The organism is Allostigmatella hybrida, from assembly GCF_020103775.1.
GTDB lineage: Bacteria > Myxococcota > Myxococcia > Myxococcales > Myxococcaceae > Hyalangium > Hyalangium aurantiaca.
This window is the reverse complement of record NZ_JAHXBH010000002.1, coordinates 286,810-402,152: the sequence shown is the minus strand read 5'-3', so window position 1 is coordinate 402,152 and position 115,343 is coordinate 286,810. Positions and strand designations below refer to the sequence as shown.

At 68.2% G+C, this 115,343-nt stretch carries 69 protein-coding genes and 2 tRNA genes (2 of these 71 only partly in view); 41 read left to right on the top strand and 30 right to left on the bottom strand.

Annotated elements, in window-relative coordinates:
* Positions 1-1,268: the 5' portion of a cytochrome P450 gene (locus KY661_RS06810; protein ID WP_225409426.1), read on the bottom strand. 538 nt of this gene lie to the left of the window's left edge; the window shows 1,268 of its 1,806 coding nt (coding positions 1-1,268); it begins with the start codon at positions 1,266-1,268; its stop codon lies beyond the left edge, outside the window.
* A gap of 63 nt (positions 1,269-1,331) precedes the next feature.
* Here KY661_RS06810 and KY661_RS06805 point away from each other — a divergent pair, with 63 nt between their 5' ends.
* Together KY661_RS06805 and uvrA are read left to right on the top strand one after the other, a co-directional pair.
* The gene (locus KY661_RS06805) at positions 1,332-1,751 is read left to right on the top strand and encodes an ester cyclase (RefSeq protein ID WP_225409494.1); all 420 of its coding nucleotides are present in this window, start codon (positions 1,332-1,334) and stop codon (positions 1,749-1,751) included.
* Positions 1,752-1,755: 4 nt separating this feature from the next.
* Complete coding sequence (gene uvrA / locus KY661_RS06800) at positions 1,756-4,326, top strand: excinuclease ABC subunit UvrA (protein WP_225409425.1); 2,571 nt, start codon at positions 1,756-1,758, stop codon at positions 4,324-4,326.
* Between the two features lie 20 nt (positions 4,327-4,346).
* Here the strand turns inward: uvrA and sitI6 are convergent, their stop codons facing one another.
* From sitI6 to KY661_RS06785, 3 genes are read right to left on the bottom strand one after another with little or no spacing between them, the layout of a single operon-like run.
* Positions 4,347-5,069 (bottom strand): SitI6 family double-CXXCG motif immunity protein, encoded by a 723-nt coding sequence (gene sitI6 / locus KY661_RS06795; RefSeq protein WP_225409424.1) that lies wholly within the window; start codon positions 5,067-5,069, stop codon positions 4,347-4,349.
* 24 nt (positions 5,070-5,093) lie between these two features.
* Entirely contained in the window at positions 5,094-5,816 is a 723-nt protein-coding gene (gene sitA6 / locus KY661_RS06790) for a SitA6 family polymorphic toxin lipoprotein (RefSeq protein ID WP_225409423.1), read from the bottom strand.
* A 53-nt stretch (positions 5,817-5,869) separates the two neighbouring features.
* The gene (locus tag KY661_RS06785; protein WP_225409422.1) at positions 5,870-7,504 is read right to left on the bottom strand and encodes a DUF4041 domain-containing protein; all 1,635 of its coding nucleotides are present in this window, start codon (positions 7,502-7,504) and stop codon (positions 5,870-5,872) included.
* 399 nt (positions 7,505-7,903) lie between these two features.
* Here KY661_RS06785 and KY661_RS06780 point away from each other — a divergent pair, with 399 nt between their 5' ends.
* On the top strand, positions 7,904-8,668 hold the full coding sequence (locus KY661_RS06780; protein ID WP_225409421.1) for an esterase family protein: 765 nt from the start codon (positions 7,904-7,906) through the stop codon (positions 8,666-8,668).
* A gap of 21 nt (positions 8,669-8,689) precedes the next feature.
* Here KY661_RS06780 and KY661_RS06775 read toward each other — a convergent pair whose 3' ends face one another.
* Both KY661_RS06775 and KY661_RS06770 read right to left on the bottom strand, forming a co-directional pair.
* Positions 8,690-10,633, bottom strand: a complete 1,944-nt coding sequence (locus KY661_RS06775; protein ID WP_225409420.1) for a primary-amine oxidase — start codon at positions 10,631-10,633, stop codon at positions 8,690-8,692.
* A gap of 179 nt (positions 10,634-10,812) precedes the next feature.
* Complete coding sequence (locus KY661_RS06770; RefSeq protein WP_225409419.1) at positions 10,813-11,727, bottom strand: LysR substrate-binding domain-containing protein; 915 nt, start codon at positions 11,725-11,727, stop codon at positions 10,813-10,815.
* 128 nt (positions 11,728-11,855) lie between these two features.
* Between KY661_RS06770 and KY661_RS06765 the strand changes: the two genes are divergently transcribed.
* The 3 genes from KY661_RS06765 to tal all read left to right on the top strand — a co-directional run bounded on the left by KY661_RS06765 (position 11,856) and on the right by tal (position 15,177).
* Positions 11,856-13,328 carry a catalase gene (locus tag KY661_RS06765; RefSeq protein WP_225409418.1) on the top strand — a complete coding sequence of 491 codons (1,473 nt, stop codon included), beginning with the start codon at positions 11,856-11,858 and terminating at the stop codon, positions 13,326-13,328.
* 15 nt (positions 13,329-13,343) lie between these two features.
* A complete protein-coding gene (locus KY661_RS06760) occupies positions 13,344-13,901 on the top strand; it encodes an ankyrin repeat domain-containing protein (RefSeq protein WP_225409417.1) in 558 nt (185 codons plus the stop codon).
* Positions 13,902-14,055: 154 nt separating this feature from the next.
* Positions 14,056-15,177, top strand: a complete 1,122-nt coding sequence (gene tal / locus KY661_RS06755; RefSeq protein ID WP_225409416.1) for a transaldolase — start codon at positions 14,056-14,058, stop codon at positions 15,175-15,177.
* 32 nt (positions 15,178-15,209) lie between these two features.
* Here tal and KY661_RS06750 read toward each other — a convergent pair whose 3' ends face one another.
* Both KY661_RS06750 and KY661_RS06745 read right to left on the bottom strand, forming a co-directional pair.
* On the bottom strand, positions 15,210-16,988 hold the full coding sequence (locus KY661_RS06750) for an ABC transporter ATP-binding protein (RefSeq protein ID WP_225409415.1): 1,779 nt from the start codon (positions 16,986-16,988) through the stop codon (positions 15,210-15,212).
* A 23-nt stretch (positions 16,989-17,011) separates the two neighbouring features.
* A complete protein-coding gene (locus KY661_RS06745; protein WP_225409414.1) occupies positions 17,012-20,425 on the bottom strand; it encodes a hypothetical protein in 3,414 nt (1,137 codons plus the stop codon).
* 92 nt (positions 20,426-20,517) lie between these two features.
* Here KY661_RS06745 and KY661_RS06740 point away from each other — a divergent pair, with 92 nt between their 5' ends.
* The gene (locus KY661_RS06740) at positions 20,518-21,261 is read left to right on the top strand and encodes a dienelactone hydrolase family protein (RefSeq protein ID WP_225409413.1); all 744 of its coding nucleotides are present in this window, start codon (positions 20,518-20,520) and stop codon (positions 21,259-21,261) included.
* A gap of 16 nt (positions 21,262-21,277) precedes the next feature.
* On the opposite strand, the gene KY661_RS06735 is transcribed toward KY661_RS06740, so the two are convergent.
* On the bottom strand, positions 21,278-22,330 hold the full coding sequence (locus KY661_RS06735; RefSeq protein WP_225409412.1) for an SDR family NAD(P)-dependent oxidoreductase: 1,053 nt from the start codon (positions 22,328-22,330) through the stop codon (positions 21,278-21,280).
* Positions 22,331-22,445: 115 nt separating this feature from the next.
* Complete coding sequence (locus KY661_RS06730) at positions 22,446-22,919, bottom strand: DcrB-related protein (protein ID WP_075008480.1); 474 nt, start codon at positions 22,917-22,919, stop codon at positions 22,446-22,448.
* A gap of 166 nt (positions 22,920-23,085) precedes the next feature.
* Here KY661_RS06730 and KY661_RS06725 point away from each other — a divergent pair, with 166 nt between their 5' ends.
* Entirely contained in the window at positions 23,086-23,232 is a 147-nt protein-coding gene (locus KY661_RS06725) for a hypothetical protein (RefSeq protein ID WP_177241441.1), read from the top strand.
* Positions 23,233-23,283: 51 nt separating this feature from the next.
* Here KY661_RS06725 and KY661_RS06720 read toward each other — a convergent pair whose 3' ends face one another.
* The 4 genes from KY661_RS06720 to hutH form a co-directional block, all read right to left on the bottom strand.
* A complete protein-coding gene (locus KY661_RS06720) occupies positions 23,284-23,976 on the bottom strand; it encodes a fimbrial protein (protein WP_225409411.1) in 693 nt (230 codons plus the stop codon).
* A 48-nt stretch (positions 23,977-24,024) separates the two neighbouring features.
* On the bottom strand, positions 24,025-26,877 hold the full coding sequence (locus KY661_RS06715; protein ID WP_225409410.1) for a GxGYxYP domain-containing protein: 2,853 nt from the start codon (positions 26,875-26,877) through the stop codon (positions 24,025-24,027).
* A 53-nt stretch (positions 26,878-26,930) separates the two neighbouring features.
* Positions 26,931-27,194: a hypothetical protein gene (locus tag KY661_RS06710; RefSeq protein WP_225409409.1), complete on the bottom strand. Its 264-nt coding sequence runs from the start codon at positions 27,192-27,194 to the stop codon at positions 26,931-26,933.
* A gap of 62 nt (positions 27,195-27,256) precedes the next feature.
* Positions 27,257-28,789 carry a histidine ammonia-lyase gene (gene hutH, locus KY661_RS06705; RefSeq protein ID WP_225409408.1) on the bottom strand — a complete coding sequence of 511 codons (1,533 nt, stop codon included), beginning with the start codon at positions 28,787-28,789 and terminating at the stop codon, positions 27,257-27,259.
* Between the two features lie 105 nt (positions 28,790-28,894).
* Between hutH and KY661_RS06700 the strand changes: the two genes are divergently transcribed.
* The 4 genes from KY661_RS06700 (at position 28,895) to KY661_RS06685 (ending at position 33,771) form a co-directional block, all read left to right on the top strand.
* Positions 28,895-30,151 carry an aspartate kinase gene (locus KY661_RS06700; RefSeq protein ID WP_225409407.1) on the top strand — a complete coding sequence of 419 codons (1,257 nt, stop codon included), beginning with the start codon at positions 28,895-28,897 and terminating at the stop codon, positions 30,149-30,151.
* A 2-nt stretch (positions 30,152-30,153) separates the two neighbouring features.
* Entirely contained in the window at positions 30,154-30,564 is a 411-nt protein-coding gene (locus tag KY661_RS06695) for a ComEA family DNA-binding protein (RefSeq protein ID WP_075008473.1), read from the top strand.
* A gap of 9 nt (positions 30,565-30,573) precedes the next feature.
* Positions 30,574-32,424, top strand: a complete 1,851-nt coding sequence (locus tag KY661_RS06690) for a zinc-ribbon domain-containing protein (protein WP_225409406.1) — start codon at positions 30,574-30,576, stop codon at positions 32,422-32,424.
* Positions 32,425-32,589: 165 nt separating this feature from the next.
* On the top strand, positions 32,590-33,771 hold the full coding sequence (locus KY661_RS06685; protein ID WP_225409405.1) for a glycosyltransferase family 2 protein: 1,182 nt from the start codon (positions 32,590-32,592) through the stop codon (positions 33,769-33,771).
* On the opposite strand, the gene KY661_RS06680 is transcribed toward KY661_RS06685, so the two are convergent.
* On the bottom strand, positions 33,772-34,614 hold the full coding sequence (locus KY661_RS06680; protein WP_225409404.1) for a C40 family peptidase: 843 nt from the start codon (positions 34,612-34,614) through the stop codon (positions 33,772-33,774).
* 129 nt (positions 34,615-34,743) lie between these two features.
* Between KY661_RS06680 and KY661_RS06675 the strand changes: the two genes are divergently transcribed.
* The 6 genes from KY661_RS06675 (at position 34,744) to KY661_RS06650 (ending at position 41,164) form a co-directional block, all read left to right on the top strand.
* Positions 34,744-36,435 carry a HEAT repeat domain-containing protein gene (locus KY661_RS06675; RefSeq protein ID WP_225409403.1) on the top strand — a complete coding sequence of 564 codons (1,692 nt, stop codon included), beginning with the start codon at positions 34,744-34,746 and terminating at the stop codon, positions 36,433-36,435.
* 49 nt (positions 36,436-36,484) lie between these two features.
* On the top strand, positions 36,485-38,563 hold the full coding sequence (locus KY661_RS06670; RefSeq protein ID WP_225409402.1) for an ATP-dependent helicase: 2,079 nt from the start codon (positions 36,485-36,487) through the stop codon (positions 38,561-38,563).
* Between the two features lie 88 nt (positions 38,564-38,651).
* On the top strand, positions 38,652-40,262 hold the full coding sequence (locus KY661_RS06665) for an Hsp70 family protein (RefSeq protein ID WP_225409401.1): 1,611 nt from the start codon (positions 38,652-38,654) through the stop codon (positions 40,260-40,262).
* Positions 40,263-40,271: 9 nt separating this feature from the next.
* Positions 40,272-40,697, top strand: coding sequence for an SCP2 sterol-binding domain-containing protein (locus KY661_RS06660; RefSeq protein ID WP_075008466.1), 426 nt, complete (start codon positions 40,272-40,274; stop codon positions 40,695-40,697).
* A gap of 19 nt (positions 40,698-40,716) precedes the next feature.
* Positions 40,717-40,995 (top strand): hypothetical protein, encoded by a 279-nt coding sequence (locus tag KY661_RS06655; protein ID WP_075008465.1) that lies wholly within the window; start codon positions 40,717-40,719, stop codon positions 40,993-40,995.
* 97 nt (positions 40,996-41,092) lie between these two features.
* Positions 41,093-41,164 (top strand) — tRNA-Val (locus tag KY661_RS06650).
* An 82-nt stretch (positions 41,165-41,246) separates the two neighbouring features.
* On the opposite strand, the gene KY661_RS06645 is transcribed toward KY661_RS06650, so the two are convergent.
* Positions 41,247-42,461 carry an RICIN domain-containing protein gene (locus KY661_RS06645; protein ID WP_225409400.1) on the bottom strand — a complete coding sequence of 405 codons (1,215 nt, stop codon included), beginning with the start codon at positions 42,459-42,461 and terminating at the stop codon, positions 41,247-41,249.
* A 403-nt stretch (positions 42,462-42,864) separates the two neighbouring features.
* On the opposite strand from KY661_RS06645, the gene KY661_RS06640 reads away from it, so the two are divergent.
* The 3 genes from KY661_RS06640 (at position 42,865) to KY661_RS06630 (ending at position 46,174) form a co-directional block, all read left to right on the top strand.
* Positions 42,865-43,200, top strand: coding sequence for a YacL family protein (locus KY661_RS06640; RefSeq protein ID WP_225409399.1), 336 nt, complete (start codon positions 42,865-42,867; stop codon positions 43,198-43,200).
* A gap of 93 nt (positions 43,201-43,293) precedes the next feature.
* Positions 43,294-44,403, top strand: coding sequence for a carbohydrate-binding protein (locus KY661_RS37700; RefSeq protein ID WP_398577149.1), 1,110 nt, complete (start codon positions 43,294-43,296; stop codon positions 44,401-44,403).
* Between the two features lie 160 nt (positions 44,404-44,563).
* Positions 44,564-46,174, top strand: a complete 1,611-nt coding sequence (locus tag KY661_RS06630; RefSeq protein ID WP_225409398.1) for a Rieske 2Fe-2S domain-containing protein — start codon at positions 44,564-44,566, stop codon at positions 46,172-46,174.
* 71 nt (positions 46,175-46,245) lie between these two features.
* On the opposite strand, the gene KY661_RS06625 is transcribed toward KY661_RS06630, so the two are convergent.
* The 4 genes from KY661_RS06625 to KY661_RS06610 are packed head-to-tail and all read right to left on the bottom strand — an operon-like array spanning position 46,246 to position 50,355.
* Entirely contained in the window at positions 46,246-46,893 is a 648-nt protein-coding gene (locus KY661_RS06625; protein ID WP_225409397.1) for a hypothetical protein, read from the bottom strand.
* On the bottom strand, positions 46,890-48,002 hold the full coding sequence (locus KY661_RS06620) for a hypothetical protein (RefSeq protein WP_225409396.1): 1,113 nt from the start codon (positions 48,000-48,002) through the stop codon (positions 46,890-46,892). The genes KY661_RS06625 and KY661_RS06620 overlap by 4 nt, the downstream gene beginning before the upstream one ends.
* Positions 48,003-48,019: 17 nt before the next feature.
* Positions 48,020-49,114: a coiled-coil domain-containing protein gene (locus KY661_RS06615; RefSeq protein ID WP_225409395.1), complete on the bottom strand. Its 1,095-nt coding sequence runs from the start codon at positions 49,112-49,114 to the stop codon at positions 48,020-48,022.
* Positions 49,111-50,355 (bottom strand): glycosyltransferase, encoded by a 1,245-nt coding sequence (locus tag KY661_RS06610; protein ID WP_225409394.1) that lies wholly within the window; start codon positions 50,353-50,355, stop codon positions 49,111-49,113. The genes KY661_RS06615 and KY661_RS06610 overlap by 4 nt, the downstream gene beginning before the upstream one ends.
* 341 nt (positions 50,356-50,696) lie before the next feature.
* On the opposite strand from KY661_RS06610, the gene KY661_RS06605 reads away from it, so the two are divergent.
* The 3 genes from KY661_RS06605 to KY661_RS06595 are packed head-to-tail and all read left to right on the top strand — an operon-like array spanning position 50,697 to position 54,064.
* Positions 50,697-52,820: a galactose oxidase-like domain-containing protein gene (locus tag KY661_RS06605; RefSeq protein WP_225409393.1), complete on the top strand. Its 2,124-nt coding sequence runs from the start codon at positions 50,697-50,699 to the stop codon at positions 52,818-52,820.
* A gap of 34 nt (positions 52,821-52,854) precedes the next feature.
* Positions 52,855-53,700 (top strand): 4'-phosphopantetheinyl transferase family protein, encoded by an 846-nt coding sequence (locus tag KY661_RS06600; protein WP_225409392.1) that lies wholly within the window; start codon positions 52,855-52,857, stop codon positions 53,698-53,700.
* On the top strand, positions 53,693-54,064 hold the full coding sequence (locus KY661_RS06595) for a hypothetical protein (protein ID WP_225409391.1): 372 nt from the start codon (positions 53,693-53,695) through the stop codon (positions 54,062-54,064). The genes KY661_RS06600 and KY661_RS06595 overlap by 8 nt, the downstream gene beginning before the upstream one ends.
* A 103-nt stretch (positions 54,065-54,167) precedes the next feature.
* Here the strand turns inward: KY661_RS06595 and KY661_RS06590 are convergent, their stop codons facing one another.
* The 3 genes from KY661_RS06590 to KY661_RS06580 all read right to left on the bottom strand — a co-directional run bounded on the left by KY661_RS06590 (position 54,168) and on the right by KY661_RS06580 (position 57,469).
* Positions 54,168-54,518 carry a DUF2019 domain-containing protein gene (locus KY661_RS06590; protein WP_225409390.1) on the bottom strand — a complete coding sequence of 117 codons (351 nt, stop codon included), beginning with the start codon at positions 54,516-54,518 and terminating at the stop codon, positions 54,168-54,170.
* On the bottom strand, positions 54,515-55,810 hold the full coding sequence (gene sitA5 / locus KY661_RS06585) for a SitA5 family polymorphic toxin (protein ID WP_225409389.1): 1,296 nt from the start codon (positions 55,808-55,810) through the stop codon (positions 54,515-54,517). The genes KY661_RS06590 and sitA5 overlap by 4 nt, the downstream gene beginning before the upstream one ends.
* Positions 55,811-56,545: 735 nt before the next feature.
* Positions 56,546-57,469, bottom strand: a complete 924-nt coding sequence (locus KY661_RS06580) for a tyrosine-type recombinase/integrase (protein WP_225409388.1) — start codon at positions 57,467-57,469, stop codon at positions 56,546-56,548.
* 344 nt (positions 57,470-57,813) lie between these two features.
* Here KY661_RS06580 and KY661_RS06575 point away from each other — a divergent pair.
* Positions 57,814-57,887 (top strand) — tRNA-Arg (locus KY661_RS06575).
* A gap of 172 nt (positions 57,888-58,059) precedes the next feature.
* On the opposite strand, the gene KY661_RS06570 is transcribed toward KY661_RS06575, so the two are convergent.
* The 6 genes from KY661_RS06570 to KY661_RS06545 are packed head-to-tail and all read right to left on the bottom strand — an operon-like array spanning position 58,060 to position 63,806.
* Positions 58,060-58,677, bottom strand: coding sequence for an iron-containing redox enzyme family protein (locus KY661_RS06570; RefSeq protein ID WP_225409387.1), 618 nt, complete (start codon positions 58,675-58,677; stop codon positions 58,060-58,062).
* Between the two features lie 2 nt (positions 58,678-58,679).
* Positions 58,680-59,909, bottom strand: coding sequence for a CapA family protein (locus KY661_RS06565; protein WP_225409386.1), 1,230 nt, complete (start codon positions 59,907-59,909; stop codon positions 58,680-58,682).
* Positions 59,906-60,886, bottom strand: coding sequence for a fatty acid desaturase family protein (locus KY661_RS06560; RefSeq protein WP_225409385.1), 981 nt, complete (start codon positions 60,884-60,886; stop codon positions 59,906-59,908). The genes KY661_RS06565 and KY661_RS06560 overlap by 4 nt, the downstream gene beginning before the upstream one ends.
* 6 nt (positions 60,887-60,892) lie before the next feature.
* Entirely contained in the window at positions 60,893-61,504 is a 612-nt protein-coding gene (locus tag KY661_RS06555) for a methyltransferase family protein (protein WP_225409384.1), read from the bottom strand.
* The gene (locus tag KY661_RS06550) at positions 61,501-62,775 is read right to left on the bottom strand and encodes a condensation domain-containing protein (protein ID WP_225409498.1); all 1,275 of its coding nucleotides are present in this window, start codon (positions 62,773-62,775) and stop codon (positions 61,501-61,503) included. Before KY661_RS06550 ends, KY661_RS06555 begins: the two co-directional genes overlap by 4 nt.
* Complete coding sequence (locus KY661_RS06545) at positions 62,757-63,806, bottom strand: hypothetical protein (RefSeq protein ID WP_225409383.1); 1,050 nt, start codon at positions 63,804-63,806, stop codon at positions 62,757-62,759. The genes KY661_RS06550 and KY661_RS06545 overlap by 19 nt, the downstream gene beginning before the upstream one ends.
* Before the next feature lie 560 nt (positions 63,807-64,366).
* Between KY661_RS06545 and KY661_RS06540 the strand changes: the two genes are divergently transcribed.
* From KY661_RS06540 to KY661_RS06490, 11 genes are all read left to right on the top strand, one after another.
* Positions 64,367-76,384 carry a type I polyketide synthase gene (locus tag KY661_RS06540; RefSeq protein ID WP_225409382.1) on the top strand — a complete coding sequence of 4,006 codons (12,018 nt, stop codon included), beginning with the start codon at positions 64,367-64,369 and terminating at the stop codon, positions 76,382-76,384.
* Positions 76,381-80,394 (top strand): non-ribosomal peptide synthetase, encoded by a 4,014-nt coding sequence (locus tag KY661_RS06535; RefSeq protein WP_225409381.1) that lies wholly within the window; start codon positions 76,381-76,383, stop codon positions 80,392-80,394. The genes KY661_RS06540 and KY661_RS06535 overlap by 4 nt, the downstream gene beginning before the upstream one ends.
* Positions 80,391-90,254: a non-ribosomal peptide synthetase/type I polyketide synthase gene (locus KY661_RS06530; RefSeq protein WP_225409380.1), complete on the top strand. Its 9,864-nt coding sequence runs from the start codon at positions 80,391-80,393 to the stop codon at positions 90,252-90,254. The genes KY661_RS06535 and KY661_RS06530 overlap by 4 nt, the downstream gene beginning before the upstream one ends.
* A 58-nt stretch (positions 90,255-90,312) precedes the next feature.
* On the top strand, positions 90,313-96,150 hold the full coding sequence (locus KY661_RS06525; protein ID WP_225409379.1) for a type I polyketide synthase: 5,838 nt from the start codon (positions 90,313-90,315) through the stop codon (positions 96,148-96,150).
* Positions 96,143-100,237: a type I polyketide synthase gene (locus tag KY661_RS06520; RefSeq protein WP_225409378.1), complete on the top strand. Its 4,095-nt coding sequence runs from the start codon at positions 96,143-96,145 to the stop codon at positions 100,235-100,237. Before KY661_RS06525 ends, KY661_RS06520 begins: the two co-directional genes overlap by 8 nt.
* Before the next feature lie 14 nt (positions 100,238-100,251).
* Complete coding sequence (locus KY661_RS06515) at positions 100,252-105,504, top strand: MupA/Atu3671 family FMN-dependent luciferase-like monooxygenase (RefSeq protein WP_225409377.1); 5,253 nt, start codon at positions 100,252-100,254, stop codon at positions 105,502-105,504.
* Between the two features lie 17 nt (positions 105,505-105,521).
* A complete protein-coding gene (locus KY661_RS06510) occupies positions 105,522-106,496 on the top strand; it encodes a fumarylacetoacetate hydrolase family protein (protein ID WP_225409376.1) in 975 nt (324 codons plus the stop codon).
* A gap of 43 nt (positions 106,497-106,539) precedes the next feature.
* Positions 106,540-107,811 (top strand): CCA tRNA nucleotidyltransferase, encoded by a 1,272-nt coding sequence (locus tag KY661_RS06505; RefSeq protein ID WP_225409375.1) that lies wholly within the window; start codon positions 106,540-106,542, stop codon positions 107,809-107,811.
* A 58-nt stretch (positions 107,812-107,869) separates the two neighbouring features.
* Positions 107,870-108,916, top strand: coding sequence for a tRNA 2-thiouridine(34) synthase MnmA (gene mnmA, locus KY661_RS06500; RefSeq protein ID WP_225409374.1), 1,047 nt, complete (start codon positions 107,870-107,872; stop codon positions 108,914-108,916).
* A 129-nt stretch (positions 108,917-109,045) separates the two neighbouring features.
* Complete coding sequence (locus KY661_RS06495) at positions 109,046-109,894, top strand: SPOR domain-containing protein (RefSeq protein WP_225409373.1); 849 nt, start codon at positions 109,046-109,048, stop codon at positions 109,892-109,894.
* A gap of 26 nt (positions 109,895-109,920) precedes the next feature.
* Positions 109,921-110,283, top strand: a complete 363-nt coding sequence (locus KY661_RS06490; protein ID WP_075010845.1) for a cupin domain-containing protein — start codon at positions 109,921-109,923, stop codon at positions 110,281-110,283.
* Positions 110,284-110,316: 33 nt separating this feature from the next.
* Here the strand turns inward: KY661_RS06490 and KY661_RS06485 are convergent, their stop codons facing one another.
* On the bottom strand, positions 110,317-110,919 hold the full coding sequence (locus tag KY661_RS06485) for an EF-hand domain-containing protein (RefSeq protein WP_398577148.1): 603 nt from the start codon (positions 110,917-110,919) through the stop codon (positions 110,317-110,319).
* Positions 110,920-111,021: 102 nt separating this feature from the next.
* On the opposite strand from KY661_RS06485, the gene KY661_RS06480 reads away from it, so the two are divergent.
* The 5 genes from KY661_RS06480 to lepB all read left to right on the top strand — a co-directional run.
* Positions 111,022-111,204, top strand: a complete 183-nt coding sequence (locus tag KY661_RS06480) for a ribbon-helix-helix domain-containing protein (protein WP_075010847.1) — start codon at positions 111,022-111,024, stop codon at positions 111,202-111,204.
* A gap of 1 nt (position 111,205) precedes the next feature.
* Entirely contained in the window at positions 111,206-112,162 is a 957-nt protein-coding gene (locus KY661_RS06475) for a UDP-glucuronic acid decarboxylase family protein (protein WP_225409371.1), read from the top strand.
* A 51-nt stretch (positions 112,163-112,213) separates the two neighbouring features.
* A complete protein-coding gene (locus tag KY661_RS06470) occupies positions 112,214-113,158 on the top strand; it encodes an NAD-dependent epimerase/dehydratase family protein (RefSeq protein WP_225409370.1) in 945 nt (314 codons plus the stop codon).
* Positions 113,159-113,296: 138 nt separating this feature from the next.
* Entirely contained in the window at positions 113,297-115,108 is a 1,812-nt protein-coding gene (gene lepA / locus KY661_RS06465) for a translation elongation factor 4 (protein ID WP_225409369.1), read from the top strand.
* 3 nt (positions 115,109-115,111) lie between these two features.
* Positions 115,112-115,343, top strand: partial view of a signal peptidase I gene (lepB, locus tag KY661_RS06460; RefSeq protein WP_225409368.1) — the start only. Its footprint extends 1,004 nt past the window's final position; only the first 232 of its 1,236 coding nucleotides appear in the window; it begins with the start codon at positions 115,112-115,114; its stop codon lies beyond the right edge, outside the window.

The following is a 115,343-nucleotide window of genomic DNA, read 5'->3' as shown; positions in this document are numbered from 1 at the left end:
GCCTGGGGACGGTTGCAGAGCTCGTGGACGGCCCACGCCAGGGTGTGCGCGGTCGTGTCCTCTCCGCCGCCGACAATCTGCAAGGCATTGCCGAGGATCGTCTGCTTGGGGAAGGGCTGGCCTGCCTCGTCCCGGGCACAGGCCATGGCCTCCAGGAAGTTGGCGGGCTGCTCGGCCCGGGAGGGGTCCGCGGCGAGGCGGGCGCTCGCGCCATCGACGAGCCCGGACACCCAGGTGCGAAGCTCCTCGAGCACCCGGTCCAACCGGCGGTCGACGGGGAGCTTGAGGAAGCGCCAGTAGGGGACGATGGCGGTGAGCCGACGGTTGAAGGCCGCGAAGATCTCATCGAACTTGCGCTGGAGCTCGTCCTCGCCGCCGCCGAGCGCGTTGACGTCATGGCCGAAGGCCAGCTGCGTCGTCACATCGACGGCGAAGCGCTGCAGGTCCTCGGACAGCGCCACGGGTTGCCCGCTGTCGGCGGCCAGCTTCCAGCGCCGGTAGAGGCGCTCGGCGACGTCCTTGAGCGTGGGGTAGAAGGTCTTCAGGTTGCGGTTCGAGAGCGCCACCATGGTGAGCCGCCGCAGCGAGCGCCAAGGGGCGCCCTCGGCGGACAGGACGCCCGGCGTGCCCATCTCGGCGAACACCGTGGCGAAGCTGCTCATGCGCCGGAAGTTCTCGGGGCGCTGCCGGAGGATCTGCTGCACGAGCGCGGGCTTGGACACCGCGACGACGTCCCGGGGCCCCAGGCGGAACCGGAAGATGGAGCCATAGGTCGTCTCCCAGCCCTCGATGACCTGATGCATCCGGTCCGAGAGGAGCTCCAGGGCGTTGCCCACGAGGGGATAGCCCGAGGGGCCCGGCAGCTCCGCGATGGACCGGAGGCGGGCGGCGCGCTGGGGGCCCGCGGCCTCGCGGAGCGCCCGGACATCCGCGAACAGACCGTCCTCGCGCACCTGGGCAGGACAGGCGCGCAGACACTGGGGCCCCTCCAGCCGCTGGCCGGAGGTGGTGTCGAAGCGCCAGCGGTGGTTCCGGCAGACGAGCTCGGTGCCATGCTGCTCGCCCTCGCCGAGGAGCGCGCCCTGGTGGGGGCAGCGCCCCTCGAACACCTTCAGGCCAGAGGGGGCGCGGACCGCCACCAGATCAATGCCATCCACGGACAGGGCGAAGGGGCCGGGGCCGCGCAGCTCCTCGGTCCGGGCGATGTGTGTCCAGACATTCGAGGAGGGCTCGGCGGAGCCCTTCTGTTCATCACTGGGTAGTGCCATGAAGACACACTAGCAAGTCGCGTCAGGGTATGGTCGTTCGGATTCACCACCCGAGAGGACGCCATCAATACCGAGCAAGCCCGCGAGTTCTACCAGCAGTACCTGGACACCCTCTACCACGAGCGCCGGATCAGCGAATTCCCCCGGTTCTTCCACGAAAGTTTGGTGGTCCATCCCCCCTTCCCGGGAGAGCTGTCCTTTGCCGGGGTGAGGGGCGCGACGCAGATGCTGGTGGAAGGGTTTTCGGATTTCCGGGTGACGCCGGGGCCATTCCTCTACGCGGACAACATGATCGCGGCGCGGCTCACCGTCACGGGAACCCATACGGGGCCCTACATGGGAATCCCGCCGACGGGGAAGAAGATCCAGGCCATCGCGCACACGCACTACCGGCTGCACGAAGGCAAGATCGCCGAACTCTGGGATTGCACGGACGCACTGTCGCTGTTGCAGCAGCTGGGCGTGCTTCCCCCGATGCCGTAGCGCGATGCCCAAACACAACTCAGACACATCCAGGAACCCTCCGGCGGGCGGAGGCGTCACGGCCTCCGTCAGGGTGAGAGGGGCCCGCGAGAACAACCTCAAGAACATCGACGTGGACATCCCGCGCGATGCGCTGGTGGTGTTCACGGGCGTCTCGGGCTCGGGCAAATCCTCGCTCGCGTTCGGGACGCTCTATGCGGAAGCGCAGCGGCGCTACTTCGAGTCGGTGGCCCCGTATGCGCGGCGCCTGATGGATCAGGTGGGCGTGCCCGAGGTGGACGCCATCGAGGGCTTGCCCCCGGCCGTGGCGCTGCAGCAGCAGCGCGGCAGCCCCACGACGCGCTCCTCGGTGGGCAGCGTCACCACGCTGTCGAACTCGCTGCGCCTGCTCTACTCGCGGGCGGGACACTATCCACCTGGACAGGAGCACCTGGCGGCGGAAGCGTTCTCGCCGAATACGCCCGCGGGGGCCTGCCCGCGGTGCCACGGGCTCGGCCGGGTGTACGAGGTGACCGAGCGCTCAATGGTGCCGGATGACTCGCTCACCATCCGCCAGCGCGCGGTGGCCGCGTGGCCGCCCGCGTGGCACGGGCAGAACCTCCGCGACATCCTCGTCACCCTGGGCTACGACGTCGACCGCCCTTGGAGGGAGCTGCCCCAGAAGGACCGGAACTGGATCCTCTTCACGGAGGAGCAGCCCACGGTGCCGGTGTACGCGGGCTTCACGCCGGCGGAGACGCGCCAGGCGCTCAAGCGCAAGGAGACGCCCAGCTACATGGGGACGTTCACGAGCGCGCGCAAGTACGTCCTGCAGACCTTCGCCACCACGGAGAGCGCGTCCATCAAGAAGCGGGTGTCGCGGTACCTGCTGAGCACCGAGTGCCCGGAGTGCGAGGGCAAGCGGCTGAGGCGCGAGGCGCTCTCGGTGACCTTCGCGGGGCTCGACATCGGTGAGCTGTCGAAGCTGCCGCTGAGCCGCGTGGCCGAGGTGCTGCGCCCCACGGCGGAGGGAACCGCACCCGGGCTGGCGAAGCTGAGGAAGGAGCACCCGGAGAAGGCGCTTGTCGCCGAGCGGTTCACCCAGGATGTGCTGGGACGCATCCGGGTGCTGACGAATCTCGGACTGGGTTACCTCTCCCTGGATCGCAGCACGCCTACGCTCTCGCCCGGAGAGCTCCAGCGGCTGCGGCTGGCCACACAAATTCGCTCTCAGCTCTTCGGGGTGGTGTACGTGCTCGACGAGCCCTCGGCGGGGCTCCATCCGGCGGACACCCAGGCGCTCCTGGCGGCGCTCGGACAACTGAAGGCGGCGGGCAACTCGCTCTTCGTGGTCGAGCACGAGGTGGACGTCATCCGCGAGGCGGACTGGATCGTGGACGTGGGACCGGCGGCGGGGGAGCAGGGGGGACACGTGCTCTACAGCGGTCCGCCCGAAGGGCTCATGGCCGTCGAGGCCTCCCAGACGCGCCGCTACCTGCTCGGACACGGCGGGGCGGTGAGACGGACGCCTCGCCAGCCCACGGGGTGGCTGCGCCTGGAAGGCGTCACCCGCAACAACCTGCGCGGCCTCGATGCCAGCTTCCCCCTGGGCGTCTTCACCTCCGTGACGGGGATTTCAGGCTCAGGCAAGTCGAGCCTCGTGAGCCAGGTGCTGGTGGAACTGGTGTCGAAACACCTGGGCCACGAGCTTGAACAGGAAGAGGACGAGGGGGAGGAGCTGGAGCGCACGCCTACCCTCACCGAGGGAGGCCGCATCGCGGCGGGACTGGAAGGCGTCACGAGGCTGGTGCGCGTCGACCAGAAGCCCATCGGACGGACCCCACGCTCCAACCTGGCGACCTACACGGGGCTTTTCGACAGCGTGCGAAAGCTCTTTGCCGCGACCAAGGCCGCGAAGGCCCGGCGCTACGATGCGGGGCGGTTCTCCTTCAACGTCCCCAAGGGGCGCTGCGAGACGTGCGAGGGCGAGGGATTCGTCAGTGTCGAGCTGATCTTCCTGCCGGACGTCTTCGCGCCTTGCCCCACGTGCCACGGCGCCCGTTACAACGCGAAGACGCTGGAGATCCTCTACAAGGACAAGAACATCGCGGACGTCCTGGGCCTGACGGTGGACGGGGCCTACGCCTTCTTCGAGGACGAGCCGCACCTGCGCCGGGCCCTGGGAGTCCTGAGGGAAGTCGGCCTCGGCTACCTACGGCTGGGCCAGCCCGCCACGGAGCTCTCCGGAGGAGAGGCCCAGCGAATCAAGCTCGCGACCGAGCTACAGCGGGTGCAGCGAGGCAACACGCTCTACGTCCTGGACGAGCCCACGACGGGACTGCACCCAGCGGACGTGGAGAAGCTCCTGGTGCAGCTCAACGGGTTGGTGGACCAGGGCAACACCGTCATTCTCGTCGAGCACGACATGCGCGTCGTCTCCCAGAGCGACTGGGTCATCGACATCGGCCCAGGGGCAGGAGACGAAGGGGGGAGGGTGGTCGCCGCAGGAACCCCCCAGGACGTCTCCAAGTCACCCAAGAGCCGCACCGCGCCATTCCTCAAGAACTTCCTCAAATCCATGGAGAAGGAGGCGTGAGACGAACGACAAGCATGGGGTCAACGCGCTTCCAGCTCGTGGAAAATCACCCCATCCAACTCCAGACGGCGTACCGCCTCGACCAGACGCTCCGTAGCGACGATAAAGCCAGGCGCCTCTTTCAACCGGAACACATCCAAGCCGGTGGGCACTGAGGTGATATCAAGCCAGAACTTTTCTGGCAGCGTTAGCGGGTCGTTTCCACACTTCGAGCATGGTGAGGGGCGCTCTGGCGGTAAGCAGTTGGGATGAAATCTGCCGTGGAGTTCCAACTGGAGTTCCCGGAGTTCTGGCGGAGGCTTCGCGCGGAAATGCACATTCAGTGAGCACCCCTTGAGGCCACGCACGCCAGCTTCTTGCAGCCGTTCCAGTGCCTCTCGTCGTAGGTAAAGAGACCAGGGGTTCTGCATGAAGAGCTGGCCAAAGTGACCCGAGGCGGGGCCCTCCATGGGACCGAACCGGGTTCCTGGCTCCAACAGCGCATCCTTGGGCGCGAACGGACGCACCAGCTCGCGCAAGCGGAGAAACTCCTCGAACGGGACAGGCCAGGAATCGGTCAGCTTTTCCAGCTCCCCTGCTCGAAGTGAGGATAGGTCGACGCACGGATACTGAAGGCCCACGATTGCCCCCCCAGCGCGGCACACGGAGCAGGGCTGTACGCCAGGCAGTCCCCATCGGTGCTTGGCATTTCCCAGGTTGCCTGTGAAGTGTGGCGCCGTCCCCTTGAACTCGTAAAGCTTCATATGGTTTTTACGCTCAGTACGGATCTACGGGGCTTGGAGCTGAGGACCTTGGGGAACAAGCCGGTGTCCATAGGGGATGATGGGTCCAACGATGTCGAAGCGGTACGTTAGCTCAAAAGCTTTACGTATCAACTCTTCTTGAGTGAGACGCTGGCGGAGGTTGTTTCGCATGAACTCTCGCCATGCCTCGTTCCAGAGCCCTCCTCGCCCATCGCCACCATGGATGCGTTGGTGAGCCCGTACGGGGATGGCCATCGTCCAGTCATGGACGTTGATGCCATGCGCCCGGAACCATTCACGGAATTCGTTGGCTTGGGGAAACAAGTGATGTTTGCGCAGCGTGCCCTCAAGCCGAGGGAAGGCAGGGAGAAAACCGTAGCGATAGCGGAAGTGAAACGTCATCAAGGGACGGGCATCATCTCGAAGGCCTGCACGTCTCCAGTTGCGATGAGGACCTGGTGCTCGGGGAGGAGGCCGGAAACCTCTCGTCAACTCAGCGTCGTGGGCCAGGGGGGCGCTCGTCACTGCTTCCCTGTTGACGTCTTCGCAGCGGAAAACACCGCACTCTTCCTCCTCGCATGCGAAGACGACGCATTGGTCAGAGTGGGGGTTGTCACACGCGCTTCGCTCTTCCTGGGCTGTTTCCTTCCAGGCGAGTACGGCAGGTGTCGCACTGCCGCATGCGAGAAGCGATAGCCCTGTCGCGAATAAAAGTAAAAAACATGAATAGTGCAGAGGACGCTTCATTGTGAGGTTGCAGAGCGGTGGCTGAGTCATCGATATCGAACCTGGGGCCGATCCTATCCTGCCAGCCTTTGCGGATCTGCGTCCTGCTCTTGAAGTTGCTTCTCCATCCATGCGCTTTCATGGAAGGTCTTGTCGAGCATGGCTTGCTCGATAGCGCGCGTTTCCTTGTACTCTCTGCACTCGGCGGCCAGGGTCCATTTGGCGTGGATGCCCATGTCTTCCAGTTCGCGACGGATATCTTGGAGGGCTAACCGGAAGAATTCCTTCCTGGGATTGACCTTGTTTACCTGCATCCGGACAAACCGTTTGTGGAGTTCTCTCTCAAGGGCTGGAGCGTCTTCGCTCGAGATGAGCGAGTGCACATCAAACTCGAAAGGAACACTGGCATCGCCAAGCTCTTTGATGCGGTCGAGAGGCTCCAACCGCCGCGTCAGCCCAATCTTGTAAACGTCTTCGCCGAAGGAACCAATATTGGAAATGACGTAGACGTGCCCAGTCTTGGTCTGTTGCGCCATGGAGAGCGCACGCTGATTCTTTTCCTCCGCGCTCTTCAGTCTTTCCTGCAACTCGCGGAGCTGGTCCTCATACCGGGCTTTCTGCTCATCGCTCGCCTTCTCAATCTCGCGTTGAGCCTTCTCCATGGCTTTGCGCAAGACCTCTTCCTCTTTTTGGGCTTCCTTCATCGCGCGCTCGTACTCGCGCTGGGCCTTCTCTTCTTCCCGGATCCGCTCCTTGAGAACACGCTGTTCCTCTCGCTCCTTTTCCTTGAGTTCTTGTGTGACTGCGGCCCAGTGGAGTTCATCGAGACGGACTTGGAGATACTCGGGTGTGATGCGGGCGTTCCGGAACGCTTTGCCGTTGTTGTTCACGATGTTGAAGGCATCCCGGATCTTTTGAGCGAGGGTTCCATGGTTGTCGCTCTTGAGGCTGAGGAGGATGGTATCCACCTTGCCGTTGAACGCATCGAGAACGAAGTCGATGGCCGTGCTCTTGCGGCTTTCCTCGACGTAGTCGCAAGCGGCGGCCGTCCCGGATTTGATCATCCGGCGCATCGAGTCGCGGGCGGACTTGAGCCGCTGGCCGGATTCCGCGTGCCCGAACTCTTCGGCGAGTTCATCCAGGAGGCCATAGGTCGGTATGACATACTGATTACCGTACCCCTCGATGACGTTCTTGAGCGCATCGATGGTTCGCTTCAGTTCCTCGATGGTCTGCACCGTCAAGGAGGACTCTGCCTCCAGCTCCCGGGCGCGTTTGTAGGCGGTCTCGACCACTGCACTTGCTTCTGCGGCAGCGTCCGCGAGGATGGCGCTGGCCTTGTTCTTGGTCACCTGGAGTTCGGCGGTTGCGCGATCCCGATCCGTCTGGATCGCGGCGCGGGTCCGCTCATTCTCCGCCAGAACTGAGGCCAGCATCCGCTCCTGGTTCTCTTGAGCACGCGCTTGCACCTCTTCTGCGCGCCGCTCGGCAGCCTGGATGATTTCTTGAGCGTGCTGCTCTGCATTCGGAATCCGGCGGTACGGCTCAAGGACTTTATTGTCGGCCTCCAGATCTCTCACTCGCTCCTGCAATGAGCCAATCTCTTCGCGTGCCTGTTGAAGTAAGGCGTTGGCGGAGCGGGCCCTTGTCTGGAAGACCGTGAGCGCTATTGTCAAAGCAAAAATCAACACTGCCATGATGACGGCCATCTCAAAACCCCCACTTGTACATGCTGGACCGCCGGGCACGATCAGCATGGATGCCCGATTGTCGGCCGGTACCCCCTTCCATGGCAAGTGCCGCTGGGTTTGGGCTCAGGCTGTACCCCTTGAGAAGTATGGACAGCGAAGAGACCAGCCGTTACGTGCCCAGACCCAGCCTGGTTGCAGGTGTGCGCATGCGCTCTGCTTCCACGCAGCTTTCCCGGCCGTCCTTCACTTCGCGCAGAGGCAGCTGATCAAGAAACAGACGTACTCCCGCTCCAAGCTGCCCTTGGTGCGCCGGGACCGTTCTTGAGTCAGGGGCGGGAACTGGTAAGAGCCTGCTCCGACGCGCTCACCCCCTGAAGCCCGCCCGCTGGGCGAGCTCCCACCGAGAAAGCCGCCCTCATGTCATCCGTCGATCCGAACCTGCGCCGGGAAGTCTTCGGCTGGTACAGCCACAGGCTGGGCATGGACATGCCCGTTGTCCGCTACGGCCACTGGGGCCCGGCGATGCTGCTCTTCCCCACGGCGGGAGGAGACTTCCTGGAAGCCGAGCGCATGGGGCTCATCCAGTCCGTGGCGCACCACCTGCTCTCCGGCCGGTTCCAGATCTTCAGCATCAACAGCATCAACCCCTGGGCCTGGATGAACCCAGGCATCCCCGTGCATGAGAAGGCCCACAACCAGGCGCGCTTCTCGGATTACGTCGAGCAGGAGGTGGTGCCGCACATTCGAGGCTGCCTGGGCAACGGCCACGCGCGCATCGGCGCCGTGGGGGCCAGCTTCGGGGCGTTCCACGCCGCCAACGCCTTCTTCCGGCGGCCGGACCTGTTCGAGCTGCTCCTCGGCCTGGGCGGCTTCTACGATCTCCAGCCAGAGTTCCTCCACGGGTTCTGGAGCGACGAGGTCTACTTCAACAACCCCGTCTCCTACGTGCCGAACCTGCCCGAGGGCTCCAACATGGACCTCCTGCGCCACCACAGCCGGATCCACCTGGTGACGAGCCGTGGCGCCTGGGAGAACCCTGGCTACTCCGAGCACCTCAGCCACCTGCTGCACCAGCGGGGCATTCCGCACAACCTGGACATCTGGGGCGAGGACATGCCCCACGATTGGCCCACCTGGTACCGGCAGCTCGACCACTACGTCGCGGAGCGGCTCGGGTACTGAGCCACCCCGCGCGCTTGCTCGCTAATGCAGTTGCCCCTCGGCCAGGGGCGGCGCCTTGGGCAGATCGAGCGCGGGGTTGCGCGTGAAGAAGCCCACGGGCAACAGCTTGAAGCCCGCGTGAGCCGTGGGCATCACCGGCCACTCCTCGGGACGCGGGGTGTGCGTCACCCCCAGGGTGTACCAGACCACCACGTCCTCGTTGACCAGGGGCTGGTCGTCCTTCACCCAGGTGGGAAGCCCATCGCCCCCTTGGCTTTGATTGGGGTAGGCCCCCGCGGCGCTCAGCTCCCCGGGGGCGTAACGCGTGGCCCAGAAGGCGTGATTGATGAAGCCCGCGCGCCTGCGGGACAGGTTGTCCGGGGCGGCGAAGGGGAGGGAGTTCTCGCCCGGCACGAGCGCGTAGCCGGTGGGATGTCCCAGCCCATTGCGTTCCTGGGGGTTGATGACGAGCCACCGCCGCGCATTCGCGAGGCTCATGTCGCGCTGGGCCTGCATCTCCGTGCGCAAGGGCTCCATCCGCATGGAGAAGGCATTGCCCTGGGGGTTGGCCGGACCGGGCGGAATGGGCGCGGAGTTCATCTCCAGGACGGAGTTGCGGCGTCCATCCACGTCGAAGTCGAGCCGGAAGTTGAAGAAGTGCTGGTGGTGGACCGCGACCACGCCTTCAGCCACCAGGTGGCCGTACAGGTCATGCTCCGCATGCCCGGCCGAGCCCACGTGCGGAGGCACGGCCTTGGCCAGCATGATGCCCGTCAGGACCGCCTCGACCTCCAGGGAGCCGTCCTGCTTGAAGATGTAGTTGAGCAGGTAGTCGTAGTTTTCGACGACGACCCCGAACGTCACCACGAGCTCGATTCCCAGCCTGGCTTCGTTGCGCTTCAGGTGGGCATCGTAGTGCTTCCAGAGCACCCCACCATCCCGTTCATAGATGGCTACTGCGCGAGGAGTCTCCTGGGCCTTGCCGGAGGGGTCCGTGAAAACAGCGGGAAGGAAGGTGGCGCTGGACGGGACGTCGGCCCCCGGGTCCAGGGGGCTGATCTTGTCCCCGAAGCCGTACTCGCCCACATCGAAGGCGCTTCGCCAGGACCACGTGCTCTGGGGGTCGCCATAGGGCACCACCATCTCGGAGAGCGAGAGGCGGTGGAGGATCTTCCGTTCCCGGCCCTGATCCGCGTAGGTGACCAGGTGGAGGACAGGGCCTTCGCGCGGATGAATGTCCACGCGAAAGCGCCAGTTCTGCCAGCGCACTTCGTTTCCCGAGAGGGAGAAGTTCCTGCCCTCTGGATGGGTCAAGAGGACCGGGTGGGGGCGAGGCCGAAGCGGTCCCACGGACTGCGCGTCATAAGCTCCCACGTCTCTGGGAATCGGGACGTTCCCCTGGTCGATGAGCTCCACCACCCTCTGCTCCGTGAGGTCGACGAGCGCGATCAACCCTTCCACCGGCCGTGCGTAGGTGTAGACCGTGTCACCCTTGAAGAAGGGCAGGGCCTTCACCAGCCGGTGGCTGTTCCGCAGGGGATCTTCCGAAGGCCCCATGGCCCAGATGTCGAGGTAGATGTGGTCCGGGCGATCCACGCCGCGCCGTTGCAAGGCGGCGGTCCATCGCTCGTCCCGCCACACCAGGTCCTTCGCCTGGTCGAAGTCGTGCTTGCTCAGAGGGGGCTGGACGCCGGGGATGAGCGTCCAGCTCTCGACGGCGCCCGGGGGCGTCAACCGGACCACTGCCTCGAAGGTCTGGTTCTGGGCCGTGTCATAGGCCACCACGAGCACTCGCCTCGGGACGGGGCTCCCGGCCTGGAAGCCTTCCAGTTCCTCCTTGGAGGGCTCCTGGGGGACCACCAGGGGAAACACGGTGTTCTCATTCACATGCCCGTGCGCGCGCAGGAGCTGGAGGGCCTGTTCGAACTCCGCCGGGGAAAAGGCCGCCAGCGGGTGGTCAGGCTGCCGGGTCTGAGCGGCTGGCACCGGGGTTCGTCTCCCTCCTGCACAGGAGAGGCCTCCCAGCATCAGCGCCACCAGAAGCCAGGTGCAACGGGATGTATCGCCCATGGGCTGAAACCCTCCTCCGTGCGGGAACGCGTCTGGCGAACCGCCATGGCACGGCAGGGGAAAGGGCGTCCACGCACCGGGGCTGGAGAACAGTGTTAACCGGCCGAAGCCGGCCATGCGGAGCGCAGCGTTCCGGCGATGGTGCGCAGCGCCTCCGCCCGGGGGTGGCCCGGGCGCCAGGCCAGCACGAGCGTCCGGCTGGGCCGGGGAGGGGCGAAGGGCCGCACCACGAGCTGCCCCTGCCGGTTCTCCATGGACACCGCGAGCCGGGGCAGCAGCGTGATGCTGCCAGCCGCCATGACCATCTGCGCCAGCGTCGTCAGGCTCGTGGCCCGGAAGTCCACCTCGTGCGCCCCCACCCGTGTGCACAGCGCCAGCGTCTGGCTGCGAAAGCAGTGCCCGTCCTCCAGGAGCAGCACGTCCTCGCCGTCCAGGTCGCGAAGCTGAACCTGCTTCTTGCGCTCCAGCGGGTGTCCCGGAGGCGCAGCCACCACGAAGGGATCCTCCGAGAGCACCTCGTGCTCCACCGCCTTGTCCATCTCCGCGTCCAGCGCCAGCAGCGCCGCGTCCAGCCGGCCCTCGGCCATGTCGCGCAGGAGCAGCGCCGTCTTCTCCTCGTACAGCCGCAGTTGCAGCTTCGGGTAGTGCTTCACCAGCGCCGGAATCACCTCGGGCAGCACGTAGGGCGCCACCGTCGGAATGGCACCCAGGTGCAGCGGGCCCGCGAAGGGGTCGCCCATCCGCGCGGCGGCCTTGAGGATGTCCTCCGCCTCGGTGAGCACCCGCCGCGCCCGGCCCACCAGCTCCTCGCCCGCGGGCGTGAGCATCACCCGGCGCGCACCTCGCTCGAACAGCCTCACGCCGAGCACCGCCTCGAGCTGCTGAATCTGGGCGCTCAGGGCAGGTTGGGAAACGTGGCAGTGCTCGGCCGCCCGCCGGAAGCCCAGCAGGTCGGCCACCGCCACCACGTACTGGAGCTGCCGCAGGGAGATGTCGTTGAGCGAGGCCATGGGTCCTCCAGGAACCGATAGGCCCTGCCTATCACTCCCATCCAAACGATGTCTTGGCCCGATTGCTGGGAACTCTCTACTTTTCCCAACGTCGAAGCACCCCGAAGCCCTCACGAAGGAGCGAGCCCATGTCCCAGCGTCCCACCCTGACCACCGAAGCGGGAGCCCCTGTCTCTGACAACCAGCACTCGCAGACGGCGGGCCCCCATGGCCCGGTGCTGCTTCAGGACCACCACCTGCTGGAGAAGCTGGCCCGCTTCAACCGCGAGCGCATCCCGGAGCGCGTGGTGCACGCGGTGGGCTCTGGCGCCTACGGCACCTTCGAGGTCACCTCCCAGGAAGTGCCGCGCTACACGCGCATGAAGCTCTTCATCGAGGTGGGCAAGAAGACCGAGGTCTTCCTGCGCTTCTCCACCGTGGCGGGCTCCAAGGGCGCGCCCGACACCGCCCGGGACCCCCGGGGCTTCGCCGTGCGCTTCTACACGGAGGACGGCAACTGGGACCTCGTGGGCAACAACACGCCGGTGTTCTTCCTGCGCGATGGCATCAAGTTCCCGGACTTCATCCACTCGCAGAAGTACGACCCGTACACGAACCGCCAGGAGCCCGACAACGTCTGGGACTTCTTCTCCTACTCGCCGGAGGCCACGCACCAGTTCACCTGGTTGTTCGGGGACCGCGGCATCCCGGCGACGCTGCGGCACATGGACGGCTTCGGCTCGCACACCTTCCAGTGGGTGAACGCGCAGGGCGAACGCTTTTGGGTGAAGTTCCACTTCAAGACGGACCAGGGCATCCGCACCCTCACCACCCCGGAGGCGGAGGCCCTCGGCGGCAAGGATCCGCAGCACCACCAGCGCGACCTGTACCGGGCCATCGAGCGCGGCGAGTTCCCCTCGTGGACGCTCAAGGTCCAGGTGATGCCGGAGGCGGAGGCCGCGAACTACCGCTTCAACCCGTTCGATCTCACCAAGGTGTGGCCCCACAAGGATTACCCGCTCCTGGAGGTGGGCAAGCTCGTCCTCCACCGCACCCCGGACAACTTCTTCGCGGAGGTGGAGCAGGCGGCGTTGGATCCCGCGAACTTCGTGCCCGGCATTGGCCCGTCCCCGGACCGGATGCTCCAGGCGCGCCTGTTCGCCTATGGCGACGCGCACCGCTACCGGCTGGGCATCAACAGCACGCAACTGCCGGTGAACTCGCCGAAGGGCGTGAAGGGGGGCGCGCGCAACTACGGCCGGGACGGGGCCATGCGCTTCGATGGCAACGGCGGGCGGGGCCCCAACTACGAGCCGAACAGCTTCAACGGCCCGGTGCAGACGGACGAGGCCCCCGGCGTGGGGTACGAGGCCAGTGGGAGGACGGGCACCTACGTCCACGGCAAGCACGCGGAGGACAACGACTTCGTGCAGGCAGGCGCCCTCTACCGGTTGATGACGGCTCCGGAGAAGCAGCGGCTGGTGGAGAACATCTCCGGCAGCCTCGCGCAGGTGGGCCGCGAGGACATCATCACCCGCGCCATCGCCCACTTCCGGGCCGCCGACGAGGAGTACGGCTCCCGCATCGCCGCCGCCGTCCAGCAGCTCCGCCGCGCACGCTAGAAAGGACACCGCACCATGAACCCGAAGACCGTGACGAAGGGCAGCAGCGACCTGTCCGCCAAGAACCTGGCCGATGACGGTGACAGCGCCGTGCTGGACCTGGCAAGGACCGCCTTCACCCATGCGCGCGCGGGGAACGTCCCGTATCTGGCCGCGATGCTCGACGCGGGCCTGCCCGCGAGGCTGCGCAACGAGCGGGGCGATTCGCTGTTGATGCTCGCCAGCTACTACGGCCACCTGGAGGCAGCCCGCCTGCTGCTGGAGCGCGGGGCGGATCCGGAGCAGACCAACGATGCCGGGCAGACGCCGCTGGCTGGGGCGGCCTTCAAGGGCGATGCCGCCATCGTCAGGTTGCTCCTGGACCATGGGGCGCGGGTGGATGGCACGGGAGACGATGGGCGCACGGCGCTGATGTTCGCGGCCATGTTCGACAAGCTGGACATCGTGGAGCTGCTGCTCCAGCGCGGCGCGAGCCGGGAGCACCGGGACGCGGACCAGCGTACGGCGCTGGACTATGCCCGGGCGCTCGGAGCAGGGCGCTCGGCCACCCGGCTGGAATCCCCGGCGTCCTGAGCGGTGGGGCTCAGGCGGTGTGTTAACTGGCCTGGTTCCTCGCAAGGGTGCTACCCGCCAGCCCCGGGCCCAGGCAGAATCCGCGAGTGCTTGTCCGCCCGCCCGGACCTGGGGGCTGGACATGAGCATCTTGAGACAACGCTAGGGAGAACCCATGAACCCGCTTCGACAGCTTGCCGAGCTTGGCCAATCCATCTGGGTGGACAACCTCCAGCGCAGCTACATCACGAAGGGCACCCTGAAGAAGTTCATCGATGAGGATGGGCTCACGGGGCTCACCTCCAACCCCACCATCTTCCAGAAGGCGGTGTCGGGCAGCGAGGACTACGAGGACCTCTTCAACGAGGCGAAGGGCAAGGGCCTTTCTGGCAATGACCTCTACGAGAAGCTGGCGGTGCGCGACGTTCAGGGCGCCGCCGACATCCTCCGCCCGGTCTACGACGCCCGGAAGGGCCAGGACGGCTATGCCTCGCTGGAGGTCTCCCCCCTGCTCGCGCACGACACCCAGGCCACGCTGGAGGAGGCCCGGCGGCTGTGGAAGACGCTCGCCCGGCCCAATGTGATGATCAAGGTCCCGGGGACCGAGGCCGGGGTACCGGCCTTCGAGCAGCTCACCGCCGAGGGCATCAACGTCAACGTGACGCTGCTCTTCAGCCAGGAGCGGTACCGGCAGATCGCCGATGCCTACGTCTCCGGGCTGGAGAAGCTCGCCGCCTCCGGCGGGGACGTGAGCAAGGTCGCCAGCGTGGCGTCGTTCTTCATCAGCCGCATCGATGCCATCGTCGACAAGGAGGTGGAGAAGAAGGTGAAGGCGGGCGTCACCGCCGAGCAGAAGAAGGTGCTTGACGCCCTGAGTGGCAAGGTGGCCATCGCCAACGCGAAGCTGGCCTACCGGACCTACAAGGAGATCTTCAGCAGCGCGCGCTGGAAGGTGCTCGCGGGCAAGGGGGCGCGGGTGCAGCGCGTGCTCTGGGCCAGCACCAGCACCAAGAATCCGCAGCTCCGGGACGTGCTCTACGTGGAGGAGCTCATCGGACGCGACACCGTGAACACCCTGCCGCCGGCCACCATCGACGCCTTCCGGGACCACGGCAAGGTGCGCCCGAGCCTGGAGGAGGATCTCGCGGGCGCGGAGGAGACGATGCGCCAGCTGGAGACGAGCGGCATCTCGATCAAGAAGGTCACCGAGGAGCTGGCCACCGACGGCATCCGGCTGTTCGAGGAGTCCTTCGACAAGCTCCTCTCCGCGGTGGGCGAGAAGCTCGGCGCGAAGTAGCGCGCGCCCGCCCCTATGGGGCCGTGAGGCGGTTAGCGGTACCGTGAGGCCTGAATCTCATACATGGCCGCATAACCGCCTCCACGGGCCATGAGCTGGTCGTGAGAGCCCTCCTCGGAGATCCGTCCGTCTCTGAGGACGAGGATGCGATCGGCCATCCGCACGGTCGAGAAGCGGTGGGAGATGAGGAGCGCCATCTTGCCGCTCGTCAGCTCGCCAAAGCGGTTGAAGACGTCGAGCTCGGCCTGGGCATCCAGCGCGGCCGTCGGCTCGTCCAGCACCAGGAACTGCGCATCGCGCATGTACGCCCGTCCGAGCGCGATCTTCTGCCACTCGCCGCCGGAGAGGTCGACGCCGCCCTCGAAGCGCCGGCCCAGCATCTGCTCGTAGCCCAGGGGCAGCTTGTCGATCACCGTGTTGGCGAGGCTCTTCCGGGACGCGTCCGTGATGCGCTCCCGGTCGGTGCGCCACTCGATGCGGCCCACGGCGATGTTGTCGGACGCCGTCATCTCGTAGCGGGCGAAGTCCTGGAAGATCACCCCGATCTGGCTCCAGAGATCCTGGAGGTCGTACTCCCGCAGGTCGATGCCATCGAGGAGGATCTGGCCCGAGGTGGGGTCATAAAGCCGCATCATGAGCTTGATGAGGGTCGTCTTGCCCTGGCCATTCTCGCCAATGAGCGCGATGCGTTCGCCGGGAGCCAGCCGGAAGCTCGCGCCCTGGAGCACGGGCTGCGTCCGGCCTGGATACGCGAAGGAGACCTCCCGGAACTCGAAGCCTTGCCGGATCGGCCGAGGGACTTTGAGCGCCTTCTCGCCCGAGCGGATGACGGGCCGCATCGCGAAGAACGCGAGCATGTCGCTGATGTAGAGGGACTGATCGATGATCCCCACCGCGGAGACGAAGAGGTCCTGAAAGGTGCGGTTCGCCCCGGCGATCGCGCCAATCAAGAAGGTGAGCTGTCCTACGGTCAGTTCACCATGCGCGGTCTGGTACACGACGAAGGCATAGGCGCCGTAGTAGCCGAGGGTGCCCAGCAGGGCCAGCAGGGACAGGCGCGGAAAGGCGCGCTTCCAGAGGCCCAGGACGTCCTCGATGATCTTCCCCGAGAGGGTCTCGTAGCGCTGCATCAGGAAGGGGCTCAGGCCAAAGAGCTTGAGCTCCTTGGCGCTCTCCTTGCTGGCCCCGAGCTGGCGCAGGTATTCGAGCTCACGCCGCTTGGGCGTGTGCCGGAAGTTCATGGCGTAGAGCTGGGCGCCGAAGCGGGCCTCGGCCAGCGTCGCCGGGATGAGACAGACAATGATGTTCAGGAGGATCCACGGCGAGAACACGAAGATGCCGATGCAGAGGCTCACCGTGGTGACCCCCTGTTGCAGAAAGCGGGCAATGGCCTCGACCATGACGAGCCGGTCCGTGGCCTGCACGCGTGCGCGCTCCAGCCGGTCGTAGAAGGAGGGGTCCTCGTAGGTCGCCAGGTCCAGCTGGGAGGCATGCTCCATCAGGCGCAGGCTGACGTGCCGTGTGTACTTCTCGGCGAGCACGACGTTGGCGTACTGGATGGCGCGGGAGAGGATTCCTCCGAGGGCGGCCAGCCCGAACTCGAGCGCGACCAGCCCCACCAACTGCCGGGTCATCTCCCTTCCCGACGACGCCTGCGCGACCGCCGCGTCGACGATCCAGCGCGCCACGGCCAGCACCGCCACGGGAATCAGCGCTGCGGTCATGCGCAGGGCCAGGTTGACCACCACCACGCCCGGGCCTGCGTCCCAGACCATCCGCAGCACTGGGAGGATGTTCTTGATCGAGGACATGCCCGCCTTCGAGCTTGTTGGAGTCACAGCGCGTCCGCCGTTTCGTAGACCAGGCCTTCCACCCATCCTGTTTGCCAGTGATGGTGGAAGTGGTCCACCAGGACATCGTTGCAGGCCAGGTTCGCCACGGCCGCGAGGGTGATGGCCTGGGCCCGGTACGTGTACACGTGCTGGGCCACCGCGTGTCCAGCGCCTGGAGGCACCTGGAGCGAGTCATAGAGTCCGTAGCCTCCACGCGCCCCCAGCGCGATCAACCGGTCAAGGTTCTCGCGGGCCTGCGCGGGCCGGAAACGCAGCGCGAGCAGGGTCAGGGATGGCTTGAGGGCGTCTTCCATGCCCCAGGGCAGGCTGCGGGTGGCGCCCTGGGCAATGGCCGCATCGACCGCTGTCAGCGCGGTCTGTCCGAGCAGCGTGGCGGGGGGGTACCAGAGGAACAGGCTGGGCAGCACGCAGCCGGTCAGAGTGTGCCGGTCCACGGCGTGCGCAGGGGAGGTGGGGGTGAGCATCTTCAGCCAGGTGGTGGTGGCGGCTTCCCGGCGTGAGATCGCCAGAAATCCCGCCAAGGGCGTCCCGGCGGCTTCCTGCGAGGGCATCGCGTCGAAGCGCGCGAAGTCCATCTGTTCGCGCAGCGAACGGACCCGGGCCTCGGCTTCCTCCAACTGCCCGGCGAGGTGCTCCGCGTCATGGGCCGCCGTGGGCCGCGACACCTGCTCAAGCCGGGCAAGCTGTTGCTGAACGCGCTTCACCGGCGCGGAAGGGGGCTCCGTCAGAGGGGCGAGCTGGCGCTGGACCTCCGCGATCACCTCCTCCGTCGAGGCCGTGCGTTCAACCGCCTTGGCGCGAAGGGCAGGGAACGCGCTCAGCAGGTGGGTGCCCGGCGCGGCTTGGAGCTCTTCGCAAAGAACCCCGAGCGTGTCGGCCAGTCCCTGCCGAAGCACCTGGGAGGAGGCAGGGGCGCTCCGCGCGGACCGCAGCGCGCTCTCGATGACGATGAGGGCAGCGGCGAGCATGCCACTCTCGGAGGGGGAGGTGTGCCGGTCCAGAGGCTGCAGGCCACGGGCGTCGTACCGTACGAACAAGTGGCCGTGGTGGCGCTCGAGGCCCTCCACGGCGGAGAGAGACTCCCCCAGCCTGGCCACCCATTCTTCCCGCGTCAGGTAGCCCAGGTGGTAGGCGCTCAGGGGGGCCACGAGCCACAGGGCGATGTCCGTGGGGGACACCCCGGCCGCATCGCCGCGGACTCCGTCCTCGGAGAGGGTGAGCCGGGGGAGTTCGCGGCCCGTCGTGTCCAGGTGCTCGTAGAAGGCCCAGGAGCGCCGGGCCAGGACGCGCATCGGCTCGATGCCGGGGGAGAGCACCGCCAGAGGACCCGGCGAAGCCGTCTGAGGCTTCCGGGCATTCAAGGCGAGGAGCGGGAGCCACCCGAGGAGCAGGGGCAAGGCCCACGGCAAGGCGGCCGGTTTGAATCCTCCCAGGACCCCGAGGATGAGCAGGCTCAGGACGGCCGCCTGCCGCATCTCCAGGGTCATGCGCAGCCCGCCGCCCTTGCCCGCGCGGGCCGACTGGGCATGCGTTGTCCAATCCAGAATCCGGCGCCGGTTGGCCACGAGCCGGTACGAGGCGCGTGCCGTGGCGTCGAGCACGATGCAACTGGTGGGCACCAGGAGCCCCACAGCCAGAAGCAAGCCACCGAGGAGCTGGGGAAGGGTGAGAACGGTGCGGCGCACCCCTGCGGCGAACGAGCCCCGGCGCAATGCGGAGAGCAGCTTGCCCGCCCGGAACATGAGGATGTCGCGGCCAATCCACAGGAACGCGATGAGCGTCCAGGCGCCCAGTTGGTGGGCTGGGAACATCAACCACCCAGCGACGAGCGTGGCCAGGCTCGCGGGACTGTTCAGGCTTCGCAGAATGTCGGTCAGCAGCTTCCAGCGATCGAGCAGCGACAAGTCATTGCGAACCCAGCGGCCTTCCCGGGAGGGCACCCAGGGCAAGAGCCAGGGCAGCAATTGCCAATCGCCCCGAATCCACCGGTGCCAGATGCTTGCGGCGCTTGAGAGGTTGGCGGGCTGTCCCTCGAACAGGACGACGTCGGAGGCCAACGCGACGCGCGCATACATCCCTTCGAGCTTGTCATGGCTGAGGACGCTGTTTTCGGGGATCCGGCCCTCCAGGCTTCGCGTGAAGGCCGCCACGTCATAGAGGCCCTTGCCCAGGAAGTCTCCCACGCCAAAGAGCGCCTGGCTCAGATGGGTCGCGGCAGGGGTCCGGTGGCCTCGCTTGCTGTGGATGATGGACAGGGGCCATGCGCCCGAGGTCAGCCACTTCTCCCGCGAGGGACTGTCCGCCAGGGCGGGCTGGAGCATCGAATAGCCCGCGGTCACCCGCTTGCCGGACGCATCGAAGCGGGCCTGGTTCAAGGGATGGTGGAGGATCGCGACCATCGCGGCCACACTGCCTGGGAGCAGTTGGTTGTCCGCATCGAGCGTGATGACGTAGCGGATGGTGCGCAGGGCGGCGGGGAGGCCGCCCGTGTAGCTGGTGCCGCTGGCGCCGAGGAGGAGATGGTTGAGCTCCTCGAGCTTCCCACGCTTCCGCTCCCACCCCATCCACCGGTCCGCCACCGGGTTCCAGCGGCGCTCGCGATGGAGGCACAGAAAGCGTGGGGGCTCGCGGTGTCCATGGCGCTCGTTGAGCTCACGGATGCCGCGCTCCATCCGAGCAAGAAGCTCCTGGTCGCCAGGCATGTCCTTCGCCGGGGCGTCGGCGAAGTCCGTCAGCACCGCGAAGAGCACGTGGGGGGAGACGTTGCCCTGGTAGTTGATCTCCAGCTTGCGAAGCTGGGCGTCGATGTCCTCCACGCTCGTGATGAGCAGGGGCGTGACGGCCAGGGTGCGCGTGTCCTGGGTCAGGACCTGTTCAGGCTCCAGCCGGGGGAGGGGCTCGAGGTTTTGGTGAAAGGAGGCGAGCAGCGCATCGAGGGGATCGTGCACGCACCGGAGAACCGGCAGCGCGAGGAGGGCCAGGAACAGCGCGCGATGCAGGGGCTCCTCCCACGGGAGCATCCACCCGATGCCGCCCAGGAGCAGCAGGGACAGCAGGAGGATGGCGCCCACGTAGGCGCCCGCGGCGTGCCGTTTCACCCCGCGGGCGATGCGCACGCGCCAGGGCACCCGGCAACCCAGGTGGGCCTCCAGCCGGGGCCGGCCCTCGGCAAGCAGCTGGGTGCCCACGTGCCGTCCGCGGGCGTCGCCTGTGTCATGCGCCTGGCTGAGCTGGACCGCCGCGTGTGCCACCTCGTCAGGGGAGCGCTTCGACCAGGCCGCCAATTCCCAGCACGCGCGCCCATAGCGCTCGCGGGTGGGCGCATCCATCGTGGTGTATGTGCCCGATGGATCGCTCAGGAGAATCTGGCCAAGGTCCTGCGAGGGAGGTTGCACGCGATGGAGTCTCCCACTTTCCCCTTGGCATGGGTGAGCACATCAGGTGTGTTGCCGCATCAGGTGCCGTCAACGCCCTCAGGGAGAACCCCATGCCTGTGCAGGCCATCGATATCCAGACGCCCGCAGGAACGCTCGATGCGAAGCTCTTCCACCCTGATGGCCCGGGACAGTGGCCCGCCGTCATCATGATCACCGACGCGGGGGGCATTCGTCCCGTGTTCGAGGCCATGGCGGAGCGGGTGGCCATGGCGGGGTACACCGTGCTCCTTCCCAACGTCTATTACCGGGAGGGCCGCGCGCCGTTGCCGGGCATGGAAGGCTCATTCGCGGATGAGGCCTTCCGCAATCGCATCATGGGGCTCATCAGCACGCTGACCCCCGAGCGCATCCAGACCGATGCCGCCGCGGAACTCGGCTTCCTCGCCGGACATGACCGGGTGAAGGGGCCGGGGGTGGGGGTGGTGGGCTATTGCATGGGCGGTTCCATCTCCGTGCGGATGATGGCCGGTTTCCCGGACCGGGTCGTCGCGGCGGCCTCCTACCATGGCGGCCGGCTCGCCACGGACGCCCCCGACAGTCCCCACCTCCTCGCGGGCCAGCTGAAGGGGGAGCTCTACTTCGGGCACGCCGACCAGGACGCGCTCATGCCCGCCGAAGCCATCGCGCGGCTGGAGGCGGCCTTGAAGGCCGCGGGCGTCAAACACCAGTCCGAGCTCTACACGGGCGCGCGCCATGGGTTCGCCGTGGAGGGCTCATCGGCCTACGACAAGGAGGCCGCCAAGTGGCACTGGCAGACCCTGCTGGCCCTGTTGGGCCGGGCGCTCGGGACGTGAAGGGGCCTGTCCCCCGTCACTCCCGGCCGGGCGAGGGCTGATAGCGCCGCTCATCGGCCCGGGCCGCCGCGCCCAGCGCCTGAACCCGCTCGTTCTGGCTGCTGGCGAGTACCTCGTGGCCCAGACGCATCTTCGTGGTCTGGCCCGGGGGCGCCGAGGGCGGGAGTTTGCGGTCGACGAAGGAGAAGATCCGCGCCATGAGGTTGGGCGCCAGGCCCTGGGCCCGGGCGCTCAGCCATGACACGGCCGAGACGGCCCGCTGCGCATCCCCATGCTCGGCCGCATCAGCGGCCACGCGCGCGGTGCGCTCGGCGCGGGTGGCCGTCCAGGGCGAGGTCAGGACCTGGGTGAACCACTGGAACTCCTCCTCCTCGCGTCCGTTGAAGTGGACGTGCAGCGGCGCTCCGTTGCTCAGCGGGGGCGGGGTGAGCGTGCTGACGTGGATGCCGTCCTTGGCCAGCTCCACGGTGAGGGTCTCGGACCAGCCCGTGGCCGCGTACTTGCCGATGGCGTAGGCGGCCTGATGGGGGGTGGGAATCTTTCCGCCGATGGAGGTGATGTTGACGATGCGCCCGAAGCGGCGTGAGCGCATGTGGGGCAGGACGGCCATCGTGGGCCGGTAGTGCGTCCAGAAGATGTGGCGCAGGGCCTCCTCGACGTCCACGGGTTGCAGCTCGGCCGCGGGCCCGACGAAGCACTGGCCCGCGTTGTTCACGAGCACATCGATTCGTCCGAAGCGCTCGAGCACCTGGGCGACGAAGGCCTCCACCTGGACAGGATCGCTCGCGTCACACGCCGCGCCGAAGACGTCGGCGCCTTGGCGCCGGAAGTCCTCCGTGGCCCGGGCGATGACCTCCTCATCCCGGCCACAGAGGGCGAGCCGGCAGCCGCGCTGGAGGAACTCGCGGGCGATGGCAAGCCCCAGGCCGCGCCCGCCGCCGGTGATCATCACCACGCGTCCGCGCAGCTCGATGCGCCGTGCCCGCCGGGCCGCGGCCGACAGGAAGACGCCCGCTCCCACCGCCATGCCCACGATTCCTGCTGCCCCGAGCGCCGCTCGCTTGGCCATGCCCGCCTCCAGGTCCTGGCATCCGTGTCCAGGCGGAGGGTGTGCAGTGCCCGGGGGGATGACCACCCTTCGGGGAGAGGGGCCGTTCTGCCTTCCTCCTGAGGAGACAGGCAGGTCACCAGAAGGTGCCAAGCCCCTTCTCGGTCTTGGGTGGAGCCGCCTTGGAGTCCAGCTGGGCCGTGGTGAAGAAGGTCTCGGCCACGTGGCGCGTCTGGGCCAGCTTCTCGGGGCGCTGGGTGTAGATGAACAGGTAGCCCACCAGCTCCTTCACCACGATGAACTGCAGCTGGGACAGGCGGGTGCCCTGGAGGTTGAAGGTGCACTCGCGCAGGACGCCCGTGTGCGGGCCAAAGGTGGCTGCCCGCTCCTCCCCGAGCGCGAAGGCCTCGGACGATTGACGCACGCCCGCGAGGGTCCTCGCCGCGAACTGCTGGACCGTCTCACCCGGGGCGGTGGGCTCGATCGACACCACCAGGTTCGCGCGAAAGCCGTTGTCCTCGGGGCCCACCGCGACGACCTGGCTCGCGTCGAACCATCCTTCGGGAAGGGAGAGCTGCAAGGCGCCATGCCGGATGAAGTGTGAACTCATGCCCGGACCATACCTGGGCGGGCGGGCGGCTGGCGTGCTCCGCGTGGCCGCCTGGCCGCTGGACGGAGCGGCGCGCGCCCTTGTTCAGAAGGACCAGATGCCTGTCCAGGCGAGCATGGACAGGCTCCTGGGAGAACCGCTTCCTCTGCTTGGAAAGGATCAGGACATGTCCGGAGTTCGCGCACAGAAAGCAACGAAGATGCAGGAGAAGGCCGCCAGCCAGAACACCCGGACGCGGAAGGGCCGCAACAAGGCCGAGAAGATTCCGCGCCAGGACAAGAAGAAGCCCGCCAACTCCGCCAAGGCGAAGTAAGCGGGCCTGCGGTACAGCTCAAAGGCTTCAGGAGGGGGCCCTGGGCCCCCGTCACTCCAGGACGTCGTTCACGTGCTGGAAGGGCTGCCCCGCGGGAATGGTGGTGCCGTCCGCCAGGGCGCGGTCCTTGAGGGAGATGCTCCAGATGTCCAGCGAGGGGTCCTGGTCGATGTTTCCCGCGCACACCATGGTGATGTCGCAGTCAGGGCACTCCCCGGAGAGGCCCACCATTCCGGCCACCTCGGGTGGGAGCGACTCGAAGGTGATGGGGGGCTGGCCGGCGAACTTGAAGGTGTCGAGGCCGATGGCCTGGGCCTCCTCGGTGCCCGTCGCCTGGGCGCTTGCCCGCTCCTCCATCGGCCCCGGCCCCGCGAAGTAGGCGTAGCGGTTGCCGCGCTCGGGGGAGAACTGGATCTTGGAGAGCACGGGTTCGAAGCCTTCCTCGGAAGCGCTGTGCATGGCCTGCGCTGCGTAGAAGGACTTGAGGTTGACCTTGCATTCGGCCTGCTTCGCGCGGCCCTGGTACTGCATGAAGTTGGGGATGGCCACGGCCGCGATGATGCCCAGGCACGGACAGGAGAGCGCGACGAGGCCACCCGCGATGAGCAGGTTGCGCATCTTGCGGCTCATGCCGCCCGCGGGCACCGCCACCACGTTGCCGCACTGGCAGGTGAGGGTGGAACCCGGCTTGACGCCGCGCACGTCGATCGCGGTTCCACACTTGGGACACTTCACGGCGGTCATGGGTTCTCCTGGGGGTGAGGGCGCGGCGTGCGCCCTCTATACCCCACTTCAGTGGATGAGGATCTTGTCGGCCGTGAGGGCCGCCCGGGCGTGGAAGTAGATCCTGTATTCCAGGACCCGGCGGGGCGTGGTCTGCGGGAAGGTCAGGGTGAAGTCCTGATACTGGTTGGCGGCGGTGAACTGCTGGGCCGTCACGTCCATGCTGGCGAGCACCGCTCCCGAGGTGTCATCCCGCACGTCGAGGGTCGCGAGCACCTGAGCTCCGAGCGAGGTGTTGTCGGTCTTCAGGCGGAAGGTCACCCGGCGCGTGCCCACGGGGACGTTGCCGTCGTAGGGGCCATAGACCATGTGCCCGGCGCCTTCGAGCGAGGGCGAGGCTTGCCAGCCGTCTCCGCTCACGCGGCCCGCGTGGTGCCCCTGCACGGCGCCCTCCGACTCGTACTGGCCGAGGCGGGTGGTGGTCGTGACCTTGTCGATGTTGATGGCCGCCTTGTCCTTGTAGAGCGCGCGGAACTCGAGCGAGTGCCCGGCGGTGTTGAGGTAGGCGAGGCTGAAGTCCTGGTAGACGCCCGCGGCCTTGAACTGGTTGCGGTAGACGTCGAAGGACGTGAGCACCACCCCCGTGGTGGCATTCCGGACATCGAGCGTCACGACATGGTCGTTGTTGCCGGACACCGCGTCGATCTTCATCTTGAACGTCGTGGTCAGCGGCCCTCCAGGGAAGGCCGTGACATAGGGGCCGTACAGCATCAGCCCTTCGTTGTCCTGCGAGACGTTCGCGGTCCACCCGTTGTCGCTCGCACGCCCGACAGCATGCGAGAACGGCGAGGTGGCGTAGCTGGTGTTCTCCGCCTCCTGGATCTTCACGAGGGTGGAGGGATCCACCGCCAGGTTGGAGTGCTCCCGCATGAGCTGGAAGTAATGGTCCGGCCGCACGAAGACGATGTGGGTGTTGCTCTTGAAGGCGTTCACCACGTTGACGAAGCTCTGGTAGCTATTGCCCTCCCAGGGGTTGGCCTGGATGCTGACGAACCGGGGGCTCGTGCCGTTCCATCCCGAGATGGCGCGGTTGATCTCCGAGACCATGGAGGCTTCCGTGGGGCAGTACGTGGCGTTGAGGCCCTGGCTGGGCATCGCGTTGTTGTAGACGGTGATGCCTCCGCCCGCGTTCTGCGCCGTCAGCCCCAGGAGCGAGGGCGCATGGGCCGCGAAGCTGTTGCCCACGTTCGTGTTCGTGGCGCCGTCGATCTTGTTCCACACGGTGAGAACCTTCAGCCCCGAGCGGTTCATGTAGTCGTTCGTCAGGGCGACGTACTTGTCCAGGTAGGCCGCGTTGCCCCAGTAATTGGGATAGGTGTAGCCCAGCCCCGTGGGCCCGGAGATGAGGTTGTCATTGGGCGTGGACGTGGCGTGCAGGTAGTTGAGCACCCCGGGCATGGCATCCAGCATCGCCGGGGAGATCGTCCAGCCCAGCGGCACCTGGCCGCGGTTGGGGCTGTCCCAGAGCTTCTTGAAGAGGTGCTCCACGTACTGGAGGTTGTCCCCATCGCTGAGGATGAGGGACACGTAGATCTTGTTGCCCAGCGGGGGCTTGTTGGGAATGGGCTTGAGGTTCACGGTCCGGGGCGTTCCGCCAAACACCGTCAGGTTCGAGGCGAAGTCGCTGGCCAGGGTGGAGATGCCGTACTCGGACACCCGCTCGATGCCCGCGGCCTCTTCCGGCCACCAGCCCATGTAGATGCCGCCGTTGCCGTAGGGCATGGCGGACAGGAACTTCCGCAACATCGCATCCTCCGCGGCGATCTTCGGATCGAGCCACACGACGGCCACCGGGAGCGCCGTGGCGTAGTCCCGCAGGAAGCCCTTGATGGACGGGGACAGGCCGACGATCAGCTGATGCGTCACCTGGGACCAGTAATAGTCATACAGGTGCTGGTAGACCTGGAGCTTGGAGGTGAAGGCGCCGCGCAGGTCCATCAGGACGGGGAAGTTGTACGGCGCTGCCGTCAGCCTGGCGGCGAGGGCCGGTGAGGCGACCACGCCTTTCTTCAGGCCCGCGAGGGTGGTGGCCAGGTTCAGCGTGTCCGGCACGGCCGGGTCGTAGATGACGATGCCCGCCAACTCGTTCCGGTACTTCGTCACCAGGCTCCACCGGTCGGCGACGTCCGTGTACCTGAGGCCCAGGGCGTTCAGCCAGCCGTACCGGCCATCCTGGCCCCGGACCGCGCCGTCGTAGGTGAAGACGCGGGGCTGCGTCCGGTTGACGATGCCCTTGAGCGTCGTGAAGAGCGCCGCCTCGTCCTCGGGCACGGGCGCGATGGCCCCCACGGCGTCGGCCTTGATGTAGGCCCTGCCGTACCAGAAGACCCGGAACTCGATGCCTTGCCCCGCCACCGGGTTGTTGAATGGCAGCTCGAACCGCTCGAAGGTGCCCGCCCGCTTGAACGACGTCCGGAGGAGGTCCCGGGTGGCCAGCACGGCCCCCGTCACGTTGTTGCGGACATCCACGGTCGCCACGAGGTCGCTGTTGGCCGTGTTGTTGTCGATGCTCAGATCGAAGTAGGCCGTGTTGCCGCCCACCGGAAGCTGGGTGCTGTAGGGGCCGTAGATGAGGAACTGGTTGGCGGCGTCGATCGACACCTGGGCGACCCAGCCATTGCCATCGAGGCGGCCCGTGGAATGCCGGAGCTGGGACCCTTCCGCCTCGAACCGGTACTCGGTGTCGGTCAGGTCCATCAGGTCCATCGTCGCCGCGGGCGCGGAGAAGGATGGAAGCACCTGACCCTGGGGCCAGGTGAGTCCCGCGGCCGAGGCGGGCAGGGGAGAGAGCAGCTCCGCCGCCGCGAACACCACGGCGAAGGCAGGAGCCCAGCGCATCCAGGAGAAAGGAGACGGGTTCATGGCCGTCTCCTTAAGCCAATATTACTTGTTTTCCAAGGAATGCGGTTCCGTTGTCAGCACTGGCTCAGGTAGGAGCCATCCCGCATGGCGTCACAGCTGGCCCTCTCGATGCACTCGGCCACCTGCTTGTCCGCCTCGGCCGCCTCGTCCGTGCACTCGATGTCCGGCTCCGCGTTGCCGTCACCATCGCTGTAGTCGATGCCGCACTCCTTGTACTTGTCCTCCCGGGCGCTGCCGGTTTTCTCGCACGCATCCGAGCACCCCGTTCCCAGCACCGCGATGACACCGAGCAGACCTGCGGCCACGAGCTTCTTCATAGGATGGAACCCCTTCGGTGGACCCAACGTCCTGCGTGGAGGTTCCATCCTAGTCACGCCCTTCAGGCGCGGCGGGTCGCCGCCCGCACAGCGTTCAACAGCTCACCCGAGTCGATGAGCGCGGTCACGGCGGAGATGTCCCGGTGCAGCTCCCGGTCCTTCTCCATGGTGGGGACCTTGCTCCGGATGAGCTCGTAGGCCGCCTGGGGGCCCTTGCCGGCCCGCGTGGGCTGGCGGTAGTCCAGCGCCTGCGCGGCCACCAGCAGCTCGATGGCGAGGCACGAGCGGGTGAAGTCCGCCACCTGCCGGCCCTTGAGCGCCGCCGTCATGCCCATGGAGACGTGGTCCTCGCGCCCCGCGGAGGAGGGGATGGAGTCCACCGAGGCGGGGTGGCTGAGCACGCGGGACTCGGCCACCAGCGCGGCGCTCGTCACCTGGGCGATCATGAAGCCCGAGTTGAGCCCCGAGTTCTTCGCCAGGAACGGCGGCAGCCCGGACAGCGACGGGTTGACGAGCTGCTCCACGCGGCGCTCGCTGATGGCCGACAGCTGCGTGAGCGCCATGGCCGCCACATCCAGCGCCAGGGACACCGGCTGGCCGTGGAAGTTGCCGCCCGAGACGATGCGCTCGGTCTCCACGAACACCAGCGGGTTGTCCGTGGCGCTGTTGACCTCCACCTCCAGGATGCGCCGGGCGAACGCCAGTCCCTCGCGCGCCGCGCCGTGGACCTGGGGCATGCAGCGCAGGCTGTAGGGGTCCTGCACCTTGCTGCAGTTCACGTGGCTCTCCACCAGCGCGCTGTCTACCAGCAGCTCGCGCAGGTGGGCCGCGCAGGCCTTCTGGCCCGCGTGGGCGCGCACATCCTGGATTTCCGGGATGAAGGGCTTGTGGCTGCCCAGCAGGCCCTCCAGGGTCATCGCCCCGGCGAGGTCCGCCAGCTCCGCCAGCATCTCGGCGCGCAGCTGGAGCAGGGTGCCCACCGCGCACATGGCCTGGGTGCCGTTGACGAGCGCCAGCCCCTCCTTGGCCTCCAGCACCACCGGCTCGAGCCCCGCGCGCTCCAGGGCCTGGGCGGCCGGCAGCCGCTCGCCCTGGTAGAACGCCTCGCCCTCGCCGATGAAGACCAGCGCCAGGTGCGCCAGCGGGGCCAGGTCCCCCGAGGCGCCCACGCTGCCGCGCTCGGGCACCACGGGCACCACGCCGCGGTTGAGCATCTCCAGCGCCAGCGCCAGCGTCTCCGGCCGGATGCCCGAGTAGCCCTTGGCCAGCACGTTGCAACGCAGCAGCAACAGGGCCCGGGCCTCGGGCAGGGGCAGCGGCGAGCCCACCCCGGCGGCGTGCGAGAGGATGAGGTTGCGCTGCAACTCGCGCAGATCCTTCTTGTCGATGCGGACCTCGGCCAGCGTCCCGAAGCCGGTGTTGATGCCGTAGGAGGGGGCATCGCCGGCGGCCACCCGGTCCACCAGCGCGCGCGAGGCCTTCACGCGCGCGGCGGCCTCGGGGGCCAGCTCCACGGTGACGGCGTGTTGGGCCACCTGGAGGATCTCCTCCAGCTTCAGGGTGTCTCCATCAATGAGTAAGCGGGGGCGGGACATAGGCACTCCAAGGATTCACGGTACTGATAGGCAACGACGGGCTTTGACACGCGGGGGATGCGCCCAATAGGGTCCGCGCGTCAAGCAGGAAGGGGCACAAGCGCCTTGGCACTCATCGTCCAGAAGTATGGTGGTACCTCGGTTGGCGACACCGAGCGCATCAAGAATGTGGCGAAGCGTTGCATCGCCGCCCAGAAAGCCGGGCATGACGTGGTGGTAGTGGTCTCCGCGATGTCCGGAGAGACCAACCGGCTGCTCAAGCTCGTGTCGCAGATCACCGACCGGCCCAACGAGCGCGAGCAGGATGTGGTGGTGGCCACCGGGGAGCAGGTCTCCATCGGGCTGGTGGCGCTGGCCATCCAGGCCCAGAAGCGCAAGGCGGTGAGCTTCCTGGGGCACCAGGTGCGCATCACCACCGACAGCACCTTCTCCAAGGCCCGCATCAAGAGCATCGACGCGGAGCGCATCGTCGATGCGCTGAAGAAGAAGAACATCGTCGTGGTGGCGGGCTTCCAGGGTCAGGACGAGCAAGGCAACGTCACCACGCTGGGCCGGGGAGGCTCGGACACCACGGCGGTGGCGCTGGCGGCCGCGCTCAAGGCGGATGCCTGCGAGATTTACACGGACGTGGACGGCGTCTACACCACCGACCCCAACATGGTCCCCGCGGCGCGCAAGCTCGAGCGCATCTCCTACGAGGAGATGCTGGAGCTGGCCAGCGTGGGCGCCAAGGTGCTGCAGATCCGTTCGGTCGAGTTCGCGATGAAGTACAAGGTGCCGCTCTGGGTGAAGTCCTCGTTCACGGACGATCCCGGCACGCTGGTGTGTGAGGAGGACGCTGCGATGGAAGACGTGCTGGTCAGTGGGATCGCCTACGACAAGAACGAGGCGAAGATCGCCATCCGGGGCGTGCCGGACGTTCCGGGCGTGGCGGCGAAGATCTTCGGGGCGCTCGACGAGCAGAGCATCGTCGTGGACCTCATCGTCCAGAACGTCTCCAAGGATGGCCGCACGGACGTCACCTTCACCGTGGGCAAGGCGGACCTCACCAAGGCCAAGGACGTGGTGAAGAAGATCGCCAAGGCCGTGAAGGCCGAGGGCGTGGAGACCGATGACCAGGTCTCCAAGGTGTCCATCGTCGGCGTGGGCATGCGCAACCACTCGGGCGTGGCGGCGAAGATGTTCACGGTGCTCGCGGGCGCCGGCGTCAACGTGCAGATGATCTCCACCTCGGAGATCAAGGTCTCCTGCGTCATCCACTCGAACTACACGGAGCTGGCGGTGCGCGCGCTGCACACCGCGTTCGGCCTGGACAAGCAGGAGGCGGCGCAGGAGTCCGAGGTCGTCTCCCTCAAGAGGTGAGTGTGAACCGCACGGGCTCGCTCGCCGCCGCCACGTTGGGGTTGCTGGTGCTGGGCGGCCTGGCGCGGTGGCAGTGGCCAGGCGCCTCGCCCGCGCTGGACTGTGAGCCCGCCGCCGTCCGCATGGCCGGGGGCGTGGCCCGGTGTGGCGAGGGCGCCGTCCCCACGGGGGCCCAGGCGGTGGCGCTGGGCCTGAAGCTGGATCTCAACACCGCCTCGGAGGCGGAGCTGGCCCAGCTGTCGGGGGTTGGACGTTCCCTGGCGCGCAAGCTGGTGGAGGCGCGCGAGGCCCAGGGCCGCTTCACGAGCTGGGACGAGGTGGACGCCGTCTCGGGCGTGGGTCCTGGCAAGCTGGAGACCCTCCGGGCAACCACGGAGCTACGAGAGCCGCCACCCTCGGGAGGTGTGTGGTAAGCACGCAGGGTGCAGATCGCATGCCCTCAATGCTCGATGCGGTATGACCTCGACCCGCGGTTGTTGCCGCCCACCGGGGCATCGGTGCAGTGCACGCGTTGCAGCTTTGTCTTCACGGCGACCCCGTCGGGCCAGGTCCTGCTCCCGGGCCAGCCGGCCAGCCCCGCCGCGCCCAAGGCCACGGGAGGTGTCCCCCCGTCGGTGCTCAACAGCACCTTGCTCTTTGGCGCTCCTCCCGCGAAGCCCGTGGCCCCTGCGAGCCCGGCCCCTCCCGAGGACGTGACGCCGGTGTACGGCACCTCCGTCCAGGCAGGCGCCGAGGAAGGGGAGAAGACGCCCGCCTTTGGGACGGCGCACCCGCCGCAGGCCGCCGCCGCTGCTCTGAACAAGACGCAGACTTTCGGCGGGCCCCCGGCACGCCCCACTACCGAGACGACCCAGGCGTTTGGCGCGGCCTCCATTCCCCGGACGCCGCCTTCCCCCAGCACGACCCAGGCGTTTGGCGCGGCCTCCATTCCTCGGACGCCGCCCTCTCCCAGCACGACCCAGGTGTTTGGCGCGGCCTCCATTCCCCAGGCCCCTTCGCCCAGCACGACCCAGGCGTTTGGTGCGGCGTCCATTCCCCAGGCGCCTTCCCCCCGGGCGACCCAGGCCTTTGGCGTGGCGCAGATCCGGTCCGCGGAGAAGGCGGCTGGCACGGCCAGTGGCGTCAAAGAGGCAGACAAGGTCCTTCCTCCGGGGCTGCGTGAAAAGAAGTCCACGGCCGATGTGCCCTGGAGCACGCCGGAAGGGAGCGGGGAGCTTCGGCCCTCGCTGCCTCCGGAGCCCGCGGGCTCCTGGGGAGGTCCTCCCGCCCCGCCCCCGCAGCACCGGAGCGCGGCGTTGGAGCTTCCTCCCGAGCTGCTCGTCCCGAGCCGGCCGGTGGGAGGGGGCGCGCCCCGGGAGGCCGTGGACTCAGGCGGCGGGCGGGAGCGGCTCCTGATTGCCGTGGCCGCCGCGGTGGTGCTGGGCCTGACGGCCTGGCTGACCTATCCAGCCTGGCGCAACCGGGCGTCCGAGCTGCCTTCCGAAGCCGTCAGCATCAAGGACGAGGCGGTGCTCCTGCTGCGGCGCGATGATCCGGCCTCGCTCTCCCAGGCCACCGAGCGGCTGCGCGAGCTGGTGGGCCGCTATCCGAAATACACGGAGGCCCAGGCGGAGATGGTGGCCGTGCTCGCCTTGCGCCTGGACGATGCGAAGGCCGAGCTGGAGTGGCTCGGAAACGAGGAGACGCGGCTGCGCCAGGTCCTCTTCGCCATGGAGAAGGAGAAGTCCCGGCCGGACTGGAGCAGCCGGGTCAACGCACAGCGGGGGGAGCTGGACGGGCTGCGCAAGCAGCGGGCGCCGCTGGAGGCCTCCGTGGTGCAGTTGACCCAGCAGTTGGATGCGGCCTTCGCCGTCATCCGGAAGGCGCCCGAGACGGAGCCTGCCTCCGATGTGCTGGCACGGTTGAAGGCGCAGGCGCTCCAGGGCGGTGTGATGGGCACCCCCCTGGGCCTGTCGATGGCCGAGCGGTTTCGCAAGGTGGAGAACCCGCCGCACTGGAGCGCCGTGGCGATCGCCGAGCATGGCCTGAATGCCCGCGTGCCGCTGGAGGCGCTGGCGAAGGCGTCGGACGAGCTGACGCGGGTGCGGGGCCGGGACAGCACCTTCCTGCGCGTCTATGTCCTGGAGGCGCGAATCTCCTTGAGGGAGGGAGACCCCTCGGCGGCAAGGGCCCTGCTCGATTCCGTGGTGGCGCTCAACCCGAACCACACGCTTGCTCGCAAGCTCCGGGGTTGGGCGGCCTCGGCCCAGGAAACCGCCGCCCCGGCGCCCTGACGCGGTTTCAGCCTCCCGGCACCCGGGGCTGGAAGAAGTTCAGAGTCACACGCCGTCTCAGCGCGTGAGAGAGGACTTCTCCGAGCGGCCCCAGCGCCTGGGGCTCGGCACATCCCTTGCTACCTCCGGGTCGGGTTCAAGAACCCAGCTCATGGAGGCAAGGTGATGGCGGAAGGTCTTTTCTGGTGTGCCGCCCTGCTGCTTTTGCACACATATTTTTTCTACCCGCTCATCCTGTGCGCCATGGATGGGATGGCCCAGGTCTTTCAATCCATCCGCTTCATGCGGACAGGCTCCAACCGGCGCCGGGAGCGGTCCACGGGGCCGCAGCCGTCGGTGAGCCTGGTGGTGGCGGCCTACAACGAGGCCAGCTGCATTCAGCAGAAGCTGCAGAACAGCTTCGCGCTGAAGTACCCGGAGGACCGGTTCGAGGTGCTGATCGGCTCGGACGGCTCCTCGGACGGCACGGATGAGCTGGTCCGTCAGTTCACGGATCCGCGCGTGCGGCTGTCGCCCGCGCCCCGCGCCGGCAAGACGACGGTGCTCAACCGCTGCATCCCCATGGCCAAGGGGGACATCATCGTCCTGTCGGACGCCAACACGATGATCGAGCCGGGCGCCATCGAGGCGCTGGTGCGCCACTTCGACGACCCGGAGGTGGGCGCCGTCTGCGGCAAGCTGCGGCTCTACAACCCGACGAAGCAGGACTACGAGGAGAGCGCCTACTGGAACTATGAGTCGTTCATCAAGTTCTACGAGGGCAAGCGCGGGTCGGTGGTGGGGGCCAACGGCGGGCTGTACGCCATCCGCCGGACGCTCTTCACGCAGCTTCCGCCGTCCACCATCGTGGACGACTTCGTCATCCCGCTGCGCATCCTGGAGAACGGCTACAAGGTCGTCTACGAGGCCGGAGCGGTGGCCCACGAGGAGACGACGGAGGACTACGGCAAGGAGTTCGGCCGCCGGGCGCGCATCGCGGCCGGGAACTTCCAGAGCCTGAAGATGGTGCCGGGGCTGCTGCTGCCCACCGCGGGCTTCCCGGCGTTCGCCTTCTGGTCGCACAAGCTCTTGCGCTGGTGCGCGCCGGCGCTGATGGCGGTGGCGCTGCTGGCGAACCTCTTCCTGATGGACAGCCTCTTCTACCAGTTCACGCTCTTCTTCCAGGCGCTGTTCTACGCGCTGGCGTACCTGGGCAAGGCCGGGGTGCTGACGGGCACGGGCAGGCGCATCGCCTCGGTGGCGTACTACTTCGTGACGATGAACCTGGCCATCGTGGTGGGCTTCTGGCGGTTCCTGCGCAACGCGCAGAAGGCCGCCTGGGATCGCACCGCGCGCGCCTCGTCCTGATTACCGGCTGGCCACGGCCACCGGCGCGGGAGCAGGCAGCACGGTGGCGTAGGCGGCGAAGAGCTGTCCGGTGAGGGCAAAGGGCCTCCCGGAGCTGGGAGCCCGCAGCGTGTCGTTGATGACCTGGCCGCTGCGGGCGTCTTTGGCGGCGTTCGGGCGGGCCAGGTTCATGCGGTAGCGGACCACGCCCCGCTGGACGCGGTGGATGACGGTGACGGTGCCATCGGCCGCCACCTTGTCCACCACCCCCACATGGGTGAGCCCGTCATTGCGCCGCCCATCGCGGTTTTGATCGTACGTCTCCCGGAAGAAGACGATGTCCCCGGGGGTGGGCATGCCGCGGGTGTACACCCGGCCCTGGGCCTGGGCGTACCGGTAGATCGCGGTGACGCCGTTGTCCCCCGGCTTCGAATTGCCCCGGAACGAGATGCCCGCCGAGGCGTAGGCGGCCTCGACGAGGCCGGTGCAGTCGGCCGGGAAGGAGCGGCCCTTCGCCGTCACCTTCGACTGGCCCACCAGGCTCCGGGCCGTGGCGAGCACCGTCTCCCGCGCCGAGGCGGACACGCGGGGGCTGGCGGAGGCGGCCTTCTTCTTCGCGGCGGTCCGGGCCACGCGGGGGGCGGGCTTGGGGGTGGAAGCAGGGGCGCGCGGGGACTCCACCGCGGGCGCCTGGGCCAGGGCGGGCTCCGAAGGCTCCACCTCGTCGGGAATGTCGCGGGGTGCTGCGGAGGGGGTGAGGGGGCGGTAGCGCAGGCCCTCGAAGGCCATCTGGCCGCCGAGCGGGCCGCCCGTGGCACACCCCGTCATCCACAGCATGCCCGCCACCAGCGAGATGAGCCTCATGGGACCTCCCAGCGAATCCAGGGCCCATGGTCAGGGGGGGAGGCATTGTCGTCAAAAAACCTACCCAGGCAACCGTCCGTCAGTGCTCAGGTTTTCCCTCGCCGGGCGGGTGGGATAAGGGTGGGGGCGATGGCCAAGCTCTTGCCCCTGGTGGTCCTGCTGCTGCTCACAAGCTGTGCGTCCGGAGCCTATCAGCGGGCCAAGGAGGCCGACACGGTGGAGGCCTACCGGGCCTTTCTCCGGGAGCATCCGAAGGACACGCTCTCTGAGGCGGTGCAGGTGCGCATCGAGGAGCTGGAGTTCGCCGAGGCGCGGAAGCTGCACACGGTGGTGGCCTACAAGCGCTTCCTGGAGGCTTACCCCGAGGCGGCGCAGGCCCGGGCGGCGGGCACGCTGCTGGAGGGGCTGCGCTTCAACGCCGCGAAGGAGACGAACACGGTGGCGGGGTGGCGGCAGTTCCTGGCGGACCACCCGGAGGGCGCCCAGCGGGACGAGGCGAAGCGGCTGCTGGGCGAGGCGGAGCGCGCGGAGCTGGCCTCGACCCAGGACACGCGGCAGCTCTCGTCCTTTCTGAAGGGCGCGGAAGGGGATCCCCGGCGGCTGGAGGTCGAGGACCGGCTGGATGCGCAGGCCTTCGCCCAGGCACGGGCCTCGGGGGCATCGAAGCTCTTCGCGTACCTGAGGGAGTTCCCGGCGGGCAGCCACCGGGAGCAGGCGAAGGTGGCGCTGCTGCGCCTGGAGCTGGAAGGGCTGCTCGTGTCGGGGCTCCTGGAAGAGGTGGAGGCGCGGTTGAAGACGAACCCGCTGGCGCCCCAGCTGCCGGACTGGCCCCAGCGGATGGCCCGGGCGCGGGCCGAGCGCGAGGCGCGTGAGTCCCGGGAGCCGCTGGCCCAGGCGGTCCAGGCCGGGTACTACCTCCGGGAGCTGGGAGACCTCGAACGGGCGCTGGGCGCGCCGGATCCGCTGGACCGGTGGGAGGCGGCGGAGGAGCTGGGGCAGCACGTCTCGGTGCGGGCCCTGGAGCCACTGTTGACGGCCTTCCGGACCGCGCGCAACCCGCTCATCCGCCTGCGGGCGCTGGAGAGCCTTCAGAGCGTGCTCCGGGCCCTGCCCCGGGAGGTCGCCGAGTACGAGGTGGCCTCGCGGCTGGAGGGCCTGCGCGAGCGCGCGAGCAGCGCGGAGGTGTACCTCACCATCGCGGCGCTGCTGGACTTGACGGGGCAGCTCGAGCAGGCGGCCACCGAGTACCAGCGGGCCTTCGACGCGGGGGCGCCGGATCCGGTGGTGCTGCGGCGCTGGGTGCAGCTCCGCCAGGAGCGGCGCCAGGCCTTCTCGGCGGCGGTGGCGGCGCGGCAGCTCTCGCTGTGGGCGCTCGGGGCGGCGCGCGAGGAGGTGGTGTCCCCCGAAGGGGGCATTCCCCTGGCCTCGGCCCGGCAGCTCTGCGCGGCGGCGGAGAACGCGCGGTTCGCCGCGGGCGTCATCGCCCAGGTCCGCCAGACGGCGACGGAGTTCCCCGAGGACGTGGAGGGCTTCGGCCTGCTGGCGGCGGACGCGGTGCGGCTGTCGGAGGCCCGGCTGGCGGACGCGGAGCTGCTGCTGCGTGAGCGCAACCCCCACGCCCGGCTGTGCCGGGACCGGCAGGTGCGCGAGCGCCTGGACAGCGCGGTGAAGGAGCGCACGGCGGCGCTGGAGGCGGTGGGCACGAAGCTGCCGAAGCTGGCCCACCAGCTGCTGGCCGTGGTGAAGGAGCGGGATCCGGTGCCGGAGGTGCGCGCCGCGGCCGCCGCCCGCCTGGCTGCCCTGGAGCGCCCGGGGCACTGAACGGATTGTCCCTGCCGGCGGCCGGGGGGACGGTTAGAGTTCCAGGCCCATGGCCACCCGCACCTACACGCTCAAGGTCACCCAGGCCAAGCCCCGCCTGAAGATCGACTACGCGGCGCTCCTCAACGAGGAGCAGCTCCGGGCGGTCGAGGCGGGGGACGGGCCGGTGCTGGTCATCGCCGGGGCGGGCACGGGCAAGACGCGCACGTTGACATTCCGGGTGGCGCGGCTGCTGGAGCGCGGGGTGCCGCCCGAGGGCATCCTGCTGCTCACCTTCACCAACAAGGCGGCCCGGGAGATGACCCGGCGGGTGGAGGAGCTGGCCGGAGGCTTCGTGGACGTGCGCCGGATCCTGGGCGGCACCTTCCACCATGCGGCCCACGCCCTGCTGCGCCAGTTCGCCCCCTCGCTGGGGTTCGCGCCGTCTTTCACGGTCCTGGACCGGGAGGATGCGAGAGATCTCATGGCCTCGTGCGTCGCCGAGCGGAAGGTGTCCCGCGAGCGGCGCTTCCCGCGCGCCGAGGTGGTGCTGGACCTGGTCTCCACGGCCATCAACCTGCAGAAGTCCCTGGCGGAGGTGCTGGTGGACCGTCGGCCGCAGTTCCTGCCCCTGGCGGAGGAGGTGCTGGCGGTGGGGCAGCGCTTCCAGCAGCGCAAGCAGCAGATGAACCTGATGGACTTCGATGACCTGCTGCTGCACCTCAAGCGGCTGCTGGCCGAGCACCCCCCGGTGCGCACCCAGCTCACCGAGCGGTTCCAGTGCGTGCTGGTGGACGAGTACCAGGACACCAACCGCCTCCAGGGAGACCTGGTGGATCTGCTCGTGGGCGAGCGCAAGAACCTGACGGTGGTGGGGGACGACTGCCAGTCCATCTACAGCTTCCGGGGCGCGGACTTCACCAACATCATCGACTTCCCGCAGCGCTACCCCGGGTGTGGGGTGTACCCGCTCACGCGCAACTACCGCTCCACGCCGCAGATCCTCACGCTGGCCAACGCCTCCATCACCCTCAACCAGCGCCAGTTCCACAAGCAGCTCACCGCCTCGCGGCAGCCCGGGGTGCCGCCGGTGGTGGTGCCCACCCGGGACACGGACGAGCAGGCCACCTTCGTCGCCCAGCGCGTCCTGGAGCTGCGGGAGGAGGGGCTGCCGCTGGAGGAGATGGCGGTGCTCTACCGGGCGCACAGCCACTCCCTGGAGCTCCAGATTGAACTGACCCGGCGGGGCATCCCCTTCCGGGTGCGCTCGGGGGTGCGCTTCTTCGAGCAGGCCCACATCAAGGATGTGCTCGCCCACCTGCGGCTGGTCCACAACCCAGGAGACGAGCTGGCCTTCAAACGCGTGGTGAAGCTCGTCTCCGGGGTGGGGCAGGCCACGGCGGAGGCCCTGTGGACCGCGCTGAGCGCGGTGCCCTCGGCGCCTTCATTCAAGGATGCGCTGAGCCACCCGGACGTGCGCGCCCAGGTGCCCCGGCGGGCCTCGGCGGGGTTCACCCGCTTCACGGCGCTGATGATCCGGCTCACCCGGGAGGACGCGGCCCGGACGCCGGGCCAGCTCATCGAGGACGTGCTGCGGGGGGGCTACGGAGAGTACCTCCGGGACGAGTTCGGGGCCGACGGCCGCCGGGAGGAGGACATCCGCCAGCTGGCGGAGTACGCCGGGCGCTTCGAGGAGCTGCCCCGGTTCCTGTCGGAGATCGCCCTGGTGTCCGAGTTCGCCGCCGAGGACACCGTGGAGACGGAAGCGCCGGACGAGTTCCTCACGCTGTCCACGGTCCACCAGGCCAAGGGGCTGGAGTGGGGGGCGGTGTTCGTCATCTGGCTGGCCGAGGGGCGCTTCCCCATGGTGAATGCCACCCGGGACGCGGAGGAAGAGGAGGAGGAGCGGCGCCTCTTCTACGTGGCGGTGACCCGGGCCAAGGACGAGCTGGCGCTGACCTACCCGCTGACCACCAACCCCCAGGACGGCACGCGCATCATCGTCCGGCAGTCCCGCTTCATTGAGGAGCTCCCGGTGGGGGACGAGGCCCCCTACGACCGGCTCATCCTGGAGGAGCTGGAGACCCCGGAGCTCCCTCGCCTGGAGGGAGGGAAGGCCCCCAAGCCGGGCCCGGACGCCCTGGACTAGCAGGACAGCACAGAAACGCGCAGAACGTACCCCGGCATGATACAGAGTAGGACGGGCGGGGAGCTTCCGGGGCCGGCCCTGAAAACCCATGGCGGACAAACCACGCATCGTCGGGATTGACCTGGGGACGACCAACACGTTGGTCGCGTCTGTGCGCAACCGCATCCCGAAGATCGTCCCCACCGATCGCGGCAACCTCATCCTGCCGTCGGTGGTGGCGCTGTCGCCCAAGGGGGATCTGCTGGTGGGAGGGGTGGCCAAGGATCAGATGGTCACCAACTCCAAGAACACGCTCTACGGCACCAAGCGCCTCATCGGGCGCAAGTACCACTCCAAGGTGGTCGAGGAGCTCAAGGGCTACTTCAACTACGACATCGTCGAGGGCCCGGAGGGGGACGCGGCGGTGATGCTCGGCGGGACGATGTACTCCCTGCCGCACGTGTCCAGCCTGATCCTCAAGCAGATCAAGACCATCGCCGAGCAGTTCCTCGGCGGGCCCATCACCGAGGCGGTCATCTCGGTCCCGGCCTACTACAACAACAACCAGCGCAACGCGGTGAAGGAAGCGGGGCTGCTGGCGGGCTTCGACGTCAAGCGCATCGTCAGCGAGCCCACCGCGGCGGCCATGGCCTACGGCTTCAACCGGGGCCTGGACCAGAAGATCCTCGTCTATGACCTGGGCGGGGGCACCTTCGACGTCTCCGTGCTGCAGCTCACCGGCAACGTCTTCGAGGTGCTGGCCACCGGGGGGGATACCTTCCTGGGCGGCGCGGACTTCGACAACCGGGTGATGGACTACCTGCTGGAGCAGTTCCGCGAGCAGACCAAGGTGGACCTCTCGCAGGACCCGGTGGCCCTGCCGCGCATCAAGAACGCCGCCGAGAGCGCGAAGATCGATCTCACCCTGCGCCTCAACGTCCTCATCGAGCTGCCCTACATCGGCGAGCGCAAGGGCAGGCCCCTGGACCTGCGCATTCCCCTGACCCGCGAGGTGCTCAACGCCCTCACGGGAGACCTGGTGGACCGCACCTTCGAGATCTGCGACCGGGTGCTGGAAGAGAAGGGCATCAAGCGCTCGGAGATCGACGAGATCATCCTGGTGGGTGGCCAGAGCCGCATGCCGCTCGTGCAGCAGAAGATCCAGGAGCACTTCGGCAAGCCGCCGCGCAAGGGGGTTCACCCGGACGAGTGCGTGGCGCTGGGCGCCGCGCTGCTGGGCGACTCGCTGGGCAGCATCGACTCGGTGACGCTGATGGACGTGCTGTCCATGCCCATCGGCTACGGGCTGCCGGACGGGCGGGTGAAGCACATCATCGAGAAGAACCTGCAACTGCCCCTGACGCGCAGCTTCCGCCTGCCGTCCCCGATGGATCCCAGCTCGCCCTTCATCGAGCTGGACATCTTCCAGGGTGACAGCGACTACATGGTGGACAACGAGTACCTGGGGACGGTGCGGGTCCCCGCGGCCTCGGCGGGGCGGAAGATCGACTTCAAGCTGACGGGGGAGTGCCTCCTGCAGGTGCTGGTGGACGATGGAACCTCCAGCAACGAGGTGGCCCTGGCGACCCGGGACACGCCCGAAGCATTGAAGAAGGCCATCGAGGAGGCCCTGTCGCGCGAGGTGCCTCCCGAGAATGAGCCGAAGAAGGCCAGCGGGGGGCTCCTGTCGAGCCTCACCCGGGTCTTCCGCAGGCGTTAAGAGGGCGAGATGCCGAGATTCCCGTCGAAGGAATGGTGTGAGGAAGCGGTGCGCCTCACCAACGCGGACCCCGAGGCCGCCCAGGCCGGGCAGGGGTGGCAGGGGGACTTTGGGGCCGTGGTGGACGCCGAGCCGGGGAAGCTGGACCGGACGTTCGTGGCCTACCTCGTACCCAAGGACGGCCGCATCGTGAAGCTGCGGATCCTGGAGGATCCGGACGACCTGGAGGAGTTCGACCCCGCCTATGTGGCGCGGGCGCCCTTCTCGGTGTGGAAGCAATTGCTGCAGGGCACCCTGGATCCGGTGGAGGCGGTGCTCCGGCGCCGCATCGCCGTGAAGGGGGATCTCCAGCCGCTCATCGAGCGGATGCGGTTCAAGGGCATCGCGGACCGCGTGTTCGCGCAGCTCCAGACCGAGTACGCGGACGAGCGGTGAAGGAAGGGACGGCACCTCGATGGGAATCGGCAGTGACCTGAAGAAGCGGGCCCTGGGGCTCTCCGCCAAAGCGGTGGAGAGGCTCATGGCGGACGAGAAGCGCGCCATGCAGATCGCCGAAGCCATCGGCAAGGTGCAGCGGGGCAAGCAGGCCCTCGACAAGGGGCACGAGGAGCTGATGCGGACGCTCCACGTCGCCACCCCCGGGGACTTCAAGACCGTGGGCAAGCGCCTTGCGGGCCTCAAGCGCCGCCTCCGGGAGCTGGACGAGAAGCTGGACGAGCTCGCCCAGAAGTGACCCCCGGCGGGGGAACGATTCGAAAGAGGGAGGCGAGAAATAGCGTTGACAGTCGGGGGGGGCGGATGGCATTTACCCCCCCGTCGCAACGCGGCACGGGCGTATAGCTCAGCGGTAGAGCACTGCCTTCACACGGCAGGGGTCGCAGGTTCAAACCCTGCTGCGCCCACTTCAAGAGGCCGGACCTCGCGGGGGAAACCCAGCGGAGTCCGGCCTCTTCTTTTTCGCCGAAGAGGCCGGTGGGAGGCGCCTTAGCAGCGGCTGTTGCCGACGGCGGTGCCGCCCAGCATCTGCAGGAAGCGGTTGTAGTTGTTGACGCGGCTGTCGACCTGGGCCGGGTTACGGCCATCGCACTCCAGCGCCCCGTTGATGGAGCGGATGGTCTGCCCGAAGCCCGCGTTGTTGATGATGGCGTTGTGGGCGGGCATGGAGCCGGCGCCCGACTGGGTCATCCAGAACCACAGGCCCGTGCGCCAGGCGATGGTGGCGTTCTGGGCCACCAGGTCCGGGTTGTTCTTCAGGTCCACGCCCAGGTAGTTACCGGCCGCGCAGTAGTTGCCGTTCCACGACAGCTGGATGGGGCCCCGGCCGTAGTACATCTTGCCCGGCGCGCAGCCGCAGCCGGCAGGGCCCCAGCTGGTGTCGCACATGACGCTCTTGTTGATCTCCTCGATGTAGACCAGGTTGCCGGTCTCGTGGGCGATGTTGGCCAGGAAGGCGGCCACCTCACGCTTGCGGATGCCGAGGTCGCTCGAGGTGGCGAACTCCGGGAAGGTGTTGGCCGCGTCCACCAGCGCCCGGTAGGTGTAGAAGCCGTTGCGGCTGGGGAACATGGAGTTGAAGGTGCCCTCGCTCAGGACCGAGGCGATTCCGTTGCCCGTGGGGGGAGGCGTCGTGCCGCCGCCGCTCACCTTATCGAGGGTGAAGAGCTGGTTGTCGTAGGTGCTGTAGGGGTACTGCACGTAGACCGTCCCGTTGTCCGCCGAGCCCCAGTACAGATCGATGGCCATGTCCGTGTGGCGCAGGTGGATGGTGAACCGGTCGCCGCCCCGGTTCACGAACCGGAACTGCTGGTTGGCCCCACCGACGTAGGACCACTGGTGAATCTCGGCGTTCTGATCGTAGCTCACGCCCTTGACGTCGAGCCCCTTGCCGCTGTTGACGTTGATGATCTTCCAGTACCCATCCGACGTGGGCGAGATGGTGAACTTCTGGGCGTTGGTCCCATTGCAGTCCCACTGCTGGACCTTCGTCCCATCCGCGGTGCCGGACGCGGCGATGTCCATACACTTGCCGGTCCGCGCGGAGCGGATGACATAGTCACCTTCGGTGATGCTGGTGACGTTGGCCTCGCCCTGGACCTGTCCGAGGTCCTCCGCGGTCTCCAACGGCTCGGTGGCGCAGCCACTCAGTCCACCCACGACACCCAGCAATGACAAACAACGGACCAGCTTCGTACGCAGCATGATGTGCTCCTTGGGGGTGATGAAACGAAAGGGATTCGACGTCGCGTCCGATGAACGCGCTGCCGGACCGGACCCGAAGCATCCGGCGTGCCAAACCAGATACATCCCGGACAGACCTGTTTTCAAGGCTTTAGTAGCTTGGCGGGCCAAATCCCCTGGTGACAACGTTTCGCCCCTGGTGACAGCCGTCACCAGGCAGGGCGGGGTTCACGGGGCCCCCCGCGCAGGACGAGCGTTCTCCAGGTGACGGAACCACTGCCTGCCGAGTCCCAGTGCCCGGTACCCATCATTCCGCCGGGCGGTTGTATCCGATGGTCGGCAAACGCGGGGGCCCCTCCCTGGTGGGCAAAGTGGCTGGGCCGCGGCTCCGTGAGACACTCCCGCGTCCGGGAGGAGGGGCGGCATGATGCAGAAGCTGCGGTTTACCTGGGATCAGCGCGGGGATGCGACAGTACTGGCGGAGCCACCACATGACGTGCTGGCTGGGTACCTGTCGGAAGAACTGCAAACGAACGCACCGGTCTGCAGGCGCGTGCTCGATACCATCCAGGCCCTGAGGGTGGGCCGGCGTTCCTCCTGGGACACCGAGGGCCAGGCGTGGAGCGTGAGCCTCAACCGGGCCCGTGCGGCCATCGTGAGCGAGTACGCGGTTCCGGGCCGCTCGCTGGATCTGACACTGGAAGAGTTCGAAGAGGCCGTGGGCTCGTGGCTCCGCTTCATCGAACTCTCGCGCGCGTGAGCATCTCCGCGCGCGCGGTGTTACAACCATAGAAATCACAGAAATGTGAGTCCAGAACGCCTCCCGGCTGGGATTCAGCGGTTGGCTCGATGAATGGCCTTTCCCCTTCTGAGGGGACACATGGCCCATCGGGCGGCCGGGCCCTTCCTGGAATGGCCGTGGCTTCGGTCATGGCGAAGGAGACTTATCCTTCTTGGGCAGCAAGACGGCGCCGGCCCCGCTGCAATCGATAAGGAGCGCGTCTTGAATAAAATTCCATGTATCGCGATTGTTTCATGCCTGGTGATTCTTCTCAATGGGGGATGTGGTGGCGTGGAGGATCCGGATCCAGAGTCCCCTACGTCGAGCGTGCCTGTTCCCTCCCTTGGGACGATACCTGGGGTGTCCGCGCCCGAAGTGGAATCTACGGAGCCCCCGCCCGCCCCGGCAGAGGAGAAGGACGTCTTCGGCGTAACAATGCTTTACCCCTCCAAAGAGGGGGGGGAGTCCTGGTTCATGGGGGCGGAGCCCACCAAGGACGCGCGCTTTGATCCCCAGAGCAAGATTACCCTGAACACCGATGGCTCCTGGAAGATGAAATCCAACCAGGTCCGGATGTCTGTCTTCACTTCCGCGAGCCTCAAGGCCTTCCAGATTCCCACCTACGACCGGGAGGTGCTGGCGGAGCAGGGCTACATGCAATCGCCCAGCGACTGGAAGAACGTGGAGATGACGGGTTACGTCAAGCTCAACGCGGTCTCGGACGCCACGGACAACTTCGACTGGTACGCCCGCGGCGGCCGGCACTCGGACTCGGTGCCGTGCGAGGGCTCCTCCTACAAGGGCGCGCTGCACTACGACGGGCGCGTCCGCTGGCAGAAGGAGACATGGCACGTCAGCTACGAGCAGGCGCCCTACATCGACGCGGTGGCCCCGCTCAAGGGCCGCTGGGTGGGCCTGAAGGCCATCATCCGCAACGTCGAGGTGGAGGGCGCCCCGGCCGTGCGGCTGGAGCTGTGGGTGGATGACACGGCCGACAAGGTCTCGTGGAAGAAGGTCTACGACATGGTGGACGCCGGGGACTGGGGTGGGGATGCCTCCGAGTGCGATGGCCTCGAGGACGCCATGCCCATCACCTGGGGCGGTCCCATCGCCGTCTTCCGGTGGGACAACGCCAAGGATGTGGATTTCAAATGGATGAGTGTCCGGGAAATCCAGCCTTGATGGTTTTTAATGAACTTCGGGTTCCGACCCCAGGACACATGCCCGTGCGCTCGTAAGATTGCAGTCTTGCTAGCGCCGCAGGGCAGCCTGCGAGTTGTCACCGGCACTGGGGCAAGCTGCGCACGGCAGCTTGCGGTGCCCGTGTGGGGGGAACAGGTTCATGCGGATCACGTTTATCGGCCATGCTGGCTTTGTCGTTGAAACGTCCAGCGCCGTGGTGGTGATGGATCCCTGGCTGTCACCCAGGGGCGCATTCGATTCTGCGTGGATGCAGTTGCCCAGGAACCATCACCTCGCGCCGCAAGTGCGCGAGCTGCTGGAGTCATCACCCAAGCAGCGGTACCTGTACATCAGCCATGAGCACCAGGATCACTTCGATCCCGAGTTCCTCGAGACGTTGACGAAGCGGGACTTCTCGGTGCTCATTCCGAAGTTCCAGCGGTCCGCGCTGCGCGACACGCTCCAGGCGTACGGCTGCAAGCGGATCATCTCCTGCCGGGACGGGCAGGAGATCCCCGTGCCGGGAGGCGGCTACATCAAGCTGTTCCTCACGGAGTCCGGGACGAACCGGGACTCGGGGGTGTTGGTGAGGGGAGACGGACAATCCTTTCTCAACCTCAACGACTGCAAGATTCACGACCGGCTGGCGCGAATCGTGGAGTCCGAGGGCTCCATCGACTTCTTCTCCGCCCAGTTCTCGGGCGCCATCTGGCACCCCACCTGCTACGAGTACTCGCGCGAGGTGTACGAGGAGATCTCGCTCAAGAAGCGCGCCAGCAAGTTCGAGGCGGTGGCGCGGGCCATCCAGACGGTCAACCCCCGGGCCTTCCTGGCCGCGGCGGGCCCCGCCTGCTTCCTGGACCCCGCGCTGTTTCACCTGAACCTGGAGAAGGTGAACATCTTCCCCCGGGCCCCCGAGCTGTTCGCCTTCCTGAAGGAACGCTTGCCCCAGGTCTCGACGCGGTACCTCGAGCCCATGCCTGGCGACGTGCTGGAGGGGACGAGCCTGGAGTGGGTTCACCAGTCGCCCGAGCGCCTCACGGACGAGAACCTGCCGGACTACCTGCACGCCTATGCCTCGGACATGGCGCACCTGTTCCGGGAGCGGCGCCGCAACATCCTCCGGGCCGAGGCGGAGGTGATTCACGGGCAGCTGCAGATGGAGCTGCGGCGCAAGCTGGACCGCCTGGAACTGCACGGACGGGTGGGGATGCCTCTGTACATGGGCCTGAACGAGCTGCCCGGACAATGGCTGCGGGTGGACTTCCGGCTGCGGCGCGTGGACATCGTTCCGGAAATCAAGGAGCGCAGCCGGTACACGATGAGGGTGGCGGCCCCGGACATCTCGCGTGTGCTGGAGCGGAAGCTGACCTGGGAGGAGCTGTTGCTCTCGTTCCGGCACCGGATGAGCCGCACGCCGGATGTCTACGATCCCATCCTCCATGCCTTCCTGGGCCTGGAGATCGAGGACGTGGGGGAGTTCTGCCAGGACTTGCTCGCCGCGGAGGCGCGGCGCGAGCGCACCGTGGTGACGGCCGGGGGGAAGCGCTACGCCATCCAGCGGTTCTGCCCGCACCAGGGTGCGGACCTGACCGAAGCCTGGGTCGAGGGGGGACGGTACCTCCTGTGCCCGCGGCACCGGTGGCAGTTCGATTTGCAGGACGGGGGCCAGTGCTCGGCCAACGGCCTGTCCATCGAGGCCAAGTGCCTGCCGGACGCGGAGCGTGAGCGGCGGCAGCAGCCGGTCCGGGAGGCCCAGACCCAGCTCTGAGGGCCCGCGAGGGCCGTGGCGTCTCATGGCGCGCCACGGCCCTGCCCCAGGCTGTCGCCCCGGCGTGACGGCTAACGCTGCTGGGTGAGCAGCTCCAGCTCGAAGCGGCCGTTGTCCGTCCGCAGCCCCACGGGCCCCTCGAAGTCGAGCGCCTCGGGGGGCAGGGTGCCTTCCCACGCCAGGACGCCATCCACCTGGACGCGCAAGGCCGGGCCCTCCCATTCAGCGTAGAGCGTGTGTGAAGCGCCTGGGACGAGCTCGGGCACAGGGACTTCTCTTTGGGCCCGGACCCGCGTGTACCCCCGGTTTCCGCACTCGGCGCTCGTATGGTTTTGGGGGTTGGACTTCACCGAGACGTGGAGCCCAGCCTTGGGGCTCAGCCGCCACATGACGTAGACCACGTTGCATCCATCCTGGGCCCGCAGCTTCAGCCCGAGCTGCTGGCGGGACTCGCCGGAGGCGAGCGCTTTCTGCACCCGGGTGGGCCCCAGGTACGTGAAGCGCAGCTCGGCCGCGGTTGCATCATCCAGGCCGGGGACCACGGCGCGGACCTTGGACACCTCGACGGCCAGCCTGCCATCGGCCGCCTCGCTCAAGGCCCCTTGGGTCACGTGCAACTGATGCAGGGCCGTGCGCGTGAGCGGGGGCCTCTCGCGCGTGCATGCAGGGTGCGAAGGGGCGAGCAAGGCGAGCGCCAGGAGCAGCGGGTTTCGTCTCATGGGGCGGTGTTTCCGAGCAGGGCCCTGAGGGCCTCCAGGTGGGCCTGCAGCCAGGCCTGCTCGGCGCGCAGCCGCGCCACCTCCAGCACGAGGTAGTCGCGGAAGCGGCGCACCTTCACCGTCTCCAGGGCCTGGACTTCCCGGAGCTGGCCTTCCAGGTCGCTGGCCAGCACGGACACCTCGCGCAGCCGTGTCTCCTCGAGCCGCTGGGTGGTGCGCAGGTCCTGGAGCATCCGCTCTACCCGCTGGGGAAAGCCTTCCACCTCCTCGGCCGAGGCCCGCTGGCGGGCGCTGCGAGCGCGGGCGTTGGCCTGGGCTTGCCACCCCCCGCCAAGGTTGTAGGAGACGGTCAGCACCCCGAAGAGGGGCACGTCCTGCCGCACGTCGATCAGCTCGTCGTAGCCGCCCCGGAGGCGGATGTCCCAGGCCGCGGCCCGGCGCAGCGTGCCGGTGAGCCGCTCGACCTCATCGTCCGCCGCATGCAGCTCCTGGAGCAGGGCGGGGAGGGGCTGGCCCGAGGCCGGTGGCAGGTGGGCCAGGCGCTCCTGCTCACGGGCGGTGTCGTGGGCCAGGGCACGGAGTTGTTCCAGCCGGAGCTGCAGCCCGTTGAGTTCTTCCACGGTGGCCCGTCCCTCACGGAGATCCGCCCGCAGCGATTCGAGCAACCGGGCGCCTTCGGGGAGGGCGGCCTCGAGCACCGACAGGCGCGCCGCCAGGGCGGGGGCGGCGCCGAGGTCCGGCCCGGCCTGGAACACGCGCTGGAGCGCGGAGAAGGCCTTGTAGCGGAGGCACTCGGCCTCCGCGCGGCGGCGCAGGGTGACGCCCCGGTAGGCGCTCACGACGTTGTAGCTCAGGCCCGCGGTCAGCCGAAGGGTCTGGGTGCCGAGGGGCGTGTCGCCGGAGGCATCCCCCGCGTTCACCACGCCGGCGCTGCCGAAGACCTCGGGCGCGAGCAGCACTGCGGACTCGGCGGCCGCCACGCTTCGCGTGAACTCGCACCAGGCGGGCGGGCCTGGGGTGCCTTCCGGAACGGAGGGGCGCGGCTGCGCGCTCGCCAGCTGCAGGGCGGCGAAGCAGGGCAGGACCCCCCATGCGATGGATCTCTTCATGCCTGCCTCCTTGAGCACTACAGCAGCAGCGGGGGGTGGCCCAGGTGGAGCAGCTCTTCCTGGGCGGAGAAACCATCCTGCAGGTGGACTTCCACCATCACCCCGCGCACGAAGTGCTGCCGGATGGGGTGTTTCACCGACACTTCACCTTCCTGGGTCTGGCCGACCACCCCCACCTGATGGCACCACACCAGCTTCGCCCTGCACGCATAGAGCGGGGTGCCTGGCGGGGACGCATCCAGGTTGCCATAGGGGACGAAGGCCACGGTCAGGTTGCCCTCGAAGGCGCGCAGGTAGGGGGAGTCGCGGAGGGTCTTGAGCAGCTGGTCATACCGGGCCACGGCTTCGTCGAGCCCCTGCAGATCCTCTTTCAGGGCGGAGCGGGTGTTCTCCGCGCGCGCCTGCTCCAGCAGCGACCGGGTGTACTCGCGCTCCAGCAGCAGGGCCGCGGTGGTCACCTGCGGGCTCCGGGAAGGCCCCCGTGCCTGGACGCTGTCGAAGCCGAGCAGCTCGCGTTGCAGGCCTTCCAGCCGGTTCTCCAGGTCCACGGCGTGCTCGGCCAGGGTGAGCTGGCTCTGGGCCATCTGCGCGAGCTGGTGGTTGGAGGTGAGGTAGGCCTCCTGGTCGAGCATGCGGGCGCCGTGAAGGGTCTGGGTCCGGACGCGCGCCATGCCCGAGAAAGCCCGGGCGGATTCGGAGATCTCTCCCTGGGCGTGTTCGTACTGGCGCCGCAGGGTGGAAAAACGCTGGAGGGCCTGAGCGCGCGCTGCGCGCTCGCCCTTCAGGGCCTCCTGGAAGCGCTCCTGAAACGCTTGCTCGGCAAGAAGGGTCCGCTCGGCGTTCGCGAGCCGGGCCTGGACATCGCGCCGGTCCGCCATCAGCTGAGAGCGGGCGGCGGCCTGCTGGGCGATCTGCGAGTTGAGCTGGAGAATCTCCGGGTCCGTGGGGGCGATGACGGTGGGGACGACCCAGCCCTCGCTGACGAGGAAGAACGCCTGCATGCCCAGGTACGTGATGAAGCTCAGGAGGATGACCACCAGCAGGCAGGTTCCCAGGGCCTTGTAGGCGCTGACGGCCAGCGCGTTCACTTTGTTGGCGACCTGCTGGTTCATGAGAGGCCCCCTGCGGTCTGAGTGGGCAGCAGGGCGGTATCAGGCGGTGCCGGTGTGTCCGCGTTCGTGGACGGCGCGCCCCGCGTTTCCCAGCTGCCCGAATCCAGCGTCAACAGCGCCAGCGGCGTGAAGAGGGCGTAGGTGACGGGCATCAACAGGGCCATGGGCAGGAAGCTCAGGCCCGGGACGCGCCGGTCCTCCGGCAGGTGGCGCGTCTCCCAGCGGTAGATGAAGCCCATGAGCCCCACCACGAGCACGTGTATGGCCAGGATGTCCCAGAACTCCCCGGTCAACACGTTGTGGACGATGACGACGGGGTAGGCGAGCAGCAGCCCGAGCTGCGAGACATAGTGGACCGCCACCACGGGGTGCAGCCGCCAGGCGTGGCTGAGCCCGCCCAGCATGTCCACCAGGTTGGAGCGGCGCCAGCGCAGCTGCTGCGCGAAGTACCCCGGCAGGTGGGTGGGGGCGGCGGTGAAGCAGACCGCGTCCGTGGTGTAGAGGGTCTCATAGCCCGCCTTGATGATCTGCCGGGTGAGGAAGCGGTCCTCTCCGTACTTGATGGCGACCCCGGCGATGGCCCGCGCCTCCAGGATGGGCTCGAGCTCCTCCAGCACATGGCGGCGATAGGCCGTCAGACACCCGGACAGACACATCACCGAGCGGAATCCCCGCTCCAGGTCCTTGAGCCACTCCTGGGCGAAGTGGAACTTGATCTCGACCATCCGCGTGAGCCAGGTCTGGTGGCGGTTCGTCACATAGGTCCTCCCGCCCACCGCGGCGATCCGAGGGTGGAGAAACCGCCGGACGAGCTGCCGCACGGCGCCCCGGTCCACGATGACGTCCGAGTCCACCGAGACGACGATCTCCGAGCGGGTGGCGCGCACCCCCCGGTTGATGCCCTTGCGCTTGCCCATGTTCTCCGGGTTGCGCATCACCAGGACATTGGGGTGTTTCTCGGCGGCCTTCAGGGCCCAGGCATGGCTGTCGTCCTTGGAGCAATCATCGACCACGACAATCGACAGCTTGTCAGGGGGGTAGTCCTGTAACAGCAGGCTGTGGATGGCGTGGTAGATGCCTTCGCCTTCATTGAAGAGGGGAATGATGATGGCCACCGTGGGCTCGTAGTCATCATTCGTGGCATCGAACTGATCCCTCCGGACCCGCCGCATCAAGGGACCCAGGATGTACCGGTTCATCAACACCACGAGGAACAGGATTTGAATGGGAAATAGCTCCATCACCACTCCTGGAAGGGAAGGGAGCAGGCTGTCCCCAGGTTGCTAACCGCGCAAAACCTTGAACTCCAGAGGCCCAAGGGCAACCTGGCTGGAAGGGCGTGGGTGTGCTTGTCATTGAACGCTTCGGAGCGTGGCCCGGTGTCCTCTTCTTCGCAATGCCAGGCACCCCAGGGAGGGTTGGCAGGGGAGCCCAGGCACTTAGGTTACGGCCCTGGGATATAAGGGAGAGCCCCATGGGAGTAATGGGCGTCAGGGCTGGATGGGTTGGGCTGTGGTTGGGATTGCAAGGCGGCCTCGCGGTGGCTCAACCCGCCGCTGAAGCTGGGCGGTGGTCACCGCTGATGTCATGGCCCATCTCCGCCACACACACGCACCTGCTGCCCAGTGGCAAGGTGATGTTCTTCGGGGAGTTCGACGAGGGCAAACTATCCCCCCGGCTGTGGGATCCCGTGGCCAACACGCTCACGCCGCTTCCCGTGCCTCCGTTCAATATCTTCTGCGCGGGGCACTCCTTCCTCGAAGATGGCAGGCTGCTCATCACGGGCGGGCACGTGGACAGCCACAACGGCTTGCCCCATGCCATCCTCTTCAATCCGAAGACGAATGGTTGGGACGCCGTGCCCGACATGAACGACAAGCGCTGGTACCCGAACAACACCACCCTGGCCAATGGCGAGGTACTGGTGCTCTCCGGGGAGACGAACGGGGAGGGCTTGTTCAACGAGCTGCCCCAGCGCTACGTGCCTGGGTCCAACACCTGGGTGAACCTGTCCACGGCCCAGAGGAAGATTCCGTATTACCCTCACATGTTCCTGGCCCCCAACAACAAGCTCTTCTTCGCGGGGCCCTGGCGCTCCAGCCAGTGGCTGGACCCGGAGGGAACCGGCACCTGGTTCGAGGCGCCGTACAGCCAGTTTGGCGGCAGATCCTACGGGGGAAGCGTCTACTTCGACGGAAAGGTGCTCTCCACGGGTGGCGGAAATCCTCCCACGAAAACCGTGGAGCTGATTGATCTCAACCTGCCATCGCCCAGCTGGAGCTACCAGAGCCCTATGAGCATCGCCCGGCGGCAGCACAACACGATGTTCTTGCCGGACGGCAAGGTCCTCGTGACGGGCGGAAGCAGTCTGGAAGGGTTCAACAACCCCGACGGTGCCGTCCGTCATGCCGAGGTGTGGGATCCGGAGATCAATGTCTGGAAGACCTTGGCCAGCAACAACGCCTTTCGCGGATACCATTCGACCACGCTGCTGTTGCCGGACGGGCGGGTGCTGAGCGCGGGAGGCCGCAATGTGCGCACTGCGGAAGTCTTCGAGCCTCCCTACCTCTTCCAGGGGCCGCGTCCCACCCTCACCGCGGCACCGGATGAACTCACGCCCGGAACGTCCTTTGACGTCGGAACGCCCAACGCGGATCAGATCAAGAAGGTCACGTTGATTGCGTTGGGCTCCGTGACGCACGCTTTCGATTCGAACCTGCGCTTTCTCACGCTGCCGCACACCGTGACCCAGGCGGGCCTCACCGTCACCGCGCCGGAGAGCAACGTGATGGCCCCCCCGGGGCCCTACATGTTGTTTTTGATCAGCCAGGAGGGCGTCCCCTCGGTGGCGAAGGGGGTGATGGTCAAGAAGGTGGCGCCGAAGTTCTCCCGCACCCTCGCCTTCAGCGATGTGTGGAAGTACGACGACACCAACGTGGATCGGGGCACCGCCTGGCTCTCGGCCAGCTATGACGATTCCCAGTGGAAGTCCGGGCCCGGACAGCTGGGCTTCGGAGATGGAGACGAGGGGACGGTGCTCACCGCCACGGTGCCTTCTCAACCCTCCGTCTACTTTCGAAAGAAGTTCTCGCTGGCCAAGCCCGTTTCGGCGGCCATGCTGGAGGTGCTCTTCGACGATGGCATCCAGGTGTGGGTCAACGAGGTGCCCGTCTTCTCCCGGAACATGGCCAAGGGGCTCAACTTCGAGACCTTCGCCTCGGGCTCGACGAACAACCAATACATCCGGGAGAAGCTGGCGCTCTCTGGCTCGCCCTTCCGGGTGGGGGAGAACCTCATCACGGTGATGGTGAAGCAGGTGGGAAGCAACTCGACCGACCTGACCTTCGCGCTGGGGCTGGAGGTGGAGAACACCCCGGCGCCCGTCGAGGACGTGCTCCAGGTGCTGTCTCCGAACGGAGGAGAGTCCTGGGTGGGAGGAAGCCGGGTCAGCATCCGCTGGGCGCTCAAGAGCCCCTTGCCCGCGGTGGACCTCGCCTTCTCCTCGGATGGTGGGACCGTCTGGGTGCCCATCGCCTTCGAACTTCCGGCAAGCCAGGGCAGCTATCCCTGGCGGGTGCCGAACATCGCCTCGTCCCGGATGCTGGTGCGCGTGTCGAAGGCCGGGGGAGGGGGGGCGGACGTGAGTGATGCCGTGTTCTCGATCGTGCGCACGCAGCTCCAGGGGCACCCGCGAGAGGCTCCGTGACAAAGGGGGCGGAGACTGCTTCGCTAAGGGCGCCATGCCGACGTCCGCCCCCACGCCGCCGTTGTTGACGCTGCCACCCGATGAGGTCCACGTCTGGATCGTTGAGCCCGAGCGCATCACCGATGCCGGATTGCTGGCGTCCTACCGGGCCTTGCTGGATGCGCCGGAGCGCGAGAAGCAGCAGCGGTTCCACTTCGAGAAGCACCGGTTGCAGTACCTGGTCTCCCATGCGCTCGTGCGGCTCACCTTGTCGCGCTATGCCCCGGTGGCCCCTGGGGCCTGGTCCTTCGTCGCCAACACGTATGGACGTCCGGAGATCCGCGGCGAGGAGAAGCCGTGGCTGCGCTTCAACCTCTCCCACACGGACGGAATGGCCCTCTGCGCGGTGGCCCGCGACGTGGATGTGGGCGCGGATGTGGAGGACGCGGAGCGGAAGGGAGAGACGGTGGGGATCGCGGACAGCTTCTTCGCCCCCGCGGAGGTGGCCTCGCTTCGAGCGCTTCCGGAGCATGCGCAGCGCGAGCGCTTCTTCGATTACTGGACCTTGAAGGAGGCCTACATCAAGGCCCGGGGCATGGGGCTCTCCCTGCCGCTGGAGCAGTTCGCCTTCGAGCTTCCGGCGGGACTTCCCGCCCGGATCTCGTTTGATCCTCGCCTGGTGGATGAGCCCTCGCACTGGCAGTTCGTGCGGTTCCGGCCTTCCACGCGGCACGCCGCGGCGCTGGCCGTGCGCCGTCCAGTGGGAGCCCCGCTCTCGGTGCGGTTCCAGCGAACCGTTCCCCTCCAGGGGGATGGCCCCGTGGAGTACCTCACCCGGGAGACGCACCAGCCGCTGCGCCTTCAGGAGGCCGGGGCAGGCTCACTTCGGTCTGATGCTTGATGAGTCCGCGCATGTGGCGGATGCCGCCGGAGGGATGGAGGTGGACCCGCTGGGGCAGGAGGCCCTCACGGAGTTCGCGCGTGTCGAACTGGAACGCATGAGCGAGGTGCGCGAACGAATTGTCGAGGCGGTGACGAGGATGTCCCAGTATCTCACAGCGCTCGGTCCGGACGCGCTCGCGGTGCGGCCACTCCTGGCTGTCGTTGACTCGGGTCTCCAGAGCATCTCAGAGTCATTTCAGGGCATCGACACAGGGGGAGCGGAGAAACTCCAACTACTGCACGACGGCTACAATGACCTCCTCATCGCAGGAGAAGTCGTGCGACTTCACTGGCTGGCCGATGTCCTGGAGCAGGGATCGTAGCGCCGGAGCGCTCAGCCGCTGCGTGCCTCACGCTCCGCGTGGTACTCCTGTGCGAACTCAAGCGCGTGTGCCGCCACGCATGAACGGAGGAGGTTGCGCAGCGTCATGCCGGGTCCAAGGCCCAGGTGCCGTTCTCCCAGTTCTTCAACACCTGGGCAGCCTCGAACGCAGCGAGCCCCTCCCCCCTCGCCGCTGCTTCCAACACCGCCTTGGATTCTGCCGTCCGATGGCGGAGCAGGCATGCGGCAGCTCCGACTCTCACATCCATGCGAGGATGTTCCAGCAGCACTGCAAGAGCATCCCGCCCTGCGTCTCCAGCGGAGCGCAGTTTCTTGAAAGCAGAGATGTAACGTTCAGCGTGCTCATCTCCGGTGCTGGTATCCCCGCGAAAGATCGCATCGGTCTGCGCGGCTACGTTTCGGGCGAACTCCTCAACAAGCTCCTCAATGGTCATCGCCAGATTCCCTTCTTGATGTTCTCGATGGCCTGCAAGCCAAACTGACGCTGAGTCTCGAAGGACTGCGTGCTCAACCACTCTCGGACGGTCAGATTCTCCGAGTTGGTGATAAAGAAGCGCTTTCGCGAGTAGAAGGCGCTGATCTGGGTGTGCAGCCCTTCTTCCAGCGGGATGACGTTCTCGGTGTTGTGCAGGGCATGCGGCCCGAATCGCTCCACGTTGCCTGGCGCCTGCTCGACGATGTGGTGCCACTGCTTCCCCGGACCCGCTGGACCCAAGGCACTCTTGAGGCCGCTGAACGAGCCCCAGGACCTGAAGCCGGCAGGACTGACTCCCGCTGCGCCTCTCACGCCCCGGGCCGTCATGGCGACCGCCGCAGCGGGCAGGGAGACGATGACGGTGCTCCCTTCAACGGCTACCGCACTCACCTGCCCCACGTTCGCAAGGCTGATGCCCACCCGTGAGGCCCCGACCGCCGCTGCCTCCATGTAGCTGGGCAGCATCGCCAGCCGCGAGGCCAGCCACGCGGCGCCTCCGGTCATGCCCTGACTCACTACCACGGTGACCGCGAGGACGAAGACGCGCGCCACCTCCGGCCCCACCCGGTTCGCGAAGCGATGACCCGCCTGCTCCAACTCAATCCACGTCGTGGCTCGGTCGGTGGCCCGCTTCAGTTCCCGGCTCGCGTCCACCACCTCCAGGAACGTCTCCACTCCCAGGTAGATGAGCAGGACCGCCGAGACGATGGCCGCCGCCTTGGTGAACACCGGCTCGGGATTCGCCGCCAGGACGGCCCAGGTGGCGAGGCCCGTGGCGATGACGGTGTAGAAGAGCTGGGGCGCCAGGGTCTTCTCCACCGCCCGGGCGATGCTCTCCTTGAGGGGCTCCAGCGACAGCCCCAGGGCGACCCCCAGCTTGTCCCACTCGCCCAGGCCAGGCCCGATGTCGAGCAGGGAGAGGCAGTGGTCCCCGCGCTGGCCCGGCTCGCAGAGGCCGCTGAAGCTCTTGCGCATCAGGCGCTGCCATCGGGTGTCAGCACTGCTACCCGGGTGGGAGGCGCGCACCAGCAAACCTTGCTGAGGAGCACGGAGCGACAGGGGCACCTCCAGCACCAGCCGTGCGAGCGCCTCCTCGAATGCTTCCGCGTCCACCTTCACGGACTTGCTCGAGGAGGACGGCCTGTACTCCAGGGGCGAACCCTGTCCCGTGTCGAGGCGGATGACACGCGGCGTGGCGCACGCATTGAGCAGGACGAGGAGCAGGAGCGTGACGCCCAGGCGAGTTGCCATAAGACGCTTTCCGGAGCGAGGAGGGCTCCAGTCTACGGGAAGGTCGCCCCAGAGACGATGACGTTCCGGCCCTCATCTTCAGCCTACAGCCGAAGGCGATGCTGCACTGCCGCTGCACCACGGTACAGCTCGCCCTGGAAATCGGCTCTCTCCCGGCGGGATAAGGACCGAGGAGAAGGCTTCGTCCCCGTACCTATCGCTGTGCGGGCGAGGCGTGATCAGCCAGGCGGAAAGGGGGTGAACGCCATGCTGAGCGCCGCGAGGAAGCTGTTGGCCTCGACTCTCACCTGGAGGATGACGGCGGCCATCCTGTTCGCGTTGGCCGAGCATCTTCGGGACCGGGTGAGGCACGGGCTGTAGTGCTCGGGGAGAGGTCCCGCTGCGGATGTGGCGGGACTCTTCCTGCCTTCGGAGAAGGCCGCATCGTCGAGGTGCGACCACGCCACCCACCCGAGGAGGAACTGCAAGATGACGAAAGGCATCAGTCTGTCCACTGAGCTGGTCGAGGTGAGGTGTGCGCCCCTTCTGGCTACCGCGCTACACCTCCGAGAGCCTCAACTGGATTGAGGGATACTGGGAGCACCTCAAGGACACCTACTTCAGCAGGATGCTCACCCAGCAGCGCGAAGCGTTCTACCCTGATACCGTACGGCTGCTGCGCAGGCTGCGCCGCTCGGGACGGCTCCGCCTCCTTGCGCTTCGCGCTGACCCCTGAACGAACTTACCCCGGATGGCTTAGCTGCCGAGATTGCGAAGCTGCCGGTCGAGTAGAAGAGCCGGATCCTCCGAGTGCTCCAGCCGCAGCGGCAGACGGATGAGCGGCTTCACCGTGCTCACGTCGTAGAACCGCGCCGTCGTGCTCGTACTGGTCTGTCCGACGATGGCAGCCACGGTGGTGATGGGGACGCCGCCCTCCGCCGGACGGATCTCCACACCGTTCGTCAGCGCCCAGGTCACGAAGGAATGGCGCATCTGGCCGAGCTTGAGCGGCTCGCGTTCCAGATTCTTCGCGGCATGGCGGAGCACCTTCCTCACCCAGGAGTCGGCCGGGGCTCCTCCCCGTGCTTGAAGCCGCTGCGCCGCCGCGAGGGTCTGCGCGTCGAGGCTCTGCATGTGGACGCGCCTGCTCTTATGGGTGAAGCGCACCACGCCGCGAATCTCCGGGTGGTCCACGAGCTTCAGCTCGCAGTTCCCTTCGGCCACGCGCTCGATCTCACTGCGATGCATGCCGGTCTTGGCGTGAAGGACGAGAAGGTCCCGCACCGCCCGCACGTCCGTCTTCATGCCGCCGAGCTTGGGGGACTCCCAGCCGGAGATGGCGCGGTAGAACGCCTCCACCTCCGCCATCGTGTAGCCCTTCTTCCGCCGGGCCTTCTCGGGGCGCGCAGGGGGCACCTTCAGGCCGAGGGTCGCGTCCTGGGCCGGGGAGAGCACCGCTTCCACCTCGCGCAGGAACGAGAAGAAGCTCTTGATGGCGATGATCCAGTGCTTCCTCGCGGCCGGGTGCTTCGCCAGCTCGCTCTTGAGCTGCTGGAGCGTCACCTTGCGGAGGTCCTGGCCCGCGAGCACCTCGGCCCACTGGGCCAGGTACGTCCGCACATTCCGGCGGTAGCGTTCGGTGTGCCCCTCGGCCTTGAGGTGGGCGAGGAAGCGGGCCACCCCATCAGGACCGCCTCGGAGGCGGCCTTCTCGGCGGCCTCGGCCTTCGTCAGGTAGGCGTCAGGGTCACGGTCGAACAGAGCCAGTTCGGCAAGCGCGTCAGACTCGTTGCGCGCGGACAGTCGCTTGCTATAACGGACGCCGTTGTGCATCCGCTCCAGTTGCCAACGGGTGTTGCCGTGGCGGTCCAGGTAGGTCCGTCCTCCGGCCCATCTTCCGGTCCACTGGGGCATGTCGTACCTTTCTGGCCGGTTACGTACGGATTACGTACAAGGCCGGAGCGCTCGCGGCGGCAGGCGAGGGCTCACCAGAAAGAACAAGGAGTTCCGCAGCTTTAGTCGTCCGGCCCCGTAGCTCAGTTGGATAGAGCGGCGGTTTCCTAAACCGCAGGCCACAGGTTCGATTCCTGTCGGGGTCACTTGCCCTGCTTCCCAAGTACTCGGAAGTAGGGCGGTTTTCTGTCCGGTGGCGTTCAGTGACGTCAGGTGACGGCGGTGCACCGGGTGGAGCGGGTGCTGCCGCACGTGCCCTACCGGCAGTGGACACTGTCCTTTCCTCACCGGGTGCGGTGGGTGCGCTGAGGCGCCCGCTCAGGGCCGCGCCTCGCCGGCCAGCGCCGCGCGGTGGATGGCCACCCAGAAGCCGGCGGCCCGCCGGGCCCCTTCGAGCAGCGGCTCCGGGTGCCCGGCCCCCAGCGCCGCGCAGAGCGCCTGGGCCCGCGCGCCGTGCTCCAGGTCCACGTCGAGGTGGACGAGGATGAAGCGCGCCTTCGTCCGCTCCAGCCCGAGCCGCCCCAGCCCCTGGCGGGCCTCGCCTCCCAGGTGCCGCGCCACGCCCTCCAGCACGCGCAGCGCGCCCAGGAAGGCGAGCTGCCGCTCCGGCCCGATTTCTTCCCAGAAGGCGTGGAAGCCGGCCACCTCGCGAGGCGTGTCGGACGAGGGCTCGCGCCCGAAGGCCGCGAGGTCCGCCTTGGCCAGCAGGTAGTGCGACTGCTCGTCCCCCGCCAGCTCCGCGAAGAAGGCCTTCAGCTCGGGGAGCGTGGCGCGCTCGGCCGCGAGCCGCAGCCGGTCTCCGCTGCGCCGCGTGTAGTGGTACATCATGTCGAGGAACGCCACGTAGCGCTCTGGCGTCACCGCCGGCAGCCAGCTCGCGACCTGCCGCGCCATCCCGGCGGTGAGCGCCTCCAACTGCTCCTCAATCGACGGCATCCTCAGTCCCTCCGGTCCGAAAGCAGCGCGCCCAACGTCCGCCGAGCATGCGCGAGGTGCGGCGCCGCCCGCTGGGGGGGCAGCTCGTCCAGGCGCACCACGCCCGCGTCGAGGAACCCCTCCCCACCGAGTCCCCGTCCACAGGCGGTGGGCACCGCGCGCAAATCCACCGGCTGGAGCACGCCCCGCGCGTCCCGGGCGAGCGCGAGCTTCAGCACGGCCCCCGTCTGGCACGCCAGCGTGGGCATGATGCTCAGGAAGTTGCCCAGCGAGTACGCGATGAGCCCCATCCGCGCGGGCCCGCCCCGGCGCACCTGCGTGGGGCATGTGGCGTCCGCGCCGTCGATGGACACCCACTCCACCGGCTGGAGGACATGCGGCGAGGAGCCCAGGAGGAGGTCCGCCCCGCGCTCGATGAGCCGGTAGGCGTGCTCGCGCTGGAGGGCCTCGGGCCAGTACTCGTACTCGAAGCCCCAGTGCGGCATCAGCACCACCAGGTCCGGCCCCACCGCGCGAGCGGCGTCGATGAGCGCGCCCAGCCGCTCCCAGTCTGGCGCGTGGAGGAGGCTGCCCAGCCGCGTCACCGGCACCCCGGCGGGCGGCGCCCCCACGAGGTGGTTGATGTCATACGTCACGGCGGCGATGCCCATCCGCACCCCGTCCACCTCCAGGGCGGCCACCGCGTCCTCCGGCCGGGGGCCTCCCACGCAGCGGTGCTGGGAGGAGGCCCGCACCGTCCCCCGGGTCCGCTCCAGCCCTTCGGCGCCCTGGTCGAGCGCGTGGTTGTTGCAGAGGGAGAAGACGCGGTGGCGCGCCGTGCCCTCCCAGGCCGCGAGGTAGTCCGGCGGGGCGTTGTAGTGGAGCGTCTCGTAGACGAGCCGGGGCACGGGCCGTGCCGGGTCCACCGGCGTCTCCAGGTTGGCGAAGGCCACCGCGTCCCCCGCCATCACCTCCCGGACGCCGGGAGAGAGCGCGCGGTGGAAGCCGCTGCGAATCCACATCATGTCGCCCACGGCGCTCAGCCGGAGCTCCGGCGCGCCCGCGTGCCGCCAGCTCCCCGAGGCGAGGTGCCGGGCGACGCGCGCGAAGTGCTCCCCGGTTTCGGCCGAGCGCGGCTCCGGCAGGTGCAGGAGGCTCTTGGTGATGTAGCGCAGGTTGAGGTCCCACCGGGACAGCGGCCAGCGGCCGTCCTCGTAGCGGATGTCCGCGTACAGTCGGCGCAGGGCGTTCATGGGCGCTTTCGCTCCAGGGTGACGAGTCGCACGTCCTCCTCCACCACCCTGGGGCCGGCCAGGAGGGCCCGCCACATGACGTGGAGGTAGCTGTCGAAGACGGGGGCCCCGCGCGCGAGCAGCTCGGGGCGCAGGCGCGCGTGCAGCCGCGCGAGGTTGTAGCCGGGCACCCGCGGGTAGAGGTGGTGGTCCAGGTGGTGGTTGAGGCCGTTCCACAGGAAGGTGACGAGCCGGGTGCTGCGCACCGTCGTCGCGGTGTGGAAGCGGTCGCCGCGCCAGACGTTGGCGTGGTGGTCGGAGATGGACTTGAGCCCGTTGAGGGGGCTGGCGAAGAGCACCGGCAGCAGCCAGCACTCCACCGCGCCCCCGAGAAGCCCGTGGCCCGCCAGGAGCCAGAAGAGCAGTGCATAGAAGGCCCCGTAGCCGAGCAGCACCAGCGCATGGCGGCGCAGGCGGGCGGCGGCGAAGTGCTGCACCGGGTAGAGGACGTTGAAGTAGACGAGGCTGAGCGGCAGGCCCAGCAGCACGGTGGCGTAGAAGAGTGCCCACAGCCCGGGCGAGCGGCGGCCCGCGTTGTAGGCGTCAGGGTCCTTCCCGGTGCGGTTCCAGCGGTGGTGCGCGAGGTGGCCGTGCCGCATCGGCTCGTAGGCGATGCCCACGAGCAGGCTGAGCCCGTTGCCGAAGAGGCGGTTCTGCCAGGGCCTCGGGAAGAGGGTGTCGTGCCACGCGTCGTGGCCGAGCTGGATAAGCCCCATGACGCCCTGGGCCGCCAGCAGCCACAGGGGCAGCTTCAGCCAGAAGCCGCTGACGTGCGCGAGCCCCACGCCGGCCAGCCCCCACACGCCCAGGTGGAGGGCCGCCATGCCCAGAGCCCGCGCGGGGCGGATGCGCAGCAGCTCCACCAGCTCGTCGCGGGAGGGGCCCGGCCCGGCGGGGGCAGCGGGTGAAGCGGAGACGGGGGCGAGGGCGGGCTGCATGGGGCCTCAGAGGTAGCGGGGGACGCGCTGGCGGTAGCGCGCGTAGGCCTCGCCGAGGCGGGCGGAGAGGTAGCGCTCCTCCTGGAGCACCAGCCCGTGGAACAGCCCCCCCAGCACCGCGCACGCCCCGAGCGTCACCAGCGACGGAGCCCAGAGCGAGGCTCCCACGAGGTACAGGTAGGAGAAGACGTAGATGGGGTTGCGCGAGGAGCGGTGGAGTCCTCTCTCGTGCAGCACGGGCGGGGCCTCCCCCGCGTCCACGCCGATGCGGAACGTCGCGCCCATGCCGTACTGCGCCGCCAGCATGCCCACCAGCCCGAGCACGCCCAACGCCCAGCCCACCTCCGGCGGAAGGGCCAGCAGGGGCCGGCCCCAGGGCAGCTCGGACCAGCGCGGCCAGACCGCCGCCGCCACCACCGAGCCAGCCCACACCAGCGAGGCGCCGCTGATGCGCCGCGTGAGGCGCGTGTGGGCGGAGTCGGCCCCGGTGCTCCAGTAGGCCAGCGGGCTGCGGCCGAAGCGCAGGCGGTAGACGAGGCTGGAGCCCAGGTGCCCCAGCAGCAGGTGCAGCGAGATGAAGCCCAGGTAGAGCGCGGGCGCGTCGCGAAGCCCCTTCATGGTCCCACCACCTCCGCAGGAAGCCCGAAGCCCGAGGACGCCCAGCCCGCAAGCTGCTCGGTGAAGTCGCGCAGCTCGCCCCGGGTCCACAGTCCCTCGAACGTCGCCGTGTTGATGTTGAGCGTGTCGCCAAAGCCCAGGCCCGTCGCGCCCCAGGTGGCCGTGTGGCTGCGCATGGAGTGGATGCGGAAGGGCGCGTCCACGAAGTGCTTGTCGAGCCGCCCCAGGTAGGTCGCCACCAGCGTGTTGGTGCGGGGCTCGGCCACCAGCCCGGGGCGCGCGTTGCGCCGCAGCACGGGCCCCGGGGCGAGCCGCGCCACCGCCATGCACTCCAGCGCCGTCGTCCAGTGCACGCCCTCGTCGAGCACGCGCCGCAGCGCCTGGCGCATCAGCGCCGCCAGGGCGGGCGCGTCCTCCAGCCGGGCGCGGACCTCCCGCAGGGGAAGCTCCAGCGGCACCGTCGAGCAGCCGTTGCCCAGCATCCGCCCCAGCCCCAGCTTGCGCCGCAGGTCCACCGGCACCCGCAGGCGGATGAGCCCGTCCTTCGTGGGCTCGCGCAGCGCGACGCCCGCCAGCAGCGCGGCGAAGAAGACCTCCGAGGCCTGGACGTCCGTGCGGCCAGCCGGGAGTGTCAGGCGCGCCGTCGCCATCAACGAGCGTCCCGCGGTGTCTCCACTGCGGCGCAGGCCCAGGCCCCGCTGCGCGAGGAGCCGGCGGCGGGGGCTCGCGAGGCCCAGCACCCGGCCCGGCCCGCGCAGCGCCGCGAGCAGCACCTTGCCATCCGTCAGCGTCGAGGGGCCCAGCGGGGGCGACTCCGGCGCGCGCCCCGCGCAGTGCAGCCAGAGCCGCTCCAGCAGGTGGGCGAGCGCCTTGGCGTCCCCAATCGCGTGGTGGAGCTGGATGGCGAGCAGCCACGGGCCTGGCGCGCCATCGGCCAGGGGGTGGAGGTGCAGCCGCAGCGGCACGTCCCTCGCGAGGTCCACCCGGGTGTTGATGACCCGCGTCACCGCCTCGGGCTCGTCCAGCGGCTCGGCGCCTTCCAGCAGGGCCGCGTCCACCGCCTCGTCCGTGCGCGGCGCGGGCACCCACGCACCGCGCGCGTCGTCCCAGGCCACGTTGAGGCGCTCGCTCTCGCGCACCAGGGCGCGCAAGGCCCCGCGCAGCCGCGCCACGTCGGGCCGCGCGTCGATGCGCAGCAGCACCGTGGCCCAGATGGTGGCCACCTCGCCGTCCAGCCGCGCGAGGAGCGTGTCTACGAAGTTCGCGCGCATCGCTCCACCCATCCGCTCCACAGGGCCCGGGCCGCCTCGCCGTCCAGCCGCGCCCGCCCCACCGCCTCGCGCGCGCGCTCCGGCGCCGGCAGGTGCTGGAAGACGATGTCGTCGGGCGCGTCCAGGCGCGGGCGGAGGCTCGTCGGCAGGTAGCCCGCCGCGAGGAGCACGGGCGTGGCCTCGGCCACCCGCTGGGGCTCGCCCATGGACAGGTGGACGAGGTCCACGCGCGCCCGCGAGGACGGGAGCGCCGGGGCCCCTTGCCCTTCTCCGGCAGGCCCCACCAGCTCCCGCCGTTCGAGCCGCAGGGACTCGTTCCAGTCGAGCGGGCGCAGCACGAGGCCCCCAGCGCGAGGGCGGCGCTCCAGCGGCGTCAGCTCCACCGTCCCCGGCAGGCCCGAGGCGGCGAGGATGGACGCGAGCCACTCCCCCCACGGCCCCGCGGGCAGGAAGCGCCGGCGCGGAGGCAGCGGCGCGAGCACCGTCGTCATCGCCAGCGCCTGCATCGGCAGGCCCGAGCCCTCCACTCCCACCAGCGTCTCCCCCTCGGTGTAGTCGACGATGAGGCCCACCGGCACGGCCCGCATGAGGCGCGACGCGTAGCGCTGCGCCATGAGGTGCAGCGTGGACGTCTGCTGGTGCAGGAAGCCCACGCGCGCCTTGAGCAGCTCCAAGAGGTGGCTCCATAGCCGCTCGTGCTCGGAGCGGTCCATGGCGGTGCGCCGGCTGGGCAGGGCCATGGAGAGCCCCGAGTCCAGGGAGTCCCGCCCCGGCTTGCACCACAGCCCCGTGTGCCAGAGGAGCGTGCCCTGGGCGTCGAACTCCCCCAGGCTGAGCAGCGCGCCGGCCCTCCAGAGCCGCGAGGCCCCTCCAGGCTCATGGAGGAAGCGGTAGGAGTAGCTCCCGGCGTAGCGCGCGTGGAGCAGCTCGCGCAGCGCGGGCTCATCGGGCTCCGCCAGCCAGCGGGCGTGCTCGCTGGGCTGGGCGGCGCGAAGGCCGTCAAAAGGGGTGGCGGCGCGTTCCCGGTACATGGCGTGTGAGCAATGCACCAACAGGGCCAGCCGGGAAGCCCCCCTTCTTCCGAGGGGATGGGCCTGGCCGCCGCCCCGCGCCCCCACCGGGGTGTGCAGCCCGCTACACGGGGTGGAGTGCAGCCTGAAGATGGAGCTGGTCCACATACGCAGCTTCCGGACGCGCGAGGAGGCGAAGCTCGCGCTGTTCGTGACAGTGCCGAGGCGTGGGAGTTGATCCGCCAGCCGGGCGCTTGCGTCACGGTCTGGTGAAGGCCCGCCCGCCTACCCTCCAGGCAGCATCCTTGTGAGGTTGGGAAGACGGGAAGACCCGGTCAGTCCTGTCCGCTCTGATCAGCTTTGTGCTAACCAGTGAACGATGACTCGATGTTGTTGTCGATACGCCTGTTGTCCCCCGCGGGGCCTCCTTCTCCACAAGGGCCACCGGTTCGCGGCCGGGCAGATGGACATCTAAGTCGTTGACCAATGAGTTCTCGCGCGCCGGGCGAGCCTCATGGGCCGCCCAGCGCCTTGCGAGCACACGGACCGTGTGTTGACCCAGGACGGATGCGGCGGGGCAGATGTCGACAGAGCAAGGTGAAGGTGCTGGCAAGGTTGTCCGAAGTATCCCTCAACTTCGGGAATGGCTGGTCCAGCAGGTGGCGTCCCAGGTCGGGATCGAGGCGCGCGCGGTAGGGACGGCCGAGCCTTTCTTCGCCCTGGGCATGGGTTCTGTCTTCGCCACGAAGCTGATCGCCGAGCTCGCACGCTGGCTCGATCGGCCCCTCTCGCCCACGCTGGTGTGGGAGCACCCCACCATCGACAAGCTCGCCCGCCATCTCTCGGGTGCGGACGCGCCGAAGGTGGAACTCCAGGCTCAGAAACTGGAAGCGGGCGTAGACGAAGCTGAGCCGATCGCGATCGTGGGTCTGGCCTGCCGTTTCCCCAACGCCCCCGACGCGGGGGCTTTCTGGCGGGTGCTTCAGGAAGGCCGCGATTGTGTCACCGAGGTTCCGGGCGATCGCTGGGATGCCAGCCTTTATTATGATCCGGAGCCAGGCACTCCTGGGAAGATCGTCACGCGCTATGGCGCGTTCCTCGACTCCGTCGATCGCTTTGATCCCACCTTCTTTGGAATTTCTCCCCGGGAAGCGGGGCAACTGGATCCACAGCAGCGCTTGATGCTGGAACTGTCCTGGGAGGCGCTGGAGGACGCTGGCATCGCTCCGCAGGGGCTTCGGGGCTCCCGGACCGGCGTGTTCACCGGCATGGTCTGGCGCGACTACGCCGACCTGCAGACGATCCACAATGCGGCGCCGACGCTGCATACCTGTACCGGCCATGCCGGTGGCATTCTCGCCAACCGGATCTCCTATGCCCTCGGTCTGGAAGGGCCGAGCCTGGCGATCGACACGGCGTGCTCCTCCTCGCTCGTGGCCATTCACGAGGCCTGCCGCAGCCTGCGCTCCGGGGAGTCGGCCATTGCCCTTGCGGGCGGTGTCCAGCTCAACCTGTCGCCCCGGACCTTCATGGCGGTCTCGGCCTTCGGCGCCCTGGCGCCCGATGGGCGATGCAGGACGTTCGATGCACGGGCCAGTGGGTACGTGCGCGGTGAAGGCGGCGGCGTGCTCGTGCTCAAGCCGCTGTCCCGGGCGCTCGCCGCTGGCGACACCATCTACTGCGTGATTCGCGGCAGCGCGGTGAACAACGACGGCGCGAGCAACGGCCTCACGGCCCCGAACCCGAAGGCCCAGGAGCGGCTCCTGCGTGACGCCTATGCGGCCGCGGGCATTGATCCGGCCCAGGTTCAGTACGTCGAACTGCACGGCACGGGAACGCCTCTGGGCGATCCGATAGAGGCCGGAGCGCTGGGCACGGTCCTGGGCGCGGCGCGGGAGGCGGAGCGTCCCCTCCATGTCGGCTCGGTGAAGACCAACATCGGGCATCTTGAGGCCGCCGCGGGGATTGCTGGCGTCATCAAGGTGGCGCTGTCGATCCGGCACCAGCAGCTTCCCGCGAGCCTGCACTTCGAGCAGCCCAACCCGCGCATCGCGTTCGATGACCTGCGGCTGCGCGTCCAGACCCAGCTTGGCTCCTGGCCTGCCGTGGACGCGCCCGCGGTCGCGGGCATCAGCGCCTTCGGCTTTGGTGGGACGAACTGTCACATCGTCGTCGAAGAGCACCGCGCTGGGCCCCGTCCGTCCACCGTGCCGGTGAGCCCGCCCCAGACGCAACCGGCGGCGGCCCCGAAGACCGCATTCCTCTTCGCGGGGGCCGGGTCGTCCTGGTGGGGAATGGGGCGGGAGCTTCTGGGGACTGAGCCGGTCTTCCGGGCTCGCTTCGAGGCGTGTGATGCGGCATTCCGGCCCCTGGGGGGCTGGTCCCTGGTCGAGACGCTCCTGTCTTCCCAGGCGCGTTCACGCTTTGGGAAGGGGGAGATCCAACTGCCCCTCGTTCTGGCGTTCCAGATCTCCCTCGCGGCCTTGTGGCGCTCCTGGGGCATCGAGCCGTCCGCGACCCTGGGCTACAGCGTGGGCGAGTGGGCTGCAGCGCAGGTGGCTGGAATCCTCACCATCGAGGAGGTCTTCTCGCTCGCCCACCACTACATCCAGGTGCAGAAGGGTGTTGCCGGTGGGGTGGGCATGGCCGTGGTGGGCCTGTCTGGCGCCGAGGCGGCGGAGCGCATCGCTCCCTATGGCGGACGGATCTCCATTGCCTCCGAGAATGGCCCTCACTCCACGGGACTGGGGGGCGAGGCGGCGGCGCTCCGGGACTTCACGGCGAGCATGACGGCAGAGGGAGTCTTCGCGCGTCTGGTGGAGATCGACTTCTACGCTCACATTCCGGAAGTCGAGCCGCTCAAGCAGCTCTTCCTTCAGACCTGCCCGGCGCTGCGTCCGTTGCCAGGCCGGGTCCCCATGGTGTCGACGGTCTCGGGCACCTTCGTCGAGGGGAACACCCTTGGTCCGGCGTACTGGGCGGGCAACTTCCGCGAGCCCGTGCGCTTCGCCACCGCCGTGAAGACGCTGCTGGACAGCGGGCACGATGTCTTCCTGGACGTCAACCCTCATCCCATTCACGAGCACTCGGTCCTGGAGAACTTCCGGGCTGGAACCACGCGCGCCGCGTTCATCGCCAGCATGCGCCGTGGAGAGCCCAGCCTGCAGGGGCTTCACCGGGCGCTGACCCAGCTCTCCGATTCCGGAAGCCCGGTCCGTTGGGATCGAATCCTGCCGGGGACGGCCACGGGCGCGTCCTCTCCCGCCAAGGCTGAACTGTTCGTCGCCTCGGCGAGGACGGAGCAGGCACTCCGGGAGCAAGCGGAGCGCATTGCCGGGCAGCTTCGCCGCGATGCTTCCGCCTCGCTCACGGATCTCTGTTACACGGCGGGGGTCCGCCGCAGCCACCACGAGCACCGGCTCGCGCTGGTCGCGGAGACGCGCGCCGCGCTGGAAGAGGGGCTGGCGGCCTTCGCCCGTGGAGAGATCCGGCAGAACCCGTCGCAAGGGGTGGTCCGCGCCAGTGAAGCGCCCCGGATCGGCTTCGTGTTCTCCGGCCAGGGATCTTTCCCGCTGGGCTCGAGCGTTCAGCTCTTCGAGGAAGAGCCGCGTTTCCGGGAGGCGTTCGAGCGCTGTGAGCAGGTGTTCCGGGCGCAGACCGGCGCCTCCCTCATCGAAGCGCTCAAGGCCGAGCGGGAGAACCCGCACCCGCCGCGCACGGAGACCGAGCAGCCGCTCCTGTTTGCTTTCCAGGTGGCGCTGGCCGCGCTCTGGGAGTCCTGGGGCATCCGTCCGGCCGCCGTGGTGGGCCACAGTGTGGGGGAGATCAGCGCCGCCCACATCGCGGGGGTGCTCTCGCTGGAGGAGGCCGTTTCCCTGGTCGTGAGCCGGAGCCGCCTCATGGGCCGCGCGGCCGGGCAGGGGGGCATGGCAACGGTCGAGGCGCCCCTGGCGAAGGTCGAGCCACTCCTGGAGGAGTACGGGGCCGAGCTCGCCATCGCGGCGGTCAACGGGCCGGGCAATGTGGTCGTCTCCGGAGGCCTCGCGGCCCTGAATGCCCTGCGAGACCAGCTCACGGGACAAGGCGTGCGGGTCCGCCTGCTGAACGTCAACTACGCCTTTCACAGCGCGCAGATGACTCCCTATCTGGGGGACCTCGATGCCGTTCTCCGGGAGCTCAAGCCCCAGTCTCCGCGCATCCCTCTCTACTCCACCGTGCGTGGGGGGCTGGCGTCCTCCTCGGATTTCGGCGCGGACCATTGGCGCGCCAATGTCCGGGAGCGTGTCCTATTCGCGCCCGCAGTCGAGGCGCTGCTGGCCGATGGGCATGGCGTCTTCGTCGAGATTGCTCCGCACCCGGTGCTGTTGCAGCCCCTGAGCCGCATCCTGGAAGCATCGCCGTCCAAGGGCGCGGTTGCGGTGTTCTCGACGCGCCGGGATCGCGCCCCCCGGTCCGCGCTGCTTGGCAGCCTGGGAACGCTCTACACGCTGGGCCATGAGCCTTCGTGGAAGGGCGTCTTTCCCGACGGAGGCCGGGCGGTGGAGTTGCCGTCCTATCCGTGGCAGCGGCAGCGGTATTGGTTCGATGCCGCCCCCGGCTCGGCCCCCGAGCCGGTCCACCCGCTGCTCGGGCGCCGGGTGGAGGCCCCCTCCGGCCAGTACGCCTTCCAGGCCACGTTCCGCAGTGATCGCCTGCAGCTGCTCAGCGACCACCGGCTCTACGGCACGGTGGTGGTGGCTGGCGCCAGCATGCTCGGCATGATGCTGGTGGCCGCCCAGCAGATCTGGGGAGAGGCGCGCTGCGTCCTGCAGGATGTGCTCTTCCTCCAGCCCCTCGTTCTGGGGGATACGGAGGCGCGGACCGTCCAGGTTTCGATCGCCGCCGATGGCGCATTCCGGATCTTGAGCCGGGCCGGGCAGGAGAGCGAAGGCGCTTCCTCCTGGACCGAGCACGCCACGGGCAGGCTCGAGCGGGGGGCAGCGGACGAGGCCGAGGCGGAGCGCGAGCAACTCTCCGCGCTCGAAGCACGGTTCCAGCCGCTCGCATCCGCCGGGAGCTTCTACGAGGGCATTGCCCGGCAGGGCCTGGATCTGGGCCGACAGTTCCGGTGGCTCGAAGCGCTGTGGCAGGGCGAGCGTGAGGCTTTGGGCCGGCTGCGTGCCGCGGAGTCTGCGGATGGGGCCGGGGACTACCGGTTCCATCCGGGGCTCATTGATTCATGCTTCCAGGTGCTTGGCGCCGTCGCGGGGTTCACCTCCATCGAGGGGCTGGCCTTCGTGCCTATTGGGGTAGGCCGCTTCGCGGTTCGTGGCGAGCCGCGTCCCCCGCGCTTCTGCCACTTGGTGCTTCGCAGTGGCTCGGGCAAGGTCAACGAAGCGTCAAGCGTGGACTTGCGCCTGCTCGATGAGTCGGGCCTGGCCGTGGCCGAAGTATCGGGGCTGGTGATTCGCAGGGCGCCCCGGGAAGTCATGTTGCGCCGTGAGGTGACGGCACCGTCGCTCGTGCTTCGGACGGAGTGGCAGCCCCAGTCTGTTCCCGCCGTGCCCCCGGCGGAGCCTGCGGCTTGGGTGCTCGTCGCGGATCGCGGTGGGCTGGCCACCCGGCTGGCTGAGCAGCTCACGTCCCGGGGTGGCCGTGTCGAGGTGCTCGCGCCTGGCGAGGGTGCGCACAACTTGCCTGGATGTCTCGATGCCCTCGATGCCGCGGGCACGGCCTGTACGGGCATCGTGGATCTTCGTGGTCTCGATGCGGGGCCTTCGCTGGATGCAGTCCAGGGGGCGCTCAGGCTGGTGCAGCAGGCCGTCGCGCGCCGGACCCCGGCAGCGCCCCGGCTGGTGCTGGTCACGCGTGGCACCCAGGTCACTGGGAGCAACGACGGGCCCATCGCCTTCGAGCAGGCACCGCTCTGGGGGCTCGGCCACGTCATTGCGTTGGAGCACCCCGAACTGAGCTGTCAGCGGATCGACCTGGATCCGTCGGATACGACGGCAGCAGTGGCCCAACTGGCCGCGGAGCTCGCGGCACCAGGGCGCGAGGATCGCGTGGCTTTCCGAGCGGGGCGCCGTCTGGTGTCCCGGCTTGCGCGCACCAAGCTCCCTCCGGCCGTGCGTCCTCTCCCGCTGACGGGGGAGGCCACGTATCTCATCACGGGTGGGTTGGGAGGCATCGGCCTTGAGCTCGCCCGGTGGATGGTGGAGCGGGGAGCGCGTCACCTGGTCCTGATGGGCCGGAGTGCTCCGGGGGCCCGTGCTCAAGAGGCCCTGGAGGCGCTGCGGGGCGCAGGCGCCAAGATCATCGTGGCCTTGGGCGATGTGGCGGAGCGGGAGCCGTTGGCCCGGGTGCTTGGCGAGGCGCGTGCCTCCATGCCTCCGCTGCGGGGTGTCCTGCACGCGGCCGGAGTTCTCGACGATGGGCTGATGGTCCGCCAGAGCGAGGAGCGGATCGCCCGCGTGCTCGCCCCGAAGATCCTGGGCGCGATGAACCTCCACCGTGAGACGCTGGAGGATCGCCTCGACTTCTTTGTCCTGTTCTCTTCGGTCAGCTCGGTCTTCGGAACCTCGGGCCAGGCCGGGTACGCGTCCGCCAACGCCTTCCTGGATGCGCTGGCGCATCACCGGCGCGCCCAAGGGTTGACGGCGCTGTCCGTGAACTGGGGCCCCTGGGCCGACGTGGGCATGGCGGCACGCCTCCCGCCCGAGGCTGGCAAGGCCTGGTCCTCCTTCGGCCTGGGACTGCTGACCCCCAGCGCGGGCCTCGCGGCGCTGGAGCGTCTCCTCTGCTCCGAGACCGCCCAGGTGGTGGTCGCGGGGGCCTCCGAAGCAGAAGTGAAGGGGGACTTCGCTCCCTTCTTCGAGGTGCTGTCCTCCAAGAAGCCCGAGGCGGCCCGTCCTGCTTCCGCGGGGGGGACGCTCGCGGGCGCTTCGCCTCGTGAGTACCGCACCCGTCTGCGCGCGCTGTTGCAGGCGCAGGCGGCCACGGTGCTGGGCGTGCCTCCCTCGGTGCCGGTGGATCCCCGCCGTCCGTTGCAGGAGCTGGGGCTTGATTCGCTCATGGCGTTGCAGTTCCGCAACAGCCTCGCGGCGAGCCTTGGCCGCTCGCTTCCCGCCACACTGCTCTTCGATCACCCGACGATCGAGAAGCTCTTCGAGTTCCTCACGCGGGATCTCGCTCCCGTGGAGGAGGCGGCTTCTGCGCCGTCCCGTCGCCCCGTCAAGCCCGCGGTGGCGAGCAGTGGGGCGGCGGAGCCCATCGCGGTGGTGGGCATGTCATGCCGGTTGCCCGGCAGCGTGAAGAACCCTGACGACTTCTGGCGGCTGCTCGCCAATGGCGTCAACGCGGTGCGCGAGGTTCCCAAGGACCGCTGGAGCCTCGACACCTGGTACGACCCGGATCCCGAGGCGCCGGGCAAGATGTACTCCCGGCATGGAGGCTTCCTCGACGAGGTGGATCCGTTCGATGCCTCGTTCTTCGGCATCTCCGCGCCGGAGGCCCGGTCGATGGATCCGCAGCAGCGGATCCTGCTTGAGCTCGGGTGGGAGGCGCTGGAGAGCGCGGGCCTCGCGGTGGATCAGCTCAAGGGCAGCCCTACCGGGGTGTTCCTGGGCATCTGCCTGAGTGACTACGCCCTCCTGGAGCTCAACTCTCCTGATCCGACGGGCATCAATGCCTACTCCGGCTCGGGCGGTGTGCTGAGTGTGGCCGCGGGGCGCATCGCCTATGCGCTCGGCCTGGAGGGGCCCACCCTCGCCGTCGATACGGCCTGTTCCTCGTCGCTGGTGGCCGCGCACCTCGCCTGCCAGAGCCTGCGCAATGGGGAGTGCAATCTGGCCCTGGTCGGTGGCTCGAACCTGCTGCTCTCGCCGCGGATGTCGGTCTACTTCTCGAAGTTGAAGGCCCTGGCACCCGATGGTGCCTGCAAGGCCTTCGACAGCTCCGCCAACGGGTATGTGCGCGGCGAGGGAGCGGGAGTCCTGGTTCTGAAGCGGCTGTCGGATGCCATCGCCGATGGGGACCCGATCCTGTCCGTGATCCGAGGAACGGCCGTCAACCAGGATGGCCGCTCCAATGGCCTCACGGCGCCCAGCCGCGCGGCGCAGGAGCGGGTCATCGAGAGCGCACTTCGCCAGGGCGGCGTCTCGCCCCTCGACGTCAGCTACGTCGAGGCCCACGGCACGGGCACGTCGCTGGGGGATCCCATCGAGGTGCAGGCGCTCGCCGCCGTCCTGGGCAAGGACCGCCCGCGCTCGATGCCCCTGGGCATTGGCTCGGTCAAGACGAACATCGGGCACCTGGAAGGCGCCGCGGGCGTCACCGGCCTGATCAAGGCGATCCTGGCGCTGCGGCACCGGGAGCTGCCCCGGAGCCTGCACTTCAAGAATCCAAGCCCGCACATTCCTTGGGAAGAGCTGCCGGTCGAGGTGATCGCCGAGCACCGGCCATGGACCGTCCCGGAGGGCAAGCGCCGCATCCTGGGGGTCAGCTCCTTTGGGTTCAGTGGGACCAACGCCCATGTCATCCTGGAAGAGGCCCCGGCGGCGGAGACCCGCTCGGAGGCTCCCGGTACCGGAGAGCGTCCCGAGCTGCTCGTCCTGTCAGCCCGTGCGCCCCAGGCGCTCCAAGAGGTGGCGATGCGCTTCTCGGCCCATCTGTCGGGCCGGGCAGGGGACAGCACCGCGACCCTGCATGACGTGTGTTACTCGGCGAACTGTAGGCGGAGCCACCACGAGCATCGGCTCGCCGTGGTGGCTCGGTCCCGGTCTGAAGCGGCATCGGCCATTGACGCCTTCCTGAGTGGTCTGGCGCATCCCGATGCTCAGTCGGGTTACGCGCTTCCCGGTGCGGTGCCTCGTGTGGTGTTCCTGTTCACCGGACAGGGGGGACAGTGGCCGGGGACGGGCCGGGCCCTCCTCGAGGAAGAGCCTGTCTTTCGCAGTGCCCTCCAGGCCGCGGATGAAGTGCTCAAGGGCCTCGCGGGGTGGTCGGTCATCGAGGAGCTCCAGCGGGAGACGCCTCGCTTCGATCAAGCCGCCATCTCGCAGCCCGCGCACTTCGCGCTCCAGTCCGCGCTGCTGGCGCTGCTGCGCTCCTGGGGAATCGAGCCCGATGCGGTCGCCGGTTCCAGCATTGGCGAGGTGGCGGCCGCCTACGCCGCGGGCGTCCTGTCGCTCGAAGAGGCGATGCGGATCACCGTGGCGCGAAGCCGCATCCTCCATGCCGTCGCTGGCAAGGGCGCCATGGCCCTCGTGGAGCTCTCCGAGGACGAGGCCACCGAGGCGGTGGCCAGTTACGCCCAGCGGCTGTCGGTCGCGGCGATCAACAGCCAGAAGTCCACGCTGCTGTCCGGAGAGGCGGCGGCGATGGAGGAGCTGCTGAATGCCCTCACCGCGCGTGGGGTCTCCAGCCGCCGGATCGGGCTGGATTACGCGTCGCACAGCCCCGCGGTCGAGCCCTACATCGATGACCTGAAGCAGGCACTCCAGGGGCTTCGTCCCCGGTCCGCCACGCTTCCCATCTACTCGACCGTCACGGGCCGCCTCGCGGAGGACGGGGATTTCGACAGCGGCTACTGGGCACGGAACCTCCGCCAGCCGGTGCGCCTGGCGCCTGTGCTCACCACTCTCGCCACGGAGGGCTACACGCTCTTCGTGGAGCTGGGGCCCAACGCCGTCATGGCACGCCCCGTTCAGCAGTGCTTCCAGGCGGCGGGCAAGAGCGCGGTGGTGCTGTCGACGCTTCGCCGGGGAGAGTCGGAGCGGCACACCCTCCGGAGCCTTCTGGGCGGCCTGTTCGTGGCTGGCATCACCCCCACGTGGAACCGCCTGTTCTCCGAGGGCGGAACGCTGGTGCCGCTGCCGTCCTACCCCTGGCAGAAGGAGCGGTACTGGATTTCGAACGCCGCGTCCGCTGCCCGTCCGCAAATCTCCGCGCCGGGCCAGGGCGCGCTCCATGGGCGCCGTGTGCGTTCTCCGCTGGCGGAGAGCCTGTTCGAGACGGACCTGTCCGTCGAGAAGATGCCCTTCCTGCGCGAGCACCTGCTCCATGACGCGCTGGTGGTGGCGGGCGCGGCCCATGTCGCCCTGGCGATCTCGGCGCTCCGGGAGTTGCGTGGCACCTCGCCGGTGCGCCTTGCGGACATCGTCTTCCCGCGCCCGCTGGTCTTGAGGGAGGGCAGTGAGAATCCCGTCTCGGTGGTGGTGGGACGGGAGCAGGGCGGCCGTGCCCCGCTCCGCATCCAGAGCCCCCAGGGCAACGAAGCGGAGTGGTTGACGCATGCCGAGGGGTGGGTTCTGCCCGCCTCGTCACGGCTCGAAGAGCCCGCGCAGGTACCCCTGGCGGAGCTGCGTGCCCGTTGCCCGAACGGACTCGACGTGTCCCCGGTCTACCGGGCCATGGGCGCCGAGGGGATTGGGCTGGGGCGCCGCTTCCAGTGGGTCGAGCAGCTCTGGCAGGGCGATGGAGAAGCCTTGGGACGGATGCGGGCTGCCGAGTCCGCGGATCAGCACCCCAGTGCACCGCTTCATCCGGGGCTCATTGACTCCATCTTCCACGTCCTGCGTGCCGTTCCCGGCATCGGCCGGGGCGATGGCGTTCCGTACATCCCCATCGGGATTGAGGGGATGTGCTTCCTGACGCCGCCCCAGGGGGTGCTCTGGGCTCACGTGAAGCTGAGGTCCGAAGGTGGCCGCGACGGGGAGACGCTGAGCGCCGACTTCCGCCTCTTCGAGGAGAGCGGCAAGACGGTCGCCTGGATCGATGGGCTGATCGTCAAGCGTGCCCCCCGAGAGGCCTTCCAGCGCCAGGAGGGGCGGGACCTGGGCGACAAGTTGTTCCAGGTGCGTTGGCAGCCCGTGCCCATGGCTGCGGCGGTGCCCGGGAACGGCCCGTGGCTGCTCGTGGCAGGCCAGGAAGCCCTGGGGGCGGAGCTGGCCACGCGGCTCAAGGCCCAGGGCAAGGTGTGTCAGGTGCTCGCGGCGCCCGCGCAGGCGGAGTCTGGCGAAGCGTTTGTCCGGAGGCTGGAAGAGGCTCTGGCTTCGGATGCCTATCAGGGCGTGGTCTATCTGCCGGCGCTCGGAGCGAAGCCGAAGTCACCGGAAGGGACGTCCCAGGCTGCCCTGGAAGGTTTGTCCGGCGCCGTCCAGGTGCTTCAGTCCCTGGCGAAGACGGAGCGTGGGACGCCGCCTCGCCTCTGGCTGGTCACCCGGGGAGCCCAGGGCGTGGAAGAGAGCCCCTGGCCGCTTGAGCTTGCGCAGTCGCCTCTCTGGGGACTTGGCCTCGCCATCCGGGATGAGCATCCCGAGCTTCGCTGCACCCTCGTTGATCTGGATCCCGATCCGGCGGTGGAGGGGGCAGAGTGCCTGCTCCGCGAGCTCCTGAATCCGGACAGTGAAGACCGGCTCGCCTGGCGCGGCGGAGCCCGGCTCGCGCAGCGGCTCTCGGCGCTCGAAGCGGTGCCGGAACCCGGCGCTGCCCCGGTTTCCCCCGAGGGCACCTACCTCATCACGGGGGGCCTGGGAGGCATCGGACTGCGCTGTGCCCGGTGGCTCGTGGACGCGGGGGCCCGGCATCTGGCCCTGCTCGGCCGGAGCGCGCCCTCTGCGGAGGTCCGCGCCGTCCTGGGTGCCCTGGAAGCCGAAGGCGTCACGGTACGCGTGCTCCAGGCGGACGTCGCCGTCCAGGAGGAACTCTCCAAGGCCCTGGCCGCCCTCCGCGCGGACATGCCCCCACTTCGGGGTGTCCTCCATGCGGCAGGCTTGCTCGATGATGCGCTGCTGGTCCGCCAGGACCGCGACCGGCTCCAGCGCGTCCTTCGCCCGAAGGTCACGGGTGCGCTGAACCTGGACCAGGAGACGCGCGGCGATCCGCTCGACTTCTTCGTCCTGTTCTCCTCGATCGCCGCGATGGTCGGAGGCGAAGGCCAGGCCAACTACAGCGCCGCGAATGCCTTCCTGGATGCGTTGGCCTTCGAGCGGCGTGCTCAGGGCCTTCCCGCGCACTCCCTGGCCTGGGGTCCTTGGGCCGAGGTGGGCATGGTGGCGGCGCGCTCCGAGCGAAGCGCGCACCTCGCCGCCTCGGGAATCGAGACCCTCGCGCCCGACGAGGGGGTGGCCATCCTCGGAAGGCTTCTGCGCGGCTCGGCCGCCCACGTGGGCATCTTCCGGATCGACTGGGCCCGGTGGCAGCAGAACCGCCCCGAAAAGGCCGTCCCGCTGCTCGCGGGAATGCTCAAGCAGCAGGCCGCGAGCCCGGTGCCGGAGGCCTCCGAGGGGGTGCCCGATCTCCAGGCGCTGATTCGTGCCACCCCGGAGGAGCGCCGCAAGCAGGCCGAGGCCTTCCTGCGGCGTGAGGTGACCCGGATCCTGGACCTTCCCCGGCCCCTGGCCGATGGGCGCCTCCCGCTTGTCCGCTTCGGCTTCGATTCGCTCATGAGCTTGAAGCTCAAGGCCCGGCTCGAGGCGACGCTCGGCCTGTCCATCTCGGCCGCCAAGCTCTTGAGCGGCCTGAGTCTCGACAAGCTCGTGGACCTCGTCCTCGAACGCATCGAGACCCTGCAGCCCGCCCCGGTTTCTACTGACGATCAAATGGAGGATTTCCGGTTTTGAACGCTCCAGCACTTATCTCCGAACTGACCCGCATCGGCGTGGAGCTCAAGGTCGAGGACGAACACCTCCGGGTTCGCGCCGCGCGGGGCGTCCTCACGCCGGAACTCCAGAAGCTCATCGCCACGCACAAGGCGGAGATGATCCAGCTGTTGCGGCCGGCCGTCGCCACGCCCAATGCGTCGCTCCAGTTCGAGCCGTTTCCGCTGACCGATATCCAGGAGACGTACTTCGTCGGCCGCGGAATGGACTTCGGTCTCAGCGGGATGTCGTGCCACCTGTACCATGAGCTCGACACCCGGGGCCTGGACGTGGCCCGGCTCTCGCGGGCCTGGCAGCGCCTCATCGAGCAGCACGTGATGCTGCGCTCCGTGGTGCTGCCCTCGGGTGAGCAGCGGGTGCTGGAGAGCGTTCCCCCGTTCTCCATTCCTGTGCTGGATCTGCGCGGACAGGCCTCCACCGTGGTGGATGCGAAGCTCGCGGAGATCCGGAAGGAACTCTCGACGCGCTCCACGCCGCCGGGCCAGTGGCCTACCTTCGAGCTGCGCGCGACGTTGCTCGATGATGGGCGGACCCGCATCCACTTCGACTTCGACGCCATCACCGCGGATGCTTCCGCCGTGCTCACGCTCCTCGAGGAGTGGCGTGAGTTTTACCTGTCGCCGGACCGGCCCCTCAAGCCGGTGCCCATCACCTTCCGCGACCACGTGCTCGCGGAAGAGGCGGCGCGGGACACGGATTCCTTCCGGCAGGCGCAGGCCTACTGGATGGAGCGGCTCAAGACGATGCCGGATGCGCCGGCACTGCCCATCGCCACCGAGCCCGAGCGTTTGATGCGTCCCTCCTTCGGGCGCCTGAGCGGCCGCCTGGATGCGGCGCGCTGGGCACGGCTGAAGGAGCACGCGGCCAACGCGGGGTTGACCGCCTCAGGCGTCGTCTGCGCGGCCTTCTCGGAGGTGCTGGGCACCTGGAGCGAGACGCCTCACTTCACCCTCAACCTTACGTTGTTCCGCCGCCTGCCGATCCACCCGGAAGTGGACCGGCTCCTCGGAGACTTCACCACCAACGTGTTGCTCGAGGTGGATCGAAGCGGGGAGTCCTTCACCGCCCGGGCCGTGCGCCTGCGTGATCAGCTCGCCGAGGATCTCGAGCACACCCACTTCAGCGGGGTGCGGGTGATGCGCGAGCGCGCCCAGATGAAGAAGGGCAACGGGGCCATCATGCCCGTCGTCTTCACGAGCCTCCTCGGACACCGGTCCCGGGTCCCGGGCGGGGGCTCGCCGTTCAACTGGTTGGGCGAGGTCGTCTACGCCATCACCCAGACACCGCAGATGTGGCTGGATCACCAGGTTCGCGAGGAGTCCGGAGCGCTCTACTGTCACTGGGACAGCCCGGAGGGGCTCTTTCCGCAGTCGATGCTCGAAGGGGCCTTCGAGGCCTATATGGACCTCCTGGGCCGGCTCGCCGATGACGGTGCCTGCTGGGAGCAGAGCACCGTGGTGCGGCTCCCCGCGTCGCAGCGGGCCCAGCGCGAGGCGTTCAATGCCACCGCGGCCCCCATTCCCGAGTCCCGCCTGGACACGCTCTTCCTGGCCCAGGCAGAGCAGGGGCCCCAGCGGGCCGCCATCCTGGAGTCCTCCGCGAAGATCACCTACGGGGAGCTGCTGGGCCAGGCGGGTTCTCTCGCGGCGCACCTCGTCGAGCTGGGCACGAAGCCCAATGAGCTGATCGCGGTGGTGCTGGAGAAGGGGTGGCGGCAGGCCGTCGCGGTGATGGCCGTTCATCTGGCGGGTTCCGCGTATCTCCCGCTGGATCCCGCGCTGCCCGAGGAGCGCCGCCGCCTGTTGCTGGAGGAGGGCCAGGTCAAGGTGGTCCTCACCGAGAGCCACCTGGCGCAGCGGCTGTCGTGGCCCGAGGGCGTCCGGGTCGTGGCCATCGCCGACGCGGCCCGGGGCACCCCGCCGCGCTTGCCCGCGCGTGCCACCTCGGACCTGGCGTACTGCATCTACACCTCGGGTTCGACGGGCCGCCCCAAGGGCGTGATGATCGAGCACCGGGCCGCGGCGAACACCCTCCTCGACCTCAACGAGCGCTTCGGCGTGGGCCCGTCGGACCGCGTCTTTGCCCTCTCGGCGCTTGGCTTCGACCTGTCGGTGTACGACATCTTTGGAAGTCTGGCCGCCGGGGCCGCGATCGTCATGCCCCAGCCCGAGGCCTCGCGGGATCCCGCGCACTGGCTGCAGATGATCCGCGAGCAGGGCGTGACCATCTGGAACTCGGTCCCGACGCTGATGGAAATGCTCGTGGACCTGGTCGAGTCCCGGGGCGAGATGCTCCCCGCGTCCCTGCGCCTCGTGCTGATGAGCGGCGATTGGATTCCCGTGACCTTGCCGGACCGGATCCGCAAGCTGTCCCAGCACATCAAGGTCATCAGCATGGGCGGGGCGACGGAAGCGTCGATCTGGTCGATCATCCACCCGATTGGCCGGGTCGATCCCTCCGCACGGAGCATCCCGTACGGCCGGCCCATGTTGAACCAGCGCTTCTACGTGCTCGATGAGAGGCTGGCGCCGCGCCCGGACTACGTGCCGGGCGACCTCTACATCGGGGGTGTCGGGTTGGCGCAGGGCTATTTCCGCGATGAGGAGACGACGCGGGCGCGCTTCATCGCGCATCCCCAGACCGGTGAGCGTCTCTACCGGACGGGCGATATGGGCCGGTTCCTTCCGGAAGGGGAGATCGAATTCCTCGGCCGCAAGGACTTTCAGGTCAAGATCGCCGGACACCGCATCGAGCTGGGAGAGATCGAAGCGGTGCTCGTGCGTCATCCGTCGATTCGCGAGGCGGTGGTCGCGGCCCCGGGGGAGCGGACCTCGCGGCGGCTCGTGGCCTATCTCGTTCCCGTCGAAGGGCAGGAGCCCCCTTCGGATGAGGCACTGCGGGCTTTCCTGGGCGCGGCGCTGCCGCAGTACATGGTGCCGGCCGTCTTCGTCCGCCTGGAGCAGCTGCCCCTGTCGTCCAACGGCAAGGTGGACCGCAAAGCCCTGCCAGAGCCCGTGCTTCAGCCCACCCGTACCTCGAGCCTCACGGATGCCCGGGGAGGGAAGATCCTCGCGACCGTCATGCGGCTGGTCGCCGAGGTGCTGAAGCGCCCGGAGATCGAGCCGGGTGCCGGTCTCCTCCAGATGGGCGCCACTTCAGTCGAGCTCATCAAGCTCGCGATGCTGCTCGAGCAGGAGTTTGGAAGCCGTCCCACCATCACGGAGATCCTCTCGCTTCGGAATGCCTCGGAGATCGCGGGCTATTACGTCGAGCGCCAGCCGGTGGAGGAGACTCCCGAGAGCAAGGCGACGGAGCCGAGCCCTGCGGGCATCCGACGCTTCGAGGCGGGGGCCGTGACCGCGCAACTGGCTTCGCCGCCGGAGGATGACGAGCGGCGGCAGCGCTACTTCAAGCGGCTCAGCCACCGGACCTTCTCCACGGAGCCCCTCGACGCTCAGGTGCTGGGCCGGTTGCTGTCCTGCCTTGCTCCCCTCAAGGTGGAAGGGCAGCTCAAGTACCAGTACGGCTCGGCAGGCGGAATCTACGGCGTCCAGACCTACCTCTTCATCGGCGCAGGGCGTGTCCGGGGGCTCGAAGCAGGCGCCTACTACCACGATCCCCTCCGGCACACGCTCGTTCACCTGGGAGGCGCGGGCACTTCTGGAGCGGCGTTGCACACGGCTGCCAATGCCTCCATGGCCGAGCGCTCGGCGTTCTCGCTTTTCCTCGTGGGTGACCGGCGGGCCATTTCCCAGCGTTACGGGGACACGTGGCGGGATTTGGCGCTGATCGAAACGGGTTTGATGGCTCAGCTTCTCGAGACGAGCGCGGCGGAGGCCGATCTGGGGCTCTGCCAGCTGGATGAAGTGCGCTTCGAGGAGCTGCGCAAGGTGCTCCGGCTGGAAGAGGAGCACGTGTATCTCCATGGCCTCGTGGGTGGCGGCATCGCGTGGGAGGAAGGGTCCCTATGAACACGTCCGAGTTCGTCGTTTACCTCCAGCAGAAGGGCATCGAGCTCTGGCTGGAGGGGGACGTGTTGCGCTTCCGTGCGCCTCCCGGCCACCTCACGCCGGAGCTGCGCACGGCGTTGAAGGACAAGAAGGAGCAGCTCGTGGCGCACCTGCGCTCCGCGAGCCGCGCCGCGAACCTTCAGGCTGTGGCGAGCCCGCAGCCTGTGGAGTCCTCGCGCTTTGCTCCGTTCCCTCTCACCGACATCCAGAATGCCTACTGGGTGGGCAGGCAAGGTGCATTCGATACGGGCAACGTCGCGGCCCACAGCTACCTCGAGCTCGCGTTCGACGCGCTCGATCTGCCGCGCCTGGAGGGTGTCCTCCAGCGCCTCATCGCGTACCACGACATGCTCCGCATGGTGGTGCTCCCGTCGGGCGAGCAGGTGGTGCTGGAGACGGTGCCGCCCTTCACCCTCACCGCGTATGACCTCGCCGGAGCGCCAGCCAGTCAGGCCGAGGCGCACCTTGAGACCATTCGCGCGGAGCTCTCCCACCAGGTGCTTCCGGCGGACCGGTATCCCCTGTTCGATGTCCGGGCCACGAAGGTGGCCAGTGGACGGGTTCACCTGCACATCAGCTTCGATCTCCTCACGGCCGATGCCTTCAGCGTCCAGATCCTGATCGAACAGTGCGCTTCGCTGTACCTGAATCCCGACGCGCCGCTGGTGCCGTTCAAGAAGACCTTCCGGGATTACTGCGTCCAGTCCGCTCAGCGCACCGACCCGAACTCCCGGGCGTATCAGAACTCGCTGGCGTACTGGCGGGACCGCCTTGAGAAGATGCCCAACGCCCCCGATCTGCCGCTCGTGAATGACACGGACGTGAAGGGGCAGCACCACTTCGTGCGCCGGAAGGCGGGGTTGGATCAGGCCTCTTGGCGCGCTTTCCGGAGCCATGCCAAGGCCGCGGGCATCACGTCGTCCATGGCCCTGGCCGCCGCCTATGGTGAAACGCTCCGGGCCTACAGCCGGAGCAACCGGCTCACGCTCAACCTGACGCTCTTCAACCGGCTGCCCCTGATCGAGGATGTAGAGCGAATCGTCGGGGACTTCACCTCGGGCATCCTGCTTGAGCTGGATGGCTCGAAGCCCGAGTCCTTCGCCGACAGGGCGCGGCGGCTCCAGCGGCAGTTCCTCAACGACCTGGAGCACTCGGCCGTATCGAGCGTGAAGGTCCTGCGGGAAGCGATGCGCCTGGGCCGCTGGGACGCGGGGACCGCCATGCCCTACGTCTTCACGAGTCTGATCTCGGAGACGGGGCGCTCGTTGAGCATGTCCGAGGGCGTGAAGATCGTCGACGTCATCTCCCAGACGCCTCAGGTGTGGCTCGACCACCAGGTCTTCGAGCTGGATGGCGGCATCTATTACAGCTGGGACTCTGTCGATGCGCTCTTTCCCGCGGGCCTGATCGACGCTGTCTTCGAGAGCTACGGGCGGCTTCTCCGCCGCCTTGCCGATGATGCCTCGGCGTGGGAGGCGCTCTCGCAGCAGCCGCTCGTGCCTGCGCAGCAGGCGAGCCGGGCCGAGTACAACGCCACCGAGCGGCCCGTGCCATCCGAGCGGATGGAATCGCTCTTCCTTCGCCAGGCCGAGCGGCAGCCCAGCGCGGCCGCGGTCATCTCCGGCGATCAGGTGCTCTCTTATGGGGAGCTCGAGCGCCGGTCGGCTCGGGTCGCGGCATGGCTGCTCGCCCAGGGCGCCAAGCCCGGCCAGCTCGTGGCGATCGTCGCGGAGAAGGGGCTGGAGCAGGTGGTCGCCGCGCTCGCCATCCTCCGTGTGGGAGCCGCCTACCTGCCGCTGTCTCCATCCCTGCCTCCCGAGCGGCTCCACGGCCTGCTGGAAGAGGCCCAGTCCAGCATCGTCCTCACGCAGTCCGCCCTGGAGACGTCGCTGCGCTGGCCCGAGGGGACCCGCTGTCTCGCGGTGGACCGCGATGCGCTTCTCAAGTCTCCCAAGACCGCACTGCCGCCGGTTCAGGGCAATGGTCTTGCCTATGTCATCTACACCTCGGGTTCGACGGGCCGTCCCAAGGGCGTGATGATCGATCACCGGGGAGCGGTGAACACGCTCCTCGACATGAACGAGCGCTTCAACGTGGGTCCCCAGGACCGGATCCTGGCGCTCTCGTCCCTCAGCTTCGACCTGTCGGTCTACGACATCTTCGGGGCCCTGGCCGCGGGCGGCGCCATCGTGATGCCGGAGCCTGGCACGTCGCGCGATCCCGCGCGGTGGCAGGCGCTGCTGGAGAAGACGGGCGTCACGATCTGGAACTCGGTCCCCGCGCTGATGGACATGCTGGTCGAGTACTCCGAGGGAAGCGGGCTGCGCTTGCCGGACTCGCTGCGCCTGGTCCTGATGAGTGGTGACTGGATCCCGGTCACGCTTCCCGGACGCATCCGTGCGCTGTCCAAGAACGTGGAGCTGATCAGCCTCGGTGGCGCGACCGAGGCCTCCATCTGGTCCATCCTGTACCGGATTGGGGACGTGGGCGCCGGTTGGCGCAGCATTCCGTACGGCCGCCCGATGGTGAATCAGCGCTTCTACGTGCTGGATGAAGCGCTGGAGCCTTGCCCGGACTGGGTCGCGGGCCAGATGTACATTGGCGGTGTCGGCCTCTCGCTCGGCTATTACCGGGATCCGGTTCGCACCGCCGAGCGGTTCATCACCCATCCCAGGACGGGCGAGCGCCTGTACGCGACGGGCGACCTGGGCCGCTTCATGCCCGATGGGAACATCGAGTTCCTCGGCCGCGAGGACTTCCAGGTCAAGATCCAGGGCTATCGCATCGAGCTCGGGGAGATCGAGGCCGCGCTCGATTCGCATCCCGCCGTGCGCTCCTCGGTGGTCAATGCCGTTGGGAAGCCCGGGGGCACCCGGCGCCTCGTGGCGTATGTCGTTCCCGGTGAAGGGGAAGCGAGCGCTTCCCCGGCGAGTCCTCCTCCGGCGAGCGCCCCGTCCTTGGCGTCCGCTCCGAAGCTGGTTCACGAGTACAGCGTCCTGGAGAGCCAGGGACCTGGGCTGATCACCGATGCGGTGGAGCGCCTGGAGTTCAAGCTGAAGCAGCACAACCTGCGCCCGGACTCGGGCAGCCGGACGTCGGTTCCGCTCCAGAAGCCCGAGCTCAACGAGGCCTTCCGCAAGAAGTACATGGAGCGGCAGAGCGCCCAGTCCTTCCTCTCCGAGCCCGTGTCTCTGGAGCGGCTCAGCGAGTTGCTGAGCAGCTTGATGCCGATCTCGCTGGAAGACTCCATGATGCCCAAGTACCGGTATGCATCGGCCGGTGGGCTCTATCCGGTACAGGTCTACCTGCACGTCAAGCCGGGGCGGGTCGGAGGCCTCGCGGGCGGCACCTACTACTATCACCCGAAGCGTCACGAGCTCGTGCTGCTGACCGCGGATGCGGCCCTGGACCCGAGCCAGCACGCGTCCCGGAACCAGCCCGTCTTCGAGGCCGCTGCGTTCTCCGTCTTCCTGGTCGGGAAGCTGAGTGCCATCGAGCCGCTGTACGGGACCATGGCGCGGGACTTCTGCATGCTGGAGGCGGGCTACATCGCCCAGCTTCTCATGAGCGCGGCCCCCTCCCACAAGCTGGGGTTGTGCCCGATCGGAGTGATGAACTTCGAGCCCCTGCGCGCGCAGTTCGCGTTGGATGAGCACCACGTGCTCCTGCACAGCTTCGTAGGCGGTGGGGCAGGGATTGCTGCCACGGTGGCCGCTCAGGCTCCCAAGGCCGTCTCCGCTTCGCTGGCGGACGAGCTGCGGCGCTATCTGGCGTCGAAGCTGCCGGAGTACATGGTTCCCTCGTCGTTCGTCATGCTGGAATCCCTTCCGCTGACGTCCAACGGCAAGGTGGACCGGGGGGCGCTCCGCCCACCGGCCGAGCCGGTGGAGGCGGCGCAGCCCGTTCGCCGTACACCGGGCTCGGACGTGGAGCGCTCGCTGGCGGCCATCGTTCAAGAGGTGCTCCACCTGGAAGAGGTGGATGTCCACCGCAACTTCTTCGATCTGGGAGGCACGTCCGTTCACATCGTGCAGATGCATCGCAGGATGAAGGAGCGGCTCAAGACCGACATCCCGATCGCGCAGATGTTCCGGTACACCACCATCAGCGCGCTGGCGGAGTTCATCAACAGTCAGCGCGCTCCGGCAGCCCCCTCCGTGTCCGTTTCACCTCCGCCGGCACCGGCGCCCGTAGTGAAGGCAGCGGTGGAGCCTGCTCCGGCCGTCCGTGAGGAAGCTGCTCCTCGGGCCCCGGGTGTGTCTGCCGCTCCCAAGGCGCGCGAGACGGCGCTCACACCGTCCATGGGACGGCAGGAGCCCATTGCCATCGTCGGCATGTCTGGCAGGTTCCCGGGTGCGAAGAACCTCGGGGAGTTCTGGCGGAACCTGCGCGACGGCGTCGAGTCGGTCTCCTTCCTGACGGAGAAGGAGCTGCGGCAGTCGATGGATGACCCTTCGATGCTGCGCGATCCCAACTACGTCCGGGCGAGCAGCGCCCTCGAAGACGTCGAGTTCTTCGATGCGGACCTGTTTGGCTTCATGCCGAAGCAGGCGCGGATCACCGATCCGCAGCACCGCATCTTCATGGAGTGTGTCTGGGAGGCCATCGAGGATGCGGGCTACAACCCGCGCAAGCTCGACAAGCTGGTGGGCGTCTACGCGGGTGCCATCATCAGCAACTACCTCCTGTTCAACCTCGGCCCCTCGGTGGGCCGGGAGGGGGCGGTGCGGGACCTGCAGACCTTGATCGGGAACGACAAGGACTATCTGGCCACCCACGTGTCCTACAAGCTGGGGCTGAAGGGGCCCAGCCTCAGCGTTCAGTCCGCTTGCTCCACCTCGCTCGTGGCGGTCCACCTGGCGTGCCAGGCGCTGGTGAACAAGGAGTGCGACATGGCGCTGGCCGGCGGCGTGTCCGTGCGGCTGCCGCAGAAGTCGGGGTACCTCTATGAGCAAGGAGGCATCCTGTCGCCCGATGGGCACTGCCGTGCGTTCGATGCGAACGCCCAGGGAACCATCTTCGGCAGCGGCGCGGGCGTGGTGGTCCTCAAGCGCCTGTCGGACGCGTTGGCGGACGGCGACAGCATCCGGGCGGTGATCCGGGGCTCGGCCATCAACAACGATGGCTCGCTGAAGATCGGTTACACGGCTCCCAGCCAGGATGGTCAGGCCGCGGTGATTTCCGCCGCTCTGGCCGCGGCTGGCGTGAGCCCGTCGACCCTCGGTTACATCGAGACGCACGGAACCGGGACGCCGCTGGGAGATCAGATCGAGCTCTCCGCGCTCCAGCAGGTCTTTGGTTCCAGCACCGGTGCGGATGGCCGCTGTCCCATCGGCTCTGTGAAGACCAACGTGGGGCACCTGGAGGTCGCCGCCGGCATCGCGGGGTTGATCAAGACCGTGTTGAGCCTGCAGCACCGCCGGTTGCCGCCCAGCCTCCACTTCAAGAAGCCCAACCCGCAGCTCGAAGTTGGCTCCAGCTCCTTCTACGTCAACACCCAGCTCTCCGAGTGGCCTGCGGGACAGCATCCCCGCAGGGCGGGTGTGAGTTCCTTCGGCATTGGCGGCACGAACGCGCACGTGGTGCTGGAAGAGGCTCCCGCGCATGGGCGTCCCGTGGCGGAGCGGGAGCGGCCCCTGCACGTGCTGAGCTTGTCGGCGCGCAGCGAGGCGGCGCTGAAGGCGCTGGCGGACCGGTACGCGCAGCACCTGGCGTCGTGTGGTCCCGTGAACATGGCGGATGTGTGCCACACGGCGAACACCGGCCGTGCGCAGTTCAATCACCGGCTGGCCTTGGTTGCCGAGTCCCCCGCGCAGCTGAGCCAGCAGCTGGCCCTGTTCGCCGAGGGAAGTGAGGCGGGGCAGGCCGTGGTGGGCCAAGCGCCCAGTGCTGGCAAGACGGAAGTGGTGTTCCTGTTCACGGGACAGGGAAACCAGCACGAGGGGATGGGCCGGGAGCTGTACGAGACGCAGCCGACGTTCCGGGCGAGCCTCCAGAAGAGCGATGAGCTGCTGAAGCCGGTGCTGAAAGAGTCGCTGGTGGAGGTGCTGTACGGAGGAAAGGGGCACCTGCTGGAGCAGAGCGGGGTGTCGCAGCCAGCGCTGTTCGCGGTGGAGTACGCGCTGGCCCAGCTGTGGATGAGCTGGGGGGTGAAGCCTGCGGCGGTGATGGGCCACAGCCTGGGCGAGTACGTGGCGGCGTGCGTGGCGGGGATGTGCACGCAGGAGGAGGGGCTGAAGCTGGTGGCGGCGCGAGGCCGGCTGATGCAGCAGCTGCCGGAGGCGGGGGAGATGGTGGCGGTGCTGGCGGCGGAAGCGAAGGTGAGAGAAGCGCTGGCCGGGTACGAGCAGAGCGTATCGGTGGCGGCGGTAAACGGCCCCGAGGAGACGGTGGTGTCGGGCCGGGCGGCGCAGGTGGAGCAGGTGGTGTCGAAGCTGAAGGAGAAGGGGGTGGAGTGCCGGAAGCTGAAGACGACGCACGCGTTCCACTCGCCGCTGATGGAGCCGATGCTGGAGGCGTTCGAGAAGGAGGCCGGGCAGGTGAAGTGGAAGCGGCCCGAAATCGAGCTGGTGTCGAACGTGAGCGGCGTGCAGGTGAAGGGTGAGGAGGGGCTGAAGGGGGAGTACTGGAAGAAGCACATCCGGCAGCCGGTGAAGTACTGGGAGGGGCTGAAGGGGCTGTACGAGAAGGGGTACCGGGTGTTCGTGGAGGTGGGGCCGAAGCCGACGCTGGTGAACGTGGGGAAGAGGAGCTTGCCGGCCGGTGAGGCAGAGTGGTTGGGCTCGTTGAAGCAGGGAAGCAACGAGTGGCAGCAGATGCTGGGGAGCGTGGGGAAGCTGTACGTGAAGGGAGTGGGGGTGGACTGGGCGGGGTTCGACCAGGACTACCCGAGGGCCAAGGTGGCGCTGCCCACCTATGCCTTCCAGCGGGAGCGCTACTGGATTGAACGCAGCCGCAGGGCGGCCGCGAGCGCAGTGTCCAGCCCGGGCGCTCGCCAGTTGCTGGGACGGCGCGTGTCGTCTCCCACCCTCAAGGAGACGGTGTTCGAGTCCTTCGTGAGCACCCGTGCGTTCCCCTTCATCGAGGATCACCGGGTGAATGGCGCTGCGGTGCTTCCGGCCACCATTTACATGGAGATGGCCCAGGCTGCCGCCGGGGAGCTGTTCGGTGCTGGGTGCCACACCGTGGAAGGCCTGCTCATTCAAGAGGCACTCGTCCTGCAGGACGACGCGGAGCGCGCGCTGCAGCTCGTCCTCTCCTCCAGCGGAGACGACGCGTTCTCCTTCCAGATCTTCAGCGCACAGGCCGGTCCCGCCGAGCCGCAGCGTGAGGCGTCCTGGACGCTTCATACGGCGGGGACGATCCGCAAAGCCCAGAAAGGTGCTTCAGCGCCGCAGCCGCTGTCCGTCGAAGGCTTGCTGTCCTGGTGCCGGCAGACGGTGCCAGTCACGGCTCTCTACGAGAACTTCGAGGCCCGGGGCATTTCTTACGGCGAAACCTTCCGGGGCATTCAGAAGCTCCACATCGGCCGCAAGGAAGCGTTGGCCTGGATTCAGCTCCCCGAGTCCCTGGACTCGGACGCGGCCCTGGCCCCCATTCACCCGGCGCTGCTCGATGCCTGCCTCCAGGTTTGTGGCGCGACGCAGCTGGAGGAGGGTGCTCCAGCACAGGAGGACGTGCTCTACCTGCCCGTCGGAATAAAGAGGTTCCAGCTTTGGCGCGCGCCCGGCACGGCGTGCTGGAGCCACGTCTCGATTCAGTCCCAGGACGCCGCATCCGACAAGACCTTGACCGGAAGCGTGCGCCTCCTGGATGCCACTGGCGCGGTGTGCGCCGAGATCGAAGGGTTGCAGTTCCGGCAAGTGAGCCGCGCCGCGCTGAACCGGGCTCTCCAGACAGGGCGCGAGTGGACCTACGAAGTGAAGTGGGAGCAGCGTCCGCGCACCGGCATTCTGGAGGATGCGGTTCTGGAGGGCACCTGGTGGGTGCTGGCGGATTCGGCCGGTCCCGGAACGGGACTGATCGAGTCCCTGCAAGAGCGAGGCGCACGGTGTGTGGTGGTGCGTCCTGGATCGGCCTATGAGGCCCGGGGAGACCGGACGTTCACCGTCAACCCGGCGCGAGCGGAGGACTTCGAGCGCCTGCTCGTGGATGCTCAGGGACCGGCCCAGTTGCCCTGCCGCGGCATCCTGCATCTGTGGGGACTCGACGAGGGATTGCCGGTGGAGGAGGCGCAGGAACTGGGATGCCGAAGCGTTCTGAACCTTGCCCAGGCACTCGGTAAGAGCCGCGTCGAAGTGTCACCGCAGCTCTGGATCCTGACGCGCGGCACCCAGCGCACGGGACACGAGACCCAGCCTCCCTCGCTGACCCACTCGGCCCTGTGGGGTCTGGGCCGCACGCTTGGGATCGAACACCCCGAGCTCTCGGTTTCGCTGGTGGACCTCGACGCAGGCTCCCGTGACCCGTCCCTGCTGATGGAAGAGTTGCTCCTCGGGCCAGATGGGGAGCAGGTCGCTTTCCGCAATGGGCAGCGCTACGTCTCGCGCCTCGCCCGCTGTGCGGCCCCGAACACCCAGTCCCCGGCCGTCCGGTTGAGGGACGACGTGAGCTACCTGCTCACGGGTGGGTTGGGGGCCATTGGTCTCCAGGTTGCCCAGTGGATGGTCGAGCGGGGTGCCCGGCACCTCGTTGTGATGGGACGCAAGGAGGCGGGCAGTGCGGCGCAAGAAGCGCTGAAGCCGCTGAAGGAAGCCGGGGCGCAGATCCGGCTGGAGCAGGGGGACGTCTCCCAGCCCGGCGATGTGGCCCGGGTGCTCGCCACCCTCGCCCAGAGCGGTCCTCCGCTGCGGGGCGTGATGCACCTGGCCGGTGTGGTGGAGGACGGCATGCTGCAGCAGCTGGACTGGGCCCGCTTCCAGCGGGTGCTCGCTCCCAAGCTGCAGGGAAGCTGGAACCTGCACGCGCAGACGCAAGGGATGGACCTGGACTTCTTCGTGCTGTTCTCGTCCTCGTCCTCGTTGATGGGCGCCGCGGGCCAGGGCAACTACGCCGCCGCGAACGCCTTCCTGGACTCGCTCGCCCACCACCGGCGGGCGCTGGGGCTCAAGGCGGTGAGCATCAACTGGGGGCCCTGGAGTGGCAGTGGCATGGCGGCGGCCTTCGTGGGCACGGATCAGCGGCGCTGGGCCGACTTCATCGAGCCTGCGCAAGGCCTGGAGCTGCTGAGCTGGGCGATGGGCGCAGGACAGGCCCAGGTGGCGGTGTTGCCCGTCGATTGGGCCAAGTACTTCCAGCGTTTCGGAGACACCGGCGCGACGAAGTTCCTGTCGAGGATGCTGGAAGAGACGCGGGGCGGCGCGGCCCGGAAGCGGGAGCCCAAGCTGGTGGAGCGCCTCAAGGGGCTGACGCGCAACAGGCAGCAGGACGTTCTGCTGGAGTACGTCTACCACCAGGTCACCCAGGTGCTGGGCTTGGACGCCTCCCGGCCGCTCGCGGGCAACCAACGGCTGTTCGACGTGGGCATGGACTCACTCCTGGCCGTCGAGCTGCGGAACCGGTTCCAGTCGACCCTGGGCGTGGAGCGTCCCTTGTCCTCCACCCTGGTCTTCGACCATCCGAGCGTGGACGCACTCACCGCGCATCTGGCGGCCGAGTGGCTGCAGCTGGAGCCCTTGACGTCGTCTGCTGGACAGAAGCCAGAGGGGGAGGAGGCCGCGGCTCAGAAGCTCGCGAACCTCGAACAGCTCCCGCAGAAGGAGCTGGGGTCGCTCCTCGATGAGAAGCTCGCGTTGCTCGAAAAACTGATGGGAGAGAGCTGACGCGCGCCTGAGGTGAGGCCGCCGCACTCCCGAAATTGATCATGAGAGGCATGACACGATGAGCAGCCCCGTGGAGCAACACGAGCACAGTGCTCGCCTGGCGCGCGCGTTGGTGGCGCTGGAGAAGATGCAGGCCAAGCTCGAGGCAAGCGAGCGCGAGAAGCGGGAGCCCGTGGCCATCGTCGGCATGGCGTGCCGTTTCCCGGGCGGTGGCAATGATCCGAAGGCGTTCTGGGACCTGCTGCGCGAGGGCCGGGACACCATCGTCGAGGTCCCTCCCGACCGGTGGGATCTCAATGAGTATTACGATCCGGATCCCGATGCCCTGGGGAAGATGTACACCCGGTGGGGCGGGTTCCTGAAGGACGTGCGGCTCGATGAGCTGGATGCCAGCTTCTACGGCATCGCGCCCCGCGAAGTGGCGAGCATGGATCCCCAGCAGCGCCTGATGCTGGAGGTGACCTGGGAAGCGCTCGCCAATGCAGGCCAGGTTCCGGAGCGGCTCGCCAACAGCCTGACCGGCGTGTTCGTGGGCGTCATGCTCAACGACTACGCCCAGCTTCAGATGAAGCAGGCGGATCCCGCTTTGCTGGATGCCTATATGGCGCTCGGCAATGACTCCAGCTTCATGGCGGGCCGCATCTCCTACATCCTGGGCGCCCAGGGGCCCAGCATGGCGGTCAACACGGCGTGCTCCTCCTCGCTCGTGTCGGTCCACCTGGCGTGCCAGAGCCTGCGCTCCCGCGAGTGCAACATGGCCATCGCGGGCGGCGTGAGCGTCATCCTGGCGCCGGATGGGCACATCGTCTCGTCCCGGCTCCGCTCGCAGTCGCCTCACGGGCGCTGCAAGACCTTCGACGCCTCCGCGGATGGCTATGTCCGGGGAGAGGGCTGTGGCGTCGTGGTGCTCAAGCGGCTCTCGGAGGCCATCGCCGACGGCGATCCCGTGCTCGCGGTGATTCGCGGGGGCGCGGTGAACCACGATGGCCCCAGCGGCGGCTTGACCGTTCCCAGCGGGCCTGCCCAGGAGGCGGTGATCCGCCGGGCGCTCGCCAGCGCGGGCGTGGAGCCCTCCCAGGTGAGCTACGTCGAGGCCCACGGGACGGCCACCCCCCTGGGTGACCCCATCGAGATCCGGGCCCTGCAGCGCGTCTTCGAGGAAGGGCGGACCCAGGCCCAAGCGCTCACCATCGGGTCGGTCAAGACCAACGTCGGTCACCTGGAGGCGGCGGCGGGGATCGCCGGGCTGATCAAGGTGGTGCTGATGCTTCAGCACCGCGAGATTCCGCCTCATCTCCACCTGACGAAGCCCACCCCAGCCATTCCCTGGAACCAGCTCCCCATCACCATCCCCACGAAGTTGCAGTCCTGGGCCGGTGGCTCCGGGCAGCGGGTGGCGGGCATCAGCTCCTTCGGCCTGAGCGGCATCAACGCCCACCTTGTGGTCGAGGAAGCGCCTGAGCAGGCCATGCGGCGCCCGGCGGAGCCGTCCTCGGCGCGTCCGGCCTATCTCCTGCCGCTGTCGGCGCGCAATGCTCCGGCGCTACAGGCCCTTGCCCGCTCCTACCAAGCGTTCCTGGGCAGTGAGGGGATAGGGGCGAGCCTCCGGCTCGAGGACATCTGCTACACGGCCAGTGCCCGGCGCAGCCATTACGAGCACCGGCTGGCCGTGACCGGCAGCACGCGTGAGGCGCTCGTGGAGCACCTCGGCGCGTTCCTCAAGGGCGAGCCGCATCCTGCGGTCTCGTCCCGCGAGGCGGCCCTGCGCCGGCCGAAGGTGGTGTTCGTGTTCTCCGGTCAGGGCTCCCAGTGGACCGGGATGGGCCGGGAGCTGCTCCGGACCTCGCCGGTGTTCCGCAAGGCCATCGAGGACTGTGACCAGGCCTTCCGGGCCCATGGGAGCTGGTCCCTCCTGGAGCAACTGGGCGCGGACGAGGCCTCGTCCCGGATGGGGGACATCGACGTCCTGCAGCCGGTGCTGTTCGCTGTCTCGGTGGCGCTTGCCGCGCAGTGGCGCTCCTGGGGCATCGAGCCGGATGCCGTGGTGGGACACAGCATGGGCGAGGTGGCCGCCGCCTATGTCGCGAGCGTGCTCAGCCTGGAGGATGCCGCGAAGGTCATCTGTCTGCGCAGCGCGCTGCTCCGGCGGATCCGCGGCCAGGGCGCGATGGCGCTCGCGGAGCTCTCCCTGGTCCAGGCGCGCAACGCACTGGCGGGCTACGAGGACCGGCTCTCCATCGCGGCCAGCAACAGCCCGACGTCCACGGTGCTGGCGGGCGACCCTCAGGCCCTGCAAGAGGTGATGGCCCACCTGCAGCGGCAGAACATCTTCTGCCGCAACGTCAAGGTGGACGTCGCCTCGCACTCTCCACAGGTGGAGCCGCTGCTCGCCGAGCTCAAAGCGGTGCTGAAGGACCTGCGTCCCAAGGCGGCGAGCGTGCCCGTGTACTCCACGGTCACGGGCAAGGCGACGGATGGCACGGACTGGGGCGCCGCCTACTGGCAGCGCAACCTCCGCGAGCCTGTTCTGTTCTCGCCCGTCATCGAGCAACTCCTTTCCCAGCAGCACCAGGTCTTCCTGGAGCTGAGCCCCCATCCCATCCTGCTGCAGTCCGTCGAGCGGACCGTGCGTGCCGCCCAGCAGCCGGGCATCGCGCTGCCGTCCCTGCGGCGTGAGGAGGCGGAGGTGGAGGTCATGTTGCAGGCGCTCGGCGCCCTGCACACGGCGGGGCACCCGATCGACTGGCGGGCGCAGTATCCCGAGGTCCGCCAGAGCGTCTCCCTGCCGGCCTACCCCTGGCAGCGCTCCCGGTTCTGGGTGGACTTGAAGCGGGTTGCGGACTTCCGTCCCGCCGGGGCCCGGGCGCATGCCACGGAAAGTGCCCTGGTGCCCGCGCTCCAGCGCGCCTCGCAGTCCGATGCGGCGCAGCCCGAGCATGCCGATGGGACGCCCTCGCGCTTCTACGATGACTCCGTGGAGCGCGAGCGGGTGCTCAAGCCGGACGAGGTCTACCTGACCTTCGGCATCCTGCGGCAGAAGCTCCCCGGCTTCTCCTGGATCATGAGCGTGTACGGCCTCTCGGAGCGCGAGGAGCACACCGAGGTGCTGGTCAACGGCCAGCGAGGGTTGCGCTCGGTGCTGTTCCGGGGCGTCGACTGGTCCTCGGTGCGCAAGGTGCTCGACTTCGGCTGCGGGTATGCCTCTGACCTGATCTCGCTGGGCAAGAAGCACCCGCACCTCACCCTGCACGGCTACACCATCTCGGCCGAGCAGGCCGCCATCGATGCGGAGCGGGTCCGCGCGCGGGGGCTCCAGGACCGCATCCGCGTCTTCGCGCGGGACAGCGCCAAGGATGAGTTCCCGGACCGCTACGATCTGATCTTCGGGTTCGAGGTCGTCACCCATATCGCCGACAAGGTGGCGCTCTTCTCGAACATCTCCCGGAACCTGCAGAACGGTGGGTTCCTGCTCCTCGCGGACTTCATCGCCAACAGCGTGTCGGCGATCAACGTCGAGGAGACCGCCTCCTACAACGTCAACGCCGAGGAGTGGGCGGACCTGCTGGCCCGGCACAACCTGCGGGTGGTGGAGAGCGTCGACATCAGCCAGGAGGCCGCGAACTTCCTGGAGGACCCCGGGTTCGACGGCCACCTCGACACCATCTCCCAGCGCTTCGGGCTGACCGAGCTGGTGCGGCGCAACTTCGACGCCATGCGCAACTTCGGCAAGGCGCTCGAGAAAGGGCTGATGAGCTACGCCCTGATCATCATCCAGAAGGATGACTTCGCCAACAGGCCGTACCTCAAGCGCGCCAACCGGGCGAAGCTGGGCGCCCTGACGCCGCTCACGGAGTTCGAGGATGGGGGCGCCTGGGCAGCTCCCTCGGAAGGCGCGGATCTCGAGCATGTGGCGCCGCAGGCGCTGCGCGAGTGGGTGTACGAGGTGGCCTGGCCGGAGAAGAAGCATGCCTCCCGGCCCGAGGCACAAGCCCCGGGCGCGGAGGTGGGCCCGTGGTTGATCCTGGCCGACACTCACGGCTTGGGCGATGCGCTGGCCACACGGCTGCGGGACCAGGGCACGCCGTGTACGGTGCTCCGCGCGGGAGCTTCAGACCCCGGCCAGCTCAGCGTCAAGCCGGAGGATCCCGCGGATTGGCAGCGGATGCTCGGCAAGCTCGAGGCCGAGGGCCCCTTCCGGAACGTGGTGCACCTGTGGAGCCTGAACGCTGGAGGCCAGCCGGCTCCCAGTGTGGCCGTGCTGGAGGACACGCTGCGGCTGGGCTGTGGCAGCCTGCCCGCGCTGGTGCAGCGGCTCAGCCGGGGCTCAGGCCAGAAGGCCAAGCTGTGGCTGGTGACCCGGGGCGCTCAGTCCGTGGGGAAGGAGGCGGTCTCCGTGGCGCAAGCGCCCCTGTGGGGCGCGGGGCGCGTGCTTGCCCTGGAGCACCCCGAGCTGTGGGGGGGACTGGTGGATCTTTCGCCGGACGCTCCCGCCCATGAGCTCGAAGCGCTCTGGCAGGAGCTGCGGATGCCGGACGGGGAGGACCAGATCGCCTACCGCGGGGCCAAGCGGCACGTGGCCCGGCTGGTGCGCGGCGATGTGTCCGCCGAGAGTCCCGCCACGTGGCGCGAGGACGGGGCCTACCTCATCACCGGAGGCCTGGGCGCGCTGGGGCTTCAGGTCTCCCGGTGGTTGGTGTCCAAGGGCGCCCGACACCTGATCCTGGCCAGCCGCAGTGGGCTTCCCGATGCAAGCCAGTGGAGCAGCTTGCCCGAGGGCAGCCCCCTCCGCGCGCAGGCCGAGGCGGTGCAGGCGCTTCAGGCGATGGGCGCCTCGGTGCAGATCGTCCGCTGCGATGTCGGCGAGCAGGCCCAGGTGGCCTCGCTGATCGAGGGGATCCGCAAGGGGGCCGTGCCCCTAGTGGGCATCTTCCATGCGGCGGGTGTCTCGACGCACCGGAGCTGGCAGGAGACGGATCCCGATCTGTTCGCGTCGGTGTTCCGTCCCAAGGCCGCCGGGGCCTGGCTGTTGCACGAGTACACCCGGGACCTGCCGCTCTCGTGCTTCGTCATGTTCTCCTCGGCCTCGGCCGTGTGGGGCGCGCAGGGAATGGCCGCCTATGCCGCGGCGAACCACTCCCTCGACGCGCTGGCCCACCTGCGCCGGTCGCAGGGGCTTGCCGCGACGAGCATCAACTGGGGCCGGTGGACCGAAGGCGGAATGGCAGGCTCCGAGGAGGCCAAGCGGTTCTTCTCGCAGATCGGTCTGGAGGCCATGCCCACCGAAGCGGCGCTCGCCATCCTGGGGCGCCTCGCCGGGACCAAGGCCGCCCAGCGGGTGGTGGCCTCCGTAGAGTGGAGCCGCTTCAAGCCCCTGCAGGAGGCCAAGCGGCAGCGGCCCTTCCTGGAGAACATCGTCACGGCGCAACCCGTGCAGAAGGCGCCCGCCGGGAACGCCCGCTCCGAGCTGTTGCTCCGCCTGGAGGAGGCGCCTTCCAGCCGGCGGCGCGCGCTCTTGATGGAGTATGTGCAGAAAGAGGCTGCGCGCGTTCTGGGCGCGGATCCCTCCCGGCTGGAGCCGCAACAAGGCTTCTTCCAGATGGGCATGAACTCCCTCATGTCCATCGAGCTGAAGAAGCTCCTGGAGACGAGCCTGCGGCACGGGCTCCCCTCCACGATTGCCTTCGAGTACCCCACCGTCGAGGCGTTGACGGGCTTCCTGGCCAAGGAGGTGCCCGCGCTCGCGGCGCTCCTCTCGGCGCCCGCGGAAGCATCCCGTGAGGACGTAGCCCTGGTGGACAGCGACATTCTTGATCTGTTGGGTGAAGCGGGACGGCTCTCTGAATCCGAGCTTAGCGACCTCGCCCACTCTTTCCCTGGAGACGGTTCACATGAGTGATGTCATGGAGAAGTTGGTTCGTGGTCTTTCCCCTGAGAAGCGCGTGAGCCTGGCGAAGATGCTTCTTCGCTCCGCGGGTGAGACCGTCCCTGAGCAGAAGATGGCGGAGCCCATCGCCATCGTTGGCATTGGCTGCCGGTTTCCGGGTGGCGTGAACGGACCCGAGGCGTTCTGGAAGCTGCTGAGCGAAGGCGTGGATGCTGTCAAGCAGGTGCCGGGCAGCCGCTGGGACATCGACAAGTATTACGATGCGGATCCCGCTGCCCCGGGCAAGATGTACACCCGGAACGGGGCGTTCCTGGAGGATGCGGATCAGTTCGATTCCTACTTCTTCGGGATTCCTCCCCGCGCCGCGGCCAACCTGGATCCGCAGCACCGGCTGTTGCTGGAGGTGAGCTGGGAGGCCCTGGAGCACGCGGGCATCGCGCCCCAGAGCATCGCGGGCAGCAAGACCGGCATCTTCATCGGCGGCTCCACCGGCGAGTACACCCAGCTCGTCCAGGCGGCCAAGGGGGCGGACAACATCGACGCCACCTTCCTCACCGGCAGCTTGCTCACGTTCGCGACCGGCCGTTTGTCGCACTTCTTCGATCTGCAAGGCCCCAGCCTCGCGGTCGATACGGCATGTTCCTCGTCCCTCGTCGCGGTCCACCTGGCCTGTCAAAGCTTGCGCACGGGTGAGTCCTCGATGGCCCTCGTGGGCGGCGTGAACCTCATCCTGGCCCCCCAGGGGACGATCACGACCTGCAAGGCCCGCATGCTGGCCGTCGACGGCCGCTGCAAGACGTTCGACGCCGAGGCGGATGGCTACGGGCGCGGCGAGGGGTGCGGCATCATCGTGCTCAAGCGGCTCTCCGATGCCCAGAAGGACGGGGACAACGTCCTGGCCGTTATTCGCGGCACGGCGACGAACCAGGACGGCCACAGCAGCGACCTCACGGTCCCCAACGGGCTCGCGCAGCAGGCGGTGATCCGCCAGGCCCTGGAGAACGCCGGGCTCGAGCCCGGGCAGGTGGACTACGTGGAAGCCCACGGCACGGGCACCGCGCTGGGCGACCCCATCGAGCTGCGCGCCATTGGCGCCGTCTTCGGCAAGAAGCAGGAGCGGGAGCAGCCCCTGCTGGTGGGCTCGGTGAAGACCAACTTCGGCCACCTGGAGTACGCCTCGGGCATCGCTGGCTTGATCAAGCTGGCGCTCTCGCTGAGCCATGGCCAGATCCCCGCCCACCTTCACTTCAAGCGGGGCAACCCCTACATCCCCTGGAATGAGCTGCCCGTGGAGATCCCCACGCAGCTGACCCCGTGGAAGGCGAAGAAGGACAAGCGCATCGGCAGCGTGAGCTCGTTTGGCGCCAGCGGCACGAACGCGCACGTGGTGCTGGAAGAGGCGCCGAAGCAGGGCCGCCAGACGTCGGATCGCGAGCGCCCGGCACACGTGCTGAGCCTGTCGGCGCGCAGCGACGCGGCGCTGAAGGCGCTGGCGGGCCGGTACGCCCAGTATCTGGCGTCGTGCGGTCCTGTGAACCTGGCGGATGTGTGCCACACGGCGAATGCCGGCCGCGCGCAGTTCAAGCACCGGCTGGCCCTGGTGGCCGAGTCCCCCGCGCAGCTGAGCCAGCAACTGGCCCTGTTCGCCGAGGGCAAGCCCGCCGAGGTGCTGGTGGGCCAGGCCCCTGGCAACGGCAAAGCGGAGGTGGTGTTCCTGTTCACGGGACAGGGGAGCCAGCACGAGGGGATGGGCCGGGAGTTGTACGAGACGCAGCCGACGTTCCGGGCGAGCCTTCAGAAGAGCGATGAGCTGCTGAAGCCGGTGCTCAACGAGTCACTGGTGGAGGTGCTGTACGGAGGAAAGGGACACCTGCTGGAGCAGAGCGGGGTGTCGCAGCCAGCGTTGTTCGCGGTGGAGTACGCACTGGCACAGCTGTGGATGAGCTGGGGAGTGAAGCCAGCGGCGGTGATGGGCCACAGCCTGGGCGAGTACGTGGCGGCGTGCGTGGCGGGGATGTGCACGCAGGAGGAGGGGCTGAAGCTGGTGGCGGCGCGAGGCCGGCTGATGCAGCAGCTGCCGGAGGCGGGGGAGATGGTGGCGGTGCTGGCGGCGGAAGCGAAGGTGAGAGAAGCGCTGGCCGGGTACGAGCAGAGCGTATCGGTGGCGGCGGTAAACGGCCCCGAGGAGACGGTGGTGTCGGGCCGGGCGGCGCAGGTGGAGCAGGTGGTGTCGAAGCTGAAGGAGAAGGGGGTGGAGTGCCGGAAGCTGAAGACGACGCACGCGTTCCACTCGCCGCTGATGGAGCCGATGCTGGAGGCGTTCGAGAAGGAGGCCGGGCAGGTGAAGTGGAAGCGGCCCGAAATCGAGCTGGTGTCGAACGTGAGCGGCGTGCAGGTGAAGGGTGAGGAGGGGCTGAAGGGGGAGTACTGGAAGAAGCACATCCGGCAGCCGGTGAAGTACTGGGAGGGGCTGAAGGGGCTGTACGAGAAGGGGTACCGGGTGTTCGTGGAGGTGGGGCCGAAGCCGACGCTGGTGAACGTGGGGAAGAGGAGCTTGCCGGCCGGTGAGGCAGAGTGGTTGGGCTCGTTGAAGCAGGGAAGCAACGAGTGGCAGCAGATGCTGGGGAGCGTGGGGAAGCTGTACGTGAAGGGAGTGGGGGTGGACTGGGCGGGGTTCGACCAGGACTACCCGAGGGCCAAGGTGGCGCTGCCCACCTATGCCTTCCAGCGGGAGCGCTACTGGATCGACTCGCTCATCCCCAACTCGGATACCTTGGTGTCCTTCTACCGGGCCGTCGCGCAGATGCTGGATGTCACCACGGTCCAGGAAGGCCCCTCGCTGCGCTTCGCCACGCTGCGCGAGGCCGTTCCGGGGTTCTCGTGGATCTCGCTCTACAAGGCCGAGCCGTCGGACATGGCGGGCTTCCAGAAGTATTACGACCTCGCCGTGCAGGCCAACCGGGAGATGTCCCAGACCATCTTCCGGGGACTCCCGTTCCAGAACTTCTCGCGCGTGCTCGACATCGGGTGCGGCCACTCGGCCGACCTGATTGATCTCGCGATGAAGCACTCCCACCTGCAGCTGCACGGGTGCAACATCTCGCCCGATCAGATCGCGGTGGGGCGGCAGCGCATCCGGGGCCTGGGGCTCGATGAGCGCATCACGCTGCACTACCAGGACAGCTCGCGGGATCCGTTCCCTTCGACCTATGATCTGGTCCTCGGCTTCCAGGTCATCCACCACATCCGGAACAAGGCGGACCTCTTCGCCAACATCAGCCGCAGCCTGCGCAATGGCGGCTACATGGTCATGGCCGAGACCATCTCGAACATGGTCACTCCGATCGAGCACCCGGAGTCGACGACCCTCTTCGTGCCGCAGGCCGAGTGGGTCGAGATCCTGGCGCGCAACCAGCTCCGGGTGGTCCAGGCCGTCGAGGCCACGCAGGAGATCGCCAACTTCCTGTACGACCCCCAGTTCAACGAGAACTTCGAGCGGGTGACGCGGGACTCGGACGACGTGACCAAGAAGCACCTGCACGGCATCCACATGCTGGGAGAGCTGCTGCAGCGCCGGCTGGCCGCCTACCTCCTGTTCACGGTGACCAAGGACGAGTCGATGGATACCGACACGCTCCGGCGCATCAACGCCGATCGGCTGAGCGTGCGCCTTCCCTACGCGACGGCGTTCCAGCAGGTCCAGGAGGGCACCTTCGTGCTCCCCACGTCCGTGGAGGACATGGGAGCCCAGGGCTCCACGTCGGCGGCGAGTACCTTCGCCAACACGCTGCTCGGCGCGGAGCCCAGCCAGCGTGGCCAGCTCTTCAGCAGCTATCTGTGCGAGCAGGTGGCGAACCTGCTGAAGATGCCCGTCGCCAAGCTCGACCCGGAGCAGCCGCTGAACAGCATGGGCTTGGATTCGCTCCTGTCGCTCGAGCTGAAGCACAAGATCCACGCCGAGACGGGCATGGACGTGCCTCTGGATGAGGTGCTCCAGGGCGCCAGCATCGCGCACCTGTCGGTGCGGCTCGCGGAGCGGATGGGCAGCGGCCAGGCGCCCGCGGCCGTGGCCAGGTCCTGGGAGGAAGGCGAGCTGTGAGCCCAGAAGAACTCATGGCAGAGCTGTCCAAGCAGGACGTCACGCTCTGGGTGGAAGGCGAGCGGTTGAAGTACAGGGCTCCGAAGGGGGCCCTGTCGCCGGAGACCCTGAGCCTGCTCTCCACCCACAAGGCGGCGCTCCTGCCGTACCTCCGCCGCCTCGCGGCGGAGGGGGAGTCCGTGCATCCGCTCTCCCATGGGCAACAGGCGCTCTGGTTCGTGCACCAGCTGGCGCCGGACAGCTCCGCGTACAACACGGCGCTGTCCATTCGCGTTGTCTCCGAGCTGGACGTCCCCGCGTTGCGGCGCGCCTGCCAGGCGCTCATTGATCGCCATGGCGCGCTGCGGACGACGGTGGCCACCCACCAGGGGCAGCCGATCCAGAAGGTCCGCCAGCGGGCCGAGGTCCACTTCGAACAGGTGGACGTTCCGGGCATGGAGCTCGATGCGCTGAAGCAGCTGGTGACGCGGACCTACCAGGCGCCGTTCGATCTGGAGCGGGGCCCCCTCATCCGCGTTCACCTGTTCACGCGGGGTCCCAAGGACCACGTGCTGCTGCTCTCCATCCACCACATCGTCTACGACGGGTGGTCGCTGATCGTGCTCGGCGACGAGCTTTTGCGGCACCTCTACGCCGCGGAGAAGGCGGGGGTTCCCTCGAACCTTCCGCCTCCGCCGGTGACGTACGTGGACTATGTCCGCTGGCAGTCCGAGATGCTCGCGGGCCCCGCGGGACAGCGGCTGTGGGAGTACTGGTCCAAGCAACTGGCGGGCTCTCTGCCGGTGCTGAACCTGCCCTTCGCGCGTCCCCGGCCCGCGGTGCAGGGGTACTCGGGGGCCTCGATTCTGGTCTCGCTGAACGCGGCGCTGACCCGGCAGCTGAAGACGCTCTCCGAGCGCGAGGGCTCCACGCTGTACACCACGGTCCTCGCGGCGTTCATGGTGCTCATGCACCGCTACACGGGCGAGGAGGACATCCTGCTGGGCTCGCCGACGCTCGGACGGACGCAGCCCCAGTTCTCACGGGTCGTGGGCAACTTCATGAACATGATTCCCCTGCGGGGGAATCTGTCCGGCAACCCCACGTTCCGGGACTTCCTCGGGCAGCTCCGGCAGACGGTGGTCGGTGGGCTGGCCCACCAGGACTTCCCGTTCCACCTCCTCGTGGAGAAGCTGAACCCGGAGCGGCACTCCAACAGCTCCCCCATCTTCCAGTCCGTCTTCATGCTGCAGCCCGCGCAGCAGGGGAACATCTACGCGGGAGATGAAGCCAACCCCGCGATGCCGGGGGGGCTCGTGCTGCGGCCCTTCGAGATTCCGCAGCAGGAAGGGCAGTTTGACCTGATCCTGGAGCTGACGGAGACGGACTCGGGCCTGAACGGCATGCTGAAGTACAGCACCGATCTGTTCGACGCGGCGAATGCCCAGCAGATCCTCGGCAACCTGGAGACCCTGCTGGAGAGCATCGTCGAGGGGCCCGGGAAGCGCCTGTCCGAGCTGTCGGTCCTGAAGCCCTCCGAGCGGCATCAGGTGCTCGCGGCTTGGAACGACACGGCCGGAGACTTCTCCCGGGACGTGTGCATTCACGAGACGTTCGAGGCGCAGGTTCAGAAGGCCCCGGATGCCATCGCGCTGGTGTCCGGGAACAAGACGCTGACGTACCGCGAGCTGAATGAGCGCGGGAACCGCCTGGCCCACCGCCTGCGCGCGTTGGGGGTGGGGCCCGAGGTCCGCGTGGGGCTCTGTGTCCACCGGGGCCTCGACATGGTCATCGGAATGATCGGCATCCTGAAGGCAGGGGGCGCCTATGTGCCGATGGACCCCACGTACCCGGCCGACCGGCTGGCCTTCATGCTCACGGACTCGCAGGCGCCGGTGGTGCTCACCGAGTCGCGGCTTCAGCAGCACCTGCCGGACACTGGGTCGAAGGTGGTGTGCCTGGATGCTCCGGAGGAGGGGACTTCAGGAGCGCTGGGCACTCCGAAGAGTGGGGTGGGCGCCGGCAACGTGGCCTACACCCTCTACACCTCGGGCTCCACGGGACGCCCCAAGGGCGTCATGGTGTGCCACCGGAACGCGGAGAGCTTCTTCGCGGCCATGGATGCGCCCCTGGACAGCCAGACGCGGGGGACGTGGCTCGCGACGACGAGCATGTCGTTCGACATCTCCATTCTGGAGATCCTGTTCTCGCTGACCCGTGGCTTCCAGGTCGTCATTCGCGGAGAGCAGGGCGCGGGCTTGCCCGTCGGCGACAGCCACCGCAAGCCGCCCGAGTTCAGCCTGTTCTACTTCGCCAGCGATGAGCGGGAGAGCGTCAACGGCAAGTACCAGCTCCTGCTGGAGGGGGCGCGGTTCGCGGATCAGCACGGCTTCACCGCCGTCTGGACGCCCGAGCGGCACTTCCATCCTTTCGGCGGAATCTTTCCGAACCCGTCCGTCGTCAGCGCCGCCCTCGCGGCCACGACCCGGAACATCCGGATCCGCGCGGGCAGTGTCGTGCTTCCGCTCCACAGCCCCATCCGCGTCGCCGAGGAGTGGTCCATCGTGGACAACCTCTCGAATGGACGCGTCGATCTCTCCTTCGCCTCCGGGTGGCACCCGAACGACTTCGTGCTGGCCCCCGAGCGCTATGCCGATGCGCGCAGCGGCCTGGCCGGTCAGATCGAGACGTTCAAGAAGCTGTGGCGCGGCGAGCAGGTGAACTTCCGTAACGGGATAGGCAAGGACGTTCCGGTCCAGTCCCTTCCCCGGCCCGTTCAACCCGACGTCGCGGTCTGGCTGACCGCCGCGGGCAATCCCGAGACCTTCCGCGCCGCCGGAGAGCTTGGGACGAACATTCTCACCCACCTGCTCGGCCAGAACCTCACCGAGCTGGCGAAGAAGATCCAGATCTACCGGGATGCGTGGAAAGCAGCGGGTCATGGCCCTGGAGAGGGCCACGTCACCCTCATGCTGCACACGTTCGTGGGAGACGATGCCGCCGAGGTCCGTCAGAAGGTCCAGGGGCCGCTCCGGCAGTACCTGAAGAGTTCCGTGGGCCTGCTGAAGACCGTCGTCGGGCCGCTGGCGCACGGTGCGGATTTCGACTCGCTCAGCGAAGCGGACATCGATCTGCTGCTGACGCGGGCGATCGAGCGGTACCAGGATCAGATGGGTCTGTTCGGTACCCCCGAGAGCTGTCTGCCCATGGTCGCCAAGCTCCGGGACCTCGGCGTGGACGAGATCGCCTGCCTCATCGACTTCGGTGTGGACCGCGAGTCGACGCTGGCGGGACTCCGTCACCTGAACGAGCTGCGTGAGCGGAGCACCCAGCAGGCGCAGCCCGAGGAGATCACAGCGCTGGTGGCCCAGCACGGGGTGACGCACTTCCAGTGCACCCCTTCGATGCTGCGCATGCTCCTCCTGGAGCCGGGAGGCACCGAGGCGCTCCGGCCGCTGAAGAAGCTCCTCATCGGTGGCGAGGCCTTCCCCGCAGCGCTGGGGCGGCAGGTCCGGCCCCTGGTGGGCGGCGAGATCCTCAACATGTACGGGCCGACCGAGACGACCATCTGGTCGTCCTTCCACCGGCTGCAGCCGGATGAGGCCACGCTGCCCATTGGCCGCCCCATCCGGAACACCCGGATGTACCTGCTGGATCGCCACCTGCAGCCCGTTCCCGTGGGAGTTCCCGGGGAGCTGCTGATTGGCGGCGAAGGAGTGGCCCGCGGCTACCTCGACCGTCCCGAGCTGACGGCCACCCGGTTCATCCCCGATCCCTTCGGTTCCGAGCCGGGGGCCCGCCTGTACCGGACCGGCGATCTCGCGCGCTACCTCCCGGATGGGCGCATCGAGTTCCTGGGCCGCATGGACCAGCAGGTCAAGGTCCGTGGGGTTCGCATCGAACCCGGCGAGATTGAGTCCGCGCTGCGCCTGCACCCGGACATCCGCCAGGTGGCGGTGGTGGCCCGGGCGGATGCGGCGGGCGAGGCGAGCCTGGCCGCCTATGTCGTGGCGGGCCCGGAGGCCCAGGTGGCCCCATCGGATCTGCGGCGCTTCCTCAAGGACAAGCTGCCGGTCACGATGATCCCGGACCACTTCATCCGCTTGGAGGCGTTGCCGCTGACGCCCAACAAGAAGCTGGATGTCCGGGCGTTGCCTGCCCCCGATGCGCCTCCGGCGGAGCTCTCGGTGGCGTACGTGGCGCCGCGGGATGCGCTGGAGCTGGAGCTTGTCGCGCTCTGGGAAGAGCTGTTCGATCTGCGCCCCATCGGCGTGGCCAGCAGCTTCTTCCAGTTGGGTGGGCACTCCCTGCTGGCGGTCCGGCTGATGTCCCGGTTGCGCGCGAAGTTCGGCCGGCAGTTGCCCGTCTCGATGCTGTTCCAGGCTGACACCATCCAGCGCCTGGCGTCGGTGCTGCGCCAGGAGGGGGTGGCCGGGGCCCGCTCGCCGCTCGTGCGGATCCAGGAGACGGGCGATCAGCCGCCTCTGTTCTTCATGCATCCGACCGGTGGCGACGTGCTCTGTTACGCGCCCCTGGCGCGGCAGCTGGGCCCCAAGCAGCCGTTCTATGCGCTGCAAGCGCTGGCGGATCAGGAGGCCGAGTCGATCGAGGCGATGGCGGCGCGCTACCTGGAAGAGGTGCGCAAGGTTCGTCCCCAGGGGCCGTACCGCCTCGGGGGTTGGTCCACGGGAGGCATTCTCGCGCAGGCCATGGCCCGTCAGTTGGAGCAGGCTGGAGAGCAGGTCGAGCTGCTCATGCTGCTGGAGACGTGGTCCCCCATGGTCTACCAGCGGACGGAGGGGGCTCCGGCCCTCATGGCCTGGTTCGCCACGGATCTGCTCGGAGGCGCAGCCGCATCGCAGCTTGAGGCTTCGAAGCTCGAGACGCTCGATGAGGCGGCGCAGCTCGACTACCTGTTCGATCGGGCCAATGCCCTGGGCGCGTTGCCCGGGGTGGAGCGCTCCGAGATGGAACAACGGTTCCAGATTTTCGCGAAGAACGCCCGGGCCCTGTCGCGGTACCAGGCGGACGCCTACCGGGGCAAGGTTCTCTTCCTGCAAGCCGAGGAGGCGGCCACCCCTTCGGCGGACGCGCTTCCGGAGCCGAAGGCCAGCTGGGGTCCGGCCCTGGAGCAGGTGCAGATGTTCCGGATGCCGGGGAACCACTACACCATGCTGCAGAGCCCTCACGTGCGCGCGGTCGCGGACCGGATGGCGAGCGCCCTGGCGCAGCTCAGCGCGGCCACCGAGCCGTCACAAGGTGTTGCCCGGGCCGCGTCCGCGCGGTAACCCCACGAGGTTTTGCCATGGGAATTCATGTCGCGAGGTTCAAGGCCGGGGACACGGAGCAGTGGGGATGGGTTCGGCAGCAGGAACTCCTCCCCATCCCTGGCCAGTACGCCTCGTTGGCTGAGTTCCTGGGCGAGGGGGCCGTCCGGGCCCGGGAAGTGGCCGCGTCGGGCAAGGGCGCGGTCATTCCCCTGAGCCAGGTGGAGTTGCTCGCGCCCGTCACGGCGCCCTGCAACATTGTCTGCCAGGGCCAGAACTACCGCAGCCACATGCTGGAAGTCGGGCAGGACCCGGACGCGAAGAACTTCAACCAGTTCTTCCGCAAGGCCTCCTCGGCGTTGACCTCGGCCCGGGGCGACATCATCAAGCCGTCGCGGACCGGGATGCTGGATTACGAGATCGAGCTCGGCCTCATCATCGGCCGTCCCATCACCGGACCGGTGCAGGTGACGCGCGAGCGCCTGCACGAGTTCATCGCGGGGATCGTCATCTGCAACGACGTGTCCGCCCGCGACCTCCAGCTCTCCGAGGGGCAGTGGTACAAGGCCAAGAGCTTCCGGACCTTCTGCCCCGTGGGCCCGTACGTCTATCTGCTGGCGCCGGAGGACTCCGCGAAGCTGATGAACCTCCAGCTCGTGCTCTCCGTGAACAATGAAGTCCGCCAGGACTCGAACACGGGGGAGATGATCTTCCCCCCCGAGGCGACCCTCACGGAGCTGTCCGGCGTCATGGACCTGTTTCCGGGAGACCTCTTGCTCACGGGGACGCCCCGGGGCGTGGCGGCGGGCCACAACGCCACGAAGTCGCCCAAGTGGGTGCGGAATCTCGTCACCCGCTTCCTGTCCGCCCAGGAGCTCACACAGCTCGTCTTGAAGATGCAGGCCCGCAACACCGCCTATCTGAAAGCGGGCGATGTCGTCCGCGCCTCCATCTTCAGTCCGGATGGCGCCATTCACCTGGGGACCCAGGAGAACCGCGTCGCCTCGCCCTGAGGGGGAGATTGAATCCGGGGCGAGGCTCTCCTAAACCGGGGGCATGACGCTCGAGCAGCTCCACCGCGCGGACATTCCGCGTCCCATCCTCGATGTCCTCCACCAGCTGCGGGAGCGGGGCTTCGCCGTCTTCCTCGTGGGCGGCTGTGTCCGCGACATCCTCCGGGGGGTTGCTCCCAAGGACTTCGACGTGGCCTCCAGCGCGCTTCCCCAGGAAGTCCAGGGCGCGTTCAAGAAGGTCATCCCCACCGGCATCCAGCACGGCACCGTGACGGTCGTCATCGGGGGGAACCATGTGGAGGTGACCACCTTCCGCAGTGAGGGGGACTACCTCGACGGGCGCCGCCCCAGCTCGGTCACGTTCGAGCGCGACATCACCCGGGATCTGTCCCGCCGGGACTTCACCATCAACGCCATGGCCTATGATCCCATCGGCCGCGAGCTGGTGGATCCCTTCGGGGGCATGGAGGATCTCCAGGCGAAGCTCATCCGGTGTGTCCGCAGCCCCCTGGAGCGCTTCTCCGAGGATGGGCTCCGGCCCCTGAGGGCCGTGCGTTTCGCGGCGGTGCTCGGCTTCTCGCTCGATCCTGCCACCCGGGACGCGATTCCGCCCACGCTCCCCATCTTCAAGAAGGTGGCCTTGGAGCGGGTCCGGGAGGAGTTCGTCAAGCTGCTCCTGTCCCCCCGGGCCGAGCTGGGCCTGACGCTGCTTCAGGAGACGGGGCTCCTGGAGGTCTTCCTGCCGGAGCTCGCGGGGGCAGGGGAGGACGCCGCCCGTCTGGCCCGTGCCGCGGCCCAGGCGGCTCCGGCCGAGGTGGAGATCCGGCTGGCGGCCCTGCTGGCGGATCTCGTGCGAGGTGCCCCCGCCCGCGACATCGCCCTCCGGCTCAAGTTCCCCACCAAGACCGCCGACACCCTCGGGGTACTCACCGAGCATGCCTTCCTGGAGAACCGCACCGGGGATTCTGATCCCTCGCTCCGGAGGGTGCTGGCCCAGGTGGGCCCCGCGCTGCTGGAGCCCCTGCTCGCGGCCGCGAAGGCGCGGGTGGAGGTCCGGCAGCCAGACCGGCTCCCGGCCTTCTTGGGCCTCCAGGAGCGGCTGCGGGCCCTGCTGGCCGCGAAGCCTCCGCTGACCACGAAGGAGCTCGCGCTCTCGGGCAAGGACATCATGACCACCCTGGGGATCGGTCCTTCGCCTCAAGTGGGCGAGGCGACCCGGTTTCTGCTAGAGGCCGTGCTGGATGATCCCACCCTCAATGAATCCGAGCGGTTGAAGGGGCTCCTGAAGACCTGGCAAGCAGGGAAGGGCGCCTGAGAGGACGTGGGGGCACAACCCCTCAACTCCCGGCGGCTCCTGGGATAGGAAGGACGTCATGCGAGTTGTCGTTGCCATGAGCGGCGGGGTGGATTCCTCGGCCGCCGCCGCCCTCCTCAAGGAGCAGGGCCACGAAGTCATTGGCATCACCCTGCGGGTCTGGTCCTACGAGGGCAAGGCCCAGTGTGGCAGTTGCTGCAGCCCGGATGACATCGAGGATGCCCGGGCCGTGGCCCAGAAGCTCGACATCCCCTTCTACGTGGCGAACGCGGAGGAGATCTTCAAGGACCGCGTCATCAACCCCTTCGTCCAGTCGTACCTGGGCGGACGGACGCCCATCCCCTGCGTGTCCTGCAACCGGGACGTGAAGTTCAACTTCCTCCTCAAGCGGGCCCGGGCCCTGGGCGCCCAACTGGCCACCGGCCACTACGCCCGCGTCGAGCGCGAGGGGGACCGCCATGTCCTGCGCCGCGCCGTGGATCTGGCCAAGGACCAGAGCTACTTCCTCTTCACGCTCGGACAGGCGGAGCTGGCCGACGTGCACTTTCCCGTGGGCGGGATGACCAAGGCCGAGGTCCGCGCCATCGCCGAGCGCCACGCCCTTCCCACCAGCCAGAAGCCCGAGAGCATGGAGATCTGCTTCGTGCCGGATGGCGACTACGCGGGCTTCGTGGAGAAGGTGGCGGGGCCCCAGCCCTCCGGCGACATCGTCGATACCGAGGGCCAGGTGCTGGGCAGCCACGGCGGCATTCACCGCTTCACCGTGGGGCAGCGGCGCGGGCTGAACCTGGGCGGCGGCGAGGCCCGCTACGTCCAGCGCCTCGAGCCGGAGACGAACCGCGTCGTCGTGGGCACGGCCTCCGCGGCGGGGCGCGATGCCTTCGGGTTGCTCCAGCCGCATTGGGTCGATGCGCCGCCCCCGCCGGATCAGACGGTGGAGGTCCGCATCCGCCACCGCCACGCAGGCGTGCCCGGTAAGGTGGAGATCTCCGCGCACGGCCTGGTGTCCGTGCGGCTGGATGCGCCCGCCCGCGCGGTGACGCCGGGACAGGCCGCCGTGGTGTATTCGCAGGATCGCGTGCTCGGGGGCGGCTGGATCGTCTGATGTGGGCGTAGGGGGGCCGTGAATTTGACCCGCCTGGGAGCGGGGCGTACCTTCCGCGACGTTGGCGCTACAGGCCGCAACACGGGATCAGCCCGGCCGGAGCGCCCGCGCACGAGGAACACCACGACCATGCGGGACGCCCATCGGATGAAGGAGAAGTTCGACGTCTCTCTCGATAACCGGCAGATCGTCAGCCTGTTGATCGCCGGCATCATCGTGATGGGCGCCGTGTTCGTGCTCGGCGTGGTGGTGGGCAAGAACCTCGCGGGCAACGCCCAGACCGCCGGCGCCCCGGATCTGCTGTCCGCCCTCGATGCCAACGCGCAGGCGCTCCAGGAGGTTCAGAAGGAGCCGCCGCTGACCTTCCAGGATGAGCTGACGCGCAAGGCCGCCGAGCCCGTGGCGCCGCCTCCCGCGCCCAAGCCGGCCCCCAAGCCCGCTCCCGCCAAGCCCGTGGCCGTGGCCCCCACGCCGGCCCCGGCCGAGAAGCCTGCCCCCGCGGCGGAGACCGGGGAGGAGGTGGCCGCCAACGCCGCCGATGATGAGCTGGCCGCGCTGGCCGCCAAGCCTTCGCCTGCCGCCCCGGCCGCCCCTGTGGCCAAGGCGCCCGCTCCGGCCCCGTTGCCCGCGGGCAAGGTCGAGCAGGAGCCCACGCCCACCCGGACCGCCACGCCGCCCGCGGGGAGCCTCAAGGAGGCCATTGCCCGGGCCACCCAGCCGCCGGCCGAGGCCGTGAAGGGCGGAGCGTTCACCCTTCAAATCTCTGCCTTCCAGTCCCGCGAGGATGCAGACCGGTTCGCGGCCCGGTTGCGTGACCGGGGTTATGCCCCGTATATCCTCGCCGCGGAGGTGCCCAACAAGGGCACCTGGTACCGGGTGCGCATGGGGAGCTTCCCTTCGAAGGAAGCGGCCTCGCGGTACCTGGCGGACTTCAAACGTGAGACCCAGCTCAACGCGTTCGTGGCCGGCACGAACTAGGGCGAGCGGGAAGAATGAGAAGCGACATGACGACGACGAAGCGGGTGGAGAAGCCCTGGGGTTACGAGCTGATCTGGGCTCACACCGAGCGCTATGTAGGCAAGCTCCTACACGTCAAGCAGGGCCACAAGCTCAGCCTTCAGTTCCACAACCAGAAGGACGAGACCATCCACGTGCAGAGCGGCAAGCTGCTCTTCGTCGTGGATGAGGGCACGGGGCTCATCGAGAAGGAGATGAACCCGGGCGAGAGCTACCACATCAAGCCGCTCACCAAGCACCGCATGGTGGCGCTCACCGACTGCGACATCCTCGAGGTGAGCACCCCGGAGCTGGACGACGTGGTGCGGCTGGAGGACTCCTACGGCCGCGCCGGGACGAGCAAGCCGTAACCCGGAAGCCGGGGAGGGCAGGGCCCCAGCGCGTTAGTCCGCGTTGGGGTTCTTCGTCCAGCGGTCCACCTTGCCGTCGCCGTCCAGGTCATCGCCAATGCGGTCCACCTGGTCGCCCTTCCAGTACTCCCAGTTGTCCACCTTGCCGTCCCCGTTGGTGTCCCGCTCCTTGCGCACCAGCTTGCCGTTCTCGTAGTACACCCACACGTCCACCTGGCCGTTGCCGTCCACGTCCCGCTCGGTCAGCGTGTTGACGCCCTTCTCGAAGGTGAGGGTCGAGTCGATCCGGCCGTCGAAGTCCTGATCCATCGCCTCGCGGATCTTCTCCTCCTGCTCATCGAAGAACTGGGTGATGTCGACCCGGCCGTCCGCGTTGACGTCGATCTCCTTGCGGACCATGCGATCGCGCTCCTGGCCATCGGGGCCCTTGCCCGAGACGAGGTAGATCCACACGTCCGTCTTGCCGTCGCGGTTGAGATCCAGCTCCCGCACCTTCTCGCCCGGACGCTTGCCAGGTCGGGTGACGTCCCCGGACGCGTTGCCTTCGGTCTCGGAGGGGCCGGGTCCTGCCTGTTTTCCCGCGCACCCGGCGAGCCCCCCCAGGGCGCAGAGACCAATGTAAATCCATGATTTCATTAGGGACATGACGGCCTCACGGGGGCAGGGGAGCGCGGCGCTCGGAGGGCTGAACCAATGCCTTCACGAGTCACGTCATTCCATATAGTTTCACATATCGCCATGGCCCGAAAGAAGATCAGCACGACCATCTACATCACTCCCGAGCAGAACGAGCTGCTCAAGGCGCTGAACCAGAAGACCAAGGTGCCCGTGGCCGAGTACATCCGGCAGGGCATCGACCTGGTGCTGGAGAAGTACAAAGCGCAGCTGCCGGGCCAGGCCACTTTCGACGAGCTCTCGTAACATGCAAGGCAAGCGGGCGGTGGTGCTTGGGGGCGCGGGCTTCGTGGGCTCTCACCTGTGTGAGCGGCTCCTGGACGATGGGGCCGCGGTGGTGGCCGTGGACAACTTCCTCACCGGGGCGGAGGAGAACCTGCGCACCCTGCGCGGGCGGCCGGGCTTCGAGTTCGTGCGGCAGGACATCGTGGAGGGGCTGCGGGTCGAGGGTCCGGTGGATTACGTCTTCAACATGGCCTCGCCGGCCTCTCCCATCGACTACGCGCAGTTGCCGCTGGAGACGCTGCGGGTGGGCTCGCTGGGCACGGAGAACGCGCTGAAGCTGGCCGAGGCCCGGGGCGCGGTCTTCCTCCAGGCCTCCACCTCCGAGGTGTACGGGGATCCGCTGGTTCACCCCCAGCACGAGGGCTACTACGGCAACGTGAACCCCATCGGGCCGCGCGCGGTGTACGACGAGGCCAAGCGCTACGCGGAGGCCCTCACCTCGGCCTATGCGCGCGTCCGCGGCGTCCAGACGCGCATCGTGCGCATCTTCAATACCTACGGGCCCCGGATGCGGCTGAAGGACGGCCGGGTGGTGCCCGCCTTCGTGGGCCAGGCCCTGCGCGGCGAGGACTTCACCGTCTTCGGGGATGGCACACAGACGCGCTCTTTCTGCTACGTGAAGGATCTGGTGGACGGGCTGGTGCGGCTGGCGCGCTCGGACGTGACGGAGCCGGTGAACATCGGCAACCCCCGGGAGATGACCATTCTCCAGTTCGCCGAGGCCGTGCGGGCCGCCGCGGGTGGAGGGGGGAAAATCATCCACCAGCCCCTGCCGCAGAACGATCCGAAGCAGCGGCAGCCGGACATCACCCGGGCCCGGACGCTCTTGGGCTGGGAGCCGAAGGTGCCCCTGGAAGAGGGTCTGCGGGAGACGATTTCATACTTCCGCACCATTGCCGGGGACCGGGGTGCTCCTTAAGTTGCGGCGAATTTCCAAGCGGAGCCACCGGAGCGTGGCGGGAGTGTCAGTGTGAAAGTCCTGGTGACGGGTGGAGCGGGATTCATCGGCTCGCACGTGAGTGATGAATTCCTGCGGGCGGGTCACGAGGTGATTGCCCTCGACAACTTGTCGAGCGGAAAGCGCGAGAACCTGGACCCCAAGGTCCGGCTGGTAGAGCTGGACATCCGAAGCCCCGAGGCCGCGGCCCTCATCCGGTCCGAGCGCCCGGAGATCATCTGCCACCTGGCGGCGCAGATGGATGTGCGCCGCAGCGTGGAGGACCCGCGCTTCGACGCGGACGCGAACATCCTGGGCATGCTCAACCTGCTGGAGGCCGCGCGCTCCTCCGGGGTGAAGAAGGTCATCTTCAGCTCCACCGGCGGCGCCATCTACGGCGAGCAGGACGTCTTCCCGGCCCCCGAGTCGCATGCGACACGGCCCATCTCGCCCTACGGCGTCTCCAAGGCGGCCGGCGAGCTGTACCTGGGCTACTACCGCGCCCAGTACGGGCTGGCCTACGTGGCCCTGCGGTACGCCAATGTGTACGGCCCCCGGCAGAATCCCCACGGGGAGGCGGGCGTGGTGGCCATCTTCAGCCAGCGCCTGGGCGCGGGCCGGGACTGCACCATCTACGGCGACGGCGGGCAGACGCGGGACTTCGTCTTCGGGCCGGACGTCGCCCGGGCCAACCTCCTGGCCTGCGAGAAGGACTATGTGGGCGCGGTGAACATCGGCACCGGCGTAGAGACGGACATCAACCGGCTCTACGCGCTGCTGGCGGGCGCGGCGGGCGCCGACACCCGGGCCCAGCACGCCCCGGGCAAGCCCGGCGAGCAGCGCCGCTCCTGCATCGACGCCAGCCTGGCCCGGAAGGTGCTCGGGTGGGAGCCCAGTGTGGGGCTCGCCGAGGGGCTGCGCCGGACGCTGGAGTACTTCCGCACCGCGCCCCAGGGTGGCACCCGCGCCGCGGGGTAGGCGCCGAGTGACCGCTTCCTGACCGGACGGCCGTTCCCGCGGCCTTCCGGAGGGCTGGCGGACGCGCGGATGCGTGGATTTTCGCTGGGTTCGGTGTTACTGACGCGCGCTTCGACCCAGCGACGAGCCCTCCACGCCATGCCGGCCGACAACGCCCACATCCGTAACTTCTGCATCATTGCCCACATTGACCATGGCAAGTCGACGCTGGCGGACCGCCTCCTCGAGAAGACGGGGACGCTGACCAAGCGCGAGGCCCAGGCGCAGTTCCTGGACAACATGGACATCGAGCGGGAGCGGGGCATCACCATCAAGGCCCAGTCCGTCCGGATGACCTACAAGGCCAAGGACGGCCAGCAGTACGTTCTGAACCTCATCGACACGCCGGGGCACGTGGACTTCGCCTACGAGGTCAGCCGCTCGCTGGCCGCCTGCGAGGGCTGTCTGCTCGTGGTGGACGCCAGCCAGGGCGTGGAGGCCCAGACGCTCGCCAACGTCTACATGGCGCTGGACCACAACCTCGAAATCATCCCGGTCATCAACAAGATCGACCTGCCGAGCGCGGACGTGGCGCGCACCCGCGAGGAGATCGAGGACGTCATCGGCATCGACGCCTCGATTGCGGTGCCGGCCTCCGCCAAGGAGGGCATTGGCATCGAGGACATCCTCGAGGCGGTGGTGCAGCGGATTCCCCCTCCGCAGGGCGAGCCTTCCGCCCCGCTCAAGGCGCTCATCTTCGACAGCTGGTATGACAACTACCGCGGTGTGGTGACGCTGGTGCGCGTGCTGGAGGGCACGCTCAAGCTCAAGCAGAAGATCAAGCTGTGGAGCAACAACAAGGTCTTCGAGGTGCAGGAGCTGGGCGTGTTCAGCCCCTTCTCCCGGCCGGTGCAGCAGCTGATGGCGGGCGAGGTGGGCGTGCTCGTCGCCAACATCAAGGAGCTGCAGGACGCCAAGGTCGGTGACACCGTCACCGAGGAAGCGCGCACCACGGAGGCTCCCTTCCCAGGCTTCAAGGAAGTGAAGCCCATGGTGTTCAGCGGCATCTTCCCGGTGGACTCCGCCGACTACGAGGGGCTGCGCGACGCGCTGGGCAAGCTGAAGCTCAACGACTCGGCGTTCACCTACGAGCCCGAGTCCTCCACGGCGCTGGGCTTCGGGTTCCGGTGTGGCTACCTGGGCCTGCTGCACATGGAGATCGTCCAGGAGCGCCTGGAGCGCGAGTACAACCTGAACCTCATCACCACGGCGCCCTCGGTGGTGTACCGCATCACCAGCGGCAAGGGCGAGGTGATGCTCATCGACAACCCGGCGAAGCTGCCGCCGGTGCAGAACATCGAGAAGTTCGAGGAGCCCCTCCTCACCTGTCACATCCACGTGCCCAACGAGCACCTGGGCGCCATCCTCAAGCTGTGCCAGGAGCGGCGCGGGGTGCAGAAGGACATGAAGTACCTGGGCTCCAGCGGCCAGCGCGTGCAGGTGACGTACGCCATGCCCCTGGCGGAAGTGGTGTTCGACTTCTTCGACAAGCTCAAGAGCGTCTCCCGCGGCTACGCGAGCCTCGACTACGAGCTGGCCGGCTACGAGGAGGCGGAGCTGGCCCGGCTGGACATCCTCATCAACGGGGAGCCGGTGGATGCGCTGAGCGTCATCGTCCACCGCGAGCGCGCGTACCTGCGCGGCCGCGAGGTGTGCCAGAAGCTCAAGGAAGTGATTCCCAAGCAAATGTACGAGGTGGCCATCCAGGCGGCGATCGGTGCCAAGGTCATCGCCCGGGAGACGATCTCCGCCATGCGAAAGAACGTGCTCGCCAAGTGCTACGGCGGCGACATCAGCCGCAAGCGCAAGCTCCTGGAGAAGCAGAAAGAGGGCAAGAAGCGCATGAAGCAGGTGGGCACGGTGGAGATCCCCCAGGAAGCCTTCCTCGCGGTCCTCAAGACGGAGGAGTAGTCGATGACCGCAGCGACCACGCCGCTGAAGCCGGGGGAGGCGATGGCCGCCCGCCGGACGCCTGAGCAGCTCAAGGCCCGCCGCCTGCTCCACTGGCGGCAGATGCTCACCAGCCTCTGGGCGCCGCTCACGCTGGTGGGACTCGCCTTCATCCCCTACCTGTTCCTCATCGAGTACGTGCCGTCCTCGGCTTCCTGGGCCAAGCCGCTGATGCAGTACTTCGCGCTGGCCATGT

Excerpts from the sequence above, each read along its gene's own strand:
- KY661_RS06780 (WP_225409421.1), top strand. The coding sequence starts at position 7,904 with ATGTCATCCGTCGATCCGAACCTGCGCCGGGAAGTCTTCGGCTGGTAC.
- KY661_RS06480 (WP_075010847.1), top strand. The coding sequence starts at position 111,022 with ATGGCCCGAAAGAAGATCAGCACGACCATCTACATCACTCCCGAGCAG.
- KY661_RS06615 (WP_225409395.1), bottom strand. The coding sequence starts at position 49,114 with ATGAACCAGCAGGTCGCCAACAAAGTGAACGCGCTGGCCGTCAGCGCC.
- sitA6 (WP_225409423.1), bottom strand. The coding sequence starts at position 5,816 with ATGAAGCGTCCTCTGCACTATTCATGTTTTTTACTTTTATTCGCGACA.
- KY661_RS06570 (WP_225409387.1), bottom strand. The coding sequence starts at position 58,677 with ATGCCGTCGATTGAGGAGCAGTTGGAGGCGCTCACCGCCGGGATGGCG.
- KY661_RS06715 (WP_225409410.1), bottom strand. The coding sequence starts at position 26,877 with ATGAACCCGTCTCCTTTCTCCTGGATGCGCTGGGCTCCTGCCTTCGCC.
- KY661_RS06640 (WP_225409399.1), top strand. The coding sequence starts at position 42,865 with ATGATGCAGAAGCTGCGGTTTACCTGGGATCAGCGCGGGGATGCGACA.
- KY661_RS06730 (WP_075008480.1), bottom strand. The coding sequence starts at position 22,919 with ATGAGTTCACACTTCATCCGGCATGGCGCCTTGCAGCTCTCCCTTCCC.
- KY661_RS06770 (WP_225409419.1), bottom strand. The coding sequence starts at position 11,727 with ATGGCCTCGCTCAACGACATCTCCCTGCGGCAGCTCCAGTACGTGGTG.
- KY661_RS06720 (WP_225409411.1), bottom strand. The coding sequence starts at position 23,976 with ATGACCGCCGTGAAGTGTCCCAAGTGTGGAACCGCGATCGACGTGCGC.
- KY661_RS06665 (WP_225409401.1), top strand. The coding sequence starts at position 38,652 with ATGGCGGACAAACCACGCATCGTCGGGATTGACCTGGGGACGACCAAC.
- KY661_RS06490 (WP_075010845.1), top strand. The coding sequence starts at position 109,921 with ATGACGACGACGAAGCGGGTGGAGAAGCCCTGGGGTTACGAGCTGATC.
- tal (WP_225409416.1), top strand. The coding sequence starts at position 14,056 with ATGAACCCGCTTCGACAGCTTGCCGAGCTTGGCCAATCCATCTGGGTG.
- hutH (WP_225409408.1), bottom strand. The coding sequence starts at position 28,789 with ATGTCCCGCCCCCGCTTACTCATTGATGGAGACACCCTGAAGCTGGAG.
- KY661_RS06485 (WP_398577148.1), bottom strand. The coding sequence starts at position 110,919 with ATGAAATCATGGATTTACATTGGTCTCTGCGCCCTGGGGGGGCTCGCC.
- KY661_RS06610 (WP_225409394.1), bottom strand. The coding sequence starts at position 50,355 with ATGGAGCTATTTCCCATTCAAATCCTGTTCCTCGTGGTGTTGATGAAC.
- KY661_RS37700 (WP_398577149.1), top strand. The coding sequence starts at position 43,294 with ATGGCCTTTCCCCTTCTGAGGGGACACATGGCCCATCGGGCGGCCGGG.
- KY661_RS06560 (WP_225409385.1), bottom strand. The coding sequence starts at position 60,886 with ATGCAGCCCGCCCTCGCCCCCGTCTCCGCTTCACCCGCTGCCCCCGCC.
- KY661_RS06675 (WP_225409403.1), top strand. The coding sequence starts at position 34,744 with ATGGCCAAGCTCTTGCCCCTGGTGGTCCTGCTGCTGCTCACAAGCTGT.
- KY661_RS06645 (WP_225409400.1), bottom strand. The coding sequence starts at position 42,461 with ATGCTGCGTACGAAGCTGGTCCGTTGTTTGTCATTGCTGGGTGTCGTG.
- KY661_RS06550 (WP_225409498.1), bottom strand. The coding sequence starts at position 62,775 with ATGCGCGCGAACTTCGTAGACACGCTCCTCGCGCGGCTGGACGGCGAG.
- KY661_RS06680 (WP_225409404.1), bottom strand. The coding sequence starts at position 34,614 with ATGAGGCTCATCTCGCTGGTGGCGGGCATGCTGTGGATGACGGGGTGT.
- KY661_RS06735 (WP_225409412.1), bottom strand. The coding sequence starts at position 22,330 with ATGGCCAAGCGAGCGGCGCTCGGGGCAGCAGGAATCGTGGGCATGGCG.
- KY661_RS06510 (WP_225409376.1), top strand. The coding sequence starts at position 105,522 with ATGGGAATTCATGTCGCGAGGTTCAAGGCCGGGGACACGGAGCAGTGG.
- KY661_RS06540 (WP_225409382.1), top strand. The coding sequence starts at position 64,367 with ATGTCGACAGAGCAAGGTGAAGGTGCTGGCAAGGTTGTCCGAAGTATC.
- KY661_RS06565 (WP_225409386.1), bottom strand. The coding sequence starts at position 59,909 with ATGAACGCCCTGCGCCGACTGTACGCGGACATCCGCTACGAGGACGGC.
- KY661_RS06765 (WP_225409418.1), top strand. The coding sequence starts at position 11,856 with ATGTCCCAGCGTCCCACCCTGACCACCGAAGCGGGAGCCCCTGTCTCT.
- KY661_RS06600 (WP_225409392.1), top strand. The coding sequence starts at position 52,855 with ATGCCGACGTCCGCCCCCACGCCGCCGTTGTTGACGCTGCCACCCGAT.
- KY661_RS06555 (WP_225409384.1), bottom strand. The coding sequence starts at position 61,504 with ATGAAGGGGCTTCGCGACGCGCCCGCGCTCTACCTGGGCTTCATCTCG.
- KY661_RS06620 (WP_225409396.1), bottom strand. The coding sequence starts at position 48,002 with ATGAAGAGATCCATCGCATGGGGGGTCCTGCCCTGCTTCGCCGCCCTG.
- KY661_RS06740 (WP_225409413.1), top strand. The coding sequence starts at position 20,518 with ATGCCTGTGCAGGCCATCGATATCCAGACGCCCGCAGGAACGCTCGAT.
- sitI6 (WP_225409424.1), bottom strand. The coding sequence starts at position 5,069 with ATGAAGCTTTACGAGTTCAAGGGGACGGCGCCACACTTCACAGGCAAC.
- KY661_RS06725 (WP_177241441.1), top strand. The coding sequence starts at position 23,086 with ATGTCCGGAGTTCGCGCACAGAAAGCAACGAAGATGCAGGAGAAGGCC.
- KY661_RS06530 (WP_225409380.1), top strand. The coding sequence starts at position 80,391 with ATGAACACGTCCGAGTTCGTCGTTTACCTCCAGCAGAAGGGCATCGAG.
- KY661_RS06495 (WP_225409373.1), top strand. The coding sequence starts at position 109,046 with ATGCGGGACGCCCATCGGATGAAGGAGAAGTTCGACGTCTCTCTCGAT.
- KY661_RS06750 (WP_225409415.1), bottom strand. The coding sequence starts at position 16,988 with ATGTCCTCGATCAAGAACATCCTCCCAGTGCTGCGGATGGTCTGGGAC.
- KY661_RS06545 (WP_225409383.1), bottom strand. The coding sequence starts at position 63,806 with ATGTACCGGGAACGCGCCGCCACCCCTTTTGACGGCCTTCGCGCCGCC.
- lepA (WP_225409369.1), top strand. The coding sequence starts at position 113,297 with ATGCCGGCCGACAACGCCCACATCCGTAACTTCTGCATCATTGCCCAC.
- KY661_RS06710 (WP_225409409.1), bottom strand. The coding sequence starts at position 27,194 with ATGAAGAAGCTCGTGGCCGCAGGTCTGCTCGGTGTCATCGCGGTGCTG.
- mnmA (WP_225409374.1), top strand. The coding sequence starts at position 107,870 with ATGCGAGTTGTCGTTGCCATGAGCGGCGGGGTGGATTCCTCGGCCGCC.
- KY661_RS06590 (WP_225409390.1), bottom strand. The coding sequence starts at position 54,518 with ATGACCATTGAGGAGCTTGTTGAGGAGTTCGCCCGAAACGTAGCCGCG.
- KY661_RS06660 (WP_075008466.1), top strand. The coding sequence starts at position 40,272 with ATGCCGAGATTCCCGTCGAAGGAATGGTGTGAGGAAGCGGTGCGCCTC.
- KY661_RS06605 (WP_225409393.1), top strand. The coding sequence starts at position 50,697 with ATGTCATGGCCCATCTCCGCCACACACACGCACCTGCTGCCCAGTGGC.
- KY661_RS06525 (WP_225409379.1), top strand. The coding sequence starts at position 90,313 with ATGAGCAGCCCCGTGGAGCAACACGAGCACAGTGCTCGCCTGGCGCGC.
- KY661_RS06685 (WP_225409405.1), top strand. The coding sequence starts at position 32,590 with ATGGCGGAAGGTCTTTTCTGGTGTGCCGCCCTGCTGCTTTTGCACACA.
- uvrA (WP_225409425.1), top strand. The coding sequence starts at position 1,756 with ATGCCCAAACACAACTCAGACACATCCAGGAACCCTCCGGCGGGCGGA.
- KY661_RS06475 (WP_225409371.1), top strand. The coding sequence starts at position 111,206 with ATGCAAGGCAAGCGGGCGGTGGTGCTTGGGGGCGCGGGCTTCGTGGGC.
- KY661_RS06760 (WP_225409417.1), top strand. The coding sequence starts at position 13,344 with ATGAACCCGAAGACCGTGACGAAGGGCAGCAGCGACCTGTCCGCCAAG.
- KY661_RS06670 (WP_225409402.1), top strand. The coding sequence starts at position 36,485 with ATGGCCACCCGCACCTACACGCTCAAGGTCACCCAGGCCAAGCCCCGC.
- KY661_RS06625 (WP_225409397.1), bottom strand. The coding sequence starts at position 46,893 with ATGAGACGAAACCCGCTGCTCCTGGCGCTCGCCTTGCTCGCCCCTTCG.
- KY661_RS06505 (WP_225409375.1), top strand. The coding sequence starts at position 106,540 with ATGACGCTCGAGCAGCTCCACCGCGCGGACATTCCGCGTCCCATCCTC.
- sitA5 (WP_225409389.1), bottom strand. The coding sequence starts at position 55,810 with ATGGCAACTCGCCTGGGCGTCACGCTCCTGCTCCTCGTCCTGCTCAAT.
- KY661_RS06595 (WP_225409391.1), top strand. The coding sequence starts at position 53,693 with ATGCTTGATGAGTCCGCGCATGTGGCGGATGCCGCCGGAGGGATGGAG.
- KY661_RS06785 (WP_225409422.1), bottom strand. The coding sequence starts at position 7,504 with ATGGCCGTCATCATGGCAGTGTTGATTTTTGCTTTGACAATAGCGCTC.
- KY661_RS06515 (WP_225409377.1), top strand. The coding sequence starts at position 100,252 with ATGGCAGAGCTGTCCAAGCAGGACGTCACGCTCTGGGTGGAAGGCGAG.
- KY661_RS06630 (WP_225409398.1), top strand. The coding sequence starts at position 44,564 with ATGCGGATCACGTTTATCGGCCATGCTGGCTTTGTCGTTGAAACGTCC.
- KY661_RS06655 (WP_075008465.1), top strand. The coding sequence starts at position 40,717 with ATGGGAATCGGCAGTGACCTGAAGAAGCGGGCCCTGGGGCTCTCCGCC.
- KY661_RS06520 (WP_225409378.1), top strand. The coding sequence starts at position 96,143 with ATGAGTGATGTCATGGAGAAGTTGGTTCGTGGTCTTTCCCCTGAGAAG.